We start from the raw sequence: 115343 nt of genomic DNA, 5'->3' as shown, positions 1-115343 counted from the left end.
TTACTGCCCAGTAAGTTGGACTCGGTCTCCCCTACTTTAGCCTTCCGCACTTCGGCGTAAAACATCGCCTACCTCACAGAAGGCCAAATGACGGACCGGTGACGCGCTCATCCGCGCCCGGCGTGCCGCCGCTCACCGCACAGCACAACGGGCCCGCCACCGGTTGCGGTGGCGGGCCCGTCGGCCGATCCGTCGTGACTGCGTGGCGACGCGTCAGACGCCGATGAGTTCCTGGTTGGCCGAGCGCTCGTTCGCCTCGATCTCCCGGACAAGCGGCAGCACACGCTCACCGAAGTACTCGATCTCCTCCTGGAAGTGCAGGAAACCGCCCAGGATCAGGTCGACGCCGCGCTTGCGGTAGGCCGCGATCCGCTCGGCGATCTGCTCCGGCGTACCGATCAGGCCGGTCCGGAAACCGTCGTTGTACTGGACCAGGTCGTCGAAGGTCGAATCGGCCCACATGCCCTTCTTGTCGCCGGTCGAGTTGCCCGCCTGCTGCACGGCGTCGCGGAAACCCTCGACCGCCGGGCGATTGGCCTTCTCGACGATCTCCCGCAGGGTGTCCTTGGCCTCTTTCTCCGTGTCGCGGGCGATGATGAACCCGTTGAGGCCGAACTTCACCTCACGATCCACCTCACGCGCCGAGGCGCGCACGTCGACGATCTGCTCGGTGACGCCGTCGAAGTCCTTGCCGTTGGAGAAGTACCAGTCGGCGTAGCGGCCGCCGTTGCGTCGCGCGGCCACCGAGTTGCCGCCCTGGAACAGCTCCGGATTCGGGCGCTCGGGGGTGTTGAGGGGCTTCGGCTTCAGCGTGAAGTCGTGGATGCGATAGAAGTCGCCCCGGAAATCGACGTCGTCCTCGGTCCAGATCTTCCGCAACACCTGCAGGAACTCGGCGCTGCGCCGGTACCGCTCGTCGTGTTCGAGCCACGGCTCGCCCAGGTGGGTGAACTCGTCCTTGAACCAGCCGCTCACCACGTTCACCGCGAACCGGCCGTTGGAGAGGTGATCGGCGGTGGCGCCCAGCTTGGCGAGGACGGCAGGCTGCCACAGGCCCGGGTGGACCGCCGCGATGACCTTCAGACGCTGCGTCGCGAGGAGCAGCGCGAGGCTGAAACTCGTTGACTCATGCTGGAATTCGGCTCCGTAGCTGGCCTCGTAGCGCACCTGCGAGAGCGCGTACTCGAATCCGTTGTTCTCGGCGGTCTGCGCGAGCTTCACGTTGTAGTCGTAATCCCAACTCGTCCGCTGCTCGATGGTGCTGGTCACCAGCCCGCCGCTCACATTGGGAACCCAGTAGGCGAACTTGATCTCGTCGGATACTGCTTCGGTGGTCATCAGGCCCCGTCCTCGCGGCATCCCGCCGGTCGTCGCGCGACGACCGATGCGATGTCCGTTCTGTCTTGTCGATGTAGTGCTGCGAAGGTCAATGACGTTGTGCGTCAATGATCATGGAGATCGGCCCGCGATCACGGCATGCGCAGGCGAAACTCCGCCATCCATGTCAGCACCCGGGACGGAATCCGGGCAACGATAGGTTCATCGTGATCGTAAGGAGTGCGCGCGGGGCCATGGCCTAGGCTCGTGGGGATGACCGACTCACACGAGATGGCCCCGACCAGCGAATTGATGCTGACCGGCGAACGAACCGTCCCCGGAATCCCGGAGGAGAACTACTGGTTCCGCCGCCACGAGGTGGCCTACGACCACATCCTGCGCTCCTGCGCCGGTCTCGACGTGCTCGAAGCCGGTTCGGGCGAGGGATACGGCGCGGCCATGCTGGCCACCGTCGCGGCCACGGTGACCTGTGTCGACTACGACGAGAGCGCCGTCGAACACACGCGCCGCCGCTATCCCGGCCTGATCGTGCACCGGGGCAACCTCATCGAACTGCCCCTCGCCGACGACTCGGTCGACGTCGTGGTGAACTTCCAGGTCATCGAACATCTGTGGGATCAGCCGCAATTCGTGAGTGAATGCCTGCGCGTGCTGCGGCCGGGCGGCGTGCTGTACATGTCCACCCCGAATCGCATCACCTTCTCCCCGGGCCGGGACACCCCGCTCAACCCGTTCCACACGCGCGAGCTGAATGCCGATGAGCTGACCGAGTTGCTGACCGACGGGGGCTTCGTCGTCGAATCGATGCTCGGTGTCCATCACGGCGAACGTCTGCGCGCCCTCGACGAGGCGTGGGGCGGCTCCATCATCGATGCCCAGATCGATCGCGCCCTGGCCGGTGAGGCGTGGCCCGCCGAGTTGGCGGCCGATGTGGCCGGCATCGGTACCGGCGACTTCGACATCCTCGACGCCGCGGAGGGCGCGGGCATCGACGCCAGCCTCGACCTGTTCGCCGTCGCGCGACATCCCTGAGACCGGCGGCACCACTCGTGAGCACCTCCACGTCGGCGACATCGGTCCCGGGCCAGTTCACCCTGGTCCTGCACTCTCATCTGCCGTGGCTGGCCAACCACGGCCGCTGGCCGGTGGGCGAGGAATGGCTCTATCAATCCTGGGCGGCGTCCTACCAGCCGGTCTTCGCGATGCTGCGGCGACTGGCCGCCGACGGGCTGACCGACCAGCTGTCGCTGGGCATCACACCGGTCCTGGCCGCACAACTCGACGATCCGCATTGCGGCGCATCGATGTACGAATGGCTGGCCGACTGGCAATTGCGCGCCGTCGAGGCGGCGATCGACCGCGACCCCGACCGGCGCACACTCGGCACGCGTGAATATCGCGCATCGGCGAACGCGCTGGCGGACTTCGAAACCCATTGGCGGCACGGGGCGTCCCCGCAGATTCGTTCCCTTGCCGAGTCCGGCGTCGCCGAGTTCCTCGGCGGACCACTCGCCCATCCCTTTGCGCCACTGATGAATTCGCGACTGCGCCGTTTCTCGCTGTCGGAGGGACTGGCGGATGCATTCGCGCGCTGGGGCTTTGCCCCCTCCGGCATCTGGGCGCCGGAATGCGCCTTCGACCCGGGCATGGAAACCGAGTACGCGGCGGCCGGGGTCGGTCACTTCATGGTCGACGGTCCCACGCTGCGCGGCGACACCGCGCTCGGCCGCACCGTCGGCGACACCGACGTGGTGGCCTTCGGCCGTGACCTCGAGGTCAGCTATCGGGTGTGGTCACCGAAGTCCGGCTACCCCGGACATGCCGCCTACCGGGACTTCCACACCTACGACCACGCCAGCGGGCTGAAACCGGCACGGGTGACCGGACGGACTGTGTCGTCGGAGGACAAGAAGCCCTATGACCCGGCCCTCGCCGATCCGGTGATCGACCGGCATGTCGACGATTTCGTCGACACCGTGCGCCGGCGTCTCGTCTCGGAGTCCACCCGCCAGGGCAGGCCTGCGCTCGTCGTCGCCGCCTTCGACACCGAACTGTTCGGTCACTGGTGGCACGAGGGGCCGATCTGGCTCGAGCGAGTACTCCGGCGACTGCCCGAGGCGGGCGTCACGGTCGGCACCCTGGCCACGGCCCGAAGCAATGGTTTCGTCGGCGCACCGATGGACCTGCCGGCATCCTCGTGGGGTTCGGGCAAGGACTGGCGGGTGTGGAACGGCCCTGCGGTCCAGCACCTTGTGCAGCTCAACCGCGAGGTCACCGAGACCGCTCTGGACACCGTCGACAAACTTCTCGAAAGCGGCCGTGGCCGCCATCGCGTGGCCGATCAGATCCTGCGCGAGACGCTCCTCACGCTCTCCTCGGACTGGCCGTTCATGGTGTCGAAGGACACGGCGGCGCAGTACGCTGTGGACCGCGCGCACAAACATGCGCACGCGACGCGCGAGATCTGCGACGCCGCCATGCGCGGCCGAACCGAGCAGGCGTCGACGCTGGCAGCCAACTGGCGTCGTGCCGACAATCTGTTCGCGGGTCTGGACGCCCGCAGGCTGCGCCACGAGCCGCACGCCACCGAACACGTCATCCGGCCGGAGAGCCGGGAGAGCACGAGCCCGAACGCTACGGGGGTAGACCGGTGAGGATTCTGATCGTCTCGTGGGAGTACCCGCCGGTCGTGGTCGGCGGGCTGGGACGGCACGTCCACCACCTGGCCACCGAGCTCGCCGTGCTCGGTCACGACATCGTCGTCCTCACCCGTCGCCCGACCGGCACCGACGCACTGACCCACCCGACCACCGACACGCGGGTCGACGGGGTGCGGATCGTCGCCGTCGCCGAGGACCCGCCGGAATTCGACTTCGGCCGCGACATGATGGCGTGGACCCTGGCGATGGGCCATTCCTTCGTTCGGGCCGGTCTGAAAATCCTTGCCGGAGATCGCAGTTCGTCGGCGACCGCTCCGTGGGAACCCGATGTGGTGCACGCGCACGACTGGCTGGTGGCCCATCCCGCCATCGCATTGGCCGAATTCTTCGACGTACCACTGGTATCCACGATCCACGCCACCGAGGCGGGCAGGCACAGCGGCTGGGTGAGCGGCCCGACGAACCGTCAGGTGCATTCGGTGGAATGGTGGCTGGCCACCGAATCCGATTCGCTCATCGCATGTTCGGCGTCGATGCGCGACGAGGTGACCCGCCTCTTCGGTCCCGAGATCCCGGACGTCTCGGTGATCCACAACGGCATCGACATCGACACCTGGCCGTTCGCTCCGCGTTCCGCACCGGCCGGTCCCGCCGAACTGCTCTACGCCGGGCGCCTCGAATACGAGAAGGGCGTCCAGGATCTGCTGGCCGCGCTCCCCCGCATCCGGCGCACCCATCCGGGCACCACCCTGACCATCGCGGGTACCGGCACCCAGCAGGAGTGGTTGATCGAACAGGCCCGGGCACATCGGGTGAGCAAGGCCGTCCGGTTCGTCGGCCACGTCGACCACGACGGTCTCGTGGAGGCGATGCACCGGTGCACCGCCATCGTGCTGCCCAGTCGCTACGAGCCGTTCGGGATCGTCGCGCTGGAGGCCGCCGCGACCGGCGCACCACTCGTCGTGTCGACCGCGGGCGGACTGGCCGAGATCGTCACCGACCCGCTGACCGGACTGAGCTTCGCGCCTGCTGACGTCGCCGGGCTGGCGGCCGCGGTACGTGCCACCCTCGCCGATCCGGAGGCCGCGGCCGGTCGCGCCCGCGCGGCCCGTGCCCGGCTCACCGAGGACTTCTCGTGGCGCGAGGTCGCCGAACGCACGGCCGGTGTCTACCTGGCGGCGAAGCGCCGGGTGCGTCATGCGATCGGCCGACCGGATATCCCGCAACGTCCCCTTCCGGAGCGGGATCCCGGACAATCGATCTGATCCATCCGTTTCCGGCAGCCCGGGGCCGTCCCGGGCTATGAAGGGGTATCCGGCATGCGCAGTCCCATCTTCGATCAGATCAACCACGAGAAGCAGACCAACCAGCGCTGGACGATGCAGTCCAGCAAGATGCTCCGGGTCGCGTTCGGGCCCGAACTGCTCGCCGCCAAGGGCGCCATGGTCGCCTATCAGGGACAGTTCGACTTCGCCCATCAGGGTTCGGGCAGCGTCAGCAACTTCCTGAAGAAGGCGCTCACCAACGAGGGCGGCAACCTGATGAAGGTGCGCGGTCAGGGCGAGGTGTTCTTCGCCCGCCAGAACAGCGACGTCTTCACCATCGAACTCGAGGGTGAATCGCTGACCATCAACACGTCGAGCCTGCTGGCCTTCGACACCTCGCTGCAGTGGAAGATCACCTCGATCGGCAACGCCGGCATGCTCGCGGGCGGTCTGTTCAACCTGACCCTCGCGGGCCAGGGCACCGTCGGCATCACCAGCGACGGTCCGCCCTTGATCCTGGACTGCTCCCAGCAGCCGACCTTCGTCGATCCGCAGGCCGCGGTGTGCTGGTCCGCCAACCTCGCACCGACCATCAAGAACGATTTCAAGATGGGTGCACTCATCGGCCGCGGCTCCGGCGAGAGCTTCCAACTCGCCTTCCACGGGCCGGGTTTCGTCGTTGTGCAGCCGAGCGAGGGTGTCCCGGTCATCACCGGCGCCTGATCGGACATTCCGCCCACGGCGTCGGTCATTCGTATGGTTCTTGGGCGACCACACCGCTCCGGGCATGACTTCCCGGACGCGGTGTGTCACCGTCGGACCATGAAGCAGACTCCGTTGGTCCGACGTTTCGTCCTCGCGCTCGGTGTCGCCGCCGCGCTGACCGTGCCGGTCGCCACCCAGGCCCAGGCGGCAACGCACCCGAAGGAGGGCTCCGACTGCATCGGCGCCGAGACCGGGCGCAAGGCCACCTCCCCGCGCGGCGTGCCGCTGGTGTGCAGTGACTTCACCTGGCAGCGTGACCGCGGTCAGAAGCCCCGGCATCACCTGGACGACAACCGCACCCGCTAGGGCTTGCGCTCGGCCGCGGCGGCCTTCTTCCGCTCGATGTCGGCCAGTGCGCGTTCGAGTTCCGCACGCTCGGCAGCGTTGCGCGCCCATGCGTCCTTACGGTTCTTCACCACGCGCGCCGGAGCACCGACGGCGATCGAATAGTCGGGGACCACTCCCCGCACCACCGCGTGGGAGCCGAGAACACAACCGCGGCCGACGATCGTGTTCCGCAGCACCGTGACCTTCGCCGCCACCCAGGTGTCCGGGCCGATCCGCACCGGCCCCTTGACGATTCCCTGATCCTTGATGGGCAGCGTGATGTCGTCCATCTTGTGGTCGAAGTCGCAGATGTAGCACCAGTCCGCGACGAGTGTCGATCCACCGATCTCCAGATCGAGGTAGGCGTTCACGACGTTGTTGCAGCCGAAGACCGTCTTGTCGCCGATCCGCAGGCTGCCCTCGTGACAGCGGATCGAGTTGCCGTCGCCGATGTGCACCCATCGCCCGATCTCCATGCGCGCCATCTGCGGTGTCGCATGGATCTCGACGTTGCGGCCGAGGAAGACCATCCCCCGCAGGATCACGTGCGGGTTGGCCAGCCGGAACCTCGCGAGACGAAGATAGCGGACCAGATACCAGGGCGTGTAGGCACGATTACGCAGCACCCAGCGCAGCGAATCGAGCGTCAGGAACCTGGCCTGAGCCGGGTCTCTCCGACGGCCCGCCCGCCATCGAGAGCGGTACGAGGCATTCCACATCGTGGTCATGGGGACAAACCCTAATCGACGTGAATTCGCGGCAGGATAGGCTCGGTAGCCGGCACGTCAGACCGACGGCGCGTGAGCACGATCGACAGGAGACCGATGGCAGGCACAGCCCCCCGGACCGGCAGGCGCCGATCCGGCATCAACCGGGCCGGTCTGGCAACGATCCTGGCGACGGTCACCGCTGTGCTCCTGGCCGCGTGCTCGGACGGACACGTCGATGTCCGCTCGGTGGCCAGCCCGGGATGGTCGAGCTACGGCGGCAACTCCGCGAACTCGAACTTCGCCTACCCGAGCGTTCCCGACGATCTCGAACTGAGTTGGACGCGGCCCACCGGCGGCCCGGTGACCGCTCCGATCACCATCTCCAATCAGTCCAACGTCGGCGTATCGGCGAAAACGGCATCCGGCTGCAACCTGCTCGTCCTCGCACCGCACAACGGACGCATGAACTTCTGTAAGCGGATGCGCGAGGGCATCGAGGTCAACTCGCTCCTGGTGGATCAGTTCGATCAGCCGTATGTCGGCGAGCAGACCATGTTCCTGGCATTCAACGCGGGCGGTGCGATCCGCTGGCGGATGCCGGTGATCGGGGTTCCGCTGTCGGCGAAGTTCGCCGCTCCCGGCGAGGCCCTGATCGCGACCACACAGGGGCAACTACTCCTGCTGAACACACAGACCAACGAGTTCACCGCCCCGGAGGCACGACTGCGTCCCGACGCCAGCCCGGACAATCCGCTCGCCGGTTTCGGCGAATGCGTGACGAACGGCCCACGATGCGCGATCCCCGCGCCCCCGGCCGTCGACAGCGACCACGAACGGTTCTTCCTCAACTTCTGGCCGCAGGGCGCGATCGCCTCGCAGGTGCGCGCCATGTCGTATGCGAAGGTCGACGGCAAACGTGAACTCCGCGAGATCTGGCACGCCGACGTCCCGGGCGGCGTGATCGGCCCGACGGTCGCCTCCGCCGACGGCGCAACGGTCTACGCGTTCAGCCGACTGGGCCGGATAGTCGCCCTCGACGCGGCGACCGGGAAGACCAAGTGGTCGTATGACAACGGCGGCTACGGCTTTGCGAGCATGACCGTGTCCCCGGACGGGCTCATCATCCCCACCGGCGTATTGGGCGCACCCCTCACGCTGCTGCGCGACAAGGGCGACCGTGCCGAAAAGGTCTGGCAGCGTGACGATCTCGCGACCGTCGGACTGTCCACCCTGACCGCCCACGACACCGCATGGACGGTCGTTCGCGACAAGGGCAAGGACGGCCTGTCGCTCACGGAGGTGTCGACCTCCGACGGCCGGCCGAAACGTTCGCTGCCACTACCGGATTCGGTCGGTTTCGTCACCGGCATCGCCGTCTCCCCGTCCGGGCAGATCGCCACCGCGACGAATATCGGCGAGGTCTACTTCTTCGACAGCAAGTCCGCGATCTCCTGACAGACGGGCACCGCCCCGCTACGTCGGGGTGTCTGATTGCACCGCATCGGGATTGAGGAAGAACAGCCCGGCGATGCGGCCGTCGGGGTCGTAGCCGATCCGGCACACCGTCGATCCCGCCTCCTGCTCGATCGGCACGTCGACCATCGTGTGCAGTCCGTGGAGTCGCACGAAAGGTGTTCCAACGCTTTCGGGTTCGCCACCGATCGCCACCATCGACGCCCACGCGTCCGCAAGACCGACCTCGTCGATCGACCTCGCCATCGTGGGATCGAACCGACCTGTGATGGCCGACCACTCCCCGGCCATCAAACGCTCCACGAGATCCAGGGCCATCATGTCGGCATTCGGCACCACATTCTTCAGCATGGGTTCTCCTGTCCTCGGATCGATGGGCTTTCCGAATCTCTGGAACGCGGCCTGCCGGGTCACCCCCACCACATCCCCGATCTCCTGCCAGGTGCATCCGGCAGCCTTGGCCTGACGTGCTGTGGCACTGAGCAATTCCTCTGCCCGCCCGCCGAGTTGCCAAGCGTCGTGCACGCGAGCGAGCGCCCCCGCTCGCGCCGTCTCCGGCGACGCGGTTCCGACTCCGCGCGCGAACTGTTCGACCTCCCGGGCCAGTCGTTCGATGTCGTCCATGCGTAAACCGTAGGTTTACAACCCGGCCCCTGTCAAGGTTTCCTTTACATCCTCGTTCGGTTCCATCTGTCGTTCGTATGACTGAATTGCGCTGTATCCGAAAGGAGGAACGCTCGGCGTACCCGGTTCGTGTGATTGAGTGCAGACGATGGCCGCGTCGCAGATGGACGTGGCCCCGACCTCGGGAAGTTGGACATGAAGCGGGAACTCAAGGGAATCGTCGTCGCCGCCACCGCAGGTGTGCTGGTGCTGGCCGGATGCGGCAACAGCGACTCCGACGACGCCACCAAGCCACAGTCCGGAAGCACCGGCTCCCAGGACTGCGCGATGAGCACTTCCGTCGCCGACCTCACGATGTTCCCCCTGATCAGCATCCTCGATACCGGCTACGCCATCGACAGCGACCGCACTCAGTCGACCTCCAAGGAGTTGATGCGCACGCTCCTCAAGGACGACGAACTCCGCGCCACGACCATCGGCTTGTACGACGAGCAGGGTCCACTCGATCAGGCCATCAAGGACAAGAAGTCCGACGAGGTCCTGGCCTCGCGGGACCGGATCGTCGCCCTGGCCAAGAAGGTCGTCGAACGGTGCGGCGACAAGGCCGCGAAAACGTCGGAGTCGATCTCGAAGGTCACCTCCGACAAGTTCCCCACGACCATTCAATTCGGGGCCCCCACGGTCGCGCCGCCGGAGCCGACCGAGACCGCATTGCCCCCGGTCTCCGACGCGAAGTTCACGCCCGCCCGTACGACGCTGAAACTCGGACAGACCGCGACGATCCCGACGCGCGATGACGCGTCCGCTGTTGAGGTGACCGTGACCGACATCGAGTCCGCGGACATCGGCGATATCCGCAAGGCCATGTCATCGGAGTCGGCGGACGAGGTGACCTCGGCCTACTACGTGCGATACAAGGTCAAGGTGGTTGCAGGTCAGCCGTCGATGGACACCATCAGCTCGCCGAAGTTGCTGACCGGCGACACCGGGGCGAAGACCGGCACTTTCAACTTCGGCACCGACTCCTGTCCCGAGAAGCACTCGACCGACGAGAAGACCGGGGTCGTCACCGCCTGCACGATCGTGGGCATCAAGGGCGCAGGCGAGGCCAAGGGAGTCATGGTGCGAATTGAGGACTCCAAGAATCCCTTGTATACCAAGGGACTTTCCTTCGTGGAATGGAAGAAGTAGACCGTCTGCGATCGATTCGGATACGGCGGCTACCGCTGCGCGAAGGTGTGACGGTAGGCCGTCGGCGAGACCCCGAGCCCCCGGCGAAGATGGTGACGAAGATTGTCGGCCGAGCCCAGGCCGGAGCGCTCGGCGACGAGGTCCACGGAGAGCTCACCGGCCTCGAGGAGTTCCCGCGCCTGCTCGAGTCGGCGGTCACGGACCCAAATACCCGGTGACACACCGGTTTCCGCACGGAACCGGCGCGCGAAGGTTCGCTCACTCATGCGCGCCCGCGCGGCGAGCTGCGGCACGGTGAGCGGCTCGGCCAGATTGGCCAGAGCCCACGCACGGGCTCCGGCGGTACTCCGGTCGTCGTCGGTCGGCACATGCCGCTCGATGAACTGCGCCTGACCGCCCTCGCGCCACGGGGGCACCACACAGTGTCGCGCGACCTGATTCGCCACCGCCACACCATGGTCGCGACGAACGATGTGCAGACAGAGGTCGATGCCCGCGGCGAGGCCCGCGGACGTGAGCACGTCCCCGTCGTCGACGAACAACACGGTCTCGTCGAGATCGACCGCGGGGAACAACTGCCGGAAGTCGTCGGCGTACCGCCAGTGGGTCGTCGCCGGACGGCCGTCGAGGTATCCGGCCGCGCCGAGCACGAAGGCACCGGTACAGATCGAGACCATGCGTGTTCCGGGACGAATACCGGCCAGCGCGGCCGACAGTTCCGGCGACAGCCTGCCCTCGTGGCGCGCCTCGGCGACCTTGGTGCCAGGAATGATCACGGTGTCGGCGGTCGTCAGCGCCTCCGGTCCTGCCGCGGGCACCATCTGGTAATCGGTGGTCGACGACACCGGTCCACCCAACCCACAGGTGATGACGTCGTACAGGGTTGCACCGGCATCATCGACCGCCTGCCCGAAGATCAGCGGCGGGATGGTGGCGTCGAATCCCACGAGCGGTTCGAGCAGCAACACCGCGACCCGGTGCCGCGTGGTGGCTGGGATTCCAACACTGGCTGAATCTTCCGACATATTGGCAATCATGCCACTTTCCGCGGCGTACCGACATACCCGATGCTGTACTCCATGACCTCATCCCCTGTGCGCGTCACCGGGCCGACGCGAAGCACCGTGCCGTGGCACTGGATCGTCGCGGCCGTGAGCTTCGTCGCGATCATCGGCGCGGCCGGTTTCCGAGCCGTGCCCAGCGTGTTCATGGATCCCCTGCATATGGAATTCGGGTGGTCGCACGCGACGATCGGCGCGGCGATGTCGATCAACATGGTGCTGTTCGGTGTCACCGCGCCGTTCGCGGCGGCTCTGATGGACCGGTTCGGGATCCGCCCGATCCTGGCGGGCGCGCTCCTGCTCATCGCGGCAGGAACCGGCCTGGGTGTGTTCATGACGGCGAGCTGGCAACTGCTGCTGCTCTGGGGCGTTCTCGTCGGACTGGGTACGGGATCGATCTCGATGGGCTTCGTCGCGACCGTGTCGACCCGCTGGTTCGTCCGGCAGCGCGGGCTCGTCACCGGCCTACTCACCGCCGCCGGCGCCACCGGCCAGCTCATCTTCCTGCCGGTGGTCGCACATCTGTCCGACGCCTTCGGATGGCGCTGGGCCTCGACGGTCGTCGCCGCGTCCGCGCTCGCGGTCCTGCCACTCGTGCTCGTGCTGATGCGCGACCACCCGCGTGATGTCGGTACCACCGCGTACGGCGCGAGCCCCGACGCCCCCGAGGAACATCTGCCCAACGGCAGCTTCGGCGCCGCCGCCCAGGGACTCGTACGTGGGCTCCGAGTACCGGCATTCTGGTTGCTCGCAGGCAGTTTCGCGATCTGCGGGATGACGACGAACGGCCTCATCGGCACGCACTTCATCCCCGCGGCCCATGATCACGGCATGCCGACGACCCTCGCCGCGTCGCTGCTCGCGACGATCGGGATCTTCGACGTCGCGGGCACGATCTTCTCCGGCTGGCTGACCGACCGCATCGATCCCCGCATACTCCTCGTCGTCTACTACGTCGGACGCGGAGCATCGCTGGTGTTGCTGCCGATGTTGCTGTCGCCCCACGCCGAACCGTCGACATGGGTGTTCATCATCTTCTACGGGCTCGACTGGGTGGCGACCGTGCCACCGACGATCGCCATCTGCCGGCAGTACTTCGGCGCCGACACCCCGGTGGTATTCGGCTGGGTCTTCGCCTCACATCAGCTGGGCGCCGCGGTGGCCGCTTTCGGAGCCGGTTACGTCCGGGACACCCAGGGCAGCTACGACATCGCCTTCTATGTGGCGGCAGGGCTGTGCATCCTCGCCGCACTCCTCTGCGCCGCCATCCGGAGACCCATGGCTCCGTCAGTGGCGCAGACCGGCCTCACAGAGAATGCCGACGCCCTTGCGGCCGATGCGGGTGAGGATGAGCGCCAGCGACTGTGAACCCTTGAGCTTCAATCGTTTCCGAAGGCGATCCGGGTCGACGTCGAGGCCGCGGACCAGGATCTCGAGCGTGCCGCAGTCCCGGGCCGCCAATGCCTTGCGAAGTTCCCGCTCCGAGGTACCGACGATCTCGAGGACCCGGAAGCCGCGCTCCCCGGCCGGCACGGCGTCGCCGGTCAGGTAGGCGATCTGCGGATCGAGCTGCCACAGTCCGTGCCGGTGCGCGTACTGGCGCACCAGTCCCGCGCGCACGACCGCGCCGTCGGGATCGACGATCCACGAACCGATCCCGGCGACCGGCACGTCGTCGGACTCCGCATCGGTGATCTCCTCGGTGCGGATCGAGCCGTCCGCGACGGTCCGCAGCACGGTGGCGCGGCGCGCCGGTCCGTCCTCACGTTCGGTCCACAGGCATGCTTCGCGCACACCGCCGTCGAGCGACGTGATCTGCACCTGACCGGAGAATCCATACCGATCCCGGAGTACCCGGTAGTCAAGTCCCGGAGCACATTTCACCACCAGCGGACGCCCCGCGTACGTGGTCAGCAGGTCCAGCAGCGGCGGTGTCAGCTGGTCGAGGCGGAACACCCGGCCGGAGCCGTCCCGTCGTGCCGGGTCGGCCAGCATCACGTCTGCGCTCGACGTGGGGGTCAGCGCATCCGCACGGAGGAGCGTCACAGATCGCCCGGAGACGTCGGCATTATGGGCGGCCATCGCGAGCCGGATCTCGTCGAGGTCACTGCCGATGACGCCGTCCAAGTCGGGGCGGGCCGCCAGCTCGACGAGCTCGGCACCGATCGAACACGTGATGTCATGGACCACCGCATCCGGGTACCGTGCCGCGACCTCGGCGGCACGATGTGCCGCAACCACACTCGCGGTGGCCTGCTGCAGCGCGTCATCGGTGAGCAAGAGGTCGTCGGCGTGGCGCAGCTTGGCGCGCGCCTTGCGGCGTGACCGTACGGTGTCGGCCAACGCGGCGTCGAACGGCCGATACCGGGCCTTCAACTCGGAGACGTCGGCAACCATCGACGCGGGCGTCAGCGGCAACGTCGACGCGGTCTCCAGCGCCTTCTCACCATGGCGGGACCGCAGAAAGTCCACGTCCTCACGCGTGAATGCGTACCCCACGACGGCTACCCCGTCACGATCCGGATCGTGATCCCCCGAAGGCCCGCGTCAGTCGACCGCGGGCTTGGTTCCGGTGACGATCGCGTTGTAGAAGAACTTGGGCGGCACCACTTTCCGGAGCACCTTCTCGTCCAGCCAGGTGAGTCGCTTCCAGCCGTTGAACGCGAACATCGCCCAGCCCCAGCCGAGCTTCTCCGGCGGCACCGCGGCCTCGAAGGTACGGACCGGCCAGCCGAGCATGGCGGCCGCGAATTCCTCGGTCGCCGTATCCACCTGCACCGCACCGGCATTGCGCGCCATACGCTCCAACTCGGCCGGATCGAAGGTGTGGATGTCGACAACGGCCTCCAGCGCGGCGGCACGCGAGGACTCGTCGAGTTCCTCCTGCGGACGGCGCCATGCCCGGAGCGGCCCGAGTTTGGTGATGGTGGTGGTCGCGGCCCATGTCGCGCGGCTCATCCAGCGCGCGTAGAAGTCACCGATCGTGGTCGGCTCACCGGCGAACACGAAACGACCGCCCGGCTTGAGGACCCGCAAGACCTCGCGCAGCGCCTGTTCGACGTCCGGGATGTGGTGCAGCACAGCGTGTCCGACGACCAGATCGAAGGTGTTGTCCTCGTACGGGATCTTCTCCGCATCGGCGACGCGGCCATCGACGTCGAGTCCGAGGTTCTCCGCATTGCGCAGCGCGACCTTCACCATGCCCGGCGAGAGGTCGGTGACCGACCCCTTCTCGGCCACACCCGACTGCATCAGATTGAGAAGGAAGAAGCCGGTACCACACCCCAATTCCATCGCGCGACCGTACGGCAGGTCCGAGGCGTCGGCGCCGCTGGCGTCGAAACGTCCACGCGCATAATCGATGCAGCGTTCGTCGTAGGAGATGGACCACTTCTCGTCGTAGGTCTCCGCCTCCCAGTCGTGATACAGCACCTGGGCCAGCTTGCTGTCCTTGAGCGCCGCCTGCACCTGTTCCTCGGTGGCGTGCGGGTTCGGTGTGGGATCGGCGTCCCGGCTCACGTTGGTGGTCATCTCTGCGGTACTCCTTGCGATGATGGGTCGTCGGCTGCCCGGGTCGTCACTTGCCGGTGAACTCGGCCTTGCCGGGGCCGTTCTCCACGAAGGACTTCATGCCGATGGCCCGGTCCTCGGTGGCGAACAGCGCGGCGAACAGTTGCTCCTCGATATTCAGGCCGGTCGCGAGATCCACGCCCAGCCCCTGATCGATGGCCTTCTTGGCGGCCGCGAGCGCGATCGATGCGGCATTGCGGAACTGACCCGCCCACGCCAGCGCGGCGTTGTAGACCTCGTCGGGTGCGACGACCTCGTCGACGAGTCCGATCTCCAGCGCCTCGGCGGCGTCCACGAAACGTCCGGTGAAGACCATGTCCTTGGCCTTCGCCGGACCCACGAGGCGGGCCAGACGCTGAGTGCCACCGCCACCGGGGATGACGCCGAGCAGCACCTCGGGCACACCCAGCTTCGCGTTGTCACCGGCGATACGACGATCCGCACTCAGTGCGACTTCGAGACCGCCTCCGAGCGCGTAGCCGGTAATCGCCGCGACGGTCGGCTTGGGAATCTCGGAGATCGCGCCGAGATCATCCTGCAGGCGACCCGCGATCTTGCTCATCTCGGCGTAGGTCATGTCGTTCATCTCTTTGATGTCGGCACCCGCGGCCAGCACCTTGGGTCCGCCGTAGATGACGACCGCCTTGATGTCGTCGCGCAGGGTCGCCTCCTCGGCGGCCGCCGCCAACTCGGTCTGCACCTGACGGTTCAACGCGTTCATGGGCGGCCGGTTGAGCAGGATGGTGCCCACGCCCGGATGATCTGCGGATGTCTCCAGTGTGACGAACTCAGCCATGCACGAAGGCTACCGTCCGCGAACCGCCGGGTTTTCGCTGGCCTCCGCCCCGGACAGAAGTTCGGGCGCCGCGCACCCGGGAAGGTTCGCGACGCCCGAACGGGATCGACCGAGGTTCAGACCGGCGGCAGGCCGATGCCTCCCATCGACGAACCCCCGTTGAACATCGAAATGATGATGTTCAGAAGGCCACCACTGATCATGTCGCCACCGAAGGAACTTCCCACGCGCTTCTCCTCACAACATCCGCACCTCTGCGGTTGCCTCGACGTTCGACGCGAGTTGCTCTCACCCGACCCGCCGCGACGCTTCAAGCCTGACACAATTTATGTGACGTGGGACACATTTTGCGTGATTCTGCACAGGACTCTTAGTGACTCGACGCCATCCCACCGAACACCGACGACCCCTAGAGTTGACGCATGGCCTCCTCCGATGCGGGCGCGCCGGTCCAACTGCAGGTCGACGACCGGACCGTGCGTCTGTCGAGCCCCTACCGCGTCTACTTCTCCGAGCGCGGTGAGACGAAGCTGGATCTGGCCGAGTACTACATGTCCGTCGGTGACGGCATCGTCCGGGCGCTACGCGATCGTCCCTGCATGCTGCACCGGTTCCCCAAGGGCGTCGACGGCAAGAAGGTCCACCAGAAGCGTCTCCCCGCGGGTGCCCCCGACTGGGTGAAGACGACCGAGATCTGGTTCCCGCGCTTCGGACGCACCGCCGACGAACTGTGCGTCACCGAACTCGCCTCGGTGATCTGGGCCGTCCAGATGTCCACCGTCGAGTTCCACCCCTGGAACTCCCGGTGCACCGATCCGGAGTCACCCGACGAGTTGCGGATCGACCTCGACCCCATGCCCGACTGCCCCTTCTCGCGCATTCAGCGGGTGGCCCATGTGGTCCACGAGGTACTCGACGAACTCGGCATGCGCGGCTTCCCCAAGACGTCCGGCGGGCGCGGCATGCACATCTACGTACGGATCGTCCCGGATTGGGATTTCACCCAGGTCCGGCAGGCTGCGCTCGCTTTCGCCACAGAGGTGGAACGCCGTGCGCCACAGGATGTCACGACCGCCTGGTGGCGCAAGGACCGCGACCCGGCGGCCGTGTTCGTCGACTTCAATCAGAACGCGCGCGACCACACCATGGCCGCCGCCTATTCGGTGCGCGGCAATCCGCGGGGCACGGTATCGGCACCGGTTCTCTGGTCCGAGATCGACGACGTCACGCCGGACGACTTCACCATCGCCACGATGCCCGCCCGCTTCGCCGAACTCGGCGATCTCAACGCCGAGATCGATGATGTCGCCTACCGGCTGGACACGCTGCTCGAGTGGGCCGAACGAGATGCGCTCACCGTCGACACCGACGCTGCGGAGAACGCCGATGCAGAGACCGAGATCGTCGACCTCGACTCCTGATGTGCCCGGTCAGCCCGTGACGTCAGGCAGTCGTTTGGTGTCGAAGCCGGCGAAGTAGCGGTCGGCGCCGTCGAAACCCAGTCCCGTGATGCCTGCGCCCGCACTGACCGTCGGCTGGATCGGGGTGATCGTGTGCTCGGCCGCCAGCAGTGCCTCGACCGTCGGGTACTTCACGATCTCGGTCAGCTGGGACCAGGTGGGCGGCAGCAGGAAGTGTGTGCCGGACGCCCAATTGTCCAGGGCCTCCTGCGCGCTGGACCACTGCGCGACCTCGGCCTCGCTGGTCTGGTCATCGGCCTCCTGCCCGTCGGGCACGGCCGCGAGGAAGAACCGGGTGTCGTAGCGCCGCTTCTCGTTGACCGGGGTGATCCAGTGCGCCAGGGGCCGCAGCAGATCGGCGCGCAATGTCAGGTCTTCGGCGTTCAGGAAGCCGGCCAGTGACAACGATTTGTCGACGAGCTGATCGCGTTGCGCGGCGTAATCGGCGGGGTCGGCCGCGGTGCCGTCGGTCCGGGTAGCCAGCAGTACGCCGCATTCCTCGAAGGTCTCCCGGACGGCGGCGCAGACCAGCGCCTGCGCGGTGTGGACGTCGGTGGTGAAGCGGTCGGCCCACCAGGCGGCGTCGGGGCCCGTCCAGGCCGGGTCGGCCTCGGCGTCGCGCGGGTCGACACCGCCACCGGGGAACACCGTCATACCGCCGGCGAAGGCCATCTGCTTGACGCGACGCTGCAGGAACACCTCGATGCCGTCCGCCGAATCCCGCACCAGTACCACCGTGGCCGCATCCTTGAGGGGCGCGGCCCCCGTGGTCTCCGTCGTCTCGGACGCCATCATTTCCTCCTCACGAGCACCGGAAACGGCTTGTCACACACGATCCCCACGACGTGAGCAGGCCGGTGAACCGACCATATCCGGCGGCTCGGGGTGGGTGATATCCGCGTCTCACTCGGCGGCGCGGCGATGCGAGCCGGGCCGACGGGTGCGGCGGGCGAAGTAGCGGTCGTCGATGCGGTCCAACGAGATCTGCTGGCGGAACGCCTTCGACAGGTTCGCCGAGGTGAGCACCTCCGTGAGCAAGCCCTGCGCCACCACCTCCCCCTCCGACAGGAGCAACGCATGCGTGAACCCGTCCGGGATTTCCTCGACGTGATGGGTGATCAGAACCATCGCGGGTGCTTCGGGGTCCGAGGCGAGACGCGACAGCCGGTCGACGAGTTCCTCCCGGCCACCGAGGTCGAGCCCGGCCGCCGGCTCGTCGAGGAGCAGCAGTTCCGGGTCGGTCATCAGCGCCCGCGAGATGAGCACCCGTTTGCGCTCGCCCTCGGACAACGTGCCGAAGGCCCGGTCGGCGAGGTGTTCGGCGCCCATCGACTCCAGCGATTCGACCGCCTGCACACGGTCGACGTCGTCGTAGGCCTCCCGCCACCGGCCGATCACCGAATAGCCGGCCGAGATCACCACGTCACTGACGGCCTCGCCGCCGGGCACCCGATCGGCGATCGCGGCGCTCGTGACACCGATCCGCGTCGACAACTCCCGTACCTCGACCTTGCCGAGTTCTTCGTTCAGCACGAAGGCGGTGCCGGTGGTCGGGAACATCTGCGCGGACGCCAATTGCATGAGCGTGGTCTTGCCGGCGCCGTTCGGTCCGATGACCACCCAGCGCTCGTCCAGTTCGACCTGCCAGGTCACCGGGCCGACCAGGGTGTTGCCGCCACGCACCACCGTCACGTCGCGGAAGTCGATGAGCAGATCCGGATCACTCTCGTTGGTCACCCCCCTATCGTGCACTACCCGGTGGCCACCTCGCGGCTCCGCATCGACACGTATTCGGGCGCAGTCGATTACGTCCGGGAATAGGGATCGCCCCCGGCGCCTTGGAATCAGACATGAGCGTTCCCCTGTCCATATTGGATCTCGCACAGGTCGGCCCCGGGCAGGCCGTCTCCGAAAGTCTGAAGACGAGTGTCGACATTGCCCGCGCCGCGGAGGACGGCGGCTACCGCCGCGTCTGGTACGCCGAGCATCACAACATGCCGAACATCGCCTCGTCCGCGCCTGCCGTGCTGATCTCACATGTGGCCGCACGGACCGAATCGATTCGGCTCGGCGCGGGCGGCATCATGTTGCCCAATCACTCGCCGCTGACGATCGCCGAACAGTTCGGCACACTCGCGGAGTTGTATCCGGGGCGCATCGATCTCGGCCTCGGCCGCGCACCGGGCGGCGATCAGGCCACCTTCGCGGCCCTTCGCCGCACCCCCGCGGCCGCCGACCGGTTTCCCTCCGACGTCGTCGAACTGCAGGGCTACCTCCGCGACGTCTCCCGTGTCGAAGGTGTGCAGGCCACGCCGGGCAAGGGGACGAATGTTCCGCTCTACATCCTCGGATCGTCGTTGTTCGGCGCGCAACTGGCGGCCGCACTCGGTCTGCCCTACGCCTTCGCGTCGCATTTCGCGCCCCAGGCTCTGGAACAGGCGGTTGCGGTGTACCGCAAGGACTTCCGGCCGTCCGACGAACTGAGCGAACCGTATGTGATCGCCGGCGTCTCGGCGATCGTCGACGACGACCCGGAGATCGCGGAGCAGCAGGCGCAGATCGCGCGGCGGCAGCGCGTGAATCTGTTGTTCGGACGGGATCGGCACTTCACCGACGAGGAGGCCGACATGATCCTGGAGATGCCCCAGGGCCAGCAGGTCCACCAGATGATGAAGTACGCCGGGATCGGCACACCCGACGAGGTCCGCGGTTTCCTGGACCGGTTCGCCGAACATGCCGATGCCGACGAGATCATGATCGCGTCGACCGCTCCCGACCGCGAGATCCGGCTGAACACCGTGCGCAAGCTCGCGCCGAATCTCCAGCCTGCCTCCGCCGGTTGACGCCCCGGAGGCGTGCACCGGGCCGCCACCCGGTGCACGCCCGATCACCGGACGCGCCTCATCGCCAGCATCCGCGCAGCGTCTGGAAGTCTCCCGCGAAGGCCGGACCGGTGCCCGTGCAGGTCGGCCCCTTCTTGCCGTCGATGACCACTGTCGCGCCGGGTCCGGCGATCCCGATCGCGAGTCCCGGCCGGACGCCGGTGGCCGTCACCGACGCGTTGGGTCCCAGGGCGATGGCGGCGGGCCCGGAGAGGGCGCCTGCCTTCGATGTCGCCTGTCCGCCGTTGTCGGCGATCGCCAGGCTGAGCCCGGACGGCGCCGCCTCCGCCGAACAATCCGCGGCCTGCGCCATCTGGCCCGGCAACGCACCGCAGACGCTCGGAGCGGCCTGGGCTGTGCCCGCACCGTCGAGGCCGATCAGTCCGACAGCGGCGGCACCGGCGACCAGCAGACCTGCGGCGAATCGTGAGCTGTTCTTCATCGTGACTCCTGTGTTGTCGTGTTCAGTGGTTGTCGTGCTCAGCGGTGGACACCGTGGACCTGTCGGTGAGCACGGGGGATTCGGAGCCGCCGGGGCCGCGGATGGGTGTGTATCCGGAGGTCGTCGATGCGCGCACGGTGCGCGCTCATCCGGGCTCGGAAACACGGCGATGGAGTAGAGTTCGGTCATGCGACCTCACCCGCGGAGACAACTCCCCCGAATAGTGAAGCCGCGCAACGTGTTCCCACCTGCACACACTCGATGCCGGGGCGCCGGTGACGTGGTGCGGTTGTGACGACGTCGACCGGCCCCGCGCTTCCGCGCCTTCTCGAACGCATCGCCGTCGGCGACTCGACGGCATTCGGCGAGTTCTATGACGAGACGAGTTCTCGTGTGTACGGCATGGTGCTGCGCGTGCTCCGGGATCCCGGGTACAGCGAAGAAGTCACCCAGGAGGTGTACCTGGAGGTCTGGCGCTCAGCCGGATCGTTCGACCCGTCGGCCGGCTCGCCGATCGCCTGGCTGCTGACCGTCGCCCATCGCCGCGCTGTCGACCGCGTCCGTCGCGAGAACGCCTCGAAGAACCGGGACGCGCGATTCGCCGTCGAGGATGTCGACCGCGAATTCGATCATGTCAGCGAGACCGTCACGACCGGCGAGACCGTCACCCAGGTCCGGGATTGCCTCGGCTCACTGACCGACACCCAGCGCCAATCCATCGATCTCGCTTACTACCATGGCCTGACGTATCGAGAAGTCGCAGAACGGTTGTCGGTGGGTCTGCCGGCAGTGAAGTCCCGTATCCGCGACGGCCTCCGGAGGCTGGGCAAGTGTTTGGGGATTGCCGATGTCTGACGATGATCTGATCGAATCAGCGGTTCTCGTCGGCCTCGACTCCGTCGACGATGACGAACGCGCCGAGATCGAAGCGCGATTGCGGAACGAATCCCCTGAGGTGCGCGCCGCGTATGCGGCCACCGTGCGGGACACCCGGGAGGCGATGGCACGGGTCAGCGGAGCCTCCGCGGTGTCGCCGCCACCCGCCCTGCGCTCGGCGATCCTGTCGGCGGCAGCCGACGATCGAGCTGCGGCCGGGCATCTGTCGGTCGTTCCGGAATCCGGTGGCGGGACGAGCGGCGTGGCCGATGCGCCGACCGGGCATCGATCATCGGACCGCTACCGGCGAATCGCGTATCTCGCGGCCGCGGCCGTGGTCGCGATCGTGACCGGCGCGATCGGGTGGCTCATCGGCGCCCGGGCCGACGGTCCCGCGCCGGAATCGGACCGGACCGCGGCGCAGGTATTCGCGGCGAAGGACGTGGCGTCCCGGTCGGGCCCGGTCGCCACCGGACGCGCGTCCCTGACGTACTCCGACAGCGCCGACGCGGCCGTCCTGGTCATGAACGACGTGCCGCCGCCCAAGCCGGGCACCGTCTATCAGATGTGGCTGGAGGGGCCGGACAACACGATGAACCCGGCGGGCACCATGACGGACTCGGATGTCGCGCCGTCGACGACCGCCGTCATCACCGGTGTGCGGGGGGCCAAGGCTCTGGTCTTCACCGTGGAACCCGAGGGCGGTTCCCCGCAGCCGACGAGTGTCGTCGCCGAATTGCCCCTGCACTGACTTTTTTCGGCAATTCAGACGAAGTACCCATCCGCGGCACGGTGTGCCCCGAATACCCATCGAGGCCGGCCCCGACGCCGGTCCGTACCGAGAGATGGGATCGATCATGGCACTCACCCGCACCACCCGCGTCGCTGCGGCGACATCGGCGCTCGCCCTGTCCCTGTGCGTCTTCACCGCATGCTCCTCCGACGACTCCGATTCGGAGGCCTCGACCAGTTCCGCCATGGCACCGGCGACGTCGATGGCCGCCGATTCGTCGGCAGCCCCGGCCGCCGCCGGAGGTCTGGTGGGTCCCGGATGTGCCGATTACGCGAAGGCCAATCCGACCGGCCCCGCGTCGGTCGACGCCATCGCCGGGGTTCCGGTCGCCACCGCGGCATCGAACATCCCGGTGCTGAAGACACTCACCCAGGCCGTGTCCGGCAAGCTCAATCCGTCGGTGAACCTCGTCGACACGCTGAATGGCGGACAGTTCACGGTGTTCGCGCCCACCGATGACGCATTCGCCAAGCTGCCCGCCGAGACCGTCGAGAAGCTGAAGACCGACGACGCACTCCTGACGAAGATCCTCACCTATCACGTCGTGCCCGGCCAGGCGGCACCCGACGCGATCGACGGGGAGCACGAGACCGTGCAGAAGGAGAAGGTCCGGGTCACCGGCTCCGGCGACCAGCTGAAGGTCAACGACGCGGGAGTCGTCTGCGGTGGACTGAAGACCGCGAACGCCACCGTCTACCTCATCGATTCGGTACTGATGCCGCCCGCATGATGCTCCGATGAGCGCAGCCCCGCACCGATCCCCCGGCGATCGGTGCGGGGCTCAGTCGTTGCCGAGGGTCGCGATGACCGTCATGGACCCCGGTGCGATCTCGGTGAAGCCGGCGTCACGTACCGCCACCGCTCGCCCCTCGGCGTCGGTATGGATGAGCTTCTCCCACTGGGCTTTTCCCGCCGCGCGAACCGTGAGTGGACACCCCGCTTCGCGCCAGCTCCGCGCGACGTCAGCGGACATCAGACGCACGACGAGCATCGCCGCGTGACCGACCTGTGCGGCCAACTTGCCGACGGTCATCTCCAGTGAGGGGTTGACCCACAACACCACCGGGACGTCGGGTTCGGTTGTGCTCAGCTCACTTTCGAGATCGGTGCCCCCGATCTGCAAGCGGGAGATCCGTTTGTCGACGTCGCCGACCCGACCCGGAACGATCGCCCGCGCCTCCGCGGTGCCCTCACCGACGGACAGCCCCCACACCTCTTGTACCGCAGCCCACTGCGCGCCGCGGGCGCGCCGGGCGATCTTCCGGATCCGCGCATCACACCATGCATCCATCGGCTCGGCCCATGGGCCGGACTCCTCCCCGCGACCGCCCGCACGGTCGTCGAGACACAGAAGCGCGACGGCCCGCGCGGCCGCCGTCAGCAGTTCCGTACGGTCCGGTGGTGCGTTCTTCTCGATCCGCAGCACCATCTGCATCGCCAGCACGTCGGCCGGATCCGCGGGATCCTCGCCGCCACCGACATAGTCGACGAGCCGCCGATAGGCGTCGACGAAGGCATCCGGCGATCCGGAGGGGTTCGCGGGAGTGGTCACCGACTCATCCGAGAGGCACGCGACGCAGCACGCCGTCGGCCGCATCGGCCGCCTCGATCTCGTCGCGGGTGACGCCGAGGATGAACAACACCGCATCGAGGAACGGGTGACTCAGTGCCGCATCGGCGACTTCGCGCAGAGCGGGTTTGGCGTTGAAGGCGATCCCGAGCCCGGCGACACTGAGCATGTCGATGTCGTTGGCCCCGTCGCCCACCGCGATCGTCTGCTCCATGGGCACACCGACCTGATCGGCGAAGGCCCGCAACGCTTTCGCCTTGCCCGCGCGATCGACGATCTCGCCGATCACCCGACCGGTGAGCTTGCCGTTCTCGATCTCCAGCGTGTTGGCCCGCACGAAGTCCAATTCGAGTTCATGTGCCAGTCCGTCGATGACCTGCCGGAAACCACCGGAGACCACACCGCAGTGATAACCGAGGCGATGCAAAGTACGGATCGTGGTGCGCGCCCCGGGAGTCAACTGCAGGGAGGCGGCGACCTCGTCGATGACGCCCGCATCGAGTCCGGCCAAGGCCGCGACCCGCTGATGGAGCGATTCGGTGAAGTCCAGTTCGCCGCGCATGGCGGCCTCGGTCACCGCGGCGACCTCGGCTTCGCGACCGGCCTTCGCGGCCAGCATCTCGATGACCTCACCCTGGATGAGGGTGGAGTCGACGTCGAAGACGATGAGTCGCTTGGCGCGGCGCGCCAGACCGCCTCGCTCGACCGCGATGTCGACGCCATAGCGCGCCGCGACCTCGGCCACCCCTTTGCGGAGCGCCGCGTCGGCGGCGATGTCGTCCCGGTCGGCGCTGACCATGAGTTCCAGTCCGGTCAGCGGATAGTCGGCGATCCCACGGATCGAGTCGATGTTGCCGCCCTGCTCGGCCAGCTTCGCGGCGAGCGCGCGGAAGGCCCGGGGTGTCACCGGACTGCCGAGCACCACGACCGCGTGGCTGGAGGGTCGTCGGCCGGCCTGATCGGCACCGACCTCGACGATCACGTCGATGCCCACCGACGCCATCGCCTGTTCGACGACCTCCTGCAGACCTTCGGCGTCACCGACCACCGAGACGAGCACTCCGAGGGTCAGACGGCCCCGGATCACGACCTGCTCCACGTCCAGCAGGCTCACCTGCTGTCCGGCCAGGGCGCCCATCAGTACCGAGGTGACCCCGGGTTTGTCCGGGCCGGTGACCGTGATCAGGACGATCGTGTCAGCGGATTCCTTCGTCACGTGAACGGCGGTCGACGCGGCGGTCAGCCGCGATCCGCGTCACCGGAGGCCTCGTGGTCACCCACGGTCAGCGGCTCCCGGCGTGCGTCTTCGATCCCGCGGCTGCCACTGCCGTGACCCGGGCCCACATGAGCTTCCTCGCGCATGCGATCGATCATGTGCGGGTAGTGCAGCTCGAATGCCGGACGCTCCGAACGGATGCGGGGCAGCTCGGTGAAGTTGTGGCGCGGCGGCGGGCAGCTGGTGGCCCACTCGAGCGAGTTGCCGAAGCCCCACGGATCGTCGACGGTCACGACCTCGCCGTAGCGGTAGCTGCGGAAGATGTTCCACAGGAACGGCAGCGTCGACAGGCCGAGGATGAACGCACCGGCCGTGGAGACCATGTTGAGTGTCGTGAAGCCGTCCGACGGCAGGTAGTCGGCGTAGCGGCGCGGCATGCCCTCGTTGCCCAGCCAGTGCTGCACCAGGAACGTGACATGGAAGCCGATGAACGTCAGCCAGAAGTGGATCTTGCCGAGACGCTCGTCGAGCATGCGGCCGGTCATCTTCGGGAACCAGAAGTAGATGCCCGCGTAGGTGGCGAACACGATGGTGCCGAAGAGCACGTAGTGGAAGTGCGCGACCACGAAGTAGCTGTCGGACAGGTGGAAGTCCAGCGGCGGGCTGGCGAGCAGAACACCGGTCAGACCACCGAAGAGGAAGGTGACGATGAAGCCGACCGAGAACAGCATCGGCGTCTCGAACGTCATGTTGCCCTTCCACATCGTGCCTATCCAGTTGAAGAACTTCACACCGGTCGGCACCGCGATGAGGAATGTCATGAACGAGAAGAACGGGAGCAGGACCGCACCGGTGACGTACATGTGGTGCGCCCACACGGCGACGGAGAGGGCTGCGATGGAGACCGTCGCGTAGATCAGGCCCGAGTATCCGAAGATCGGCTTACGCGAGAACACCGGGAAGACCTCGGACACGATGCCGAAGAACGGGAGCGCGATGATGTAGACCTCGGGGTGCCCGAAGAACCAGAACAGGTGCTGCCAGAGGATCACGCCACCGTTGGCGGGGTCGTACAGGTGAGCACCGAACTGACGGTCGACCTCCAGGCCGAGCAGCGCAGCGGTCAGCAGCGGGAAGACGAGCAGGATCAGCACGCTGGTGACGAGGATGTTCCAGGTGAAGATCGGCATGCGGAACATGGTCATACCCGGTGCGCGGAGGCAGACGACGGTGGTGACCATGTTGACGGCACCGAGGATGGTGCCCAGACCCGAGACGCCCAGACCCATGATCCACAGGTCGGCGCCGACGCCCGGCGAATGGATCGCGTCGGTCAGCGGGGTGTAGGCGGTCCAGCCGAAGTCGGCCGCACCACCGGGGGTGAGGAAGCCGGACAGTGCGACGGTCGAGCCGAACACGAACAGCCAGAAGCCGAAGGCGTTCAGTCGCGGGAACGCGACGTCGGGCGAACCGATCTGCAGCGGCAGGACGAAGTTGGCGAAGCCGATGACGATCGGCGTCGCGTACATCAGCAGCATCACCGTGCCGTGCATGGTGAACAGCTGGTTGAACTGCTCCGTGGACAGGAACTGCATGCCCGGGTGGGCGAGCTCGCCACGCATCAGCAGGGCCATCAGGCCGCCGATGAGGAAGAACACGAAGCAGGCGGTGATGTACATCATGCCGATCAGCTTGTGATCGGTCGTGGTCAGCACCTTGTAGATGAACGAACCCTTGGGCTGGTAGCGCTCCGGGAACGGACGCACTGGAGCCACATGCGTGGTGGGTTGGTCAACCGCGGTCACAGATCCTCCTCGTTGCGCAGCCATCGGGGCCGGTCATCACCGGTTTCCCGTGGTTGCCCGCATAAACAAACTCAAGCGCTGTCTCCTGATCCTAAACCCTCACGGCCGCCGCGACCGACTGGGTCCTACGATCTGTCGTAATCGATTCCCGGCACCCCTCAAAGGCACAGCTCAGACCGAATACACCGGGCGGCGCGCCGTCGGGCCGCGCCGTCGAGCCGCAGCCCGACGGTCCGTTCGGCCGGCCGGAACCAGGACCGGGGCGCGCCCGGTGCCCTGCTAGCGTGAGCGGCGTGCAGCGCAGCGTAAAACTCCCGGTCACGATGCCCGACGCGGGAACTCCCCGGCGATTCCGCCTGATCGGATCGGCGCTCGCGGCCGGCGTGGTCGCGGCCGCGCTCGCGGGATGCGGCGGAGATGCCCCGCTGACGACTCCGGACGGCAAGCCCATCTCGACGTCGGTCACCCGCATCGCCGAGGTCAACCTGGTGTCGCCGGAGCGCGACATGTCCCGGACCTGCCTGGCACCCACCGAGCCGGATGCGGGTCGCAGCGACGTGTCCCGCATCGTCGTCACCGATCCGTCGCTGCTCGACGCGATCTGCGCCCTCGGCCTCGGGCCGAAGGTGGTCGCGGTCGCCGCCGCGCCGGGATCGGTGCCCGCCTACCTGGGCCCGCAGCTGACCTCCGTTCCGACGATCGGCACCGCCCCGGACGCCGCCGCGGTCACCTCGGCCAAGCCGGACCTCGTACTGACGACCGAGCGGACCGCCGCAGCGGCGAAGCCGTTCGGTTCCGTCCGACAGGTCACCATCCCGACGGGCGCGCCCGCACCCGCGTCGGATGACCAGCCCGCGAAACTCGCCTGGGAAACGCGCTTCCAGAGCGTCGCCGACGCGCTCGGCCGGTCCGCGAGCGGCACCCGGTTGCTCGACGAATTCCGCACCGAGGCCACGAAGACCGGCAAGCGGATGGACGCCGGGCACAGCCAGGTGTCCCTGGTGCGCTTCACCGGCGGCAACACGATGGTCGCCGGAACCGAATCCTTCGGCGGTCAGATCCTGTCCCTCGTCGGTGTCCAGCGCCCGGCACCACAGCGCGTCCCCGGCTCCTTCACCCTCACTGACAAGAATTTCTCCGATGCCGACGGCGATCTGATCTACGTCAGCTTCCAGGGTGATCGCGGACTCGAACACGGCAAAGAGGTTCTGCTGAGCGGTCAGTGGCTCGACATGGGCGCCCCCACCTGGAAACGGGTTCTCGCCGTGGACGACGCCGTCTGGTACGGGTCGTCCGGGCTGGCGGCCGCGTGGCTGGTGCTCAACGACGTGAAGCGCTCGCTCGACGGGAACTCGGCCGGCTACTGAGCCGGACAGCGGTCCGCTCCGGCTGTCGGTGCCGCTCACTATTCTCGACGACATGGTCCCCGATACCGCCACCCGGGTTCCGATTCACCTGCTGTGGCGGCCGGGGATCGGCATGTCGCTGTGGCGGTCCGACGGCGACGACGCCACCGGATTGCCCGAGACGCTGTCACATGTCGTGTCCGGTAAGCGTTTCCGGCCCGGGCTCGCCGTCTTCGACGATGCCGGACGCCGCGAGTTCGTCGATTCCTGCACTCTCGGCATCACCACCGCGGTCGCGCTGCTGGACCTGACGCGCCCCCATCCGGTGCACGGTGACGTGCGCTGGTACCGATACCTGCTCGACGGCGCACGGCATGTCGTCGCCTCCGGTGCCGTCACCCCCGCCGTGACGGAGGTCGACGGTGAGCCACTCATGCGGTGGGCTCCCATCCCGACCCCGGCGTGGCGCAGCTGGAGCGCGGTGGTCACCGCCGATACGCCCGCCGCGCTCGCCGACAACGGCGGACCGTCCGCGATCTCGGACTTCCTCACCGAGATCATCGATCACGAATGCCGCGCCCGCATCGCCGCCGCCGGACCGCTGGACGTGAGCAATCCCGCCGCGGCCGGATTCGTGAACACCCTCGGCATCGCACCCCCGGCGGGCGACGGGACGTACCGGAGTCGCCTGCGCGCCGCCTCCGCCGCCTGGACGCAATGGAGTTCCACTGCCACGCAATCGGATTCACAGGTCCTGTTCCGCCTGTACGAACCGGACGATCCCGAGGACGACACCCGGCTGCGCGACCCCGATGCCCCGGAACCGTCACCGTTCTGGCGACTCCGGGTGTGCCGCCGGATGCCCGACGGCCGCATCACCGGGGTGCAGCCGCATCGGCTCGATCCCCATGAACTCGATCGCGTGACGTCCGCCCTGGCGACCGCCGTCCGGACCTTCGACGAGCTGGGCCGCGCCGAACCCGACCGCTCCACGCTCGACTTCCTGCTCACCACCGAATCCGTCGAACGACTGTTCTCCCACGGGGCGGCCGCACTGACCGACGCGGGATGTCCGGTTCTGCTCCCCCGCACCATCGCCGAGGTGCGGCCGGTACTCGGCATCCGGGCGACGCCGGTGGCGACCAGCACCGAACGCGCCGCCCAGGTCGGCGTGGCCGAAGTCGGTGAGTTCGAGTGGCGCCTGGCGCTCGGTGACGATCCCGCCGCACTCACGCTCTCCGATGCCGACCTGGCGGATCTGGCACGGCGGCACGGTGACCTGGTCCGCGTGCGTGGCGTGTGGGTTCGCGCGGAGGGCGCGGCCCTGTCCCGGGCCGCGGCATTCGTGCTGTCACAGCGCGCGCAGGCCGACTCCGACCATCCGTCGGATCTGGGTGAGCTCTTCAACCTGGTCGTCGACGAGGTCCCGGTTCCGGTCACCTCGATCAGCGGATTGTCGTGGCTCGACGACATCGCCGCGGGCGGCACCCTGCGTCCGGCACCACTGGCGGTGCCCGACACCCTGCAGGCCGAGTTGCGGCCCTATCAGCGGCGCGGGCTGGACTGGCTGGGATACCTTGCCGCACACCGGATCGGCGGCGTGCTCGCCGACGACATGGGGCTCGGCAAGACGATGCAGGTGATCGCCCTCCTCTGCCATGAACGCGCGGCGGACGAACCGCCGCCCGGCCCTACGCTGATCGTGTGCCCGATGTCGGTCGTCGGCAACTGGGAGCGTGAGATCGCCCGGTTCGCACCGGGTTTGCGTGTCGCCGTCCACCACGGCACCGACCGCGCGACCGGGACCACGTTCGGCTCGGTACACGAGGGCAACGACGTGGTGCTCACCACCTTTGCCACCGCGACCCGCGACCGCGACGTGCTCGGCGCCCATCGCTGGCATCGACTGGTGGTCGACGAGGCGCAACACATCAAGAACGTGGCGACCAAGGCCGCCAAGGCCATTCGCGGACTCCCGACCGATCATCGGATCGCACTCACCGGCACACCGGTGGAGAATCGCCTCGAAGATCTGCGCGCCGTCGTCGATCTGGTGAATCCGGGGATGCTGGGCTCGCCGTCGACGTTCCGTGCCCGGTTCGCCGAACCCATTGAACGCGAACGCGATCCCGACGCACTCCGCCGGCTGACCGGTCTCACGCGGCCGTTCATCCTGCGCAGGGAGAAGACTGATCCGGCGATCATCGGTGACCTGCCGGACAAGACCGACATCACGGTCCGCACCAATCTGACGGTCGAGCAGGCGGCACTGTACAAGGCGATCCTGGACGAACTGATGGAGGCACTCAAGGACAAACAGCAGCGCACCCTGCGCCGGCGGACCATCCTGGCCGCACTCACCCGACTCAAACAGATCTGCAACCATCCGGCGCATTACCTGGCCGACGGATCGTCGCTGCTGCGGCGCGGCAGGCACCGGTCCGGCAAGGTCGAATTGCTGATCGACACCCTGACGACCGCCGCCGCCGAGGGCGACCGCACACTGGTCTTCACCCAGTTCGCCGCATTCGGCGAGTTGCTCTCCGAGTGGCTGGGCGAAGCCTTGGACGCGCCGATTCCCCTGCTGCACGGCGGAATTCCGCGCCGCGAGCGCGACGAGCTGGTCACCGGGTTCCAGGCCGACAACGGTCCGGTCGCCATGATCGCGACCCTGAAGGCAGGTGGTACCGGGCTGAATCTGACTGCTGCGAATCGGGTGGTGCACATCGATCGGTGGTGGAATCCGGCCGTCGAGGACCAGGCCACCGACCGTGCCTACCGGATCGGGCAGCGCAAACATGTGCAGGTCCACAAATTCGTGTGCATCGGGACGCTGGAGGAGAAGATCGACGAGATGATCGCGGCGAAACGCGAACTGTCGAAGCTGACCGTGAGTCCCGGCGAGACGTGGCTGACCGAGTTGGGCGATGCCGAGTTGTTCGATCTGTTCCGCCTGCGTGCCGAGGCGGTGAGCGAATGAGTCGCCGCGGCTCGGGACGGACCGTCGCCACGCGGGGCTACGGGGTGACCCGCTGGGGACGGGCGTTCGTCGACGTCGTGGAGAGCCGCGACACCGGGTTGACCGACACCCGGCGGATCACTCAGGCGCGCCGCTACTTTCGTGATCAGCACGCCGAACGACTGCGCATCGAGGAGGCCTCGGTCACCGCATCGGTGCGCGGCAGTCAGCTCGACCCGTTCCAGGTGATCCTCACGTTCACGCCGGCCGATCCGGCGACCGTCGTCTCCTTGCTGCACGGTCGCGGCGCCATCGGCGACCTGATGGCCCTTGCCCGCGGCGAGCAACCGACCGTGCTCGGCGAGCTGATCCTGCCTGCGGAATCGACCGACGTGTCCGCCGACTGCTCATGCCCGGACGAATCACCGCGCTGCATTCACGTCCTGTGCGTCGCCTACGAGGTGGCCGCGGAGATCGACCGGACGGCAACGACGGCCCTCACCCTCGCGGGCACCGACGTGTCCCGCCTACTGGGCGCGGGCGACGACCGTTCCGGCGACACCGGTACGTCGGAGCGGCCACCGACAGTCGACTTCTACGGCACGAATGCCGTGCTGCCGCCGCTCCCCGGTCCACCGCGGATGAATCCGCTCATCGACCTCGACATCTCCGCGCTCCGAACCGCCCTGCGCGCCATGGGAATTCCCCCGGGCGACATCGGCGAAACGCTGGACCTCCTCGACGACCTGTACGTCCGACTGCGTGACTAGGTGATTCGGCTGCTACGAGATCGGCTGGTATCACGTCACGTGGATCAAGTCGAGGACCCGAGCAGCGCCACTGCCATCGGGCGGCGGTCGGCGATGCCACACTGTGAGCAACATGTCCGATGCGCTGCCGCGAATCAGGCTCGCATCGTCGTCGATACCGGGCCGGATATCCGGGCCGGTATCGGTCAGCCGCATCGTCCAGGCCGTGTCTCCGAGATCGGTGACAGCGATTCCCAGTGCGGCGCCGTGGAGTTCATGGGGCACCCCCAGTCCGAGTTCGAGGAAACGTGGCACAAAGAGGCCGAGCCATTCGTCGATCCCATCGGCGGCGAGCTCTCGTTCGATTGGCCGCTCGCGACCCGGCCGCGTCGCGGTGTCGAAATCGTAACGATGCATAGCGATTTCATGGGCCTGGCGTCGATACCAGAAGGCAACAGTGCGCTCCCCGACGAAGGTATCGGCAGGGGTATCGGGATTGTGCAGCCGCAATTCCGAGAGCAGACCATCGAGCGCGACCTGGTAACGCTGCGAAGGGCTCAGGCCATCCGGCTGCGACCGCTCCGGTGAAAGCCTGGATTTCTCCGATTGCGACACGTTGCCCGCAATCTTCCGCGTCGCCCACCGGTGAACACGGGTGAGGTGATCGAAGAGATCGGCGACTGTCCAGCCAGGACATGTTGGAACCGGGCGGTCGAGAAACTGCTCCTCGACCGAAGCAACCGCCGCACCCTCGACTTCAATGGCGCGCAACCAATCATGCGCCTCCACCGCAGACTCCTCCCGAGATCGGTTGCGCGGCTAGAAGTCCCAGTCTTCGTCCTCGGTGTTGACGGCCTTGCCGATGACGTAGGAGCTGCCGGAGCCGGAGAAGAAGTCGTGGTTCTCGTCGGCATTCGGCGACAGCGCGGACAGGATCGCCGGGTTCACGTCGGTCTCGTCGCGCGGGAACATCGCCTCGTAGCCGAGGTTCATCAGCGCCTTGTTCGCGTTGTAGCGCAGGAACTTCTTGACGTCCTCGGAGAGACCGACCTCGTCGTAGAGAGCCTCGGTGTAGTCGGACTCGTTGTCGTACAGCTCGAACAGCAGCTCGAAGGTGTAGTCCTTGAGTTCCTGGCGACGCTCCGGGGTCTGCACCTCGAGGCCGCGCTGGTACTTGTAGCCGATGTAGTAGCCGTGCACCGCCTCGTCACGGATGATCAGGCGGATCAGGTCGGCGGTGTTCGTCAGCTTGGCACGGCTGGACCAGTACATCGGCAGGTAGAAGCCGGAGTAGAACAGGAACGACTCCAGCAGCGTGGAAGCGACCTTGCGCTTCAGCGGGTCGTCGCCACGGTAGTAGTCCATGACGATCTGCGCCTTGCGCTGAAGTTGCTCGTTCTCCTCCGACCAGCGGAAGGCCTCGTCGATCTCCTTGGTGGAACACAGGGTCGAGAAGATCGAACTGTAGGACTTGGCGTGCACCGACTCCATGAACGCGATGTTGGTGAGCACCGCCTCCTCGTGCGGGGTCGTCGCATCCGGGATCAGCGACACCGCACCGACGGTCCCCTGGATGGTGTCGAGGAGCGTCAGGCCGGTGAAGACCCGCATCGTCAGCTGCTTCTCGTATTCGGTGAGCGTGCCCCACGACGGGATGTCGTTGGACACCGGCACCTTCTCCGGCAGCCAGAAGTTGCCGGTGAGGCGATCCCACACCTCGGCGTCCTTCTCGTCGGGCACGCGGTTCCAGTTGATCGCGGAGACGCGGCTCACGAGCTTGATCGGCGCGCCGTCGGCGGGGCTGTGGCTTTCGGTGGAGGTCATCGGATCATTCCCTTGAGAAGAGTCGAAAAATCTTGAGCGGCAGCGGGACTCACAGCATGCACGAGACGCAACCCTCCACTTCGGTGCCCTCGAGGGCCATCTGGCGCAGACGGATGTAGTACAACGTCTTGATGCCCTTGCGCCACGCGTAGATCTGCGCCTTGTTCACGTCGCGGGTGGTGGCGGTGTCCTTGAAGAACAGCGTCAGGCTCAGTCCCTGATCGACGTGCTGGGTCGCGGCCGCGTAGGTGTCGATGATCTTCTCGTACCCGATCTCGTACGCGTCCTGGTAGTAATCCAGGTTGTCGTTCGTCATGTACGGCGCCGGGTAGTAGACGCGACCGATCTTGCCTTCCTTGCGGATCTCGATCTTCGCGGCGACCGGGTGGATCGAACTCGTCGAGTGGTTGATGTAGCTGATCGAACCGGTCGGCGGGACCGCCTGCAGGTTCTGGTTGTAGATGCCGTCACGCTGCACGGCGGCTTTCAGCTCACGCCAGTCGTCCTGGGTCGGGATGTGAATACCGGCCTCGCCGAACAGATCCCGGACCTTCTGCGTCTCGGGCTCCCACACCTTCTCGGTGTACTTGTCGAAGAACTCACCGCTGGCGTACTTCGAATCCTCGAAGCCCGCGAACGCGGTTCCGCGCTCCTTGGCGATCCGGTTCGACGCCCGGATCGCGTGGTACAGCACGGTGTAGAAGTAGATGTTCGTGAAGTCGATGCCCTCGTCACTGCCGTAGTAGATCCGCTCACGGGCCAGGTAGCCGTGCAGGTTCATCTGGCCGAGGCCGATGGCATGGCCCTCGTTGTTGGCACGCCGGATCGACGGCACCGAGTCGATGGACGTCTGATCGGCGACGGCGGTCAGGCCGCGGATCGCGGTCTCGATGGTCTGCCCGATGTCCGGGGAATCCATCGTCTTCGCGATGTTCAGCGATCCGAGGTTGCACGAGATGTCCTTGCCCACCTCGGCGTAGGACAGATCGTCGTTGAACGTCGACGGCGTGGAGACCTGCAGGATCTCCGAGCACAGGTTGGAGTGCGTGATCTTGCCCGCGACCGGGTTGGCCCGGTTCACCGTGTCCTCGAACATGATGTACGGGTAACCCGACTCGAACTGCAGCTCGGCGAGGGTCTGGAAGAACTCGCGCGCCTTGATCTTGGTCTTGCGAATCCGCTTGTCCTCCACCATCTCGTGATACTTGTCGGTCACGTTGATGTCGGCGAAGGGCACCCCGTAGACGCGTTCCACGTCGTACGGGCTGAACAGGTACATGTCGTCGTTGGCCTTGGCCAGCTCGAAGGTGATGTCCGGGATCACCACACCGAGGCTCAGCGTCTTGATGCGGATCTTCTCGTCGGCATTCTCCCGCTTGGTGTCCAGGAAGCGGTAGATGTCCGGGTGATGCGCGTGCAGGTACACCGCACCGGCACCCTGCCGCGCGCCGAGCTGGTTGGCGTAGGAGAACGAATCCTCCAGCAGCTTCATGATCGGGATGACACCCGAGCTCTGGTTCTCGATCTTCTTGATCGGGGCGCCGTGCTCACGGATGTTGCTCAGCAGCAACGCGACTCCGCCGCCGCGCTTGGACAGCTGCAGGGCCGAGTTGATCGACCGGCCGATCGACTCCATGTTGTCCTCGATGCGCAGCAGGAAGCAGGACACCGGCTCACCGCGCTGCTTCTTGCCCGAGTTGAGGAAGGTCGGGGTGGCCGGCTGGAAACGGCCCTCGATGATCTCGTCCACCAGGTGCCGGGCCAGCGCGGTGTCACCGTCGGCGAGCGTGAGCGCCACCATGCACACACGATCCTCGAAGCGCTCGAGGAAACGCTTGCCGTCGAAGGTCTTCAGCGTGTAGCTGGTGTAGTACTTGAACGCGCCGAGGAAGGTCGGGAACCGGAACTTCTTCGAATAGGCATGGCCGAAAAGGAGTTTCACGAACTCGCGATCGTACTTCGCGAGGACCTCGGGCTCGTAGTAGTTCTCGTCGACGAGGTAGTCGAGCTTCTCGTCGAGGTCGTGGAAGAAGACCGTGTTCTGGTTGACATGCTGCAGGAAGTACTGATTCGCGGCCTCGCGATCCTTCTCGAACTGGATCTTGCCGTCCGCGTCGTACAGGTTGAGCATCGCGTTGAGCGCGTGATAGTCGAGCTCACCCGGCTCATGACCGGACGGACCGGGGTGCAGCCCGGACTGGCTGGCCGACGGGGACTCGGATACGGCAGCGGCGGTTGGCGACACTGTGAGCACTCCTGGAGCTAGAAGTTCGATATGGATGACGGTAGAAGACGGGTCCGACAGGATCGGAACGGCGGAACGAGCGGGCTCAGACGCGGGACGCGGTCAGGACGGCGCTCGACGGATCGGTGAACGCATCGCTGCGCGCGAATCCGGCGAGCCCATCACGAACGGACTCGACGTCGTGCTCGGTGCCCATCAGTTCGAAGCGATACAGATACGGCACCGAACACTTCCGGGAGATGATGTCGCCCGCGTAGCAGAACTCCTCACCGAAGTTCGTGTTGCCCGCTGCGATCACCGCCCGGATCAACGCCCGGTTGTGTGTGTTGTTCAGGAACTTGATGACCTGCTTCGGCACGTAACCGCCGGATTCCCCGGAGGCCTTGCCGCCCCCGTAGGTGGGACAGACCAGGACGTACGGTTCGTCGACGGTGAATCCGGCATCGGTCCGGTCGATGAGAGGGATGCGCACCGAGCGCAGGCCCAGCTTCTCGACGAAACGCCGGGTGTTCTCCGACACCGACGAGAAGTAGACGATGAGCGGACCGGCCGACCCGGCGTCGCGGTCCGCCCGGATCTCGGAGTCCACCGGCCCGCCGCTGTCAACACGCGGCCGATGCAATCCGGAGGCCATCGATCTCACCACCTGTCGCGATTAGCTGTACCGATTCAGTGCCTACTTGTTTCAGTGCCTACTTGTTCCAAGGCATTCGTGCCGCAGGTATTCCTGCGACGCGCCCCGGGCCGATCCGGCTTCCCCTTCGGATCGAGGCCCTCGGGCGAGCGCGATCAGGCCGCGGTGACGGCGAGAGACTTGATGCGGTCCGGACGGAAACCCGACCAGTGATCGTCACCGACGACCACGACGGGCGCCTGCAGGTAGCCGAGCGCCATGACGTAGTCACGGGCCTCGTCGTCCTGACTGATGTCGACGACGTCGTAGCTCAGGCCTTGCTTGTCGAGAGCCTTGTAGGTCGCGTTGCACTGCACACACGCGGGCTTGGTGTACACGGTGATGGCCATGGGGTGCTCCATTCGGGTTCTTCGGGACTACGCATTCTCTCGGCGACGAGAGGGGCCGACGGCTGGGGACGTCTGCGGGGTTTCTCTGCGGGGTTTCACGGGTGGTTCTGCGGGTCGGTCGCCGGCCCCGGAAGGCGCCGTGACCGGCCTTTTCCAACGTAAAGATTGTGATTCTGGTCACCGTCTTCGAGGCGTTCCCCGGTCGGCTGGGTGGCTGGCCGCGGTCGTCCTTGTTGGGTACCCAAACACTACACCTTGTGTCCGACAATTCTCGCCACCACTAGAACTTGTGAATAACATTCTTGAAACTCGCAGGTCGGACGAGTGCGCAATCGTAAAGTCGGGCGTGTCCGGCGTGTCGTCCACAGGGTTGTCCCCCACCTGTCCACAACATGTCCCACGGCAGTCCACAGACGGTCCGCCGCACGCCGCCGGCCGAGCCACACCCACGGCACGAAAAACGCCGCGGCGGGACCCTCGTCCCTCCGCGGCGTCCCATGCGCCCGGCGGCGTCAGGCCGGCACGGTCACCTCGTCGGCGAGCCGGCGCACGGCCGCCACGACCTGTTCGACGACCGCCGGATCGTCGGCGCCGGCGTCGCCCAGATCGGTCGTGCGGAGACCGACCTCGATGTCCTCGACGACCCGTCCGCCCGCGATGCCCACCGACTTGCGGGTGTCGGTGCGCGACCAGGTCCCGGCGTACCGGCCCAGCGATGCTCCGATCACGCCGACCGGCTTGCCGTTCACGGCGCCGCTGCCGTACGGCCGCGACAACCAGTCGATGGCGTTCTTCAGCACGGCCGGGATGGTGCCGTTGTATTCCGGGGTCACCAGGAGCACCGCGTCGGCGCGCTCCACCGGCTCACGGAGAGCCGCGACCTCGGGGGCGAGCGTCGCGCCCGGTTCCGTCGCCGGATCCTCGTCCTCGTTGTAGAAGGGCACCGCGCCCAGGTTCTCCACGATCCGCACGGTGACGCCCTCGGGCGCGTTCTCCGCAGCCACCCGCGCGAGTGCGCGATTGACGGATTCCTTCCGGAGACTGCCCACCAGTACTGCGATCTCCACATCTCGTTCGGCCATCGCCCACTCCTCTTTCTCGATCGGGACGGCGCTTCGCACCGCTATTTGCCTGAGTGCAGCAACCGGACTACGGTCCGAATAATTCCGTCCCTCGTCAAGAGTTAGGCTCATCACGTGTCGAACCCGGACAGCAACCACATCGGGCTGGAGCTGACCACCGGCACGCCTCCCGAACGCGCCGACGCCGCCCGCAACCGTCAGTTGCTGCTCGCCGCCGCCACGGAACTGATCGACACGCAGGGCGCCGCAGCCGTCAGCATGGAGGCGGTCGCCAAGGCGGCCGGAGTCGGCAAGGGCACCGTCTTCCGCCGCTTCGGCAGCCGCACCGGACTGATGATGGCTCTGCTCGACCACACCGAATCCGGCCTCCAGCAGCAGTACCTGTCCGGCCCGGCACCCATGGGTCCCGGTGCGCCGCCGCTCGACCGGCTGATCGCCTACGGTCGTGCCCGTATCAAGATGACCGTCGATCACCTGGAACTGCTCATCGAGGCCGTCGGCTCCGAGTTCATGGCACATCCCGCGGGTGCGGCCTCGTATCGGCACGTGCAATTCCTCTTGCGAGACATGGGTTTCGGGTCCGACCCGAAGGTGCTCGCCATCGCGGTCCACGCTCCGCTGAACGCCGGCCCCATCCAGTACCTTCTCGACGTCGAGGGCCTCGACACCGAGACCATTGCCGATCGCTGGGAGGACATGGTCCGCACGCTCGCCCGCGGACGCGGGTGACGGAGGCCGCTAACCGCCGTTCGGGGCGTTGCCCGGCGTGGCGACGGGGACACCGCGTTCGTCCGGCGCCATGCCGTCATGCGCCACCAGCGCCGCGGGCCGCGACAGCACGGGCCCCGCACCGAGCAGCGAGATGACCGACCACGGCGCACGAACCGGCTTGTCCCCCAGTCCGAGCACGGAGCCGGTGGCGGCGTCGGGGATGCCGAACCGGATGCCCGAATCGCTGATGTAGTAACGGGATTCGGCACGGGCGCTGTCCGGTTCCGCACCGGTCACCTGGATGTACTCCCCTGAGCCGGGAGGCAGGAACACCTGATCGAGACCCGGCCCGGAGCCGTCGGAGGTGGTCAACCGCACGGGCTTGGCGTCGTCGGCCAGCGGCAGGGTGCGGCCGACCAGCAGACCGGTGTCGGCGCGCGGGTCGTTCTCACCGCGTGACCAGGATTGGCAGATCGTCGACGCGGATGCGGTGTCGACGAGACGTGGTGCGCGCCGCGGGAATTCGCGGACAGGCAGTGCAACGCTGCTCGACGCGGCGGTGACCAGGCCGGGCGCGACCGACTGCACCGGCGCCGAACCGTCACGATCGGCCATGCGCAGGATCTCGGCCGTCGCCTCGGACACCTGCTGGACGCCGTCGCGCAGAACCACGTAGAAGTTCGTGCGATCGTCGATGCCGACGGTCTTGACCACGGATCCGACGACCACCCCGTCGGCCCGCAGGGCACCGGACCGGCCGGCGCCCTCGATACGGGGCACCGTGAGACGGTCGACCTCGGGGAACGTGTTGAGCAATCCGGTGCTCATGGCCCTCGGCGTCACGCCGTCCAGACCGAGTGCCCGCATCACCGGTTTGCTGTCGGTGTCGACCTCGGCGCGCACCGCCGTGCGCGCGCCGTCGCGCTCGACCTGATAGATCAGGAATGTCTTGTCGCCGTTGGCTACCAACAGGCCGGCGTCGTCGGACGCGGCGTCGGTCCGGTCACCTCCGGTCTGCAGGGGACCGCCGACGACGGTGAGCGCGATGGCCTCGCCGGAGACATCCGGGGACACCGTCGCCGAATCGCAGACCGTCCAGGCCGACCGGCCGCCGTGCGCCGGTTTGTTCAGCGAGACCGGCGCACCCGGGATGCCCAGGAGCGGCCCGCGCGGGTAGCCGGTCAGCTTGCCGTCGCTCACCGATTTCGGGCTCTCGTTGCTGCCGGTGATCAACCGCGCCGAGGCCAGGTTGAGCACCGGATGCAGGGTGCCGTCCACGAGTACATAGCTGCCGCCGCTGTCCTTGCTCGTGACGATCTTCGCGTCACCGACCGAGCCCTGCGGCTTGACGAGTCCCCACACGCCGCAGCCGCCCAGCAGGAGCAACCCGAGCAGCGTACCCACGAGGAGCGCCTGGAACTGCGATCGCATGGGATCGTGCAGCATGCGCACGTCCCGCCGGACCAGTGCGTGCTCGAGTCGACGCAGAAGGAAGCGGTACCCGTTGACCTGGGCCTTGGTGGTGAGCTGCCGGGCCACCTGTCCTCCCCTTCCGCGGTGTCCGTGCGAGGCGGTCCGCCAGATCGGCGCAACACCGGCCGATGGTCCCCCCCATCGGTATGGATCGCCTGGTCATCGACCGATAGACGCGTAGTAGCGTAACCGAATACATTGCCAGACGGATCGGCGGGTGTGGCGGCCGCCGGACGGGGTGACAAGGGGGAGGACATGGCGATCCGAACTGCGCCGATCCGTACCGACGGCCGGCCGTCGGCGCGTGGCGGGCAGAGCGGCATGGGGCCGGTGCCCACGACCGCGACGCCGTCCGCGGGAACGACGACCGACCGACTGCGGCGGGGTCTTCGCCTGCAGACGGTCGTCGTCATCGAGGTCATCCTGGCCCTCGGCATCGTCGTCTGGGCGCTCAGCGGCTCGACGATCGGCTGGATAGCGCTCGTGGTGGCAGCCGTGATCTCCCTGGCACTCCTACCGTTGCCCGGGAAACCGTCCCTCGTGGCATGGGCAGGCGAACGTCTCGGCTTCGGCTGGGCACGGTCGCGGCGCCGCTCGATCGACGTCGCACCCGCTCCCTTCGACATCCCGGTCGGCAACCAGACCAACGCCCACGCCTCCATGCGCACGGCCACGTCGACCGGACACGACACCATCGGCGCCCGCTGGGTCGGCGACACGTTGATCACGGTGCTGCGGGTCGCTCCGGCCGCGCCGTCGGCCACCTATCTGATGCCCGGCTCGTCGTCGGTCTCGGACCCGCACGGTCAGATCGTCCCGCTCGCAGCACTGGCCGAGTGCATCAACCCCTTCGACATCGCCCTCGACTCCATCGAGGTGATCAGCCACGGCATCCGCACCTGGGGCGCGGGTACCGTGGCGGCCTCCTACCACCGGACGCTGGGACCGCTGTCGGCGACGGCGCACCGCTCGGTTCTGGTGGTGCTCCGCCTCAATCCCCTCGACTGCGCGGACGCGGTGGCCCGGCGCGGCGGTGGGGCGGAGGGCGCTCTGCGAACCGCGACGATCACCACGCGGCGCGTGGCGAATCGGCTGTCCGAACACGGTTTACGTGTGTCGATCCTGAACGGCGCGGAGATCACCGCGGTCACCGCCCAGTTGGCCGAGGGCGCTCCCCTCGACGAGTTGGACGAGGCGTGGCAGTCGGTGGACATGCAGGCGTTGCGGTTCCGCAGTGCGGCGGTCGCACCGGAGGCCATCGGTCCGCTGCTCTCGTCGGTCTGGGTCAATCCGGCGCTGTCGACGACGGTCACCGTCCGGATGCGCCACGACGCCGAGGGTGAACTCGAGGTCGGCGCCATCGCGCGTTTCGCCGAGGTGCCGACTGCGGGACGGGCGATCGACGCGTGGCCGGACGCCCTCATCCCGCTGGACGGACATCATTTCGATGCACTCGGCGCGAGTCTGCCGATCGCGGTGTCGCCCAGGCTGACCCGATCACTGCCGGTGATTCGCGGCGCCGAGGCGCAGACCCTGCTGCACCGACTGGCATTGCCCGCGGGCGGCTGTGGGCAGCTCGTCGGCGCCGACCACACCGGTCGGGCCGTGGCGGTACCGCTGATCGGCCCGGACGTCGGTGAGATCGCCATCGCGGCAGGGCCGCAACTGGTTTCGCAGGTCATCCTGCGCGCGGTGGCGATTGGTGCGTCGGTGACCATTCACAGTGTGCGCCCCGTGCAGTGGAGTCATCTGGTCGCCGCCGTCGCCGACCCACGACAACTCGCGATGAGCGGAGATCGCGTCCCGCAGGCATCGGGGCACCGCGTCGCGGTCTTCGACGGGATGCGCGGCCCCGTACCCGATGCCGGCACCACGCACATCACCGTCCTCGCCCCGGGCGACCCGCGAGTCGCCGAACTGGTGCCGGATGCCTCGGTCATCCTCCGACAGAATTCCCGTACGCCCCAGAACTTCTCGGTCACCACACCGACCGATCGGGTTGCGGTCACCATGGTCGCCACCCCGGACGAATGGAACTTCATCGGCCGCTGAGCGATGAACCGCTGCCCGGCTCGCTCAGTCGTCGCCGAGCGGCACCCGTGCGCGGTAGAAGATCGCCCGCGAGGACGCGGCGTGGACCACCACGTCCGGGTCCGTGTCATCGATCCAGATCGCCTGTCCTGCAGCCACAGTCACCACGTCGCCGCCCACCGGACGCACCTCGAGGGTGCCCTGGAGTACCGCGAGGACCTGCGGGCCGGGCATGTCGAAGGAGATCGACGGCGGTTGCCGCAAACCCGTTCCGTCGAGTTCCACCCGCGACAACCGGAATTCCGGTGCGGGCGTCAGGTAGATGTGTTCGGCGCCGACCGTCCGTGCGGGCGGGGTCAGATCGGCGACACTGACCGGCGAGAAGTCCAAGACCCGAAGCAGTTCGGGGACGTCGATGTGTTTCGGCGTGAGTCCGCCGCGGAGCACGTTGTCGGAGTTCGCCATGATCTCCACACCGGTGCCCTGGAGGTAGGCGTGCAGGTTGCCCGCCGGCAGGTAGAGCCCCTCTCCCGGCGCGAGCCGGATGCGGTTCAGCAGCAGGGAGGCCAGCACACCGGGATCGCGCGGATACACCTCGCCGAGTTCCAGTACCGTACGCATCTCCGCACCGAACCGGGTGTCGCCGCCACCCAGCACGGCGACGGCCCCGGCCAGCACCGCGGGCACCAGCGTTGCGATCATCGAGTCGGGCAGCGTCAGCCAGGTGGTGAACAATGCGCGCAGACCTTCGGAATCCGGTTGTCCGGCAAGCATTCCGAGATAGGGGTCGAGCTCACTCACCTGTAGTTCGCGGAGCAACTCGACTGTCTCGGCGGGCTCACGGAATCCGGCGAGCGCTTCGAAGTCGGTGATGGCGACGATCAGTTCGGGCTTGTGCCACGGATCCCGGTAGTTACGGTTCGGCGCGTCCATGCCCAGCCCGAGCCGGTTCTCGCGTTCGAAGCCCTGTCTCGCCTGCTCGGCGCTCGGATGTGCCTGCAGGGACAGAGCTTCCTCGGCGGCGAGCACTTTCAACAGGAAGGGCAACCGTCCGTCGAAGAGTTCCGCGGTGGCCTCGCCCAGTGTGTCCGTGCGGTCCCGGTCGATGGCGGTCAGCAGGTCGACGTCGGGCGTGCCGTCGGCGCGCATGCAGACGGCCGGTCCCGCCGGGTGGGCACCGAACCACAGTTCGGCCTCCGGATGCGGCGACGGAACCGGTTTGCCGCGCATCGACGCGATCGCCGTGCGAGAACCCCAGGCATACGGGCGTACCACGCCCTCGAGCAGACGCATCGTCAGGCCGCCCTGATCAGCCGCAGGTACACCGCGGCCATCTCGATCCGCAGGGACAGCAACAGCAGCGAGCGCAGGTCCGCGGGCGCATCGGAGACCAACTCCCCGCCCCCCATCGAACGATCCACCGGTACAACCGTTTCCGCACCCTCGGAGGTCGACAGGTCGTCACCGACGAGGACGTCGAGGTCGACGAAGCCCTCCAGGCGCCGGCGGACGGCCCACTCGCGGCCTGCCGTGGTGATCGTCAGAACCCGCGGCGGATTCACCGGAGCGGGACCGTCGAACTCGGGGTCGTAGAACAGCGAGTCCGTCGGCGACGCCCCGCTGCGCTCCGACCAGAGGCGCATCAGGCGCGGTACATCGGCGAACTCGGCGGCGGCACCGACCACCCCCGCCACCCCGATCATCACGCGGGATGCGTGGTCGGCGATCACGGCCGCGGCCGCCGTGTCCCCCACCCAGACGGCCGACCGGTCGTCCAGCCGGGCCGCGAGCGACTTCGCACGATTGTGAAAGCTTTCGTTCGCCGGATGATCGGTGGACGCCTCCTCGTCGAGGGCGTCCGCGAGTCCGGCGAGCGCGGGCGCCTGCCCGGTGAACCGCACCTGGGTGAGCGCGACGAAGACGGCCAGCAGTGCCGCGGCGATCCCGATGAACCGGAATCGGGGATCCACCGGGACCCGCGGGGACAGATCGATGCCGCTGCCGGCCAGAGCCTCCCGCAGCGGCCCCTCGACCGGCGCGAGGACGACGACTTCGGCCCGGCGACGCAGTGAACGCGCGGCCGCATCGGCGAGAGCGATGTCGCCGGCATCGTCGCCGGCCACCACCACGACGTCGAGCGGCCCGATCCAGCCGGGCAGCGCGGGGCCGACGACGATCGGCACGTCGATCCGGGAGCCGATGGCAGCGACGATCAGGTGAGCGGCGCGCAACGCCGGGCCGACGGTCCCGCACACGATCACGACACTGCGCGGGCGCAGCTGCGACAGGGGTTCGAGGACGCCCTCCCGCTCCGCCTCGGCGATCGCACGGACCTGGGCTCCGGCGAGGGCGACGGACGGCAACAGGCCGTCGACGTCGGCCATCATCAACTCCTCGACGTTGTCAAGGTCGGGAGCACCGGTTCTCATGCCATCCAGACTAGTGCCTGACGCCCGGACGATTCCGTCCCCGGTCGATCCCGCCGGGACCTCAGTCGATCGGATCGGGCAGCACCCGCAGATGGCCGCGCCGGCCCGGACGCGGGGTGGCCGAACGCTGACCCGGGGTGCGCGCAGTCCCCTGCTGTCCCGCGGAACCGGCGCGTGGCGTGAATCGTGGGGCATCGTCCGCGGATCGGCGCGGTTCACCCGACTGACCTGCGACGCGGCCGCCGCGCTGTCGTCCCGCCGGGGTGTCCTCGAGGCCGTCGAAGGCATCGGCCCAGCGATCACCGGACGGAACGTGTGCGCCGCCGCTCGCTTCCCGGACGGCCTCGGCGAGAGCGGTCAGCTCGTAGTCCTCGGCGACCGGTGCCGAGAATCCGCGTTCGCTGCGCAGCATCTCCCAGCCGCGCGGCACCGTGATACGACGTGCGTGATCGTCGCAGAGGTCCCAGGAATGGGGCTCGTCGGTGCTCGCCAGCGGCCCGATGACCGCCGTGGATTCGGCATAAACGAAGGTCAGGGTAGCCACCGCGGGACGGGCGCAGCCGGGTCGGCAGCACTGTCGGGGAAGCTTCACGTCATCGAGATTATCCCTCCGCGCGCCGGGAACGGCCGACGACACGCGCTCGGGCCCCACAAACAGGCGTGACCGCGCGCCAGGGCGGACCGTCGACGGCCCCGGCCGGTCGGGACATACACTCTCGTCATGCGTTTCGATCCACCCGTGCGGGGACGTGGCCGGGGTGACCAGTCCCGTCGCCGCAGTGAGACGGCACACACGCCGGGTGCGCGGGTGCGCCGCGGCCGCGTCCGGGATCGTCGAGGGCGGGGACTGAGGGCGCCGCTGCTGCCCCAATTCGTGCCCGCATTCACCAGTCGATCGGACGACTTCGACGCGGTGGTCCTCGACGCGTTCAGCGAGATCGACACACGCTGGCACGAGCAACTGACCGGACTCGACATCGCGGTTGACGACATCCCGCGCATGCTCCCCCGGGACCCCGACTCCATCCAGTGGCCCGACGAGGTGACCGCCGACGGGGCCGTCCCCTTGGCGCGGCTGATCCCGGCGGGCATCGATGTGCACGGACGACCGTCGCGGGCGCAGATCATCCTGTTCCGGCGGCCATTGGAGATTCGGGCCAAACGCGGCGCCGACCTTCTCGAGCTCGTGCACGAGGTGCTGGTACAGCAGGTGGCGACACATCTCGGCGTCGACGAGGACACGATCGACGAGGGACCGGACTAAACCGGTACGACCGCACCAAAACGCTGTCGCGGCGACTCCCGGATTCGGGAACCGCCGCGACAGCGTTCGGTGTGTGGGCCTACGGCCGATTCACTTGCGACTCAGACGATGCCGCGCTTGAGGCGACGACGCTCCCGCTCGGAGAGTCCGCCCCAGATACCGAAACGCTCATCGTTGTGGAGCGCGTACTCGAGGCATTCCGCCTTCACCTCGCACCCCTGGCAGATCCGCTTGGCCTCACGGGTCGAACCGCCCTTCTCCGGGAAGAAGGCCTCGGGATCGGTCTGCGCGCAGAGCGCACGATCCTGCCACTGCTCCTCGATGGTCTCGAAGAGGCCGTCGAAGTCGTTGGGCACCAACGACAGATGTCGCTGCTGCCCCCACGGGGAATTGTCCGCGGGCACCGATTGCACGCGCCCCTGCTCGGCAGAATCGCCCAGCAGGACCGAATCACCCGGCAGCCCAAAGCGATTCACACCGAAGAGCGGTCCGCCGTCAGCACCCGACAGTCCGGGACGGGCCGGTTCCGGCTGCTGCGGCATAAAAGAGTCGGGACTCGAATAGCTGTCTGTCTCAAGGGGATTGCCGATCGGTTCGTCGAAAGCCATCGTCGGCGCCTCCTAGCTTGGAAAGAATACTGTCAGTTCCGGTCATCCGGTGGACGTGACCGAAGCCATGCCACCAACGTTGCACGATCGATCTCATGGCGTGCCGGGCGTTCCACCCTCCGGGTTATTCGAACAAGTGATCGAAACGCTTGCGCTCCATCGGTTCTCGATCTCAAACTCGGAATGACACTGATGTGATTACACACGGTCGGCAGGAGCAGGTCAAGTTAAAGAGAAAGATTCCTTAATACCATCGACGACCGACTACACCCGGTCCCGACACGTCGGCGCGTCGCCAAAACGACGAATCTCACAGTCACGCCCCTCCCCCCGGCCGCCGCCCACAATCGATCGGCGACCGTGGCCCATCGTAGCGAATCGTCGCGCACCGACGCAGCGCCGCAGGCAGGAGGACTGCCGCGCGGGTCCGGTTCTCCGGGGCACTACAGTGAGCGGTGTGAAAGTGACGGTTCTCGTCGGTGGCGTCGGTGGCGCCCGATTCCTGTCCGGTGTCCGAGAGTTGCTCGGCCACACGCCCTTTCCCGCGTCCACGGATGACTCCGAACCGGCTGCGGCGATTACTCCGAATGAACGACATGAGATCACCGCGATCGTCAATGTCGGCGACGACGCGTGGATGCACGGCGTCCGGATCTGCCCCGACCTCGACACCTGCATGTACACGCTGGGCGGCGGCATCGACACCGAGCGCGGGTGGGGACGGGTCGGCGAGACCTGGCACGCCAAGGAGGAACTGGCCGCCTACGGCGCCGACCCCGACTGGTTCGGGCTGGGCGATCGCGATCTCGCCACCCACCTGATCCGCACCCAGATGCTCGACGCGGGATATCGGCTCTCCGACGTCACCGCGGCACTGTGCCGGCGGTGGCAGCCCGGCGTCCGGCTGCTACCGGCGACCGACGACCGGCATGAGACACATGTGGTGGTCGCGAAACCCGATGGCGCCGAGGACGAGCGGATCGCCATTCACTTCCAGGAGTGGTGGGTGCGTCATCGCGCGAAGATCCCGACCTTCGGCTTCGCGCAGGTCGGCTCCGACGACACGAAGGCCGCACCCGGCGTCCTCGAGGCCATCGCCGAGGCCGACATCGTGGTGCTGGCGCCGAGCAACCCGGTGGTCAGCATCGGTGCGGTGATCAGCGTCCCGGGCATCCGTGCGGCCCTGCGCACCACCGACGCACCGGTCGTCGGCATCTCCCCGGTCATCGACAACCGGCCGTTGCGGGGCATGGCCGACGAATGCCTGGACGTCATCGGCGTGGAGACGTCGGCGGAGGCCATCGCCGCACATTTCGGTGCCCGCAGCGGGAACGGCATCCTCGACGGGTGGCTCATCGCCGAGGGCGATCACGCGGAGGTCGAGGGCATCGCGATCGGCGAGGCACCATTGCTCATGTCCGATCCGTCCACGACCGCGCAGATGATGCGCGACGCCTGTGCGCTCGTCGGTGTTACCGTGCCGGAGTCCGCCTCGTGACCCGGCCCGATCATCGTGCCCCGGACGGCCTGGAGATCCGCCCGGTCACCGGACTCGGCGAATTCGGCCCCGACAGCGACATCGCCGCCGAGCTGCTCGCGGCGGCGCCGTGGCTCACCGACGGTGACGTGGTGGTGGTGACGAGCAAGATCTTCTCCAAGACCGAGGGCCGCATGGTGGCCGCGCCCACTGATCCCGACGAGCGGGACGCGTTGCGCCGCAAGCTCATCGACGATGAGTCCGTCCGGGTGCTCGCGCGGAAGAACCGGACCCTGATCACCGAGAACCGCAACGGTCTGGTGCAGGCCGCGGCCGGTGTGGACGGATCGAATGTGGCCACCGACGAACTCGCGCTCCTCCCCCTCGACCCGGATGCCAGTGCGGCGGGACTCCGGACACGTATCGCCGAACTCTCCGGACGCGACGTCGCCGTGGTGGTCACCGACACCATGGGCCGAGCGTGGCGCAACGGACAGGTCGACGTCGCGATCGGATCGTCGGGCATCGCGGTCTCCCACGCCTATGACGGCAGTACCGACGGCTACGGCAATCCCCTCGTCGTCACCGACATCGCGGTGGCCGACGAGGTCGCCGCCGCCGCGGATCTGGTGAAGGGCAAGCTTTCCGGTGTGCCGATCGCCGTGGTGCGCGGACTCAGCCCGGTCGACGACGGATCGTCGGCGGCCGACCTGGTGCGTGCGGCCGAGGAGGACCTGTTCCGGCTCGGCACCGCCGAATCCATCGACCAGGGACGACGCGAGGCACTGCTCACACGCCGGTCGGTCCGTGCGTTCGAGCCCGGCGGCGTCGATGCCGGAGTGATGGCGGAGGCCTTCGCCGATGCGCTCACCGCGCCCGCACCGCATCACACCCACCCCGTGCGATTCGTGTGGGTGCGGTCGGCCGAACGCAGGCAGCGACTCCTCGACGCCATGACCGAGGCCTGGCGCCGTGACCTGACCGCCGACGACAAGACCGAGGAGTCGATCGCCAGACGACTGCGCCGGGGCCGAATCCTGTACGACGCACCGGAACTGGTGATCCCGTTCCTGGTGCCCGAGGGCGCTCACGACTATCCCGACGACCGGCGCAACGCGGCCGAACACACCATGTTCACGGTGGCCGCGGGCGGCGCAGTGAACTCCTTCCTGGTGGCGCTGTCGGTTCGCGAGATCGGTAGCTGCTGGATCGGGTCGACGATCTTCGCACCCGAGGTGGTGCGCGAGGTCCTCGAACTCGATGACCGATGGGAACCGCTGGGCGCCATCGCGGTCGGACATCCGGCCGAGCCCGCAGGGCTCCGCCCACCCGCCGACACCGAGGGATTGGTCGTGGAACGATGACCGGTGCGAGCCTGCACGCCTCGGCCCGCACGTCCCTGGGCGGATGGACCCCGCCCGATGCGGATCAGGATTCCCTGCGGCACACCTATCTGGCCTTCCTCGACGCGGCTCCCGATGCCTGCCTGCGACGCAGCGAGCCCGGTCACCTGACCGCATCGGTGATCGTCTTCGACGCCGGCCTGCGCCATGTCCTGCTGACACTGCATCCCCGTGTGGGCAAATGGATTCAGCTCGGCGGACACTGCGAGGAATCGGACGCGACCCTGCTCGATGCCGCGGACCGCGAAGCCCGTGAGGAGTCGGGCAACACCACCCTGCGGCTGACGGCCGAGCCGGTCCATCTCCACACGCATCCGATCACCTGCTCGCTGGGCGTGCCCACCCGACATCTCGACGTGCGGTACGCCGCGGTGGCCGCGGACCCGGGCGACGGCGGCCTGCCACCGATCGTGCGCAGCGATGAATCCACCGATCTCGCCTGGTGGCCCGTCGATGCCCTGCCGGGCAACACCGACCTCGACCACATCCCCACTCTGATCGAACTGGGGAGCAGCGCGCTCACCGAATGCGGACTCGCTCACCCGGCCGGGTGAGCATTCACGAAGTGAGTGAGCGTCAGACGCGGATGCCCTTGCCGACGGTGACGACGCCGCCCGCGCTGATGGAGAATCGTTCGCGGTCGGCCTCGACATCCACGCCGAGGTGATGCCCCGGCTCGACGACGACGTTCTTGTCGAGGATCGCTCGGCGCACGACCGCGCCCTTGCCGATCCGGGCGCCGGGCATCACCACGCTGCCCTCGACGATGGCGCCGTCCTCGACGACCACATTCGACGACAGCACCGAATCCCGCACCGTCGCAGCCGATATGATGCATCCCGCGCCGACGACCGAATCCTGCGCGAGACCGCCCTGCACGAATTTCGCGGGCGGCAGATTCATCGTCTCACCGCGGATGGGCCAGCGGCGGTTGTAGAGGTTGAAGATCGGATGGACCGACACCAGGTCCATATGCGCGTCATAGAAGGCGTCGAGTGTTCCGACATCGCGCCAGTAGCCCTTGTCGCGTTCGGTGGCACCGGGCACGTCGTTGTCCTTGAAGTCGTAGACGTAGGCCGTGCCCTTGTCGACGAAGGCCGGGATGATGTCGCCGCCCATGTCGTGATCGGAGTCGGAATCCTCGGCATCGGCGCGGATCGCGTCGACCAGCGCCGCGGTGGTGAAGACATAGTTGCCCATCGAGGCGAACGTGACGTCCGGATCGTCGGGGGTGCCGGGCGGATCGCTCGGCTTCTCGAGGAAACGGGTGATCTTGCCGTCGGAGTCGGCGTCGATGCAGCCGAAGGCGGTCGCCTCCGCGCGTGGCACCCGGATGCCCGCGACGGTCACGTCGGCACCCGACGCGATATGCGCCTCGACCATCTGCGACGGGTCCATGCGGTAGACGTGATCGGCGCCGAAGACCACGATGTATTCCGGTTCCTCGTCGGTGATGAGGTTCATCGACTGGAAGATGGCATCGGCACTGCCCGTGTACCACCGCGGACCGAGGCGTTGCTGCGCAGGCACCGGGGTGATGTACTCGCCGTGAAAGCCCGACGACCACCAGGTCTGCGAGATGTGGCGGTCGAGCGAATGCGATTTGTACTGTGTCAGCACGCAGATTCGCTCGTAGCCGGCGTTCACGAGGTTCGAGAGCACGAAGTCGATGAGGCGGTACGACCCGCCGAACGGCACCGCCGGCTTGGCGCGGTCCATCGTCAAGGGATACAGGCGTTTGCCCTCCCCGCCCGCGAGGACGATCCCGAGCACATGCGGCTGTGATCTCACAATCACCAACTTAACCGGCTTCCCACGACGTGGCCACGTGAATGCCCTCAGCGATGGCGAACACCCGCCGTTGGCGTTAGGTTCGTGCCCATGAGGGTGGCGATGATGACCCGGGAATACCCGCCCGAGGTGTATGGCGGCGCCGGGGTGCACGTCACCGAACTCGTGCGTCATCTTCGCGCGCTGATCGACGTGGACGTCCATTGCATGGGCACCGAACGTGACACCGCCGTTGTGCATCAACCCGATCCGGCGCTCGCCGAGGCGAACCCGGCGATCCGTACGTTGTCGGCCGACCTCCGGATGGCGGTGGCCGCCGAGAAAGCGGACCTGGCGCACTCGCACACCTGGTACACCGGGCTCGCCGGCCATGTCGCCGCGCAGATGTGGGGCGTGCCCCATGTGCTGACCGCGCATTCACTGGAACCGATGCGGCCCTGGAAGGCCGAGCAGCTCGGTGGCGGTTATCGGGTGTCGAGCTGGGTGGAACGCAACGCGGTGGAGCATGCCGACGCGGTGATCGCGGTCAGTTCCGGAATGCGGAACGACGTCTGCGACACCTACCCGCGCGTCGATCCCGATCGAGTTCACGTGGTACGCAACGGTATCGACACGTCGATCTGGTCACCGGTCGACGACCCGTTCGGCCCGGGCTCGGCGCTCGACGCACTCGGTGTGAACCCCGACCGGCCGATCGTCGCGTTCGTCGGCCGCATCACCCGCCAGAAAGGTGTGGCCCACCTGGTGGCGGCCGCTCACCGGTTCGATCCGGACATCCAGCTCGTACTCTGTGCCGGCGCACCCGACACCCCGGAGATCGGCGCGGAGATCGAGGCCGCGGTGGCCGCCCTCTCCGCACAGCGATCCGGGGTGCACTGGATACGGGAGATGCTGCCGCAACTCCGAATCCGGGAGATCCTGACCGCGGCAACGGTTTTCATATGTCCGTCGGTGTACGAACCACTGGGCATCGTGAACCTGGAGGCAATGGCCTGCGGGACGGCCGTGGTGGCGTCGGAGGTCGGCGGCATCCCGGAGGTGGTGCGCGACAACGTGACCGGCCGTCTGGTCCCCTACGATCCGGCCGATCCGCAGGCCTTCGAGGCCGGACTGGCCGAGGCGGTGAACACCGTCGTCGGGGACCCGACGGAGGCCGCGGCCATGGGGACGGCGGGCCGGGAACGCGCGCAGACCTCGTTCTCGTGGGCGACCATCGCGGAGCAGACCGTCGACGTCTACCGTGCCGCGCTGGGCTAGACCGACCGCTGGGTTAGGCCGACCGCTGGGTTAGGCCGACGGCGCGAAGGTGCTGATCGTGACGGAGGACGTCACGTCGATCGGCGTGGGCAGGCTCTGTGCCCGTTCGGCGATGTCGGCGGCATCGTGATGGAACGCCGACGGCCCCATCGAGACGAGATCGGCGATCGCCTCGGCGGAGAGCTTCGTCCGACGGCTCACCGATTGTTCGCCCACGAGATCGAATTCCGGGCTCAGCGTCTCCCGGAGCCGGTCCTCCTTGTCGGAACCGACCGCCAGCATGTCCATGGGGCCGACGATCTCACCGAGGTGATCGGGGTTCGGGGTCACCACGACGAGGATTCCCTCAGGATGCAGGACACGCGCGAACTCCGTGGCGTTGCGCGGCGAGAAGATCGACAGCACCGCGCCCACCGAACCCGTGGCGATGGGCAGGGGACGCCAGACGTCGGCGGCCAGGGCAACCGCACGCGGATGTGCCCGTGCCACCGCTCGCGCGCAGTACTTCGACAGGTCGAGGCCGACTCCCCGCACATCATCACGCCGATCGAGGACACGGCCCAGATAATGACCGGTGCCCGCCCCGGCATCGAGGACTATGCGGGGAACATCGGCGGTCGCGACATGCTCGACGACCCGATCCGCCACGATGTCGGCGACCGCGTCGAACACCCCGGAATCGTGAACCCGCGCACGTGCCGCGACCATCGGAGCGGTGTCCGAACGATGAGCTACCGACCGACCGTCGGAAAGTGTCACGTACCCCTGCCGGGCTATGTCGAAACGGTGTGCCGCAGCGCAGGTGAGCGACCGATCATCGGCGGTGACATGCAATGCCGCATCGGCCGCGTCGACCCCGCAGACCGGGCAGCTGAGCACGGATTCGACGGCGCGTAGCCGTCCGGGCGCTGGCGTCAGCCGGCGACTCCGCGCAGTTCTTCGCCGAGCGCGGCGGCCTCATCGGCAGTCAACTCGACGACGAGCCTGCCTCCGCCTTCGATCGGAATCCGGACAACGATCCCACGTCCCTCCTTGGCCGCTTCGAGGGGGCCGTCCCCAGTACGTGGCTTCATTGCCGCCATTCTCGAACTCCCTTCCGCGCATTTGCCGCGTGATGTGCACATACACGCACCCGGGCATCGGTCGGAAATGCACAGGCGCCATGGCAATGATACGTGGTCATGGCGCCGACGCCGCCCTCAGCCACGGATTCTGACATCAACTGACGCCATCCGAACGACCCCGCGGGTCAGCGGACGACCGGACCGGCGCCCGGCGCATCCCCGCGTGCCGCCTCGTCCTCGATGCCGGCCCGCGCCTCGAGCCGGGCGAGCGTGCCGCGCAGCTCATCGAGCTCCCGGGCCGCTTTCTCCATGGCCCAGTCCACCTCGCTCGGCGAATAGCCGCGGAAGGTCTGGGCGAACACGACGCCACGCAGGTCGTCGCCGGTGACGCCGGCCCGCGGCAGATGCGTGAGCGTCGTCCCCGGCTCCGGCGCGGGCAGGTCCTCCCCGCGCCCGAACGCGAACCAGACCACCGCGAAGACCGCCGCCACCACGACGGCCATGATCAGCAAATACAGCAGGATCGTCTGCATGAACCCATAGTGGCAGACGCGACCGGGCGGCCGTCCGCGGCGTCAGGACGCCATTTCGGTGTCGCCGGCGGCCTCCCGGATGGTGTTCATCGGTGGCCGGTCGACGAGATACACCTCGGTGGTGTGCGGGGTGAAGGAGCCGTCGGCCTCGGCGGTGAACTGGGTCAGGCCCGCACCCGAGTCGTCGATGCCGCAGCGCCGCATCAGGGTGCCGACGATCTGCCTGCTCATCACACCCAGTTCGATCAGCGGACGGTTGCGATGGGTGCGCACACCGAGGTTGACCTGACCGATGCCGTCGAGACCATACCGGTCGAAGGTGTCGATGAGCAGTCCGATCTCGACGCCGTAGCCGGGTGCGAAGGGGACCGACGACAGCAGCTCGCGCGTACCCGCGTATTCGCCGCCCAGCGGCTGCAGCACACCGGTCAGATCCGGGCGCTGCGACGCCAGCAACGGACGCGCCACCAGCTCGGTCACGCGGCCGCCGCCGTTGCTGTCCTGCGTCCCACCGGTCCGCAGCGGACGGCGGTAATACCCCTTCACCAGCTGAATCCGCGGGTCGATGAGGAGCGGGCCCAGCATCTTCGGGACGAACATCGGGTCCGGGTCGATGAGATCGGAATCGACGAAGGCGATGATGTCGCCGGTGGTCGCGGCGATGGAACGCCAGAGGACCTCACCCTTTCCGGGGACCGGCGCCAGGTCCGGCACGGCGTCCTCACGGCTCACCACCCGCGCCCCCGCCGCGCGCGCCCGTTCCGCTGTCGCATCGGTGGATCCGGAGTCCAGGACGATGAGTTCGTCGACGAGGGTTCCGTACAGCGGCATGATCGACGCGATCACGTCGGCGACCGTGTCCTCCTCGTTGAGGGCGGGCAGAACGACCGAGACGGTGCGTCCGTCCTTCATCTCGACGAGTTCGTCGATGCTCCATTCGGGCCGCTCCCAGGTGTTGGTGACGGCCCAGCGCGCCCGGACGTGGTCGGCGGTCTCCGCGGATTCCGCGGACCATACGGCATGCGGACGGGTGCGGCCGGTGGCGACCGTGGCGCGCCGGGCACCCCGTCGTGTCTGTTCGGTCATGCGAGTCCCCTGACTGTTCGTACGGGCGGACGAGTCCCGGCTATTGCCGCGACCATGTCGACTACGCGACGGGTGGCGGCCACCTCGTGCACCCGGAAGATCCGGGCTCCCGCAGCGGCGGACAATGCCGTCGCGGCGAGGGTGCCCTCCAGCCGTTCGTCGAGTTCGACACCCAGAGTCTCCCCTATGAAGTCCTTGTTGCTCAGTGCCATCAGCACCGGCCAGCCGGTATTAACGAGATCGTTCACGCGGCGTAACAAGGCGAGCCCGTGGTGGGTGTTTTTCCCGAAATCGTGGGTGGGATCGATGACGATCGAGTCCGCCGCGACCCCCGCGTCGCGGGCTCTGCCGGCCGCCGCGGTCACGTCCGCGATCACGTCGGCGACGACGTCCCGATAGGCCACCCGATGTGGACGGGTACGGACCGTCGCGCCCCCGGTGTGCGAGCAGACGATGCCGGCGCGCCGCTGCGCGGCCACCGCCACCAGTTCCGGGTCGTAGCCCGCCCAGGTGTCGTTGATCAGGTCCGCGCCTGCCCCCACGGCCCGGTCCGCGACCTCGGCTCGCCAGGTGTCGACGCTGATCAGCACATCCGGGTGGCGTTCGCGGATCCATTCGATCATCGGGATCACCCGGTCGATCTCGGTGGCCGCATCGACGTCGTCACCGGGCCCGGCCTTGACGCCGCCGATGTCGATGATGTCGGCCCCCTCTGCGACCACCTGCGTCACGCGTGCCTGGGCCGCCTCGTCGGCGAAGCTGGCCCCGCGATCGTAGAAGGAATCCGGCGTCCGGTTGACGATCGCCATGACCAGCGCGCGGTCGGTGGCTACGGATTTCCCGCAGAGCGTGTCCTCTGCGCAGGGTGTCGGCAACACGCCCACCAGCTTAGAGGTCAGCTCTTCGGTGCCCGCCCGTTCGCGACCTCGTCGACGTAGTCGGCGACGGACCGGCCGTCGCCCGCGCGCACGAAGCCCTCCCCGCGGCTGACCAGAATGTAGATCGGGTCCTCGCCGGTCTCCTCATATCCCTGCTCGCGCAGTTCCACCTTGCGGTTCTTGAAGGTCGAGGTGTGCTCGAGTTCCGGGACGATCCGTACGAACATCGGCACCGCGTATGCGGGCAGGCGTTCGAAGAGATGCTCGGCGAGCGCCTTGCCGTCGAGTTCCCCGTTCGAGGACTTCACCGCCCCCATGCCCGCACGCCCGTCGGTCTTGGGGATCGCGACACCGTAGGCCACCGACTGGTCCACCCCGTCGAAGGAGTCGAGCGCCGCCTCCACCTCGGTGGTGGCCACGTTCTCGCCCTTCCAGCGGAAGGTGTCGCCCAGTCGGTCGACGAAGGCGATATGCGAAAAGCCTTGGTCCCGAACGAGATCCCCGGAGTTGAAGTAGGCGTCACCGGATTTGAACGCGTCCCGGATGACCTTCTTCTCGGTGGCCTCGGAGTCGGTGTAGCCGTCGAGCGGGACCCGTTCGCTGATCTCCGCGATCAGGAGGCCGGTGCCGCCCTTCGGCACGGCGGTCAGTCGTCCGTCGGCGTTGCGCTTGGGGCCGCCGTCCTCGTCGTACTCGACGATCTTGTAGGGCAGCGGGCAGAAACCGGCGGTGCGATCCACGCTGAACGCGTTGACGAAGGCGAGATTCAGTTCGCTGGCTCCGTAGAACTCGACGATCCGCTCGATGCCGAATCGCTCCGCGAACTCGTCCCAGATCTCCGGGCGCATGCCGTTGCCGATGATGACCCGCACCGCATGCTGCCGGTCGGTCGGCTTCTCGGGCTGTGCGAGCAGGTAGCGGCAGAGTTCGCCGATGTAGCAGAAGGCGGTGGCGCGGTTCAGGATCACGTCGTCCCAGAACTTGGACGCCGAGAACGATTCACCGATCGCGAAGCAGGCGCCCGCGGCCAGCACCGAGGCGAGAGCCACCGACAGCGCGTTGTTGTGATACAGCGGCAGCGGCACATACATGGTGTCGGTGTGCCGGAGCCGCACCGCGAGCCCACCGATGCCGGACAGGCTGGCCAGCCAGCGATTGTGGCTCATGACGCTGGCCTTCGGCAGGCCGGTGGTGCCCGAGGTGAAGATGTAGAACGCCGCGGTCGACGCGGGCAGTGTGGCGGTCACCGCCGGATCGTCCTCGGCACGCCCCGCGGCGGCCTCGTCGAGCGCGGTGAAGTCGTAGACGTGCTCCGGAAGAACCTCGGTGGGGATGGACTCGAACGCCTCGGCGCAGGACGGATCGTGGACGAGCACCTTGGCGTCGAGCAGCTTCATGCTGTGCTCCAGCACATCTCCGCGCTGGTTGTAGTTCACCATGCCGGCCACCGCACCGAGCTTGACCGTCGCGAGCATCATCATCAGATCGGTCGGGCAGTTCTTCGAGAGGATGGCGACGACGTCGCCCGTCTGCACGCCATCGGCCTGCAGCACCGCCGCGTACCGGTTGACCCGGCGGTTGACCTCGCCGTAGGTCATCGAGCGACCCTTGAAACGGATGAACGGCCGGTCCGGATGCGCTGCCGCCCGCTTCTGGAAGATCGATCCGATGGTGCGCTTGGCCTGTGGTGGTCTGCGGATCAGGCCCGGCGCGTGCCGCAGCATGCCCGCCGCATCCGGTGCCATCTTCACCACGCCGCGGAGCAGGTCGGTGAAGCCGACGGCGTCATGGGTATCGGTGCTCGACATCGCTACTACTCCGCTTCGGTGAGGTTGTGCACAGCCGCGCCGGATGGCCGGCTCGGTGACACCTTACCGGCCGGTAGGAAAATCTCTACCGCCTAGTAGCAAAGTCGACCGCTGCCGGCACCGAGTCGGTGACGACCAGCCGTTCGAGCGCCGGACGCGCGACGAAACCCTGCACGTGCAGATCGCCGAGCCAGCCCATCAGCGGCGTATAGAAGCCCATCGGATCCAGCAGCACCACCGGTTTGTCGTGCATGCCGAGGTAACCGGCCGTCCACGTCTCGAACAGCTCCTCCAACGTGCCGATGCCGCCCGGAAGCGTGATGAAACCGTTCGCCCGCTCATCCATCAACTGCTTGCGCTCCCGCATCGTCTCGGTCACGACCAGTTCGTCGGCGCCCAGATCGGCGACCTCGCGCTCCATCAGTGCGCGCGGAATGATGCCGACGGTCCGGCCTCCCGCCGCGCGCGCCGCCGTCGCGACCGCACCCATCATCGACACATTGCCCCCGCCGGACACCAGGGTGTGACCACCCTGTCCCAGCGCGGTGCCCAGTTCGGTGGCCAGTGCCAGGAATTCCGGTGCGACCGGTCCGGACGCGCAGTAGACGCAGACCGCACTCACCGGGTGCGACCGCCGGCGATGATCTCCACCGCCTCCGACGGTTCGTCGACGACATGCATCAGGTCCAAATCGTCCGGGGAGATCATGCCGCGCTCCAGCAGCACGTCGCGCATCCAGTCGAGCAGACCGGACCAGTAGTCACGGCCGATGAGCACGATCGGGAACCGCACCACCTTTTTCGTCTGGACCAGGGTCAGCGCCTCGAAGAGTTCGTCGAGGGTGCCGAAACCACCCGGCAGACAGACGAAGGCCTGCGCGTACTTCACGAACATCGTCTTGCGGACGAAGAAGTACCGGAAGTGCATACCGAGGTCGACCCACTCGTTGAGATGCTGTTCGAAGGGCAACTCGATGTTGAGCCCGATCGACTGCGCGCCGGTGCCGTACGCCCCCTTGTTGGCGGCCTCCATCGCGCCCGGACCGCCGCCGGTGATCACCGCGTATCCGGCCTCACCGAGCGCGCGGCCCAGTTCGACCGCGAGTTCGTATTCCGCACTGCCGGGTTCGATCCGCGCCGACCCGAAGACCGTCACCGCCTCGGCCACCTCGCTCATCGCGTCGAAGCCCGCGACGAACTCGGACTGGATGCGCAGCACCCGCCAGGAGTCCTTCATCGTGCGTTCGGCACGACGCTCCGCGTCGCGCGGATCGACCCATTCGAGGAATCGGCGATCGGTGGTGTTCGGGGTCTCGCCCGCCTCGCGCCGGACGCGCACGGGTCCGACGTAGCAGGTCTCCATCTCGCTCTCCGCGGCAACAGCGCCGTCGCCGGAAACGGCGACCGCACCGGACTCGGAGTGGGAGGTGACCGCGGCGACCTGCTCGTCCTGCGCGGGTTCGTCGGAGACCTCGTCGACGGGCGGCTCGAGCGCGCCCTCGTCGGGCACCGAGGCGGCCGCTTCGGACAGTGCCGGTTCGGGTGCGATCGGGTCCGGCCGGGACGACTGCGGTTCCGCGGGATCGTCGCCCGGCGCCTGCGACGCGGAGGACGCGACCAGACCCGCACCGCCGTCCGCACCGGGTTCGGGCGACCGGTGACGGCCACCCGTCGAGGGCGCCGTATCGGCACGCCCGGGCACCACGGATCCACCCCCGTAGGATTCGGGCACAGCGGATTCGGGCACGGGAAAATCGCTCGTCACGGGGTCAGCGTCAGCGGATGCCATGCCCCTACGCTAGCGGCAAACAGGGTGTCGCCGGGCTACGGCGGGGGCTCCTGCCCCGTCCGCCCGGGTCAGGCCGACAGGAAACTGCGAAGTACGTCGGTAACTTCGGATATCTGTGCGACCGGCACACGTTCGTCGCGGCGGTGCGCCAGATTCGGGTCCCCCGGACCGAGGTTGACCGCCGGGATTCCGAGCGCCGAGAACCGCGACACATCGGTCCACCCGTATTTCGCGCGGAAGCGTCCACCGGCCGCGGCCACCAGCTCGGCGGCCACCGGATTCGACAGGCCCGGCAGTGCGCCCGCGGCCGCATCGGTCACCTCGGCATCGATCGCGCCGCCGGACAGCGCATCGGCGAAGACCTCCCGGACATGATCGGTGGCCTGCTCGATGCTGCGATCCGGCGCGAACCGGAAGTTCACGTCGACCGATGCCGCGTCCGGGACGACGTTGCCGGCGACCCCGCCGTCGATCCGCACCGCCGACAAACCCTCACGGTATTCGCAACCGTCGATGTCGACGGTGCGCGGTCGGTAGGCGGCGAGCGCGTCGAGGACACCTGACAGTCGGTGAATCGCGTTGTCCCCCATCCACGATCGCGCCGAATGGGATCGGGTGCCGTGCGCGGTCATACGCATCCGCATGGTGCCCTGACATCCGGCCTCGATCTGTCCGGCCGTCGGTTCGCCGAGGATCGCGACATCACCCATGAGCCACGCCGGCAGTTCGCGCTCGATCACGCCGAGCCCGTTGTACTTCGCGGCGATCTCCTCGCAGTCGTAGAAGATCAGGGTCAGGTCGTAGGTGGGATCGGCCATCGTCGCGGCCAGGTGCAGGAACACCGCATCGCCGGACTTCATGTCGACGGTGCCGCAGCCGTGCAGCACGTCGCCCTCCGGGCCGTCGGTCTCGCGACGGCTCGGCAGATTGTCCGCGACGGGCACGGTGTCGAGGTGCCCGGCGAGCACCACGCGCCGGCCCTTGCCCCGGTTCGTCCGGGCCAGCACCCGGTCACCGTGCCGAAGCACCTCGAACCCGGTGGTCTGGGCACGCAGCGCCGACTCGACGGCGTCGGCGATCGCCGATTCGTTCCGCGACTCGCTCTCGATGTCCACCAGGGCGGCGGTCAGGTCGATGGGGTCGGCATGCAGATCCAGAGGTGGGACGGTCACAGCACTCACGGTAGTCCGGCCGCGACCGACCCGATCACGATGAGTGCCACCACGAAGGCGATCACGTACTCGATCATCACGAACTCCTCTCCGCGATGGCCCTTTTCGGTAATCACCACCATCCGCCTGGCCCGTCGTCCATCCACGCGTACGCGACTACCCGACTGCAAGCGGCCGGGCTACCCGGCTCGCGCGGTGCGCGCGGATGAATCCACACTCGTCACCGCTGAGCGACGTCGATTGCATGGTGCGATCCGCGCGGCCCACCGGTGATCGGTGTGGACCTCGAGGCGCGCGGCCGAATCGGCCGTCGGCACGGTCCTTTCGGACCGGTAAGGTGTGCACCCGTGACGACGAATGGTGCACTCGCGACCGGTATTGCCACCCTGACCAACGGCGGTTCCCCCGATTCCGGGACCGTGCTCGATGTGTGGTTCCCCGCACCCGAGCTCGACAGCCCGACCTCGACCGGGACGACACGACTCGAGGGTGACGACGTGCCCGCCGATCTCCGCGATCTGGTCGGCGACGACGCGGCGCGCGGCGTGAAGACCGTCGCGGTCCACACCTCGATCGCCGATCTGTCCGACGCACCGGTGGACGCCTACGACGCGTACCTGCGGCTGCACCTGCTGTCGCACCGCCTGGTCGTCCCGCACCAGGTGAACCTCGAAGGGGTGTTCGGCCTGCTCACCAACGTGGTGTGGACCAACTTCGGCCCCTGTGCCATCGACGGTTTCGAACAGACCCGTGCCCGTCTGCGCGCCACGCGCGGCCACGTCACCGTGTACAGCGTCGACAAGTTCCCGCGCATGGTCGACTACGTGCTGCCCGGTGGCGTCCGCGTCGGCGACGCCGACCGCGTCCGCCTCGGCGCGCACCTCGCGGCCGGGACGACCGTCATGCACGAGGGCTTCGTGAACTTCAACGCGGGCACGCTCGGCTCGTCGATGATCGAGGGCCGCGTCTCGGCGGGCGTGCTCATCGGCGACGGCTCGGACGTGGGTGGCGGCGCCTCCACCATGGGCACGCTCTCGGGTGGCGGCAAGGAGATCATCTCCCTCGGCAAGCGGTGCCTGCTCGGCGCCAACTCGGGCTGCGGCATTCCCCTGGGCGACGATTGCGTCATCGAGGCGGGTCTCTATGTGACCGCCGGTACCAAGGTGACCGGACCGGACGGCACCACTGTGAAGGCCCGCGACCTGGCGGGCCAGTCGAATCTGCTGTTCCGTCGTAACAGCCTCAACGGCGCGGTGGAGGTGGTGCCGTGGAAGGGCGACGGCATCGCCCTCAACGAGGCGCTGCACAAGCACAACTGACCGTCGGGTCCTCGCCGGCGGTTCAGTCGGCGAGGCGGCCCGCCGCTTCGGCGATGCGGGCGTCGGTGGCCGTCAGGGCCATCCGCACGTGCCGGGTGCCCGCGGGACCGTAGAAATCTCCGGGGGCCGCCAGGATGCCACGCTCGGCGAGCCAGTCCAGCGTGGTCCGGCTGTCCTCGTCGCGGGTCGCCCACAGGTAGAGGCCTGCCTCCGAGTGATCCACGCGGAACCCCGCGCCGCGCACCGCGGTGAGGAGCTTCTCCCGACGCGCCCGGTACCGCTCGCGTTGTTCGGCGACATGCTCGTCATCGGCCAGCGCCGCGGTCATCGCCCCCTGGATCGGGAACGGCACCATCAGACCGGAATGCTTACGGACGGCGAGCAACTCGCCGATGAGGTCGGTGTCGCCCGCCAGGAATCCGGCGCGGTAGGACGCCAGGTTGGAGATCTTCGACAGCGAATGCACGGCGAGCAGGCCGGTGTGGTCGCCGTCGCTGACGCGCGGGTCGAGGATCGAGTACGCCTCGTCCTCCCACTCGAGTCCGAGGTAGCACTCGTCGGACACCACGATGGTGCCGCGGTCACGGGCCCACTCAATGACCTTGCGCAGATGGTCGATGCCGAGCACCTTGCCGGTCGGGTTGGACGGCGAGTTGATGAAGATCAGCGCGGGCGCGGTGGGACCGAGTTGCACGGTCGAATCGGCACGCACCGGCGTCGCCCCCGCCAGAAGGGCGCTGACCTCGTAGGTCGGGTACGCGACCTCCGGTACCACCACCGTCTGACCGGGACCGATCCCCAGGGTCGAGACCAGCCCCGCGATCGCCTCCTTGGTTCCGATGACCGGAAGCACCGCATCGGGCCCGAGGCCGGTGATCCCGAAGCGCCGGGACAGGGCGTCGACGATCTCGCTTCTCAGCTCGGGTGTCCCGATGGTCGTCGGGTAGCCCGGAAACTCCGACGACGCGGCGAGCGCCGAACGGATCGGCGCGGGTACCGGATCGACCGGTGTGCCGACGGACAGATCGACGATGCCCCCGGGATGGGCGGCGGCGCGGGCCTTCGCATCCGCGATGGTGTCCCACGGGAAGTCGGGCAGCGAAGCACTCACCCGTCGCCGCGAGCCAGCGCCTCCTGCCCCGGTACCGGCCACGCGGTTCTCAGTCCTCGTCGGTGTTCATCGGAGGCAGCGCCTTCACGAATGCGGCGTCCGCGTCGGTACGGCCGACCTTGCTGGCACCGCCGGGCGAACCGAGGTCGTCGAAGAAGTCGGCGTTGGCGCTGACGTACGGCTCCCACTCGTCGGGCACATCGTCCTCGTAGAAGATCGCCTCGACCGGGCACACCGGCTCGCACGCACCGCAGTCCACACATTCGTCGGGCTGGATGTAGAGCATCCGGGCACCCTCGTAGATGCAGTCCACCGGGCATTCCTCGACGCAAGCCTTGTCCAGGACATCGACGCAAGGCTCTGCGATGATGTAGGTCACCACACTCTCCTTCGCTGCAACACAACTCATGGTCGGCGCGACCCCGCGCCGTCGCCGCAAGCGGCGCGTGGGCTGCACACGCCACCATCTCGGACCCGCGACTGCACGCAGCGCGCGGCCTCATCAGCCCGGGCGATCCACCACAAGTCCATCGTCCAGACTATCGGGCGATACCGGTCGGACTCGACCCCGTCCCCGGTTCGAATCGCAGAACGTAATGCGCGTCACAACCCGTTCGCGGGTCATTTCGGTCAGCGCGCGATAAACCCTCGACCCCGACGCCGACCGTGACGACACTGGTCGTCGTGTTCACTCACGCACCGACCTCCCCGATCGATCCCCGAATGTGTCCGGGCTCCTCGCCCCGCACCCCATTCGACTCGACCCGACACGGAGGTCACCGTGACCGCAACCCTGCACCGACCCACCGACACTGACACCCGACACAGCCGCACGGGCCATCTGCCGACCCGACTGCGTCCCGCCGACCTGCTGCGCATCACCGACCAGGGCGTCGCCGACGTCCTCGACGGCGTATACGACCATCTGCTCCCCGAGCAGTGGGACCCGACCGAACGATGGTCGACTCGACTGGAATCGAACGACGACCTCGACCTGTGGCTCATCAGCTGGACACCGGACCGGTCCACCGAACTCCATGACCACGCCGGCTCGCTGGGCGCACTCACCGTGCTGTCCGGGAGCCTGCGCGAGTACCGCTGGACGGGCGACGACCTCGCGCTGCGCATCCTCGACGCCGGTGACCAGGCCGCGTTTCCCCTCGGCTGGGTCCACGACGTCCAGCGCCACACGGCCTACCCGGGACTGACCAGCGGTGACGAATCCGGCACCGGGACAGCCGAATCCGCCACACCAACGCTCAGCGTGCACGCCTACTCGCCACCGCTGACGGCGATGTCCTTCTACGCCGTGACCGACCGGGGTACCCTGCGACGCACGCGCACCGAGATCACCGCGGAACCCGAATGAGCGGAGCACCACGATGACGATCGACGACATGCTGCTCGTCGCACGGGAGAATCTCGTCCGGCTCGACGCCGCCGAGGTCGACCGCGAACTCGCCGACGGCGCGGTCCTGGTGGACATCCGCCCGGCCGCACAACGGGCCGCCGAAGGTGAGGTGCCGCGCGCCCTCGTCATCGAACGCAATGTGCTGGAATGGCGCTGCGATCCCGCCAGTGACGCCCGCATCGCCGAGGCCGTCGATCACGACGTGCGCTGGATCGTCCTGTGTTCCGAGGGATATACGTCGAGTCTGGCGGCCGCGTCACTGCAGCAACTCGGCCTGCACCGCGCGACCGATGTGGTCGGCGGCTATCACGCACTCCCGGACCATCTTCGGTCCACCGGTCACTGAGACCGCGTCAGGCGGCGGCAGGCCACGGCTTGCCGCTCGGCGTCACGTCCGCGGCCAGGCCGGTCATGGGATCCGCCAGCGCGCCAACATGATCGGTGAGTGACGGATCGATCCAGCCCTCCCCCAGCACGTAGGGCGGCTGCGCCGTGATGCGTTCGGTGAGGCTGTGTCCGGCCGCGGCCGTCAACTCGGCCAGGGTCACCAGGTTCGGCCAGGGCCGTTCGGGGTTCACGTGATCCGGCGTCAACGGGGACACCCCGCCCCAATCGTCGATGCCGGATGCGATGAGCGCCGCGCACTCGTCCGCGGAGACCAGATTCGGTGGCGCCTGCACGCGCATCGACGACCCGAGCACCACGCGGGCCGTCGCCACGGCGGCCAGGAATTCGGTCATCTCCGCATCCGGTGTTCCGCGCATGGCCGTATCCGGCTTGGCGCGGAAGTTCTGGATGATGACCTCCTGGATGTGGCCGCCCTCGCGGTGGATGTTGGCGAGCGTGATCAGGGATTCGGCCCGCTCGGTGAGCGATTCGCCGATGCCGACGAGGATGCCGGTCGTGAACGGGATGCGTGCGTCGCCCGCGTCCCGCAGGACCTGCAGCCGGACCAGCGGATCCTTGTCAGGACTCCCGTAGTGTGGCTGCCCCTTCTCGGTGAACAGGCGACGCGAGGTGGTCTCCAGCATCATGCCCATCGACGGGGCGACCGGCCGCAGCACACGCAGCTCATCCGCGCTCATCACGCCGGGATTCAGGTGCGGCAACAGGCCGGTCTCCTCGAGCACCGCGACGGCCGCCGCCCGGACATAATCGAGCGTCGACGAATATCCGCGCGCCGCAAGCCATTCCCCGGCCTGCGACCAGCGATCCTCGGGCCGGTCGCCGAGCGTGAACAGCGCCTCCTTGCACCCCATCGCGGCGCCCTGACGCGCCAGCGCCACGACCTGATCGAGTTCGAGGTACATGCCCTCGCCGTCACGGGCGAGCTTGCCCGGCACGGTCACGAAGGTGCAGTAGTGACACCGGTCCCGGCACAACCGGGTCAGGGGAACGAAGACCTTGCGGGAGTAGGTGATCTGACCTTCCCGGCCGACCGCGCGCAAGCCCTCGTCACGAAGCCCGGCGGCCACCCGCTGCAGTGCGACGAGGTCGTCGCCTGCGGCACCGAGCAGGGCCGTCACGGCCGGCAGGTCGAGGGACATACCGGCACGTACCCGGTCGAGCGCAGTACGGATCTCATCGTGATCGGACATCTCATCATGATCTGACATGGTCGTCCTCCTCTCCGATCAGCACGTCTCTGTCTGTGATGTATGGCCCCGGATCGAAGGTCCCGTTCTGCTCGCGGAAGGAGACCGCCGTGCCCGGCCACAACAGGGTGAGCCTGCGGCTCTCCGGATCGACGTACCAGCTGTCGCAGCCGGTGAGCCACACGGTGTCGGCGCTGCGTTCGTCGATCTCCCGCGTGTAGGCCGCCTCGGCCTCCGCGGTCACCTCCAGGCTCCGGATCCCGTGCTCCGCACGGTGATCCAGCGCCCCGACCACGTACTCCAACTGGGTCTCGATCATGTAGATCGCGGAGTTGTGGCCGAGTGCGGCATTGGGTCCGTCGAGGACGAACATGTTCGGGAACCCGTGCACCGTGGTGGACGCATGGGACACCATGCCGTGTGCCCAGTGGTCGGACAGCAGCAGTCCGTCCCGGCCGCGGACGCGACGGGCCACCGGCGGTCGGGTCGCCTCGAAACCCGTTGCCATCACCAGGATGTCGAGGTCGTAGACGCGACCGCTCACGGCGCGGGCCTTCGACTCGATCACCGAGTCCAGAGCACTCGCCTCATAGATGACGTGGTCGTGCTCGAGGGTCGGATAGAAGTCGTCGCTGAGCAGGATGCGCTTGCAGCCGATCTCGTAGTCGGGTGTGAGCGCAGTCCGCAACTCCGGCGTCGACACCTGGGCCTCAAGATGTCCCAGCGCCCGGTCGCGGATCTCGTCGATCTCCGGATGCAGACGGAGACGCTGCCGGAAAGCGTGATCGCCCTCGACGAGCAGCGTGTCCCGAAGAGCTTGTGCCCGAACCGGATCGGACAGCTCACGCCGTTCTTCGGCGGTGAGGTCGCGGTCGTCCCGGGGCACGATGTAGGGCGCGGTGCGGGCGAAGATCACGAGTTCGGAGGCACGCTCCGCCAGCGGCGGCACGATCTGGACGGCGGAGGCACCGGTGCCGACCACACCGATCCGGGCCCCGTCGAGATCCAGGTCGTCACGCCAGGCGGCGGTGTGCACCACCGGCCCCGGGAAGTCGTCGATCCCGTCGATGGCGGGCAGATGCGGTTCGGACAGCCGCCCGACGGCCAATACCAGTGTGCGAGCCCGGATCTCGCCGTCGTCTGTGGCGAGGATCCAGCAGGCGTCGGGGGCCGACCACGACGCGTCGTGCATGGCGCAACCGAGCCGGATGTGCGGTGCGAGGCCCTCGTCGTCGACGGTTTGCTGCAGATAGCTCTGGATGTCGGCGCCACGCGGGAATCGTGTCGCCCAATCGGCGGGAGGGCGGAAGGAGAACGAATACAGGTGTGCGGGGATGTCGCAGGCGATGCCCGGGTACACGTTGTCGCGCCAGGTGCCGCCCACCGCATCCGCCCGCTCGATCACGACGAAGGACTCCCGCGCACGCCGGGCCAGCCGGGTGGCCATGCCGATGCCCGCGAAGCCCGCACCGACGATCGCGACATCGACCGCCCCGGCAACCGAATCCCCGCGCGTGTCCGTACCGCTCACCGCGGCACCGCGGAAGTCGGTAGGGCGAGCAGACGGTCGGTGGGCGGATCGCCGTATCCGGTGGTCCGCTGACGTGGGACGCGCCCCAGACGGGCCGCGATACCGGCCAGGTCGTCGGGACTGAGCACCCGTCCTTTCTCGGGACCGGCGCCCGGCATCAGTTCGCCGTCCAGCAGCAGGCCACCGATGTCGTCGGCACCGCCGGTCAGCAGTTGTTCCACGGTGGCCGGGTCCTGCTTGGTCCATGCGACCTGCAGATGATCGAAGGTGCCCCGGGTCATCAACCGGGCGACCGCATGCAACGCGCGGGTCTCGCGGACCGTCGCACTGCGCGTCGCCCGCTCGCTCAGGTGCGGCGGCACCGCGCCGGGAAGCAGCGGCATCAAGATGAGCTCGCTGAATCCGCGTGTCCGTGACTGAATCCCGATGAGGGTGCGCAGATGTGCGACCTGGTGTCGAGGAGTCTCCACATGCCCGTACAACATCGTCGCGGTGGAGAACAATCCCACCTGGTGGGCCGCTTCGATGACCTCGATCCACTCCTCCACCGGGGCCGCGGGCGCGCCGGCCAGCACCGTCCGTACCTCGTCGTCGAGTATCTGCGCGGCCGTTCCCGGCACGGAGCCGAGTCCGGCGGAGCGCGCGCGGTGCAGGAAGTCCTCGATACCGATGCCCATCCGGCCGGCGGCGTCCCGGATCTCGGGCGCGCGGAACGCGTGCAGGTGCAGACCGGGTGCGGCGTCGTGGATGCGTTCGATCAGGCGAAGATAGAAGTCGGACTGGGCGCGTGCGGGCGCCGGGCCCTGCAGACAGATCTCCGTGGCGCCGAGTGCCCACGCCTCGTCGACGAGATCCTCGAGCGTCGGTCCGGCGACCGCGGGCAATGCCGCGACGACCCCGGTGTCGAGGTTGCGATTGACCACGAAGGTCAGCGCATCGGCATCGACCGCCGCGCGACGGGCCGCGTCGGCCGCCGCACACAGTTCGTCGAGCTCCGCGCCGTCGGCACCGAGCAGCGCCACCCATTCCGCATCGGTCAGCGCCGACGGATCGTCGGTGACGTGATGCAGTGCCGCCCGGACGTCGGCGACTGCGGCGCGATCGTCCCGGGCCCACTCGCGCAGGACCATTCCCCCACTCTAACCGTCGGTCAGGACGTCTCCGGTGCGGGCAGCCGCCCCGTCCAGATGAGCGCCATCGGCAGGCCGAGGCCGATCAGCAGGAGCAGCAGGGTGGGCACGAGCATGGGGCCGTCGGGCATCAGCGCGACGTCTCCCCCGGGCCCCGGCATGGCCGCGACGACCAGTACGAGCAGCCACGCCAGCAACGGCAGAAAGCGTAGGCCGCTCGCCGTCATCCGGGATGCCAGCCACAGGAACAGGCAGTTGAACAGTCCGCCGAGGACTGCGGCGACCGGAATCGCGACGCCGCCGACGCGCAGGTAGGCGAAGGCCACCGAGAGCACACCGACGACCAGCCCGTCGACCACGAGGAGACCGAGCAGGACACGGTCGACGGCCCGCATCAGGCGGTCCCGGCCGTCTCGGAGGTCACCGGCCCGAACAGGTCGTCGCCCCGCGCCTCGCCCTCGACGGCCGGCGGTGCGGTGCGGATGAAGTGTTCGGTGGAGCCGATGGGCTGCAGGATGTTGTTGGACAGCGCGTAGTCCCGTCCCGACGGCGCTACCGTCACCTGGGTGGCATGTGCGGCCAATGCGTCGACCTTGCGGTCGTAGACCGGCGAGATGTCGATCTCCGTGGTGATCCGGTCGTCAGGATAGCTGGGCAGCTCACCGCTCTCGGGCATCCGCCAGCCCGCGGGCAGCGGACCGGCCGCCGCCAGTCCTGCGGCGAGCGCGGATTCCTCCGTGACCGACTCGTAGACGACGAAGGGACGGCCAAGAGCACGTTCGGCCACCGGCAGCGCCTCCAGAGTCGCGTCGTGCACGCGCACGTGATCGGGATGGCCATATGTCCCGGCCCGGTCATAGGTCACGACGACCTGCGGCGCGAAGTCGACGAGCACGCCGACGATCTCCGACACCACGTCGGCCAGGTCGGCGTTGGCGAGTGCACGCGGATGCTCCGCCGCCGGGGAGCCGGCCATCCCGGAATCGCGCCAGTGCCCCGCACCCCCGAGGAACTGCGGGCGCAGCGGAACCGCCCCGTCGGGACTCAGCGCGGACAGTGCCCGCGTCAGTTCCAGAATCCGGTAACCGCCCAATTGATCGGCGCCGCCGTCGGCAACCAGTTGCGACCATTCGTCGCCGATGACCTCACCCTCCTCGCCGAGGGTGAAAGTGAGCACGCGGACGTCGACCCCCTCGTCGAGATAGCGGGCGATGGTGCCGCCCGTCATGATCGTCTCGTCATCGGGGTGGGCATGGACCAGGAGCAGGCGACGATCCGTCACGGCAGTTCCCAGTTCACCGCGTCGCCGAAGATCGACACCTGGATCGGTCCGGTGAGTGCGACGTTGCGGACCTTCCCGGTTTGTCCGGCGACCGCGGAGTCCTGATAGATCGGCAGATAGACCGACTGTGCCGCCAGCAGCGGTTCGGCTTGTGTGAGAAGCGGAATCGGGTCCGGCGCGGCGAGGGCCGTGCGGGCGATCTCGATGAGTTCGGGGTCGCAGACGCCGGAGGTGTTGGAGGCGAAACTGTCGTCGGAATCCATGCCGTCCTGACCGGGCGCCACGCTCGTCGGCGTGGGCGGCGTGGACAACGACGGGGCGGTGCTCGCCTTGGGCTGGTCGCAGTCCACCTGCGACGCCAGCGCCGCGGCCGGCGGGACACCGAGTCCGGTCCAGCCGACGACCATGTCGACACGCGCGTTGGTGAGTGCCACGCCGTACAGTTCGCTGTTCGGCATGGCGACAACCGCCGCGCGCACGCCCTGACCGCGCAGCTGATCGACGATCGTCGACGCCGCCGATGTCGACCGCGGATCACCACTGATGGCGCCGACCCGCACGACCAGATCCTGCCCGTCACGCTGGTAGGGCGCGATTCCGTCGGGCAGGTCGCCGACCTTGGCGATTTTGTCGTCCTCGGGCGTCTCGGGCGCCGACGACGAGGGCGCCGACGAGGCCGGCCCGGACGTCGGCGAGGTGGATGACGTCGGCGACGACCCTCCGGTGTCGTCCCCCGGTGCCGGGGCCGCCGGTGCACGGACGAATCCGGCGCCGCGCAGCAGGTCCGAGATCGCCGCCGGTGACGGCCGCGGCCGGTCGACCCGTGTGTATCCGGGATCGGTCGGCGCGAAGACCGTGTTGGAGAACGGGGTCACGATGTCGTCGCCCGCACCGGCGAGGGTGACCAGTCCGGGATCGATCATGCCGAGTACGGCGCGCCGCACCGCGGGCGACCGCATCGTGGACGTGCGGGCGTTGACGCTCACGGTGAGCGCGCGCGAGGTCGGATTGCGGCGGGTCTCCATGTTGGGCACGGCACCGAGCTCCGCGGTCGTCGCCGGACCCGCGTTGAGGTTCACGATGGACGAGTCGCCCGAGCGGACGGACTGCACCATCTGCGAGGCCGTACCCGCCCGGCGCAGCACGACCTGGTCGAGCCGCGCGGGCTTCATCCAATAGCGGTCGTTGCGGATCAGGCGGACCTCGTCGCGTGTCTTGTCGATCGACGCGATGGAGAACGGTCCCGCCGACACCGGTTTGCCGCTGTCCATCCCGGTCTGGAACCCGGCGGGTGCGCCACGCAGTACGTGACTGGGCAGTAGTCCGGTGAAGAGTTCACGCCATGCCGGATACGGTCGCGCGAAGGTCACCTGGACCTCCTTGCCACCGGCACGTGACTGCACGGAGTCGATGAGGCGATAACCGGCCGGGGCCACGACGTTGGGCTGGCGCGACATCTGCTGCCACAGGTAGGCGAAGTCGTCGCCGGTGACCGGCAGGCCGTCGGACCACTGTGCGTCGTTGTGGATCTGGTAGGTGACGGTGAAGGGTTGGGTCGACGTGACCGACGCCGACGTGATGAGCGCCGCCTGCCGTTGCCATTCCACTCCGGTCGGTGTCGCCACCGGCTGGAACGCACTCGGCAACGTCATCGCCGCGATCGCGGTCGTGACAATCCCCTGATCGGCCGCGACATGCGGGTTGAACCCGCCACCGACGGAATCGGTGGCCAGATAGATCGTCTTCTCCGTCGGATACTCCGCGGGCGTCGCGGGCGGTGCCGTCTCACGCACGGGCGGCGGCGGATCGGACATGCAGCCCGACGCGATCAGCATGACCGCCCCCAGGGCCCCGGCGGCGGCCAGGCGGCCTCGACCGCGTGGCCTGCGTCGTCCGGCAGTTCCCGAATGCCTACGACTCACCGGCATCAGCCCCCATCCTCTGCGGGTCGGTTCTGCGTCAGCAGGGTGCGAACCACCCCCGGTCACGGCGTCCTCCGACCGTCAGCCGGCAGCCTGGTCGCGGGTCTTCGCGCGCGAGCGCTCCCGCGCACGAGTGGACGCGTCCAGGTGCACCTTACGCACCCGCACCACCTCGGGGGTCACCTCGACGCACTCGTCGGCGGCACAGAATTCCATGGCGCCCTCGAGCTCGAGGTGCATCGGCTTGGCGAGCGTCTCCATCACGTCTGCCGACGACTGACGCATATTGGTCAGCTTCTTCTCTCGGGTGACGTTGATGTCGAGGTCTTCGGCGCGCGGGTTGATGCCCACCACATGACCCTCGTACGAGTCGTCGCCCGGGTTGACGAAGAAGGTGCCGCGGTCGGCGAGCTGGATCATCGCGAACGGGGTCACCGTGCCGCTGCGGTCACTGACCAGCGAACCGGTGTGCCGGGCACGGATCTCGCCGGCCCAGGCGTCGTAGCCGTGGAAGACCGCATTGGCGATGCCGGTGCCGCGGGTCTCGGTGAGGAACTCGGTCCGGAAACCGATGAGGCCGCGCGAAGGAACGATGAATTCCATACGCACCCAACCGGTTCCGTGGTTGTTCATCTGCTCCATGCGTCCCTTGCGGGCGGCCAGCAGCTGGGTGACCGCACCCAGGTACTCCTCGGGCACGTCGATGGTGAGGTGTTCGAAGGGCTCCTGCACCTTGCCGTCCACCTTGCGCGTGACCACCTGCGGCTTGCCGACGGTCAGTTCGAAGCCCTCGCGGCGCATCTGCTCCACCAGGATGGCCAGCGCCAGCTCACCACGGCCCTGCACCTCCCAGGCATCCGGACGGCCGATGTCGACGACCCGCAGCGAGACGTTGCCGATGAGTTCGGAGTCCAGCCGGGACTTCACCATGCGGGCGGTCAGCTTGTGTCCGGAGACGCGGCCCGCGAGCGGCGAACTGTTGGTGCCGATGGTCACCGAGATGGCCGGTTCGTCGACGGTGATGCGGGGCAACGGCTTCGGATCGTCGAGGTCGGCGAGGGTGTCGCCGATCATGATCTCCGACATGCCGGCCACCGCCACGATGTCGCCCGCGACCGCGGACTCGGCGGGCTGGCGGTCGACGCCGACGGTCGCGAGCAGCTCGGTGATCTTCGCCTTCTCGATGACCGGTTCACCGTCGACCTCACGGCACCACGACACGGTCTGTCCCTTGCGGAGAGTTCCGTTGTGGATGCGCACCAGCGCGAGACGCCCGAGGAAGGCCGACGCGTCGAGGTTGGTGACATGTGCCTGCAGTGGCGCGTCCGGGTCGCCCTTGGGCGCGGGGACGTGCTCGAGCAGCACGTCGAAGAACGGATCCAGGTTCTCGCCGGACGGCACCTCGCCGTTGGCTGGCTGCTCGGTGCTGGCGATGCCGGCGCGGCCCGATGCGTAGAGCACCGGCAACTCGAGTGCCAGTTCGGCGGCGGCCGCGGCCTCGTCGTCGAGGTCGGATGCCAGGTCGAGCAGCAGATCCTGGCTCTCGTCGACGACCTCCTGAATCCGCGCGTCGGGGCGGTCGGTCTTGTTGACGACCAGGATCACCGGCAGCGACGCCGCGAGCGCCTTGCGCATCACGAAGCGGGTCTGCGGCAGCGGCCCCTCGGAGGCGTCGACGAGCAGCACGACGCCGTCGACCATGGACAGGCCGCGTTCGACCTCTCCGCCGAAGTCGGCGTGACCGGGGGTGTCGATGACGTTGATGACGACCTCGGTGCCGTCCGGCTGCCGCCGGTGGACCGCGGTGTTCTTCGCGAGAATGGTGATGCCCTTCTCGCGTTCGAGGTCACCGGAGTCCATCACGCGGTCGACGAGTTCGGCGCGCTCACCGAAGACGCCGGACTGGCGCAGCATCGCGTCGACCAGCGTCGTCTTGCCGTGGTCGACGTGCGCGACGATCGCGACGTTACGGAAATTGGGGGCAGCGCTCACAGACGTCTCTTTCGCTATCGGTATGTCGGTGGGTAGTTCCAGGTTCGATCCATCGGGGCCTGCGATGGCGGCGGCGCAAGGCAAAGGCCGGGTGAAGCAGTGCGCACCAACGAGAACTCAACGCGGTACAGGATATCGGTAACTTCGGTGAGACGGCGATCACAGACCGTGATCACGGTACGGATCCGGACTCGCGACCCAGCAGAGAGCCCGCCGACCTCCGACATCGACGGGCCCGGGAACTGCGGATCAGGGAATTACGGGCAGGTCACCTTGACCTCGAAGGACTTCTTCGCCGGCGCCGCGGGATTGGCCATGTCCACCGCGGTGGCGGAGCCGGTGATGGTGTAGGACTTGCCGTCCTTGGTGACCTTCGCCTCGCCACCGGGCATGCCCTTGCTGTAACCGATGTTCTGTCCACCGATCGACCCGAGCGCAATGGTCTCGACCTCCGGTGAATCACCGGTGGTCAATGTCGCACCGACACCCTTGCCCGCGGTCTTGTCGCCGATGGCGATGACGAACTTCCCCGCCTGTTCGGTGCACACCACGGCCTTCGTGTCGACCTCCTGCTTCTGGCCGTCGACGGTGACGCTGGCCGAACCTCCGGTGGCGGAGGCCGTGCTCTTGTCGTCGTCCCCACAAGCACTGATCACGCCGACCACACCGATCATGCCGAGCGTTGCGGCCATGACCTGGATCTTCTTCATTCGTGCTCCTCAATCGAACCAGCGACCCGCCGGTCGACGAGTCGACCCAAACTAGTCCCGGACGCACGTAAATACGGTCGATTGACGGAATTTCGTCCGAGTGGATGAGCCCGCCGGGTTCGTTCTGGCGGCGGCCGGTCATGCGTAGTCGTCGACGTAGTCGCGGCCCGCGAGTGTGGCCACCGCGCTCATCAGGACGTCCGTGGCCTGTCTCGGATCGCCCGCTACGACGTCGGGCGGCACCGGACGGCCGATGACGACGGCAACGTTCCGGCGGCGCAACGGGGATCGACTGCCCGTCCGTTCGGTACCTCGAATGCCGACCGGAACCACAACGGCACCCACTGTGCGGGCGACGCGCATCGCACCGGTACGACCACGATGTACCGCTCCGTCCGGTACCCGCGTGCCCTCCGGATGGATGCCCCACGCGCCCCCGGATGACAGTAATTCTGTTGCGGCACACAACGCTTCGGCCGAACAGTCACCGCCCGACCGATCGAGTCGCACCTGTCCCGTCGCCGTGAAGAACCACCGCTGCATCGCGCCGCGCAGCCCGGGCCGGTCGAAGTACTCCGCCTTTGCGACGAACACCACCGGCCTGCGGACGGCAAGGCAGATCAGCAGGGAATCGACGAATGAGCTGTGGTTCGCGGCAATCACCACCGGACCGGCAGGCGGGATGTGCTCACGCCCCACGACCCGCGGTCGCAGCCACAACCACAGCGCGGGGCCGATCAGCAGGTACTTGCAGACCCGGTACCACGTCATCGCCGTATACCTCCCGTAGACAATGTCTACTCGACACCGTGCCCCATGCGGTAGACACTGTCAACATGACTTCCGGGGCAGAGGCGACATCGAGTGCCGAGTCCCTTCGCACACAACTCGTGCGCTCAGGAGTCGAACTCCTCGACACCGAAGGTCTCGACGGCGTCGGGCTCCGCGCCATCGCACGCCGCGCCGGGGTGTCGCACGGAGCGCCGCGCCGCCATTTCCCCACGCATCGATCTTTGCTCGCGGCCGTCGCACGCTCCGGCATCGACGATCTGCTCACCGTGGTCCGCCCGATCCTGAGCGACGACGACCGTGCACCTCGAGATCGACTGATCGCGGCCGCAAACGCCTACGTGTCGATGGCCCGGGATCGGCGCGCGATGTTCGACCTGATCACCCGGCACGACCTTCTCGACGGCGCGGGCGGGAATCTCCGCGAACTCACCCTCCCGCTGCTCAAGGATCTGTCACGGCTGATCGAGAACTCGCCGCGCTCCGACGATGACACGCAGCGTTTGCGCACGATCGGACTCTGGACCGCGATTCACGGCATCGCCGTACTCGGCGCCAACCGCTCACTGGAGGTGGGATCCGGCACCCGCGCACCCCACGACGTCGTCCGGGCGCTGATCGAACAGGCCGTTGATCATCACCTCGACGACGCGTCGTCCTCCGGCTGACCGGGCGCCAGTGCGGCAAGCAGTTCCGGCACCCATGCCGTGTCGGCGGGAACCAGGGCACCGATCTCCGACATCGCGCGCAGGCTCTCCGCGTCGACCCAGCGGATGTCATCGTGTTCGGCGGCCTCCGGCTCGCCCTGTTCGATGACGGCCCAGTGCGCGACCAGCGTGACATCGCTCCGCAACGGGATCGTCGCGGCCAATGGGACACCGACCCCGACGTCGACACCCAGCTCCTCCAGGAGTTCCCGGCGCAGTGCCGCGGCCTGCGTCTCCCCCGCCTCGACCTTGCCGCCCGGCAGTTCCCACAGCCCCGCCACCTCCGGCGGATAGGTGCGGCGAGCCAGCAGCAGGCGCGGTACGCCGCCCTCCGGCGCGTCGATGATCGCACCCGCCACCACGATCCGGCCGCTCATCCGCCGATCACCGCCACCCGCTGCGGTATCGGTGCGAGTGTCACCTCGTCACCGACGGTCAGGGCACCGGCGCTGACCGCCGTGACGTCACCGTCGGCGGTGCGCACACGTACGCGCCTGCCCGCCGGCAGGTCGACCGTGGACTGCACAATGCCCGCCGCGTCGGCGCCCGTCGGTGGCAACGCCTGCGCGAGAAGCGATTCCGGACGCAGCCCGATCCGCACGGGGCCGTCGCTCCGGGTCAGGGCGACCGGACCGAAGGGCGTCTCCGCGACCCCGGCCGTCACCGTCGCATCGACGATGGTGGTGACGCCCAGGAAACCCGCCACCCAGTCGTCGGCCGGTGCGGCCCACAGGTGGGCGGGAGCATCCGTCTGCACGATGGCGCCCTCGCGCATCACGGCGATCGTGTCGGCCATCATCGCGGCCTCGGTGTGATCATGTGTCACAACGATGGTCGGTGTCTGCGCCGCCCGCACGATATCCGCGATATCGATCGCCAGCCGGTCCCGAAGCCGCCGGTCGAGGGCGGCCAGCGGCTCGTCGAGCAACAACAGACGGGGGCGTGGGGCCAGTGCCCGCGCGAGCGCGACCCGCTGGGCCTGCCCACCGGAGAGTGCACCGACGCGACGGTCGCCCAACTCGGGCAACCGGATCAGCTCCAGCATCGTTCGCACGCGGGCGTCGATGTCGGCCCGCGACCACCGGCGTATGCGCAACCCGTAGGCGATGTTCGACGCGACGGTGCGGCCGGGAAACAGTTGCCCGTCCTGGAAGACCACCCCGAAGTCGAGCCGGTGCGGCGGTACGCCGGAGAGGTCGACGCCGTCGAACCGGATCCGCCCTCCTCGCAACGATTCCAGTCCGGCGATGGCCCGCAGCAGGGTCGACTTCCCGCATCCGGAGGGGCCGAGCAGCGCGGTCACGACCGAGCCGCCCGTGCCCGCCTGCCACGTCAGACCGTCGAGCACCGCCGTGGACCCGTAACCGACCGTCACATCCTCGATTTCCAGCATGTTCAGATTCCTGCCCCTACACTTCCGGACCCGGATCGCCCACGGAGGACCTCCACCACCAGGATCGCCAGTATCGTCACCCCGACCATCACCGTCGATGCGGCCATCGCGGTCGCGAGATTGTCCGCGCCCGGACGGTTCAGCGCCGACCCGATCAGCACGGGCATCGTGGTGGTGTCGGCGCGGGCCAGGAAACCCGTCGCACCGAACTCACCGAACGCCATGATGAACGCGAAACCGGCAGCGGCGCAGAGCGACCGGGCGATTATCGGCAGATCCACCGTACAGAACACCCGGACGGGACCGGCTCCCAGCGAGGTCGCGGCCTGCCGTAACCGGTCCGGCACCGAGGCCAGTGCGGGCACCGCGATCCGCACGACCACCGGGATCGCCACGAGCGCCTGCACGCAGGGGATGACCAACGGCGACGCGGCGATCGCCGGGCCGGCCGCGGCGAGGGCGATCAGATAACCGAATCCGAGGGTCACCGCGCTGACCCCGAGTGGCACGGTCGCGACCAGATTCCCGATGACGGCGACCGGGCCCCGCGCTCCCCGTAAGGCGAGCGCCGCCGACACTCCCACGACGACCGCGATGATCATCGCCAGGGTCGCCGTGACGATCGAATAGCGCAGTGTGGCAAGCGGTGTCACACCGTTCACCGATTCGCTGAGTGCACGATATCCGGCCAGCGACCAGCCGCCCGCGGTCGGCCGGATCGACCGGACGGCGAGCACCACCACCGGACCCGCGAGAAGTACGACCGTCCACACCACGGCGGCGGCGACCGGCAGCCAGTGCCTCCCACGCGGACGGCGCCGCGCCCCATCGGCGCCCTCCCGTGCCGATCCCCCTGCGCCGGGATCGGCGAACAACCGGGTCAGCAGCAACGCCGCGACGACCACGACGATCTGCATCACCGACAGCGCCACCGCCTCCGGCAACCGGAAGTAACTGATGGCCTGGGTGTAGATCTCGGTCTCCAAGGTGCGGATCTCCCCGTTGCCGAGCACGATGACCACACCGAAACTGGTGGAGCAGAACAGGAACACCAGTGCGGCCGCCGCACCGACGGCCGGCAGCAGACGCGGCAGCACGACGCCGACGAACGCACGCAGCGGCGACGCCCCCAGTGTCCGGGCCGCCTCGGCGAGACGCGGATCGATCGATCGCCAGGCGGCACCGACGATCCGTACCACCACAGCCACGTTCAGGAACGCATGCGCGAGCAGGATCGGCCACAGGCCGCCACTCAGGTCCAGGAAGGCGAGCGGGCCGTCGAGCACGGCCCGGAAGACCACTCCGACAACGACACTCGGCAGCACGAACGGAATCGTCACCACCACCATGAGCAACGCGGAACCCGGGATGTCCACGCGGCCGACCAGCCAGACGATCGGGATGGACACCACCACGGCGAGGACGGCCGACAGCGCCGCCTGCCCCAGGGTGAAGCCGAGCAGCCCCCATGCATCGGTCCGTCGCCACAATTCACTGAATCCGGTGCCGTCGCCGACCTCCACCGCACGCCGGGTGAGCGCGACCAGCGGCCACCCGAAGAAGATCACGATGAACGCCGCGGACAGTACCCCCAGGACGCCCGACGCCAGCTGACGAATGGTCACCGCCCCACGGCGTCGCGCCATTGCTGCTGCCAGGACTCACGATTCTGTGCGATGTACTCGGGCGGCAGATTCACCGTCCACCGGGGCACGGGCGCGCGCTGCTGCCAGCCGTCCGGCAGTGGCGTGTTCTTCTGCACCGGATAGACGTACATCGAGTCGGGCAGCGCCTTCTGCACCGTCGGACTCAGCATGAAGTCGACCAGCTTCCGGGCGCCCTCGGTGTTCTTGGCGCCCTTGAGAATTCCCACGTACTCGACCTGACGGAAACAGCTGTCGAGCAGCGCAGAGGTGCCGGGTGTCGCGGCCGGGGACGAGGCGTAGGACAGCACGATCGGCTTGTCCCCCTTGCCCGCACCCGCGCTGAACAACTGGTTGTAGGCGATCTCCCAACCGGACACGATCGTCACCCCGTTGGCGCGCAACGTCTTCCAGTACTCGGGCCAATTCTCTCCCAGGACGCCGACGGTGGTGAGCAGGAAGGCCATGCCCGGCGACGACGTTCCCGGGTCGAGCAGCACCGCCTGCGCGGCGTACTTCGGATCGCGCAGATCCCGCAGGCTGGTGGGCGGCTCCTGCTGACGATCGGCGTACCAGGTGTCGTCGATGTTGAGGCAGACGTCGCCGCGGGAGACCGCGGTGAGCTGATCCCGGCCGTTGGGCACCGCGAAGTCGGCAGAGCCGTCCGCCGCGGCGGGCGAGGCGTACGGCAGCAGCGCCCCCGCCTCGATCGGCCGGGAGGCGAACGTGTTGTCGACACCGAACACCGCATCCGCCTTGGGCGACCCCGGGGTCAACGAGATCGTCGATGCCAGCTGCCCCGCGTCGCCGGATTTGATGACCTTGAGGGTCAGCCCGGTCTCGCGCCGGAACGCGTCGAACACCGAATCCGGAAGCGTGAACGAATCGTGGGTCAGCATCGTCACCTCGGCACCCGACTCGGTGTCGTCGCCGCAGGCGGTGAATCCGGCGGCCACCACGGCCGCGACCAGCAGGAGCACTGCCGTCCGCGCCGGCCGGCGGCGTCCACCCACGCCGACGGGTGGGCGGGTTGGATGTCGAGTCACGTCACGTTGCACCACGGGCTCGATCTAACCAGGTGGCGATGCTCGCGACGACCCGTCACCTGCTAGTAACATCAGTAACAATTGCATCACCATCCTCAGCAGTCACACAGGATCGCAGTAGGGTGCCTTGACAGCGGACCGTATTGACGACCGCATAGAATGACGCGCAGTGCCCGCCGGGCGACGCGCGACGACCGCGCGACGTGCGACCATCCGGACGCACTCCACGACCGCAACCGACGACCGTTAGGACCGGAACCAGTGCGTCTGTCAGCACTTCAGACCGTGCGTGCGCGCCGCATGCACCGCCCCTCCACCCGCCGCCTCGCGGTGACCGCCGTGAGCATCGCCGCCGCGACGTCGCTGGCATTGCCCGCGGTTGCCGAGGCCGCACCGTCGGCGGCGTCCCCGGAGGCCGCCGCACCCAAGGCCGATCGCCAGGTACTCGACTCACTCGGCGCATTCGCCCCCGCGATCATCGGCGCGGTCACCACCAAGGGACCCGACGGCAAGATCAATCCGCAACTCGTCGCGCAGGCACGCACCCTCGCGTCCGCCCCGGGCCTGCCGCCGCAGGCGAAGGAGATCTGGGGCTCGGTCCTCGACTTCATCAGCGCCCCCGGCCCGAAGGCCGTCGCAGCCGCCGAACGCCAGGAGGTCGCCGAGCGGAAGAAGGGCGATCCGGAGATCCCGAAGGGCCCGAACGCTCCGAAGATCCAGGAATTCCTGTATCCCACTCTGGGATTCGGATGCATGGAGGGCAATGGCAGCCCGAACGGCGGCATCTCGCTGGGGCGCGCACTGCTCACCGCGGGACCGCAGCAGGCGCCCGCCCCCGGCCCCAAGCGCGGCGAGGCAGGCTTCGTCTACACCAGCCTCGGCACCGGTCCGGCCCTGGACAACAAGGCCCGGCCGCTGTCGGTGACCTGGCTGAACCTGGACAACGGCCGCAGCGGCCAGATCCCGCTCAAGCGCAACGCGAAGATCAACGCCACCGACGGCCCGGGCACCTTCACCGGCATCGCCAAGACCGGACGCGGCCGTGTCATCTCGACCATCTACGGCGACGTGACCACCAAGAACAAGAAGGGACGTCCGCAGTCCTGCGGCATCATCCCGACGATCGGCATCGCGATCATCTGATCGCCCCGGGAATCTCCACAGAAAAATCCCCGCTCAGCATCGCCGACCGGATATATCCGGTCGAGCAGGCTGACCGGGGATTTTTCTGTGGCGGACGGCCGACGCCCGGCCCGGTCGCCGGTCGGTCGCGGTGATGTCACAGGTCGGACTCACGACTTGAAGTCATCCGTGGCGACGTGCTTCCTTTAACACAAGCAACATCAGCCACATCTGTAACACGCCACAGGTGGGGCTCTTCCCGAAGGGGCACGATCATGGCCATTGCACGTACGTCATCCCGCACCGCCCGCCGCATGCGCATGGGTCTGGTCGCCGTTGCCGCAACCGCGGTGACAACCCTCGCCGCCCCCGCGGTGACCGCGCCCGCGGAACCGTTGCTGGTCCCGGACAACAGCCTCGCGCTCGGTGCCATCCCCTTCGACAGCGAGCTGGCCGCCGCCGTCCGCATGCTGAAGCAGGCGGGAGTGGACCGGATGGCGCTCGAGGCCGCGCAGGCGGTGATGAGTGGTGTCGGGCAACTCTCGGCCGAGCAGGTCGCCGATCGCGCCGCCACCGTGCATCCGGTGGAGTCACCGGTGACGCCGTCGGCCGATCCGCTCGCCATCCTCCGCGCTCTCGGCATCCAGCCCTTGAGCCCGTCGGTCGCCCCGTTCTGCGCCGCCCCCACCGCCGACAATCCTCTCGGTCTCGTCACCGCGGGCGCCGGCGCGGTCGCGGGACCGTGGCCGCTCGCGCAGGAGCCGAAGCTCCCGTTCCCGCTGCCGACCATCACGCTGCCGAAGCTCAATCTGGTCGACAACGGGCAGACCGCCTACGCCTTCGTCCCCGCCGCACCGACGACCAACGGCAAGATGCAGGTCGCATGGTTCAACACCGCCACGATGAAGGGTGGCTTCGCCGACCTGAAGCCGGTCGCGAACTCGCCCGCGCTCGCCGCACTGCCCCTGCTGTCGGGAGTCCGGCTCGCTCCGGTGGACACCGGCAAGGGCCAGATCCTGTCGGCGGTCTACGGCACGGCGAACGCCAACGGTCGCTCCTGCTTCTTCCTCCCCGCCGTCGGCGTGGTGACCGCTTGATCCCGAAACAACGTGCAGTCCGCGGAGTTTCACGCACACAGCTGGAAGACGCACTGACCGGCGACAACGCCTACGCCGTCACCACCGCTCTCGCGACGATCACCGGAGCCGTCCACCACCCGCGCGGTGCGGCGCTGACCAAGCCGCTGCCCATCGCGATACTGGCGTGGCGGGCGTTCCGTACGGCTCACCGGCGCCAGCCGCTCGACAATCTGTTGCTCGCCGGCGCCATCGCCTTCTCGGCTGCCGGAGACCGCGCCATGCTGGTGGAGGAATTCACCCCGCAGGACGCCGATTCGGACCGGTCGTCACTCACCCGCAAGGATCGTCGGCTGCGCGTGGGCGCCGCCCTGTTCGCCGGTGCGCAACTCTGCCTGACGGGCGCGATGCTGCGCCACGGCGCCCGGCCACAGGCGGGTCCGCTGCTGCTGCGCACCGCGATCCTCGCCGAATCCGCTGCCGTACTGGCGATCCATCGGCCACGCCTGCTCCCCGTGCTGGGCGCCTACGGCAATACGCTGGCGACGATGTCGGCCACCGCTTCCGAGATGCGTCGTCCGCAACCGCGGATGCGCGTCGGCGGCTGGCTGTTCCTGCTGTCGGATCTGACCATCATGAATCGTCGCCATTTGATTGGCGACGACCGGCTGGCCGCCGTGGCCGAGGCTTGGGTGCTCGCCACTTACTTCGCCGCGCAGCGACTTCTCATCGGCAGTCTCGTCGAGATGAGAAGCGCTGCGCGGTAGCGCTATCCGGACAGCGCTCAGCCCCTCTTGGTCTTGGCGGCCCGGACGGCCTCGAGGTGGGACAGCGAGTCCTGGGCGACTCCGTCCATGTCCTCGAGTTCCATACCCTTGGTCTCCCGCACCTTGGCGCGGACGAAGAAGAACGATGCGGCCGCGCAGAAGGCGAAGAAGCCGTACACCCAGCCCAGCCCAAGGCTTTCCGAGGCCTGCGGGAAAAGCATGGAGATGGTGAAGTTGGCCAGCCAGTTGAAGGCGGTGCACACACCCAGCGCGACACCGCGGATGCGGTTGGGGAACATCTCCCCCAGCATCACCCACATGACCGGTCCCCACGTGGCGGCGAAGGCCACCACGAACAGATTCGCACCGATCAGCGCGACGACGCCCCAATTGCCGGGCAGCGTCAGGCAATCCTTGGTGGTATTGCCCGCGGTGCACGCGACGTCGCCCACCATGCCCGACTGTTTGTAGGCCGCCTGCGTGAACGCCACACAGGCCATCACCAGGCCGATGAACATACCGACCGAGCCGGCCAGGAGCAGCTTGCGCCGCCCGATGCGATCGACGAAAAGAATTGCGACCACGGTCATCACGACGTTGATGGCCGAGGTGATCACCGACGTCGTGAACGCCTGGTCGGTACTGAAGCCCACCGACTTCCACAGCGTCGTCGAGTAATAGAAGATCGCGTTGATGCCGACGAACTGCTGGAAGATGGCCAGCCAGATACCCACCCACAGCAGCGGATGCAGTCCGAAGGACGGCCCGCGGATGTCGCGCAGCGACGACGCGGATTCACGCTTGACGGTCAGCTTGATCTCGCGGACACGCTCGAGCGGATTCTCCTCGCCCGTGACATCACGCAGGATCTTCGCGGCCTCCTCATCGCGGTCGCGGCCGACGAGGTAGCGTGGCGACTCCGGAATCGTCAGCGCCAGAACGCCGTACACGATGGCGGGCACCACGCCGACGAGAAACATCCAGCGCCAGGCCTCCAGGCCCCACCACAGATCGTTCTCCGGTCCGTTGGCGCTGCTCTGCAGCAGATTGTCGGACAGCAGGGCCGCGAAGATGCCGAGCGTGATGGCCAGCTGCTGCATCGACCCGAGTGCACCCCGGTAGCGGGCCGGAGCGATCTCGGCGATGTAGGCGGGCGCGATCACCGAGGCGATACCGATTCCGATGCCGCCCAGTACACGCCACACCAGGAGATCCCACACCGTCTGCGTGTAGGCGGTACCGATCGCGGAGATGATGAACAGCGCCGAGCCGAGCAGCATCACCCGCTTGCGGCCCCAGATGTCGGCGAGCTGGCCGGCGAACCAGGCGCCGACGGCACAGCCGAGAAGTGCGATGGCGACGGCGAATCCGGTGAACAGATCGCCCAGGCCGTAATTGTTCTGGATCGCGTCGACGGCACCGTTGACCACGGAACTGTCGAAACCGAACAGGAATCCGCCGACGGCGGCGGCGACGGTGACACCGATGACCTTGGCGGTGTGCTGATCACCCGCCGTCGGCCGGTGATCCGGTGGCCGGTTGTCGCCCGGCGATCCCGCATTGTCTTCCGACACAGTGCATCTCCTGTCCTCAGGCTGTGCACCGTCGACGAGGGATGTCGCGGCGGCGCCCGCCTACCGATTCGTGCGCACGAGATGACCCCCAGCTAATTCTGGGCACGAACACCCGCCGAAGTCCACCACCTAGACCCGGGCGCGGCCCGAGCAGGTGGAGTACTGGGCGTTGACCATCGGGACGAAGGCCATCACACCGATCTTCTGCCGGATGGTGAAGGCCACCGGCCCACGCCCGGTGTGCAGATTCGCCTCCCAGGTGATCGTCCGCGCCCGACTGGGCACCGTGACGGCACCGGTTCGCCCGGTCCGCAGATTTCGCCAGGTCACCCGGGCTTCGGTGGTGTATTCGAGTAGCCCCTGCTTGGCCCGGTTCTCGGCCACCAGCGTCAACGCGGGCCCGGGCAGGCCGTCGGACGGGAACGGCACGTCGTTGTACACGTCCACGAAGACCGGCACCCGGGGTCCGGGCAACGGATTCGGTGTGTCGCACCGCAGCGTGGTGACCAGATTCGGCTCGATGTAGTCGGGAAGCGCGGTGGCCGTACCGGCTCCGACACCTCCTACGGTGAGCCCCGCGGCGATGGTCGACGCGGCGACGACGGCCGCCCGGACACGAATTCCCCAACCTGATCTCCCCATGGGATTCGATCATAGGGGCACTACGATGGCGACATGGCGAATCTGCAGATTGCCCAGGACCCGGCCGCCGACGAATTGTTGTCCTCGGATCCCTTCGCGCTGCTCACCGGCATGCTGCTGGACCAGCAGTTCCCGATGGAGCGTGCCTTCGCCGGGCCGGCAAAGGTCAAGAAAAGATTCGGCACCCTCGATCCGGAGCAGATCGCGACGGCCGACCCCGATCAGTTCGCCGACCTGTGCGCGACGCCGCCCGCGGTGCACCGATACGGACGCTCGATGGCCGGCCGTATCCAGGCCCTGGCGCAGGTCATCGTCGACGAGTATGACGGTGACACGGAACGAATCTGGAAGGGCGCACGCACCGGGGCCGAGTTGTTCGACCGCATCCACGCGTTGCCCGGATTCGGTGAGCAGAAGGCGAAGATCTTCACCGCCCTCCTGGCGAAACAACTCGGTGTGAAGCCCGCGGGGTGGACGAAGGTGGTCGGCGATTACGGCAAGGCCGGTTTCCGTTCGGTCGCCGACGTGACCGACCCGGATTCGCTGCAGAAGGTCCGTGATTTCAAGAAGGCCGCCAAGGCTGCGGCGAAGGGCTGACGCCGACGTGAGACGTACCCTAGGCTCGGTCTCATGACGGGACCTGAGTCACGAAAGGTCGGGGGGCCGATGAAGTCGTCGAAGACCTCACGCGCGCAGACTGCGGCGGTGCTGCCGTTCCGGCTCGGATTCGCGGTGACCGGGGTGGTGCTGACGGCGGCGGAGTCGGCGGTGACGATCGCCCGCCTCACCGCGAACAGCGTGCAGCACGAGGTGAACTCCGCACTCGGGGTCGACAACGACGAGATCGGCAGTGTCCGGACACCGCTCGCGCTGCTCAATCAGCTCGCCGATCTGCTCGGCCCGGATCGTCCGTTCGGGCGCATCCTGGCCGCGGGCGGACCGCTCGAACGGCTCCTCAACCCCGACGGGGTCGTCGACCGTCTCACGGCACCCAACGGCATCCTGGAAAAGCTCACCGCGCGAGGCGGAATGCTCGATCAGATGACCGAGGACGGCGGCATCCTGGTGCGTCTGACCGCCAAGGACGGTCCACTGGATCGCCTGACGCGTCCCGGCGGTGTGGTCGATCAGTTCACCGAGAACGAGGGCATCCTCGAACGCCTCACCTCCGAGGGCGGCATCGTCGACAAACTGACGGCCCCCGACGGTGTGCTGGAGAAGGTGACCGTCAACGGCGGCGCCCTCGACCGGCTCGCGGAGGAAGGCGGGATCCTCGATCAGCTCGTCGGTGAGAACGGCGCGGTGGAGCGCGCCATCACGCCGGGCGGCACCCTGGACCGGATCACCGAGCTGACCGATGTGATCAGCCAGTTGGCCCCGGCCTTGGTGACGATGCAGGACACCGTCCACGAGCTGGGTGAGACCGTCGAACTCCTGAACTCGACGGTTGCTCCCCTGGGCGGGCTCGCCGACCGTCTGCCCAAGCGACTGACGCGGACTCCGCGCAACGGCGGTAATGGGGGCAACGGGGGCGGCAACAGTGCGCCGACGCTGCCCGCACCGGGCGACACCTATCCGCGCTCCTGATCGGCGGTCGCGACGCGAGTGATCGCGTCGCGCAGCATGTCCACGTACCGAGGCAGGTCCGGCATGATCGACGGACTGGTCGTCACCGAGACCGTGATCGTGTCGCCGATGCCGTGAATCCCGTGGGTCACGCCCTGCGCGGGGGACAGCGCGGGGAATCCCGCGGTGCACCGGACCGCTCCCCCGGCAAGCGAGAGGTCGTCCGCGCCACGGTTCACCGATGACACGACGGTCACCCCGGTCACCCGCTCCGGTCGCACGGTGGTGTCGAATTGGCTGATGCCCCACCGGGTCAGCACGGGAGGGGCCGCATCCGACGCGCGTTTGCCCGCACGCGGGGCGGGCCCGGCATCTCGCGTGCGCGCCTCGCGGATCTCGTCACCGACGACCCCTATTCGCTCCGGAAGATCTGCGATCTCCGGATGTGTCGGAATGCCCGCGTTGTGGAAGTTGTTGCGCGACATGCTCCCACCTCGCGCCCGCCGGGCCTTTGCTGGTCGAGTAGCGCCGGACGAGGTCCGCCGTGCATCGAGGCCACCCGGCTCCCCAATGGTGAGTTCTACCGCCGATGCCGCGGACGGGTCATCGAGATACTCGCCGAGCGCGACCGCGATCGCGGTGACGATGCGTGCGGTCAGTGTGGCCCCCGGCCCGCCGAGTTCGTCGCGGCGCAGCACCAGTGTCGCCAGTGTCCGATCCGTACCCGGAGCCCGGTTGAGTCGCGTGGTCGGCGCGTTCGTCCCGGGCGGCCGCGGATGACTGCGCGCCGCACGGAAGGCCTTCGCCCCCAGGATGATCGCCGCACCCAGCTGCCACGGGAACCGCGCCAGCCCGACGGTGGCCAGGATCGGGTCGACGATCCTCCCGGGCAGTCGGAAGCGATTGGAAGTCGCCACCTCGGGCGTCTGCGCGGCAACCGTGAACAGTTGCCGGGCGATATCGGAGGTTCGGCGACCATCACCGAGCGCGTGACAGACCTGCAGCACACAGATCGTCGCCGAACCCGTTGTGGCGTAAGGCGGGTCGACGATGGGGCCGAAAAGGTGCAGCCGCCAGGCGGCCTCCGTGGGCACCAGCTGATCCGCCATCAACTCGGACAGACGACGCAGGACGCCGTTCCACGTGGTGATCGGCTCACCCGAGTCGTCCGTGTGATGCGCCAAGACCTGGCCCGGTTGCACCGCCGCGGACTCCCAGTAGGGACGGTCGAGGTTCCCCGGGACCTCACGCACCCGCAGCGTCAGATCGGGTACCAGGGCAGCGGCACGACGCAATCCGGGAACGAGATCCCCGACCCGGTTCGCCTGTCCGTCAACACCTTCCCGGCTATCGAAGCAATACACCAGGAATTGGTCGTTCGGGATCTTCGCCGACAGCCAGTACGACTCGGCATCGGCGGGCGCCATCCGGTGCATGTCTGCACCGTACACAGCCCCGCCGCGGCGCCGATCTCAGCGCTTGCCCGCACTCCAGGCGTACGGCAGCTCGGAGCCGTTGAGACGGTAATCGCCGATGGACTGCAGCTTGTAGATGAGCGGGTTGTGCGTCGAGATGACGCGGGCGTTGCGCCAATGCCGGTCCAGGCGCAGGGATTCCGAGGTGATGGAGGCGCCACCGGTTTCGAAGATCTGCGTCGTGGCGTCCAGGACGGCCGGGATGATCGCGGCCTGGGCGTGCGCCACGTCGAGTTCCGCGCGATCCAGGAGGTCGGCATCGTCACCGCCGGCGGCGAGCACCTCGTCGAGGATCGACGCAACATCGAGGACGAGCACCTTCGAGAGATGCGCCGCACTCGACAGACGGCCGATCACCTGCTGCACCAACGGATCGTGGCGCGGCAGATCGGCCGGTGCGTGTGTGTAGGTACGGTTGCGGTCGCGCACCCAGGCCACCGTGTCGTCGAGGGCCCGCTGTGCGATACCCGCGAGCACCGCCAACTGCACGAGCTGCAGGTAGGAGGTCGCGTAAGTGCGGCCCGCCGAACCGTATCCCGCGCCGAGCACCCGGTCCTCGGCGACCGCCACATCAGTGAATTCGGTTGTGCCACTGGCCGTCAGGCGCTGACCGAAACCATCCCAGTCGTCGTGCTGGCGCACGCCCTGCGCGTCGGCGTCCACGAGCACGGACACGCGCTCGCCGTCCCGGTCGGCGGCCACCAGGATGTAATCGGAGTACAGACTTCCGGTGCTGTAGTACTTGGTGCCGTCCAGGCGGAGTCCGCTGCCGTTCTCGCTGAGCCGGGTCCGATAGCGGTCGATGGCGCCGACTCCGGGCTCGGTGATCGCATTGCCGACGAGTGTGCCGTCGGCGACCGCGCGCAGCCACTCGTCGCGTGCCGGTGAGTCCTCGGCGAGCAACTGGTCCTCGACGAACGACCAGTGCACGCGCAGGGCCTGCGGCAGATTCGATTCCGCCGCGGCGAGGTCGATCAGCAGTCGGAACAACTGGCGTACCGTCGCGCCGTATCCGCCGTGCTCCACCGGAACCCGCAGCGCGCCGAAGCGTTGCTCCTTGAGCCAGGACACCTCGTCGTGAGCCAGCGAACGATCGATTTCCCGCTGTACCGCCCCCTCGGCGATCCGCGCGAACACCGGCGCGAAGATCTCATCGAGTTCGGCATCGGTAGGGCCGGCGCGTCCGACGACTCCGGGCTGGACGGTGATGCTCACAACTGGTCCTCTCGTAGGGAAAAGCATGCATACGGTGCACCCGGCATGCTCGGCCCGCACAGTCTTCCTGCCGAAACCGTGCGCGTGAACACTTCCGGTCGAGCTGAGGAAAAGGCATTCGGGCAGGGGTGGTCGATGCGTCGATGGTCACCAATGGCATAAATGACGAAGAACATGTCATTGCCTGATGGCAGGTTGCCCTGCAGCGTCCCGACGGAGGTCACTCTGATGCCGAGATCCACCCCGCTGTCCGATCTGGACCCGAACACCCCGGTCATCGTGGGTGTGGGACAGGCCGCCGAGCGCATCGACGATCCCGACTATCAGGCACTGTGCGAGGCCGACCTGGCCGCACTCGCCGTGGAACGCGCGCTCGGCGACACCGGCGTGACCCCGTCCGACGTCGCGTCGACGATCGAGACGGTCGTCGGCGTCCGCACCTTCGAGCAGTCGAGTCCGCTCTCCTCCTCGCCCCTGGGCCGCCCGGACAACATGCCGCGCGCGGTGGGCAAACGCACCGGGATCGACGCCCGCCGCGCCGTACTCGGCATCACCGGCGGCCAGAGTCCGCAGAGCATGCTGTCGGAGTTCGCTCGCGAGATCGCCGCGGGTACCACCCCGGCGGTGCTGCTCTTCGGCGCCGAGATCATGTCGACGACCCGGTACCTGAGTTCCGACAAGTACACCGGCGAGAAGCCCAACTTCACCGAGGACATCGGTGGACAGCTCGAGGATCGCGGATTCGCTATCAACGGCCTGACCTCGGCGCAGGAGGCGCGCCATCACCTCATCGCGCCGATGCCGCAGTACGGCATCCTCGAGAACGCGCGCCGGCACCGGCTCGGCCAGGATCGCGAGACCTACACGACCGGCATGGCCGAGCTGTTCGCGCCGATGTCCGAGGTCGCCGCGACGAACCCCTACTCGGCCGCCCCCACCGCGCGATCGGTCTCGGAACTGGCCACCGTCACCGACAGCAACCGCGTTGTCGCCGATCCGTACAACCGCATGATGGTCGCGCGCGATCAGGTGAATCAGGCCGCCGCCGTCGTCCTGGTGTCGCTCGCCACGGCCAGGTCGCTGGGCATTCCGGAAGATCGCTGGGTGTTCCTGCACGGTCAGGCCGATGTGCGTGAGCAGACGCTGATGCGCCGCCCGGACCTGAGCACCGCGCCGTCCGCCGAGGCCGCCGTTCGCCACGCGCTGGAGGTGGCGCGGATCGGACTCGACGACATCAGCAGCATGGACATCTACAGCTGCTTCCCGATCGCCGTCACCAACGTCATCGACCCACTGGGCATCGCCCCCGACGATCCGCGCGGCCTCACCCTGACCGGCGGGCTCCCGTTCTTCGGCGGGCCGGGCAACAACTATTCGATGCACGGCATCGCCGAGGTCGTCGACCGTGTGCGCCGCGATCCGGGCTCCTACGGGCTGGTCATCGCGAACGGCGGCCTGCTCAGCAAGACCTCGGTGGGCATCTATTCGACGACCCCGGCACCACTGGCCGCCGACGACTCCGCGGACGTCCAGGCCGAACTCGACGCTCGACCGACGGTTCCGTTGCAGCGCAACGCCGACGGGCCCGCAGTCATCGAGTCCTTCACCGTCATGCCGGGACGCGGGAATCCGACCGCCATCGTCATCGGCCGCCTCGACGACGGCAAGCGGTTCATCGCGAATGTCGAACCGGGTGACGACGCGATGTTCGAGGTGCTGGCCGGACCCGACCCGATCGGCACCCGCATCCATGTTCGCTCGGATGCGAACGGCAACCGGGTCTTCACCGATCTCGACGCCATGCGCCGGCGTCATCCGGTGGTCGCGCCGGGCTTCCGGGATTCCTACGAGCACATCACGATTCATCGCGACGGTCACCTGCTCGAGGTCACCATCAACCGTCCCGATGCCCGCAACGCGCTGAACCCCGATGCGAACGCCGAGCTCGACTCGGTCTTCGACGCGTACTTCGCCGACCCGGAACTCTGGGTCGCCATCCTCACCGGCGCCGGCGACAAGGCCTTCTCCGCCGGAAACGATTTGGCGCACACCGCAAGTGGAGCCGGTCTGGTCGTCCCGACGAACGGCTTCGCCGGGCTCACCTCGCGGCCGTCACTGCCGAAGCCGGTGATCGCGGCGGTCAACGGCTATGCCCTGGGCGGCGGTCTGGAGATCGCCCTGGCGTGTCACCTGATCGTCGCCGACGAACGGGCTAGTTTCGGACTGCCGGAGGTGAAGGTCGGTCTCGCCGCTCTCGCGGGCGGTCTGGTGCGGCTGCCGCGGGCCATCGGCCGGGCTCTGGCTCGGGACATGATCCTGACCGGTCGGCGATTGGACGCGGCCGAGGCGCTGGACGCCGGGCTCATCAGCCGGGTGGCTCCGGCCGGCGAGGTGATGACTCTGGCGCGGCAGGTGGCCGGCGAGATCCTGGCGGCCTCCCCCACCGCGGTGCGGGTGTCGGTGGAGCAGATGGCCGCGACCGAGGGGGCCACCGATGTGGTGGCCGCGGTGGACGACACCATGTCGGCCCTGGACACCCTGCTGGTCAGCCAGGACACCATCGAGGGCATCACCGCGTTCGTCTCCAAGCGGGAGCCCCGGTGGCGCGGTCGATGAGCCGCCGGAGTTGGTAAGGATCGGGCGTCGCAGTCACCATGGTCTCGATGCTTTTACGTTGGCAACTGCGGCTCGGCCGACATTATCCCTCCCCCTCGGCCGACACCAATGAAAGTCTGAGAAACTTATGACCCAACCAAGGAGAGGCGGAGCGGTGTACACGGAGCCGACCGGCGCGGATGTTGCGCAAGCATTCACTCGGCCCGTATTCAGATCGCTCTCCCGACAGGGGACACGGGCAGTAAGTGCTAGCGGTACCCACGTGGCTCTTACGGCATTGAGCCGACTAGCTGGCCAGCGGGCAGTGACTCTTGGCCAAGCGTACGATCTTGGATTCAGTTTCCTTAAGAATTCGTATCGATGCGAGTACTACTACAAAGCGCAGATCGTATCCAAAATCGTGTTCGGTCGCCACTCTCCCAAGACATCGAATGCGTTTACCGAGTTCCCGATTGGCTCAGCCATTGCCGATGTCGTGATAGTCAACGGCACAACAAGCGTATATGAGATCAAAACAGATCTCGACAACTTTGACCGCCTCGCTGGTCAGGTCGAGCAATACGGAACCATCGCAGAGTTTACGAATGTCGTTGTGTCCCATCGGCGCCTTGACCACGCAGTTGCTGCGCTACCCTCTTGGGTGGGCGTCCTGGAACTTCGCTCGAACGGAGCGCTATCGACAGTCCGGAAATCATCCTCACGCCGAGATCAACTGGTCCCTGAACGCATGTTCCAGACACTTCGCACCGAAGAGGCGCGCAACGCGGTGCATTCTGCAACGGGACTAAAAATCGACTCCCCTCCGGCACGAGCCTGGAGGTCACTAGAAGAGACCTTCAGCAAGCTGACACCCACTCAGGCGCATACTGAAATTGTTCGCGCGCTACGCGCCAGAGGACGTAGCGTGCTGAGGCTCGTCACCAGCCCATACCTACCAGAGGCTCTTCGCGCCCTAGCCTACAGCGAGCCACTCTCTCAGACGGGTGCCGATAGGCTCATCGAAGCCATGAAGGCACCGATCGCCGATTTCGCTCCCCCCATCTGAGTAGAATGAGCATATACTCGCAGCGGATGGAACCAGACTGCGATCGGAGCATGATGTATTACCCGTATCTGTTTGGACGACAAGAAGAACTCAACGCAACGAAGCAAGCCGCTAGTTATTTCGGAAGCCCAGACCAACAGATCGTTCCCGTTATCGAACCTGCCGTCAAGGTCGACGGCGACGTGCAAAGGTACGCCAAGGAGTTTGCGAGATTCACCGAGGCGATGGGGACAAAACGGACGTCTTCCTATGTAGTCTTCAATCCAGACCAAGGAAAGTTCCAAGCAGCTAATTTAGTCACAGACTGGCTTTCGCTTGTCGGGGCCAGTCTGGCCGAATCACAAATATACCCGACATTCAAACTATCACAAAGGTCAGGCGTCGCAGAATTAGCCACGTTTATTACCGATCACTCAGGCCGCAAACTTGGGGTTATCGTCTCCGACGATCGTGGTATTCACGCCGAGGACATTAAGGCTGCTATTGGCGCGAATCCGGTCAAGGTATTCTTGCTTCCTGGCGTGGATTCCAGTCAGTTTCTCTCTTCGCTACCTCCGTCGGATGTGATTCGGGTTTCGGATAACTTCAAGGCACAGGTTCGAAATGCGGACTACGCCGGAGTTGAGTTTTTCACAGACCATCATTTGAGCTGGCCAACCCAGGGTGGATTCTCCGACTTCACAGTCTTGCCGGCGTCGCTCAGTCTGAGCGGAGGCCGTGCTGGCGCGGTTGCAATCCACCTAACTTACAAAGACTCATCTGGCCGTCTGTGGGTCCATCACTTTGTGTCGGATGAAACCGACCGAAGCAAGGGAACGAGCTCATCCAAGCTGTTAGAGGCTCTTGCTCACATGGGGGCGGAGATCAATACTAACCCCAGAAAGTTTGAATATTCACCCGCACTTACCGACTTTATGTCCCAACTTTCGACTGGCAACGCCACGAGCCTCGGAAAGAGTAAGCGACTCCAAGTCGAACACCACCTTTTCAATGTCGCCCGGCATCTTGGAATCGTTTGACATTTCCTCATCGCAAGCAGCCCAGAATCTGCCCGACAAGCAAGCAGCGGACCACTCTCACACATTTACAACTAGTTGAAGGTGAGGTTTTCGCCGGCCTTACCGGTAGTTCCTTGGCCGAGACAAAGTGATGGATCGGCCGTTTCCGCGGTAAAGAAGACGGAGATTTTGTAGTCAGGTCTCCGACGGAGAGGAAGGAGCCGCACGGATCGCATGGCGGCGGACGGCATGACTTCAGCGTTCCTTCGGTGGAGTAGTTTCCAGTGACGCACGCCAATGCACCGGTCGAGGCATGCGACGCTTATCAACGGCGGCACTGATCACGTTGGCCCTACTGTGCTGGTCCGACGGCTGAACCTGTGAGCGATTGCGTGTCGCACTCTGTACCATGTTACCCACCGAGACCATGGAGACGCCGCGGGACGAGATCCTCGACTCGCGACCCAAGCCAACTTCGTCGAGCGGAAGTCGAAAGTTCGGCCGTGGCCCATCTCCAGCCGTCCCGGCCGAATATTGGCGGTGCGGACCTCCAGACGGCCTACGCCGTTAGTTCGAAGATCCTGCTCGTCGCCGGTCTGTCGGTGGCACTACAAGATCGAGTGATCACCACGCATCGCGCTCCATCCTCTTCTTCGGGCGCAAGCACTCACCGGTTCTGAGTAATTGCCCCCATCCGTCGCACGCCGCGGCTTGGGAGTCTGGCAGACATGAACGCAGCGAACGAGATTCCCCAGACCCCCACCACGGCCGCCTTCTTCATCCAGGCCGCGATCGCCTTCGGCGTGAGCCTCGTGGGTTCGATCATCGGCATCCTCTATCTCCCCCTGGACGAGTGGCAACGCGGGTTCCTCGCGGTGACGGCTCTGTTCCTGACGTCGAGCACCTTCACTTTGGCCAAGGTGGTGCGCGACCGGCAGGAACAGTCGAGCGTCCGCGCTCGCCTGGACGAGGCCCGCGTCGACAAACTGATCGCCGAACACGATCCGTACCAGAAGCTCAACGGGCGACCGCTCCCGCCGCCCGTCCCGCCTCAGCCGGCTCAGACCTGATCCGCCATCCGTCCAACCGCCCCGCGGCATCCCCTGTCGCGGGGCGGTCCTCATGCGGTACATTTCTCAAAACATATATTTTATATGAGCTACCGACGCTGGAGAGATCACCGTATGGACATGACCTGGTCCGACGCCGACATCGCATTCCGTGACGAGGTCCGCGCCTTCCTGGACGAGAAGCTGACACCGGAGCTCCGCCGGGCGGGACGTCTGCGCACGAGCGTCTACGCCGAGCACGAGGCGTCGATGGCGTGGCAGGCGATCCTCCACGAGCGCGGCTGGGCCGCACCGGCGTGGCCGGTCGAATACGGCGGCTGCGACTGGACGCAGTCCCAGCACTACATCTTCAGCCGCGAATCGATCCTCGCCGGCGCACCGGCCCTGTCTCCCATGGGTATTCGCATGGTGTCGCACGCGATCATGGCGTTCGGCACCCAGGAGCAGAAGGACTTCTATCTCCCCGGCATCCTCGACGGCAGCGTCTTCTTCTGCCAGGGGTATTCCGAACCGGAGTCGGGTTCGGACCTTGCGTCCCTGTCGATGGCCGCGGTCAGTGAAGGCGACGACCTGATCGTCACCGGCAGCAAGATCTGGACCACCCATGCGACCGAAGCGAATTGGATCTTCTGTCTGGTCCGCACCTCGCGTCAGGAACGCAAGCAGCAGGGCATCACCTTCCTGCTCATCGACATGAATTCGCCCGGCATCGAGATCCAGCCGCTCGTCATGGCATCTGGCGAAAAGGTGCAGGCCCAGGTGTTCTTCGACCAGGTGCGCGTGCCCAAGGCCAACGTCCTGGGAAAGATCGATGAGGGCTGGACGGTCGCGAAGTATCTGCTGGTCTTCGAGCGTGGCGGCGGCGCGGCGGCCCCCGCCCTGCAGGTGGCGGCCGAGAACGTCGCACGGCACGCGGCCGAGGTCACGGGTCCGTCCGGCGGGCCGCTCATCGAGGAGGCGTCCTTCGCCGCGCGCCTCGCCGATGTCCGCGTCCGCGCGAAGGTCCTCGAGGTGCTCGAATACCGGGCACTCGCCGCGATGAGTTCGGGTAAGGATCCGGGGCCGGTCGCGTCGATGCTCAAGATCCTGGCGACCGAATTGTCCCAGCACATCGACGAACTCGATCTGGAGGCCGCAGGCGTGCACGGTCGCGTCTATCAGCCGCATGCCACCGAACCCGGCGGCCCGATCGAGCAGTACGTGCCACCGGCCGACGGATATCTCAGCGGTGCCGAGTGGCAGGCCGTCGCACCGCTCTTCTATATGAACGATCGTGCCGGCTCGATCTATGCGGGCAGCAACGAGATCCAACGCAACATCCTGGCCAAGGCAGCCCTGGGACTCGGCTGACGCCGACCGGACGACGAGACGAGACATCACCATGGACTTCACACTCACCCCGGAACAACAGCTGCTGAGCGACGGACTCACGAAATTCCTCGGCTCTCGTTACGATCTCGCGACGAGCCGTGAGGCCGCGAAGGTCGGCGACGGATGGCAGCCGGAGATCTGGAAGGCGTTCGCCGAGGATCTCGGCGTCATCGGGGCCTGCCTGCCCGAATCCGTCGGCGGCGCCGACGGTGACGCGGAAGAGCTCATGGTCGTGACCGAGGCACTCGGACACGCCCTGGTGGTCGAGCCCTTCGTGGATTCGGTCGTCCTCGGCGCCCGCCTCCTGGCGCGGATCGACGACAAGCCCGCGCAGGCCGCCGCCGAGCAGATCGCCGAAGGTGCGGCACTGTCCGCTCTCGCCGCCACCGAGGACGGCTCCGGCCTTCTGCACCACGTGTCGACGCGAGCCGAGAAGTCGTCGGACGGTTGGGTTCTCACCGGCTCCAAGCCGGTGGTGACCACCGCACCTCTGGCACGGTATCTGCTGGTCACTGCCCGCACCGACGGTGAGGATCGTGACCGTGACGGAGTGTCGCTCTTCCTGCTCGACCTCACCGACGGCCTGCCGGACGGCCTGACGATGCGGACGGTCCGCACCATCGACGATCGCCGCGCCGCCGACATCACCCTCGACGGTGTGCGGGTACCGGCCGATGCACTCATCGGCCCGAAGGGCGGCGCATTACCTCTCCTTGAGCACGCCTGGGACGAGGCCACCGCGGCCGTGATCTCCGAGGCCGTCGGCCTGATGCGAAAGGTCTTGGCCGACACCGTCGAATACTCGAAGCAGCGCCAGCAGTTCGGTCAGCCGATCGGCGGCTTCCAGGTACTGCAGCACCGTATGGTCGACATGTTCATCGAACTGGAACAGGCCGTGGCCGCACAGTATCTGGCCATTCTGGCCCTCGATGGACCGGCTGCCGAGCGGGGGGCGGCGGTGTCCGCGGCGAAGGCCACGATCTCCCGCGCGGCCCGTTTCATCGGCCAGAATTCGGTGCAGTTGCACGGCGGTATGGGGATGACCGAGGAGCTGGCCATCGGCCATTACTTCCGGCGTCTCACCGCCATCGAGTACGAATTCGGTTCGGCGGACGCCCATCTCGCACGATTTGCCCGTTTGACCCCGGTCACCGACTGAGCGCCGGACGGTTCACGAGTCGGTCCACACCGGTTCCCGTTTCGCGAGAAACGCCGTGATGCCCTCCTGTGCGTCACAGGTGACCGCATTGGTGGCCATCGTCTCGCCCATCAGCTCGTAGGCCTCGGGTTCGGACCGGTCGATCTGCCGGTAGAAGGCCGCTTTGCCGATGGCCAGTGTCGATGCACTCGATCCGGCGATCCGGGTCGCCAGATCGGTGACCGCCGTGGGCAATTCGTCATCGGGCACGACGTCGTTGACGAGGCCCCAGTCGGCCGCGGTCGCCGCATCGACGGGATCCCCGGTGAGCAGCATCTTCATTGCCCGCTTCCGGCCGATGGCGCGGGTGAGCGCGACCATCGGGGTGGAGCAGAAGAGACCGATCCGCACCCCGGGCGTGCTGAACCGGGCAGACGTTCCCGCGACCGCGAGGTCGCAGGTGGCGACAAGCTGACACCCCGCCGCGAACGCCATTCCCTGCACCTGGGCGATGACCGGCTGTCGTACCTCGTGGACGGCGGCCATCATCTCGGTGCAGGTGTCGAAGACCGCCCTCTCCTCGTCGAGGGTCCGGTCGACGAGTTCGGTGAGGTCGTGGCCCGCGGAGAACGCCGGGCCCAGTGCCCGGATCACGATGACGCGCACACGACCGTCGTCGCCGAAGGCCCGCAATGCGGCGGTGACCGCCCGCATGGTTGTTGTGGACAGAGGGTTTCGCCGGCGCGCCTCGTTCAGGGTGATGATGCCCAGCGGCTCGGCGACGGTCACCTCGATGCCGTTCTCGTGGCTGTCGCTCATGGTTCTCCTCACGTTTTCCCGACCGCCTCACCGTATCCACGCGGGCGGGAATGGGAGGCACTTGTGGACGGTTGCACCGGTACGTGACCCTTCCTGCCCTCCTGCAACCAGTGACTTTGCGCGACGTCGAGATTCCCAACCGTATGTGGCTGGCGCCGATGTGTCAGTACAGCTGCTTCGCGGGCGACGGCGTCCCCACCGACTGGCACCTCGTTCATCTGGGCGCCCGCGCGACCGGCGGTTTCGGCTTGATCCTCACCGAGGCCTCCGCGGTCGTCCCCGAAGGCCGGATCAGTCCGCATGACGCGGGTATCTGGAACGACGAGCAGGCCGAGGCGTGGCGCCGCATCACCGATTTCGTCCATGAACAGGGCTCTCGGATCGGCATCCAGCTGGCCCACGCCGGTCGCAAGGCGTCGACCGCCGGTGAGCTCCTGCCACGTACCGACTCGCTGCCGATCGACGAGGGCGGCTGGGACACCGTCGGACCGTCCGCCATCGCGTTCGACGGCCTCGACGTCCCCGCGGAGATGACCACCGAACAGATCGCCGAGGCCGTCAATGCGTTCGCCGATGCGGCGCGCCGGGCCGATGCCGCCGGTTTCGACGTGGTGGAAATCCATGGGGCGCACGGCTATCTGATCCATGAGTTCTACTCACCGCTCTCCAATCACCGCACCGACGAGTACGGCGGAGACTTCGACGGGCGAGTCCGATTCCTGCTGGAGGTCGTCGATGCCGTGCGCGCGGTGTGGCCCGACGACAAGCCGGTGTTCGTGCGGATCTCGGCGACCGACTGGCAGCCGGACGGCTGGACCGTGGAGGACAGCGGAAGGCTGGCCGTGCTGCTGCGCGAGCACGGAGTCGACCTGATCGACGTCTCGTCGGGCGGTAACGTCCTCGCCGACATCCCGGTCGGTCCCGGTTACCAGGTCGACCTGGCCCGCGAGGTACATCGTGCATCCGGAATCCCGACCGCCGCAGTGGGTCTCATCACCGATCCGGATCAGGCGGAGAAGATCGTCGGCGACGATGACATCACGGCCGTCATCGTGGGACGTGCCGCACTCCGGGAGCCGGCATGGCCACAACGCGCGGCGCATGAACTGGGGACACCCCGCTCCGAGGCGCCCTACCCCGCGCAATACCTCAGGGGCGCCTGGCGCTGATCCGGCGGCGATAAACCGCTTGGCCGAACGGCACTTAACCTGAGGCACACACCGAATCACGCAGCGGTGAGCAGCGCTCGTAGGCGAGTTTCGGTCGCGCTGATCGTTTCCTGCGTGAAGCCGACCGGTGGTGGTGCGAGTGATATGTGCACCACCCCGGTCGGTGTCCGGACTTCCATCCGGTGCCGACCGGCGGTGTCGACGACGTCATAACGCCAGCCGTCAGCCTCTTTGGCGCGGTTATGAGTGGCGCAGACGCCGTCGGCGTTGTGCGCACTCGTCGCGCCACCGTTGTGATGTGGGTGCGCATGGTCGATCTCGGCGATCGGCGCATCGCAGTACGGGGTGCGACATCGTTTGTCCCGGCGAATGATGAACTCGGAGAGCACTTTCGGGAAACTGCGGGAACGGGCGTCCATCGACACCAGGGCACCATCGGAGGGATTTGCGTAGAGGCGGCGGATCGTCGTTACGGTGCGATCATCGGAGCGGATGCCGTCGGCCACCAGCGATCTGGCGATGTCGGCGGGGATGGGACCGTAGCCGGGGACCTCGGCGACATCGTCGGCACCACCGAGGAGCACACGGTCCGACATCACCACGGTCACCGCAACGGGAACACCTGCGGCAGTCGCCTGCCCGGTAACACGCTCGACCAGGGTGTCGGCCATGATCTGGGCGTGCGTACGGTCGTCGGCACCGACACACGAGTCGGCATGCTTCTTCAACGACGCGTAGACCGCGATGCCCTGCGTCATCGGCAACAGCGCGGACAGTTGCGCCATGAGATCCGGCGCCGGCCGCACACTCACTCTACGGTCCTTGTCAGCCTTGGCCTTTCGCGCCACCACCGCAGCTGGTTCGAGCTCGTAGGCGACCCCCTTCACTTGTGCATCCAGTTCCTGATCACCTACGCCGACCAACGACGCCGGATCGGCGCACAAGCGCCGGTCGATCTCCTCCCGGGATTCCCGGGTCAGGAATGCGGTCTCGCGGACGAGGATCGTCGCCCGCCACTCGGTCAGCACCCCAGATGTCAAAGCGGCCAGCGTACAAGGCATTTCCCCGACGAGAGCCCGAGCGAAACCGAGATACTGTCCGCCTTTACGGGGCGATGCCTTACGCGCCAGCCCCACCTCGGAGGTCAATCCCCTCCCCCGACTCACACTCGGTACGCGCCGCAACTCCTCGTCGGCTGCGCGCAACTCGTCGAGCCGGGCGGTCTCGCGCGCCTGAGCCGCGGCACACGCTGACTTGATCTCCTCCAACACCGTCAGACGATCGACAGCATCGACTTCCGTACTCGCACTCCGCAACTCGGCCAGAGAGGCTATCACGCCCCGAAGATCCGCAATCGAATCAATCATGTTCATCCCCCAATGAACGATACGAACATATGTTCGATACTACCCGCACATCTGGCTCGCCCGCAACCGAGACCGCCGGCCGATACGACGCCGCAGCGTCGGTCACTCTTGAATATTGGCTCCCACCAAGGCAATACATGCCGCGACAACCGGTTCCACGATCGACTTCAACGACTTGCCCTGCTCCATGGAGGTGGCCGCGAGTTCACAGATACCGCCCCAGATCAGCACACCGACATCGTGACTCATGGGAGCGATACCCGCGTCGCGCATCCGCGCGGAATCGGTGAGCGGAACCAGTACCGCGATCAAGGATTCCATGGCCTCGACCTGAATCCCGCGCGCCGATTCACCGAGTGCCGGCAGCTCACGAATCCAGCTCCAGGCGATCTCGGGGTGCGCGTCGGTCACCTCGACGTACGCCTCGACCGCCTGCCGGATCTGGAGCCGCCATTCCGACTCCGGGTCCACGCGCGCGGTGATGGCCGCGATCAGCGCGTCGTTGGTGGTGCGCAGCAACTCGACGAAACACGCTTGCTTGTCGGCGAATTCCTGATAGAACGAGCGCCTCGACGTGCGCGCGACCCGCACGACGTCGGCAACCGTGGTGCCACCGTAGCCCTGCGCCATCAGGCATTCGGCCATGGCGTCGAGGAGCCGCTGCCGCACCGATCCCGCAGTCGAGGTCGTCATCTCGTCCGGGTCGGCGGGCACGATATCGGTCATGGCCACCACGATACGACCCCACGAACGTGCGGAGGCACCCTTGCCCAACCTCGGTACGAGCGCGTACCGTCGGATCACATCGGTACGAACACGTACCGGGGCCGGGGGGCCGCCACACATTCGGGAAAGGGGCGGGAATGGGTTCCGCACAGCCTGCGACACAAGCGCACGAGGACACGGACACCGACGACGCCGGTACGGTTCTGCCACCCGGCACCCGCCTGCCGACGATCGTCCAGGGCATCGCTTTCATGACCAGTCGCCGCCGCACCATGCAGACGATGTCGCGTCGCTACGGGAAGGCCTTCACCGTCCGGCTGCCCGTATTCGGTCCGACGGTCGTGATCGCGGACCCGGCCCTCGCCAAAACCCTGTTCACCACGTCGGCGACCGAGATCCGGAACATCCAGCCCAACCTCGGCCGCGTGCTCGGCAAGCAGTCCTTCTTCGCCATCGAAGGCACTCAGCATCGGCGGCATCGCAAGCTGATGACACCGCCGCTGCACGGTAAACGCATCAAGGCGTACGAGGCGGTGGTTGCCGAGGAGTTCGCGGCCGAAGCGGCCCGCTGGCCGATGGGCGTCCCGTTCACCACCACCGAACCGATGATGCGCCTGACCCTGAACGTCATCCTGCGCACCGTCTTCGGAGTGGAGGGCGCCGAACTCGACACCCTGCGACGGATCATGCCGCGCATGGTCGAACGCGGTTCCCGCATGGCCACGATGCCCGACCTGCCGATCCCCCTGTGGCCCGCGCTGCGCCGGATCGATCCGCGCCAGCAGTTCCTCGAGGATCGCGCCGAACACGACGCCGTGATCGCCTCCCTGATCGCGGCCGCCCGGAACGATCCGAACCTCGAGGAGCGCGACGACATCCTCGCCCTGCTGGTATCCAGCCGCTACGACGACGGCTCGGCGATGACGGATGAGGAGATCACCGACGAACTCCTCACTCTGCTCGCCGCCGGCCACGAGACCACGGCCAATACCCTGGCCTGGGCATTCGAACGGCTGCAACGACATCCGGAGATCCTCGACGAACTCGTCACCGAGGCCGATGCGGGCGGCAGCGAGTACCGCACGGCCACGATCCACGAGCTCCAGCGCAGCCGTCCCGTCATCGACCTGGCCGGCCGCCACGTCATCGCCGACCACCTGGAGCTCGGACCGTACCGAATCCCCAAGGGCCACAACGTCATGGTCTCGATCTCGCTGCTCCACGACGACGACGGCCAGTTCGCCGATCCGGAACGCTTCGACCCGACGCGATTCCTCGGTGCACCGCCGTCGGCGGCCTGGCTGCCGTTCGGCGGCGGGACCCGGCGTTGCATCGGCGCGGCGTTCGCCCACATGGAGATGGACGTGGTGCTCGCGAATCTGTTGCGTGAGTTCACCATCGAGACCACCGACGCACCCGGCGAGCGCTGGCACTCGAGAGGCGTGGCCTACGCACCGAGGAACGGTGGTCGCGTCGTCCTGCGACGCCGCGAGAGCTGAACAGGGTCTCGATACGCACACTCGCTACGCTCGCGCGCTACTCGACCAGCAGGCGGAGCACCGCCGCCCGCCCGCCGCGTATCGAGGCCTCCACTCCCCCTTCTGCCGGAGCGGCGCCGCGGACGGCGCGAACGAACCCACATCGGTATAGTGACGCGAGCCACACTCGCTGACGATGAAGGGTTGCGCCCATGACGGTCACCGATGATCGCGCGAACGATCCGGACATCGAGTACATCCGCACCGATCCGGATCTGCCCCCGGTCGCGATCGTCGACCGCTCACCGATGCCCCTCGGCAAGAAACTGATCTTCGCCGTCATCGGCCTGATCGGCGCCATCTCGTGGGCCATCATCGCGTTCGTCCGCGGGGAGACCGTCAACGCGGTCTGGTTCGTCCTCGCCGCGGTGTGCACCTATGTGGTCGCCTACCGCTTCTATGCGCGGCTCATCGAGATGAAGGTGATCAAGCCGCGCGACGATCACGCCACCCCCGCCGAGGTCCTCGACAACGCGCGCGACTACATGCCGACCGATCGGCGCGTCCTGTTCGGTCACCATTTCGCGGCCATCGCGGGCGCGGGCCCATTGGTCGGCCCCGTTCTCGCGGCGCAGATGGGTTATCTGCCGGGCACCATCTGGATCATCATCGGCGCGGTTCTCGCCGGCTGCGTGCAGGACTATCTGGTGCTGGCCATCTCGACGCGTCGCCGCGGGCGCAGCCTCGGCCAGATGGCACGCGACGAACTGGGTGCGGTGGGTGGCACCGCCGCCATCGTGGGCATCTTCGCCATCATGCTCATCCTCATCGCGGTACTCGCGCTGGTCGTCGTCAACGCCCTGGCGGAAAGCCCATGGGGCGTGTTCTCCATCGCGATGACCATTCCCATCGCCCTCTTCATGGGTGTGTACCTGCGATACCTGCGCCCGGGGCGTGTGTCGGAGGTGTCGCTGATCGGCGTCGCGCTCCTCCTCCTCGCCATCGTCGCGGGACGGTATGTGGGCGAATCCGATTGGGGGCAGGACTGGTTCAGCCTGTCGCCGGTGTTCCTCAGCTGGGCGATCATCATCTACGGCGTCGCCGCCGCGGTCCTTCCGGTGTGGCTGCTCCTCGCACCGCGCGACTACCTCTCCACCTTCATGAAGGTCGGCACCATCGTCCTGCTGGCCCTCGGCATCCTCCTGGTGCGCCCCGTCATGCAGGCGCCCGCGGTCAGCGACTTCGCCTGGAACGGCAAGGGTCCGGCCTTCGCAGGCGCACTGTTCCCCTTCCTCTTCATCACCATCGCGTGCGGTGCCCTCTCCGGCTTCCACGCACTGATCTCCTCCGGCACCACCCCGAAGCTCCTGGCCAAGGAAGGACAGGCGCGCATCATCGGATACGGCGGCATGCTCACGGAATCCTTCGTCGCGATCATGGCGCTCATCACCGCGTGCATCCTCGATCAGCACCTCTACTTCGGCATGAACGCCCCGAAGGCCGTCACCGGCGGAACGCCGGAGGGCGCCGCCGACTACGTCAACGGACTCGGACTGTCCGGACCGCCCGCCACTGCCGAGGGCTTCCAGCAGGCCGCGGAAGGTGTCGGCGAGTCGTCGATCGTCAGCAAGACCGGTGGTGCACCGACCCTCGCGATGGGTATGGCCGACACCCTGCAGCAGGCCATCGGCGGTGAGTCGCTACGCTCCTTCTGGTATCACTTCGCGATCATGTTCGAGGCGCTGTTCATCCTCACCACCGTCGACGCGGGCACCCGTGTCGCCCGCTTCATGCTGTCGGACGGTCTCGGAAACCTGCCCGGCGCCAAGCGTTTCCGTGATCCGTCGTGGCGTCCCGGCGCCTGGCTGTGCACCCTGATCGTCTGCGCGGGATGGGGCTCGATCCTCCTGATGGGCGTCACCGACCCGCTCGGCGGCATCAATACTCTCTTCCCGCTGTTCGGCATCGCCAACCAGTTGCTCGCCGCCATCGCGCTGACGGTGGTGACGGTCATCCTCATCAAGCGCGGGCAGTGGCGCTGGGCGTGGGTGCCCGGCATTCCCCTCGCATGGGATCTGATCGTGACGATGACGGCCTCGTGGCAGAAGATCTTCTCGAGCAATCCGGCCATCGGCTATTGGGCCCAGCACCGGAACTTCGTCGATGCGAAAGATCAGGGCTTGCAGACCTTCAAGACCGCGAAGACCCCGGACGAGATCGACGCGGTCATCCGCAACACCTTCATCCAGGGCACGCTGTCCATCGTGTTCGCGGTTCTCGTCCTGATCGTGGTGATCGCGGGCATCTATGTCTCGGTCAAGGCGCTGCGGTCCGGCGGCCTGACGACCAGCGAGGAGGACACCGTGCCATCACGGATCTTCGGCCCGCGGAGCCTGTTCGCCACGAAGGCCGAGAAGGATGTGCAGCGCGAATGGGACGCCCTGAGTTCCGCGGGTCGCTCACGCGGCGACACCCCGGTGGGCACGTCGTGATCTCCGGTGTGGAGCGGGGATGGCGCGCGGTGCGCTGGTATGTCGGTTCGATGATGGGCGACAACGACTACGCGCGCTATCTCGCGCACACCGCGGCACGGCATCCGGAGACGCCGCCACTCTCCGAAAAGGACTATTGGCGTGAGCGATACGCGGCCCAGGACGCCAATCCCGGGGCCCGCTGCTGCTGAATACCGGTGACGGCTGTCACATTCACCGCTGCCGCACCGGTGTTCTCGATCACACATGTGGCGTTCACGATGGTTCCGTGCCTATGGTACGAATCGCCGCCATGCGCAGGCAATTCGCGGATTTTCTCCGCCGTTATCCAAGCGTGACACGAATGGCGCTGGTCATCGCGTCGGCGTGACCTTCTCGTTATCGGCTTGTACCGTCGCCAGGGTTCAACCGATCAGCCGCCCAGCCCGCCACGGGGTGGCAGAGGAGGAGACAAACCATGAACATCAAGAAGCTTGCCGTCCGTGCCGGAATCGTCGGCGTCATGTCGCTCGCACCGTTCGCCGCCATGGGTGGCACCGCATCGGCCAACAACTGGGACGCCGTCGCACAGTGTGAGAGCGGTGGCAACTGGGCCACCAACACCGGTAACGGCTACTACGGCGGCCTGCAGTTCTCGCAGAGCACCTGGGAGGCCAACGGCGGTAGCGGCAACGCTGCCAACGCCTCGCGCGAAGAGCAGATCCGCGTCGCCGAGAACGTGCTCGCCACGCAGGGCCCCGGCGCATGGCCGACCTGCGGCGCCAATCTCTGATCTGGCTCCAGCTGTAACAAATGTTGCCCGTTGACGCGGTTATCGCGTCAACGGGCAACCTTTGTCTGTCAGAGGGCTCGAAGCGCCGGGAACACCTGAGTCCGCAACAGCGGCGCCAGGTCGTCCGGCAATGATTTCTCGTCGATGGACTGCCACCGGTACTCATCGATCTCTGCCGACGGCCCGCCGAACGGGACCAGCGGATGTTCGAAGACGTCGGCGGCGACCTGATGCCCGGCCTCGTTGGCGGCCGCAGCCCGCAGATGCCCGAGCGAACGCAGTCGGGCGATGTCGAGTTCGGCGCCGATCTCCTCGGCCGCCTCGCGGATCGCCGCGTGCTCGGGGGTCTCGCCCGGTTCGGGCTTGCCGCCGGGCAGCATGAATCGAGAGGTGCCGCGTTTACGGACGGTCAGCACACGTCCGTCGGGGTCACGCAGGACCACCGCACTCACCCGGATGACCGACGGAGCGTCCGTGCTCACTCCCCGGTGTCGCGATCGCCGTCCGCGGGATCGTCCTCGTCGAGAGCGCTCACGCCGATCCCGTAGGGCAGGAAGCGGACCTTGCGGCGCGGGTCGGTGTTGGACTTGTTCGCACGCAACGCGTCCAGCTCGGTCGCATACACCTGCTCGACGCGGGCACCACCGTCGTCACTGACGACGAAGACCGCCCAGACGCCCGCACCGGTCTCGCCGGTCGTCTCGGGTTCGGGTCGCGGCGCGGTGCGTGCGCGTCCGCCCGCACGTGCGGCGTCGGCGAACAGCGACGACCAGCCCGTCGCGGCTCCCTGGTTGCCCATGAATTTGCCGACCATGTCACGTAGACCGTCGGTGGCCTCACGGGCGAACCGGTCGAAGTCGTCCGGATCCATGCCGAAAGGTCCGTTGTTGTCCGCCATGGAAAGTCCTCCTGTGCAGGCGATGCGACTCGATGCCGCCTGTCACCAGTGTCCACAGATTCCGACATCATCGCCACCACCGGTGTCGACGACGGTCAGACGAGACCCGCGTCGTGCATCGTGATGGCGACCTGCACGCGGTTGGTCGCCCCCAGTTTCGTGAAGATATGCGAGATGTGGGCCTTCACGGTGGCCACACTCATATAGAGGAGCCCGGCGATCTCCGCGTTGGATGCTCCCCGCGCCAGGCATATCGCCACCTCACGTTCACGGTCGGTCAGCTCGGCGACCCGGGCCTGCGCCGTGTCGTCCGGTGTCGGTTGCCCGACGACCTGCTTGATCAAGGCCGCGGTCACCGACGGACTCAGCGCGTGCTGGCCGCGCAGCACCTTCTTGATGGACGTGACGATGTCGGCCGGCGGGGTGTCCTTGAGGAGGAATCCGTCGGCGCCGACGGACAGCGCACGGACCACATAGTCGTCGGCATCGAAGGTCGTCAGCACGATGACCGCGGGCGGATTCGGCATGGCCTTGACCGCACTCGTCGCGGCGATGCCGTCGAGCACCGGCATCCGCAGATCCATCAGCACCAGATCGACCGGGTCCTCCCGGTACAGGTCCAGGGCCTCCTGTCCGTTCGCCGCCTCGGCCACCACATCGAACTCGGCATCGCCACCGAGCATCAGTCCGAGTCCCGACCGGACCAGCGGATCGTCGTCGACGATCATGATGCGCGCGGTCACGTCTGCCACGGTAACCACACATGGAGGACGAAGCGCCGGTCGTCGGTGCGTGTCACCGACTGACGACCACCACTCAGTGCCACCCGCTCGGCGAGACCCACGAGCCCGAGCCCGGACTGCGGCGGTTCGACGTCGTTGCCGCGCAACGGCAACGGATTGTCGACGAGCAGGTCCACACCCGATTGCGGACTGCCCGAGACCCGCACCGCGACGAGCGTGGAGGGCGCGTGTTTTCGTGCGTTCGTCAGCCCCTCCTGCAGGCACCGGTACAGCGTGCGACCGACCGCCGGGTTGAGGTCGGCGAGGTCCGCGTCACCGACGCATTCGATGGCCATGCCGTGCCGCCGGTTCTCGTCGATGAGTTCGCCGAGGTCGCCGACACCGACCTGTGGTGCCTCGGGATCCGCGTCCCCGGGACCGTCACGCAGCACCCCGAGCACCTCGCGCAGTTCGGTGAGCGCGAGACGCGAGGTCTCCTCGATGGTCCGCGCGGTGTCGCGCACCTGCTCCGGCGGCAGATCGGTACGGTAGGCCAGCGCACCCGCGTGCATACCGACCGTCGAGATCCGGTGTGCGAGAACATCATGCATCTCGCGCGCGATCCTCGACCGCTCCGCGGACTGGGCCTCGCGCACCTCGGCGTCGCGGCCGGCCTCCGCCGCGATCGCCCGAGAACGCCACGCGGCCAGCAGTTCCCGGCGGGAACCGATGTACATTCCCCAGGCCACCAGCACCGCGGTCGCCGCGGTGTACAGCCCGTACCGCAGCACCAGCGGATCCGTGGCGGTGGGCGGCGCCCCCAGCCAACTGTCCCGAATGATCCCGCAGCACACCGAAAGAACGACCTGCGGAACGATCTCCCGCCACCGCCGCCTGGTCGACAGCGAGACGAGCGCGAGGGCGCTGGGACCCGAGGCACTCAATGACACGGTCGTCGCCAGATTTGTGAGGGTTGCGACGGTGTTCGGATAGCGGCGTCGCCACCAGACCAGCACGAAACTCGCCACGCCGAGGGACAGGTCGGCGACGAAATGGCCGACCGACCACGACTCCGGACCGACGGTCGGGACGACCGACAACGCCGAGATGATCACCATCAACGCGACACGCCAGCAATGGCTCCACCACGTCAGCCGCGGCTGGTAGTCGTCGGGTCGCACAGTCCCACGGTAGTCACCCACGGGCGCGCCCACCTCATCCCTGTGGCGACGGAGGTCTACGACTTTCGGCCAGTCAGCGATCGACGTGGGCCCGATGTGGGAGTACTGCCGTCGCAGCGACGATGGATCGCATGATCACCGTCGAAAACCTCACCAAACGCTACGGCGATTACGTCGCAGTCGATGACGTGTCGTTCGTGTGCCGGCCGGGTCAGGTGACCGGGTTCCTCGGACCGAACGGTGCGGGCAAATCGACCACGATGCGCATCATCACCGGCCTGACCCCCGCGACCTCCGGGTCCGCGACACTGTCCGGCCTGCCCTACCGCGAGATCCCCAACCCGTCGACACAGGTCGGCGTACTGCTCGACGCGTCGGCACAGCACGCCGGCCGCACGGGCGCCGAGATCCTGCGCTTGTCCGCGATGACGATGGGCGTCCCGGGCAGCCGCGTCGAGGAGATGCTGGACATGGTCAGCCTGTCCGCCGACGAGGCCGGACGCCGGGTGCGGAACTACTCACTCGGCATGCGGCAGCGTCTGGGCATCGCCAACGCACTCCTCGGCGATCCCCACATCCTGATGCTCGACGAGCCGGCGAACGGACTCGATCCCGCAGGCATCCACTGGATGCGGCGACTGCTCCGCGATTACGCGGATCGTGGTGGGACCGTTCTCCTCTCGTCGCATCTGCTGCACGAGATCGAGATCATCGCCGACGACATCCTGGTGATCGGTCACGGCCGGATCGTCGCGCAGGGCACCAAGGAGGAACTGCTCGCCGGTCAGGGCACCGCGGTCCGGTCCCTCGACGACCGCGCCCTCGCGCACGGCTTGACCGCAGCGGGAATCCCCCACACGCCCGCACCGAACGGCGGATTCACCACCGACGCGACCCCCGAGGACATCGGCCGATTGGCCGCCCGACTGCAGATCCCGCTGATCGAACTGCGCACCGGTGACGGCACCCGACTCGAGGAGATGTTCCTCGAACTCACCGCGGGCACCCAGCGCGAGACCGTCCCGACCACCGATACCGCTGTCCCCCAGGGAGTTCCGTCATGACCGCCACCACATCCGTCGCACCCATCCGGATCGACCGGAACGCCGCGCCGATCCCGATGTCCCGGCTCATCGCCGTGGAGGTCCGCAAACTCGTCGACACCCGCGCCGGCTTCTGGCTCACCTCGTCCATCGGGGTGATCGCGGTGATCGTCGGGCTGTCGATGCTGATCGCCAACAAAGACAATCCGGAGAAACTGAACTTCGGCGAGTTCTTCGGCATGATGAACATCCCGACCGGCATCATCCTGCCGGTGCTGGCGATCATGCTGGTGACCGGCGAGTGGAGTCAGCGCACCGCGCTGACCACCTTCACCATGGAACCCCGGCGCGAACGCATCGTCGCGGCCAAACTCGCGGCCGCACTGGTCGCCGCGATCTCGGCCGTCGTACTCGCCCTCGTCCTCGGCGCGGTCTGCACCGTCATCGCCGACGTCCTGTACGCGGATCCGGCGGGCGCCTGGTCGTTCACCGGCGCGGGACTGCTGAACTCCTTTGTCCTGCAGATCTTCGGCCTGCTCCTCGGGTTCGGCTTCGCGGCGTTGATCCTCAACACACCGGGCGCGATCGTCGCCTACTTCGCATTACCGACCGCGCTGTCGGTGATCACCGAGTTGGTGCCCTGGTTCAAGGACAACCTGGGCGGCTGGATCGATACGTCGCTCACGCAGTCCCCCCTGCAATCGGACGAGTGGCTCACCGGCGGCGAATGGGGCCGGCTGCTCGTCTCTGCGGTGATCTGGATCGCCATCCCATTGACGCTGGGTGTGATCCGGGTCCTGCGCACGGAAATCAAATAGTCACCGTCCGTGCGTGATCGGCCGGCGGACCCGTCCCTCTCTCCGGGTCCGCCGGCCCGTCGTCATGTCTGGGATCGTCATGTCAGGGAGCGGGTCCAGGCAGTCAGTCGATCGGCATCCCAGGTGGTGACGATGCGGTCCGGATCAATGCCGTGGGCCACGGCCCGTGCAGCACCGAGCGCCTTGAAGTCGAGTTGGCCCGGCGCGTGCGCATCGGAGTCGATGGCGAACACGCAACCCAGGTCGCGGGCCATGGCGATCAGCTCGTCGGGCGGATCGACACGTTCGGGCCTCGAGTTGATCTCCACCGCCGTACCCGATTCCGCACATGCCCGGAACACCTGCTCCGCATCGAATGCCGATGCGGGGCGGGCACCCCGGCCCGTCACCACGCGACGCCCGGTGCAGTGACCGAGGACGTGCACACGCGGATTGCGCACTGCGGCAAGCATTCGCGCGGTCATCGGGGCCTTGTCCATCCGCAACTTCGAATGCACGGATGCGGTCACGACGTCCAGACGGTCGAGAAGTTCGTCGGTCTGATCGAGGGCACCGTCATCGAGGATGTCGACCTCGATGCCGGAGAGCACCCGGATGTCGGTTCTGCGCTCGTCGAGGACGTCGATGAGCTCGATCTGGCGGCGTAGCCGATCCGCATCCAGGCCGTTGGCCACCGTGAGTCTCGGCGAATGGTCGGTCACCGCGACCCAGTCGTGTCCGAATTCTGCTGCCGCATCGATCATCTCGGCCAACGGGGCACCACCGTCGCTCCAATCGGTGTGCATGTGCAGGTCACCGCGGAGTGCGGCGTACAGGTCGCTCCCCTGCCGAGTCAGCGGCGCCTCGGCATGCGATTGCAGATCCGCGAGGTAAGCCGGGACGTCACCCGCGACGGCCTCGGCGATCACCGCAGCGGTCGTCGCACCGATACCGTCGATGGACGTCAGCGTGCCCGTCGACGCAGCCGCGGCGAGTGCGTCGGCACCGTGGGCCGCCGCCGCCTGCGCCGCACGCCGGAACGCCTGTACCCGATAGGTGTTCTGCCGATCCCGCTCCAGCAGCCAGGCGATCCGGGTCAGTGCGACGACCGGATCGACGGGTGCGGACAGCGGCGGCAGGAGATGCATCCCACCCAGGATATGCGCGGTGAATCGTCAGCGAATCCATGGTCAGATTCTTGCTGTCCTCTCATGTGCGCGCGGCACCGTGGTGATGTGAACGAACCGCGTGATCCCAGCACCCAGCCGATTCCGCCCCAGCAGGCCGCTCCCCACCCACCCGCACCTCAGCCGGGTCCCCCGCAGTGGCCGCACACACCTCAGATGACACGACCGACCGAGCCGGCACGGCGCCGCACGGTCACCACACCGATCGTCGTGACCGCGGTGCTCGCGGGTGTTGTCGGTGGCGCCCTCGGGATGGGCGGCAGTGCACTGCGCAATCATGAGGACGCCTCGGTGCCCGCCCTCACCACGGCGCCCCCACCGGCCCGCGACGCCGCCGATGTGACACCCGGCTCCGTGACCTATGCGGCGCAGGTCGCGTCGAAGTCGACCGCCGACATCCGTGTGGCCACGGCGCAGGGCACCGCCGGGGGCAGCGGGATCGTGCTCTCACCGGACGGCTACGTGCTGACCAACAATCACGTCGTCGGCGGCGGGCCGGGCAATCGCATCCAGGTGACCACCAGCGACGGTAAGCAGCACTCCGCATCGATCACCGGTACGTCGCCCTCCTACGATCTGGCGGTCATCAAACTCGACGGCGCAACCGGTCTGACCCCGGCGACCCTCGGTGATTCCGGAGCACTTCAGGTCGGCCAGCAGGTGGTCGCGGTGGGCAGTCCCGAGAATCTGTCCAACACGGTCACCTCGGGCATCGTCAGCGCCCTCTCCCGGACCGTCACCGCGGGCGACGCGACCGGCCAGTCGGTCTCCGTCTACAACGGTCTGCAAACCGACACCCCGATCAATCCCGGTAATTCCGGTGGGCCGCTGGTGAATCTGTCCGGACAGGTTGTCGCGGTGAACTCCGCGGTGGACACCGGGCAGGCCGCAGCAGGCGGACCGCAGGCATTCGGCCTGGGATTCGCCATCCCGGTCAACACCGCCAAACGGGTGGCCGATCAGTTGCTCAAGGACGGCCATGCGACGAAACCCGTTCTCGGCGTGTCCGGTTCGTTGCAGGGTCCGGGCCAGGTGAGCGGCGCGCGTCTCGCCTCGGTACAACCCGGCGGATCGGCGCAGCGCGCGGGACTGAAGGCGGGCGACGTGGTGACCAAGGTCGGCGATGCGACGGTCGGCGACTACGCCGATCTGATGGCACAGATCCTCACGCACACACCGGGATCGACGGTTCCGGTCACGGTGAGCAGCGGCGGATCGACACGTACCGTCGAGGCGACGCTCGGCAGCGCGGTCGACGAGGAGCAGACCACGGTTCCGGAATCCGGCGGTCCGTCGTCGGGCCCCGGCTCAGGACTGCCGTTCGGCCTGGTGCCCTGAGACATTCCGCCACACCTGCCGGACACCGGCGGGGCCTGCGCCACGATCGAGCGCGAGAATCAATGCGGCACACCCCAGCCCGGACAGGACCAGTGCGGAGCCGAAGACCGCCGGATAGCCGAGGGTGTCTCCGATGACGCCGCCGACGAAACCGGAGAAGCCCTGCACCACGACCACCGCGCACGCCAGCAGCGTGTAGTCGCTGCCTGCGTGCTCCGGTTCGGACGCATCCATCATCAGGGTGAACAGCGCGACGGTCGCCGCTCCCCCGAGGATGTTCTCGGCGAGGCTTGCCGCGACGATCAGCGCGAATCCGCCGCTGCCCAGTGCGCTGGTGAAGAACAGGCCGAGGCTGACGGTCTGTGTGACGCCGCCGAAGATCAGTGCCGTTCGTCGTCCGAACCGGAAGGCGAGCCATCCGCCGAGGACCGCCCCGCCGAGGGCACCGGCCGACGACAGCACACCTTTGACGAGTGCGATCTCCCCCAGCGTGAGTCCCGCATCGGTCATATACGGACCGACCAGCGACGACCCCATGGAGTCACCGAATTTGAACGCACCGATCAGCAGGATGAAGGTGAGCATCCCGGGACGTGCCGCGCGTCGTAGCCATCCGGTCGGCAGTCGTCCGGACGACGTCGCACGCGCCCCGGACGCAGATGCGACATCGTGCGGATGCATCTGTGCCACACGCATATTCCAGATCGGAATGGTGGTGATGACGATCAATACCGCCATCGCCAGGAACAGGCTGCGCCACCCGGACAGAGCGAACAGCCAGAGCAGGGCTCCGCCGCCGACGATCATGCCGATCCGGTAGGCACCCACCTGGATGCCGTTGGCCAGACCGCGCTGCCGCGGACCGAGGAGGTTGACGGCCAGTCCGTCGGTGGCGATGTCCTGCGTCGCGGAGAGCACGTTGATGACCGCGACACCGACGAACAGCCACGTGAGCGTCGACGACAGATCGAGGCAGGCCAGCACGATCGCGACGGCCGCGGCGGCCAGTTGGAGCGTGAGCAACCATTGACGCCGGGTGCCGTAGCGGTCGACATACGGTGCCCACAGGAACTTGAGCGCCCAGGGTGCGAACAGGAATCCGGTGAGACTGATCTTCGTCAGTGAGTAGCCGGAGTCACGAAGCACCACCGGGAGCGCCTGTGTGAAGAATCCGTACGGTAATCCCTGCGCGAAGTACAGCGCCGACAGGACGAGCAGTGTGCCCAGGGCAAGTGGGCCCGACCGCGTCGACGATGCCATGCGCATATGGTCG

Annotated in this window: 108 protein-coding genes; 46 read left to right on the top strand and 62 right to left on the bottom strand. The window is 67.4% G+C overall.

Annotated elements, in window-relative coordinates:
- Positions 1-213: 213 nt before the first annotated feature.
- A complete protein-coding gene (gene sfnG, locus AC4JJG_RS06125; protein ID WP_495400041.1) occupies positions 214-1338 on the bottom strand; it encodes a dimethylsulfone monooxygenase SfnG in 1125 nt (374 codons plus the stop codon).
- Between the two features lie 252 nt (positions 1339-1590).
- Here sfnG and AC4JJG_RS06120 point away from each other — a divergent pair, with 252 nt between their 5' ends.
- From AC4JJG_RS06120 to AC4JJG_RS06100, 5 genes are all read left to right on the top strand, one after another.
- Positions 1591-2370: a class I SAM-dependent methyltransferase gene (locus tag AC4JJG_RS06120; RefSeq protein ID WP_495400040.1), complete on the top strand. Its 780-nt coding sequence runs from the start codon at positions 1591-1593 to the stop codon at positions 2368-2370.
- Positions 2371-2387: 17 nt separating this feature from the next.
- Positions 2388-3992 carry a 1,4-alpha-glucan branching protein domain-containing protein gene (locus tag AC4JJG_RS06115; protein WP_495400039.1) on the top strand — a complete coding sequence of 535 codons (1605 nt, stop codon included), beginning with the start codon at positions 2388-2390 and terminating at the stop codon, positions 3990-3992.
- Complete coding sequence (locus tag AC4JJG_RS06110; RefSeq protein WP_495400038.1) at positions 3989-5263, top strand: glycosyltransferase family 4 protein; 1275 nt, start codon at positions 3989-3991, stop codon at positions 5261-5263. The genes AC4JJG_RS06115 and AC4JJG_RS06110 overlap by 4 nt, the downstream gene beginning before the upstream one ends.
- Before the next feature lie 54 nt (positions 5264-5317).
- A complete protein-coding gene (locus AC4JJG_RS06105; RefSeq protein WP_495400037.1) occupies positions 5318-5986 on the top strand; it encodes an AIM24 family protein in 669 nt (222 codons plus the stop codon).
- 99 nt (positions 5987-6085) lie between these two features.
- Entirely contained in the window at positions 6086-6334 is a 249-nt protein-coding gene (locus AC4JJG_RS06100) for a hypothetical protein (RefSeq protein ID WP_495400036.1), read from the top strand.
- On the opposite strand, the gene AC4JJG_RS06095 is transcribed toward AC4JJG_RS06100, so the two are convergent.
- Complete coding sequence (locus AC4JJG_RS06095; RefSeq protein WP_495400035.1) at positions 6331-7083, bottom strand: acyltransferase; 753 nt, start codon at positions 7081-7083, stop codon at positions 6331-6333. The genes AC4JJG_RS06100 and AC4JJG_RS06095 overlap by 4 nt on opposite strands.
- A gap of 96 nt (positions 7084-7179) precedes the next feature.
- Here AC4JJG_RS06095 and AC4JJG_RS06090 point away from each other — a divergent pair, with 96 nt between their 5' ends.
- Positions 7180-8520 (top strand): outer membrane protein assembly factor BamB family protein, encoded by a 1341-nt coding sequence (locus tag AC4JJG_RS06090; protein ID WP_495400034.1) that lies wholly within the window; start codon positions 7180-7182, stop codon positions 8518-8520.
- A gap of 18 nt (positions 8521-8538) precedes the next feature.
- Here the strand turns inward: AC4JJG_RS06090 and AC4JJG_RS06085 are convergent, their stop codons facing one another.
- Positions 8539-9162 (bottom strand): DUF3887 domain-containing protein, encoded by a 624-nt coding sequence (locus tag AC4JJG_RS06085; RefSeq protein WP_495400033.1) that lies wholly within the window; start codon positions 9160-9162, stop codon positions 8539-8541.
- 195 nt (positions 9163-9357) lie between these two features.
- Between AC4JJG_RS06085 and AC4JJG_RS06080 the strand changes: the two genes are divergently transcribed.
- On the top strand, positions 9358-10353 hold the full coding sequence (locus tag AC4JJG_RS06080) for a hypothetical protein (protein ID WP_495400032.1): 996 nt from the start codon (positions 9358-9360) through the stop codon (positions 10351-10353).
- A gap of 29 nt (positions 10354-10382) precedes the next feature.
- Here AC4JJG_RS06080 and AC4JJG_RS06075 read toward each other — a convergent pair whose 3' ends face one another.
- Complete coding sequence (locus tag AC4JJG_RS06075) at positions 10383-11378, bottom strand: GlxA family transcriptional regulator (protein WP_495400031.1); 996 nt, start codon at positions 11376-11378, stop codon at positions 10383-10385.
- Between the two features lie 54 nt (positions 11379-11432).
- On the opposite strand from AC4JJG_RS06075, the gene AC4JJG_RS06070 reads away from it, so the two are divergent.
- Positions 11433-12782, top strand: coding sequence for an MFS transporter (locus AC4JJG_RS06070; protein WP_495400030.1), 1350 nt, complete (start codon positions 11433-11435; stop codon positions 12780-12782).
- Here AC4JJG_RS06070 and AC4JJG_RS06065 read toward each other — a convergent pair.
- Genes AC4JJG_RS06065 through AC4JJG_RS06055 form a run of 3 tightly spaced genes read right to left on the bottom strand, consistent with a single transcriptional unit; the run spans position 12702 to position 15780 of the window.
- Positions 12702-13913, bottom strand: a complete 1212-nt coding sequence (locus AC4JJG_RS06065; protein WP_495400029.1) for a THUMP-like domain-containing protein — start codon at positions 13911-13913, stop codon at positions 12702-12704. The genes AC4JJG_RS06070 and AC4JJG_RS06065 overlap by 81 nt on opposite strands.
- A 48-nt stretch (positions 13914-13961) precedes the next feature.
- On the bottom strand, positions 13962-14945 hold the full coding sequence (locus AC4JJG_RS06060; protein WP_495400028.1) for a methyltransferase domain-containing protein: 984 nt from the start codon (positions 14943-14945) through the stop codon (positions 13962-13964).
- Positions 14946-14991: 46 nt separating this feature from the next.
- On the bottom strand, positions 14992-15780 hold the full coding sequence (locus AC4JJG_RS06055; protein WP_495400027.1) for an enoyl-CoA hydratase/isomerase family protein: 789 nt from the start codon (positions 15778-15780) through the stop codon (positions 14992-14994).
- 422 nt (positions 15781-16202) lie between these two features.
- Here AC4JJG_RS06055 and ligD point away from each other — a divergent pair, with 422 nt between their 5' ends.
- Entirely contained in the window at positions 16203-17201 is a 999-nt protein-coding gene (gene ligD, locus AC4JJG_RS06050) for a non-homologous end-joining DNA ligase (protein ID WP_495400026.1), read from the top strand.
- A 9-nt stretch (positions 17202-17210) separates the two neighbouring features.
- Here the strand turns inward: ligD and AC4JJG_RS06045 are convergent, their stop codons facing one another.
- Positions 17211-18035: an NUDIX hydrolase gene (locus tag AC4JJG_RS06045; protein WP_495400025.1), complete on the bottom strand. Its 825-nt coding sequence runs from the start codon at positions 18033-18035 to the stop codon at positions 17211-17213.
- Between the two features lie 108 nt (positions 18036-18143).
- Positions 18144-18977, bottom strand: a complete 834-nt coding sequence (locus AC4JJG_RS06040) for an ABC transporter ATP-binding protein (RefSeq protein ID WP_495400024.1) — start codon at positions 18975-18977, stop codon at positions 18144-18146.
- Between the two features lie 113 nt (positions 18978-19090).
- Here AC4JJG_RS06040 and AC4JJG_RS06035 point away from each other — a divergent pair, with 113 nt between their 5' ends.
- Positions 19091-20083 (top strand): LLM class flavin-dependent oxidoreductase, encoded by a 993-nt coding sequence (locus AC4JJG_RS06035; RefSeq protein WP_495400023.1) that lies wholly within the window; start codon positions 19091-19093, stop codon positions 20081-20083.
- 58 nt (positions 20084-20141) lie between these two features.
- Here the strand turns inward: AC4JJG_RS06035 and AC4JJG_RS06030 are convergent, their stop codons facing one another.
- Positions 20142-20564 (bottom strand): hypothetical protein, encoded by a 423-nt coding sequence (locus tag AC4JJG_RS06030; protein ID WP_495400022.1) that lies wholly within the window; start codon positions 20562-20564, stop codon positions 20142-20144.
- Between the two features lie 291 nt (positions 20565-20855).
- Here AC4JJG_RS06030 and sigK point away from each other — a divergent pair, with 291 nt between their 5' ends.
- The 3 genes from sigK to AC4JJG_RS06015 all read left to right on the top strand — a co-directional run bounded on the left by sigK (position 20856) and on the right by AC4JJG_RS06015 (position 22963).
- The gene (gene sigK, locus AC4JJG_RS06025; protein ID WP_495400021.1) at positions 20856-21419 is read left to right on the top strand and encodes an ECF RNA polymerase sigma factor SigK; all 564 of its coding nucleotides are present in this window, start codon (positions 20856-20858) and stop codon (positions 21417-21419) included.
- A complete protein-coding gene (locus tag AC4JJG_RS06020) occupies positions 21412-22191 on the top strand; it encodes an anti-sigma factor (protein ID WP_495400020.1) in 780 nt (259 codons plus the stop codon). Before sigK ends, AC4JJG_RS06020 begins: the two co-directional genes overlap by 8 nt.
- A 106-nt stretch (positions 22192-22297) precedes the next feature.
- The gene (locus tag AC4JJG_RS06015; RefSeq protein WP_495400019.1) at positions 22298-22963 is read left to right on the top strand and encodes a fasciclin domain-containing protein; all 666 of its coding nucleotides are present in this window, start codon (positions 22298-22300) and stop codon (positions 22961-22963) included.
- Between the two features lie 51 nt (positions 22964-23014).
- Here AC4JJG_RS06015 and AC4JJG_RS06010 read toward each other — a convergent pair whose 3' ends face one another.
- From AC4JJG_RS06010 to ctaD, 3 genes are read right to left on the bottom strand one after another with little or no spacing between them, the layout of a single operon-like run.
- Entirely contained in the window at positions 23015-23785 is a 771-nt protein-coding gene (locus AC4JJG_RS06010; RefSeq protein WP_495400018.1) for a peptidyl-tRNA hydrolase, read from the bottom strand.
- Positions 23786-23789: 4 nt separating this feature from the next.
- The gene (gene serB / locus AC4JJG_RS06005) at positions 23790-25019 is read right to left on the bottom strand and encodes a phosphoserine phosphatase SerB (protein ID WP_495400017.1); all 1230 of its coding nucleotides are present in this window, start codon (positions 25017-25019) and stop codon (positions 23790-23792) included.
- 23 nt (positions 25020-25042) lie between these two features.
- Positions 25043-26824 carry an aa3-type cytochrome oxidase subunit I gene (ctaD, locus tag AC4JJG_RS06000; protein ID WP_495400016.1) on the bottom strand — a complete coding sequence of 594 codons (1782 nt, stop codon included), beginning with the start codon at positions 26822-26824 and terminating at the stop codon, positions 25043-25045.
- A gap of 323 nt (positions 26825-27147) precedes the next feature.
- Between ctaD and AC4JJG_RS05995 the strand changes: the two genes are divergently transcribed.
- From AC4JJG_RS05995 to AC4JJG_RS05985, 3 genes are read left to right on the top strand one after another with little or no spacing between them, the layout of a single operon-like run.
- Positions 27148-28191, top strand: a complete 1044-nt coding sequence (locus AC4JJG_RS05995; protein ID WP_495400496.1) for an ABC transporter substrate-binding protein — start codon at positions 27148-27150, stop codon at positions 28189-28191.
- A gap of 52 nt (positions 28192-28243) precedes the next feature.
- On the top strand, positions 28244-31150 hold the full coding sequence (locus AC4JJG_RS05990) for a DEAD/DEAH box helicase (RefSeq protein ID WP_495400015.1): 2907 nt from the start codon (positions 28244-28246) through the stop codon (positions 31148-31150).
- Positions 31147-31899 carry a hypothetical protein gene (locus AC4JJG_RS05985; RefSeq protein WP_495400014.1) on the top strand — a complete coding sequence of 251 codons (753 nt, stop codon included), beginning with the start codon at positions 31147-31149 and terminating at the stop codon, positions 31897-31899. The genes AC4JJG_RS05990 and AC4JJG_RS05985 overlap by 4 nt, the downstream gene beginning before the upstream one ends.
- Positions 31900-31929: 30 nt before the next feature.
- On the opposite strand, the gene AC4JJG_RS05980 is transcribed toward AC4JJG_RS05985, so the two are convergent.
- The 6 genes from AC4JJG_RS05980 to AC4JJG_RS05955 form a co-directional block, all read right to left on the bottom strand.
- Positions 31930-32667, bottom strand: coding sequence for a maleylpyruvate isomerase family mycothiol-dependent enzyme (locus tag AC4JJG_RS05980; RefSeq protein ID WP_495400013.1), 738 nt, complete (start codon positions 32665-32667; stop codon positions 31930-31932).
- Between the two features lie 30 nt (positions 32668-32697).
- Positions 32698-33702: a class 1b ribonucleoside-diphosphate reductase subunit beta gene (gene nrdF, locus AC4JJG_RS05975; RefSeq protein ID WP_495400012.1), complete on the bottom strand. Its 1005-nt coding sequence runs from the start codon at positions 33700-33702 to the stop codon at positions 32698-32700.
- Between the two features lie 49 nt (positions 33703-33751).
- The gene (nrdE, locus tag AC4JJG_RS05970) at positions 33752-35947 is read right to left on the bottom strand and encodes a class 1b ribonucleoside-diphosphate reductase subunit alpha (protein WP_495400011.1); all 2196 of its coding nucleotides are present in this window, start codon (positions 35945-35947) and stop codon (positions 33752-33754) included.
- Between the two features lie 85 nt (positions 35948-36032).
- Positions 36033-36581 carry a class Ib ribonucleoside-diphosphate reductase assembly flavoprotein NrdI gene (gene nrdI / locus AC4JJG_RS05965; RefSeq protein ID WP_495400010.1) on the bottom strand — a complete coding sequence of 183 codons (549 nt, stop codon included), beginning with the start codon at positions 36579-36581 and terminating at the stop codon, positions 36033-36035.
- Positions 36582-36736: 155 nt separating this feature from the next.
- Entirely contained in the window at positions 36737-36970 is a 234-nt protein-coding gene (gene nrdH / locus AC4JJG_RS05960; RefSeq protein ID WP_495400009.1) for a glutaredoxin-like protein NrdH, read from the bottom strand.
- Between the two features lie 512 nt (positions 36971-37482).
- Entirely contained in the window at positions 37483-38052 is a 570-nt protein-coding gene (locus AC4JJG_RS05955) for an NAD(P)H-dependent oxidoreductase (protein WP_495400008.1), read from the bottom strand.
- 114 nt (positions 38053-38166) lie between these two features.
- On the opposite strand from AC4JJG_RS05955, the gene AC4JJG_RS05950 reads away from it, so the two are divergent.
- Positions 38167-38781, top strand: coding sequence for a TetR/AcrR family transcriptional regulator (locus AC4JJG_RS05950; RefSeq protein WP_495400007.1), 615 nt, complete (start codon positions 38167-38169; stop codon positions 38779-38781).
- Positions 38782-38790: 9 nt separating this feature from the next.
- Here AC4JJG_RS05950 and eccB read toward each other — a convergent pair whose 3' ends face one another.
- On the bottom strand, positions 38791-40302 hold the full coding sequence (gene eccB, locus AC4JJG_RS05945; RefSeq protein WP_495400006.1) for a type VII secretion protein EccB: 1512 nt from the start codon (positions 40300-40302) through the stop codon (positions 38791-38793).
- A 189-nt stretch (positions 40303-40491) separates the two neighbouring features.
- Between eccB and eccE the strand changes: the two genes are divergently transcribed.
- Positions 40492-42288, top strand: a complete 1797-nt coding sequence (gene eccE, locus AC4JJG_RS05940) for a type VII secretion protein EccE (RefSeq protein ID WP_495400005.1) — start codon at positions 40492-40494, stop codon at positions 42286-42288.
- Positions 42289-42312: 24 nt separating this feature from the next.
- Here the strand turns inward: eccE and manA are convergent, their stop codons facing one another.
- From manA to AC4JJG_RS05925, 3 genes are all read right to left on the bottom strand, one after another.
- Complete coding sequence (gene manA / locus AC4JJG_RS05935; protein ID WP_495400004.1) at positions 42313-43560, bottom strand: mannose-6-phosphate isomerase, class I; 1248 nt, start codon at positions 43558-43560, stop codon at positions 42313-42315.
- A 2-nt stretch (positions 43561-43562) separates the two neighbouring features.
- Positions 43563-44696, bottom strand: coding sequence for a hypothetical protein (locus AC4JJG_RS05930; protein WP_495400003.1), 1134 nt, complete (start codon positions 44694-44696; stop codon positions 43563-43565).
- Positions 44697-44757: 61 nt separating this feature from the next.
- Positions 44758-45288 (bottom strand): DUF3499 domain-containing protein, encoded by a 531-nt coding sequence (locus AC4JJG_RS05925; RefSeq protein WP_495400002.1) that lies wholly within the window; start codon positions 45286-45288, stop codon positions 44758-44760.
- A gap of 129 nt (positions 45289-45417) precedes the next feature.
- Here AC4JJG_RS05925 and AC4JJG_RS05920 point away from each other — a divergent pair, with 129 nt between their 5' ends.
- The gene (locus AC4JJG_RS05920) at positions 45418-45960 is read left to right on the top strand and encodes a metallopeptidase family protein (protein ID WP_495400001.1); all 543 of its coding nucleotides are present in this window, start codon (positions 45418-45420) and stop codon (positions 45958-45960) included.
- 101 nt (positions 45961-46061) lie between these two features.
- Here AC4JJG_RS05920 and AC4JJG_RS05915 read toward each other — a convergent pair whose 3' ends face one another.
- A complete protein-coding gene (locus tag AC4JJG_RS05915; protein WP_495400495.1) occupies positions 46062-46325 on the bottom strand; it encodes a WhiB family transcriptional regulator in 264 nt (87 codons plus the stop codon).
- A 700-nt stretch (positions 46326-47025) separates the two neighbouring features.
- Between AC4JJG_RS05915 and cofD the strand changes: the two genes are divergently transcribed.
- From cofD to AC4JJG_RS05900, 3 genes are read left to right on the top strand one after another with little or no spacing between them, the layout of a single operon-like run.
- Positions 47026-48066 (top strand): 2-phospho-L-lactate transferase, encoded by a 1041-nt coding sequence (gene cofD, locus AC4JJG_RS05910; protein ID WP_495400000.1) that lies wholly within the window; start codon positions 47026-47028, stop codon positions 48064-48066.
- Positions 48063-49409, top strand: coding sequence for a coenzyme F420-0:L-glutamate ligase (locus AC4JJG_RS05905; RefSeq protein WP_495399999.1), 1347 nt, complete (start codon positions 48063-48065; stop codon positions 49407-49409). Before cofD ends, AC4JJG_RS05905 begins: the two co-directional genes overlap by 4 nt.
- Positions 49406-50002: an NUDIX hydrolase gene (locus AC4JJG_RS05900; RefSeq protein ID WP_495399998.1), complete on the top strand. Its 597-nt coding sequence runs from the start codon at positions 49406-49408 to the stop codon at positions 50000-50002. The genes AC4JJG_RS05905 and AC4JJG_RS05900 overlap by 4 nt, the downstream gene beginning before the upstream one ends.
- Before the next feature lie 22 nt (positions 50003-50024).
- Here the strand turns inward: AC4JJG_RS05900 and glgC are convergent, their stop codons facing one another.
- Positions 50025-51239, bottom strand: a complete 1215-nt coding sequence (gene glgC, locus AC4JJG_RS05895) for a glucose-1-phosphate adenylyltransferase (protein ID WP_495399997.1) — start codon at positions 51237-51239, stop codon at positions 50025-50027.
- A 90-nt stretch (positions 51240-51329) separates the two neighbouring features.
- Between glgC and glgA the strand changes: the two genes are divergently transcribed.
- Complete coding sequence (gene glgA / locus AC4JJG_RS05890) at positions 51330-52496, top strand: glycogen synthase (RefSeq protein WP_495399996.1); 1167 nt, start codon at positions 51330-51332, stop codon at positions 52494-52496.
- A gap of 30 nt (positions 52497-52526) precedes the next feature.
- On the opposite strand, the gene AC4JJG_RS05885 is transcribed toward glgA, so the two are convergent.
- The 9 genes from AC4JJG_RS05885 to dapE form a co-directional block, all read right to left on the bottom strand.
- Positions 52527-53375, bottom strand: coding sequence for a putative RNA methyltransferase (locus tag AC4JJG_RS05885; RefSeq protein WP_495399995.1), 849 nt, complete (start codon positions 53373-53375; stop codon positions 52527-52529).
- A 35-nt stretch (positions 53376-53410) separates the two neighbouring features.
- Positions 53411-53578, bottom strand: coding sequence for a DUF3117 domain-containing protein (locus AC4JJG_RS05880; RefSeq protein ID WP_005171222.1), 168 nt, complete (start codon positions 53576-53578; stop codon positions 53411-53413).
- A gap of 167 nt (positions 53579-53745) precedes the next feature.
- Positions 53746-54093 carry a DivIVA domain-containing protein gene (locus AC4JJG_RS05875; RefSeq protein WP_495399994.1) on the bottom strand — a complete coding sequence of 116 codons (348 nt, stop codon included), beginning with the start codon at positions 54091-54093 and terminating at the stop codon, positions 53746-53748.
- A 42-nt stretch (positions 54094-54135) separates the two neighbouring features.
- Complete coding sequence (locus AC4JJG_RS05870; RefSeq protein ID WP_495399993.1) at positions 54136-55179, bottom strand: glucosyl-3-phosphoglycerate synthase; 1044 nt, start codon at positions 55177-55179, stop codon at positions 54136-54138.
- The gene (folP, locus tag AC4JJG_RS05865; RefSeq protein ID WP_495400494.1) at positions 55176-55988 is read right to left on the bottom strand and encodes a dihydropteroate synthase; all 813 of its coding nucleotides are present in this window, start codon (positions 55986-55988) and stop codon (positions 55176-55178) included. The genes AC4JJG_RS05870 and folP overlap by 4 nt, the downstream gene beginning before the upstream one ends.
- Positions 55989-56074: 86 nt before the next feature.
- Complete coding sequence (locus tag AC4JJG_RS05860; protein ID WP_495399992.1) at positions 56075-57865, bottom strand: long-chain-acyl-CoA synthetase; 1791 nt, start codon at positions 57863-57865, stop codon at positions 56075-56077.
- Between the two features lie 85 nt (positions 57866-57950).
- A complete protein-coding gene (locus AC4JJG_RS05855) occupies positions 57951-58487 on the bottom strand; it encodes an LOG family protein (RefSeq protein WP_495399991.1) in 537 nt (178 codons plus the stop codon).
- Positions 58484-59227 carry an LOG family protein gene (locus tag AC4JJG_RS05850; protein ID WP_495400493.1) on the bottom strand — a complete coding sequence of 248 codons (744 nt, stop codon included), beginning with the start codon at positions 59225-59227 and terminating at the stop codon, positions 58484-58486. The genes AC4JJG_RS05855 and AC4JJG_RS05850 overlap by 4 nt, the downstream gene beginning before the upstream one ends.
- Positions 59228-59721: 494 nt before the next feature.
- Entirely contained in the window at positions 59722-60825 is a 1104-nt protein-coding gene (gene dapE / locus AC4JJG_RS05845; RefSeq protein ID WP_495399990.1) for a succinyl-diaminopimelate desuccinylase, read from the bottom strand.
- Positions 60826-61172: 347 nt separating this feature from the next.
- Between dapE and dapD the strand changes: the two genes are divergently transcribed.
- On the top strand, positions 61173-62144 hold the full coding sequence (gene dapD, locus AC4JJG_RS05840) for a 2,3,4,5-tetrahydropyridine-2,6-dicarboxylate N-succinyltransferase (protein ID WP_495399989.1): 972 nt from the start codon (positions 61173-61175) through the stop codon (positions 62142-62144).
- 22 nt (positions 62145-62166) lie between these two features.
- Here the strand turns inward: dapD and dapC are convergent, their stop codons facing one another.
- Positions 62167-63255 (bottom strand): succinyldiaminopimelate transaminase, encoded by a 1089-nt coding sequence (dapC, locus tag AC4JJG_RS05835; protein ID WP_495399988.1) that lies wholly within the window; start codon positions 63253-63255, stop codon positions 62167-62169.
- Between the two features lie 49 nt (positions 63256-63304).
- Positions 63305-63637, bottom strand: coding sequence for a ferredoxin (gene fdxA / locus AC4JJG_RS05830; protein ID WP_495400492.1), 333 nt, complete (start codon positions 63635-63637; stop codon positions 63305-63307).
- Positions 63638-64036: 399 nt separating this feature from the next.
- Between fdxA and AC4JJG_RS05825 the strand changes: the two genes are divergently transcribed.
- Together AC4JJG_RS05825 and AC4JJG_RS05820 are read left to right on the top strand one after the other, a co-directional pair.
- Positions 64037-64624 (top strand): cupin domain-containing protein, encoded by a 588-nt coding sequence (locus AC4JJG_RS05825; protein WP_495399987.1) that lies wholly within the window; start codon positions 64037-64039, stop codon positions 64622-64624.
- 13 nt (positions 64625-64637) lie between these two features.
- Positions 64638-65012 (top strand): rhodanese-like domain-containing protein, encoded by a 375-nt coding sequence (locus AC4JJG_RS05820; protein ID WP_495399986.1) that lies wholly within the window; start codon positions 64638-64640, stop codon positions 65010-65012.
- Positions 65013-65019: 7 nt separating this feature from the next.
- Here AC4JJG_RS05820 and cofG read toward each other — a convergent pair whose 3' ends face one another.
- From cofG to AC4JJG_RS05775, 9 genes are all read right to left on the bottom strand, one after another.
- A complete protein-coding gene (cofG, locus tag AC4JJG_RS05815; RefSeq protein ID WP_495400491.1) occupies positions 65020-66264 on the bottom strand; it encodes a 7,8-didemethyl-8-hydroxy-5-deazariboflavin synthase CofG in 1245 nt (414 codons plus the stop codon).
- Between the two features lie 4 nt (positions 66265-66268).
- On the bottom strand, positions 66269-67792 hold the full coding sequence (locus tag AC4JJG_RS05810; protein WP_495399985.1) for a flavin-containing monooxygenase: 1524 nt from the start codon (positions 67790-67792) through the stop codon (positions 66269-66271).
- Positions 67789-68922, bottom strand: a complete 1134-nt coding sequence (locus AC4JJG_RS05805) for an FO synthase (protein ID WP_495399984.1) — start codon at positions 68920-68922, stop codon at positions 67789-67791. The genes AC4JJG_RS05810 and AC4JJG_RS05805 overlap by 4 nt, the downstream gene beginning before the upstream one ends.
- Before the next feature lie 20 nt (positions 68923-68942).
- A complete protein-coding gene (locus tag AC4JJG_RS05800; RefSeq protein ID WP_495399983.1) occupies positions 68943-69317 on the bottom strand; it encodes a facilitated glucose transporter in 375 nt (124 codons plus the stop codon).
- Entirely contained in the window at positions 69317-70204 is an 888-nt protein-coding gene (mshB, locus tag AC4JJG_RS05795) for an N-acetyl-1-D-myo-inositol-2-amino-2-deoxy-alpha-D-glucopyranoside deacetylase (RefSeq protein WP_495399982.1), read from the bottom strand. Before mshB ends, AC4JJG_RS05800 begins: the two co-directional genes overlap by 1 nt.
- On the bottom strand, positions 70201-72132 hold the full coding sequence (locus tag AC4JJG_RS05790; RefSeq protein WP_495399981.1) for an ABC transporter family substrate-binding protein: 1932 nt from the start codon (positions 72130-72132) through the stop codon (positions 70201-70203). The genes mshB and AC4JJG_RS05790 overlap by 4 nt, the downstream gene beginning before the upstream one ends.
- Positions 72133-72207: 75 nt before the next feature.
- Positions 72208-74118, bottom strand: coding sequence for a translational GTPase TypA (gene typA, locus AC4JJG_RS05785; RefSeq protein WP_495399980.1), 1911 nt, complete (start codon positions 74116-74118; stop codon positions 72208-72210).
- 257 nt (positions 74119-74375) lie between these two features.
- Positions 74376-74828 (bottom strand): lipoprotein LpqH, encoded by a 453-nt coding sequence (locus AC4JJG_RS05780; protein ID WP_495399979.1) that lies wholly within the window; start codon positions 74826-74828, stop codon positions 74376-74378.
- Between the two features lie 138 nt (positions 74829-74966).
- Positions 74967-75599, bottom strand: a complete 633-nt coding sequence (locus AC4JJG_RS05775) for a lysophospholipid acyltransferase family protein (protein ID WP_495399978.1) — start codon at positions 75597-75599, stop codon at positions 74967-74969.
- 65 nt (positions 75600-75664) lie between these two features.
- Between AC4JJG_RS05775 and AC4JJG_RS05770 the strand changes: the two genes are divergently transcribed.
- Positions 75665-76285: a TetR/AcrR family transcriptional regulator gene (locus AC4JJG_RS05770; RefSeq protein WP_495399977.1), complete on the top strand. Its 621-nt coding sequence runs from the start codon at positions 75665-75667 to the stop codon at positions 76283-76285.
- Here AC4JJG_RS05770 and AC4JJG_RS05765 read toward each other — a convergent pair.
- The 4 genes from AC4JJG_RS05765 to AC4JJG_RS05750 are packed head-to-tail and all read right to left on the bottom strand — an operon-like array spanning position 76255 to position 80406.
- Positions 76255-76701, bottom strand: coding sequence for a (deoxy)nucleoside triphosphate pyrophosphohydrolase (locus AC4JJG_RS05765; protein ID WP_495399976.1), 447 nt, complete (start codon positions 76699-76701; stop codon positions 76255-76257). The two genes, AC4JJG_RS05770 and AC4JJG_RS05765, sit on opposite strands and share 31 nt — an antisense overlap.
- Entirely contained in the window at positions 76698-77717 is a 1020-nt protein-coding gene (locus AC4JJG_RS05760; protein WP_495399975.1) for an ABC transporter ATP-binding protein, read from the bottom strand. Before AC4JJG_RS05760 ends, AC4JJG_RS05765 begins: the two co-directional genes overlap by 4 nt.
- Positions 77718-77719: 2 nt before the next feature.
- On the bottom strand, positions 77720-79363 hold the full coding sequence (locus tag AC4JJG_RS05755; RefSeq protein ID WP_495399974.1) for an ABC transporter permease: 1644 nt from the start codon (positions 79361-79363) through the stop codon (positions 77720-77722).
- The gene (locus AC4JJG_RS05750; protein ID WP_495399973.1) at positions 79339-80406 is read right to left on the bottom strand and encodes a thiamine ABC transporter substrate-binding protein; all 1068 of its coding nucleotides are present in this window, start codon (positions 80404-80406) and stop codon (positions 79339-79341) included. The genes AC4JJG_RS05755 and AC4JJG_RS05750 overlap by 25 nt, the downstream gene beginning before the upstream one ends.
- 261 nt (positions 80407-80667) lie before the next feature.
- Between AC4JJG_RS05750 and AC4JJG_RS05745 the strand changes: the two genes are divergently transcribed.
- From AC4JJG_RS05745 to AC4JJG_RS05735, 3 genes are all read left to right on the top strand, one after another.
- Positions 80668-81549 carry an Rv1157c family protein gene (locus AC4JJG_RS05745; protein WP_495399972.1) on the top strand — a complete coding sequence of 294 codons (882 nt, stop codon included), beginning with the start codon at positions 80668-80670 and terminating at the stop codon, positions 81547-81549.
- Positions 81550-81803: 254 nt separating this feature from the next.
- On the top strand, positions 81804-82625 hold the full coding sequence (locus tag AC4JJG_RS05740) for a hypothetical protein (RefSeq protein ID WP_495399971.1): 822 nt from the start codon (positions 81804-81806) through the stop codon (positions 82623-82625).
- A 53-nt stretch (positions 82626-82678) separates the two neighbouring features.
- Positions 82679-83371: a lysoplasmalogenase family protein gene (locus AC4JJG_RS05735; RefSeq protein ID WP_495400490.1), complete on the top strand. Its 693-nt coding sequence runs from the start codon at positions 82679-82681 to the stop codon at positions 83369-83371.
- Positions 83372-83388: 17 nt separating this feature from the next.
- Here AC4JJG_RS05735 and AC4JJG_RS05730 read toward each other — a convergent pair whose 3' ends face one another.
- Positions 83389-84858 (bottom strand): sugar porter family MFS transporter, encoded by a 1470-nt coding sequence (locus tag AC4JJG_RS05730; protein WP_495400489.1) that lies wholly within the window; start codon positions 84856-84858, stop codon positions 83389-83391.
- Between the two features lie 216 nt (positions 84859-85074).
- Entirely contained in the window at positions 85075-85587 is a 513-nt protein-coding gene (locus AC4JJG_RS05725; protein WP_495399970.1) for a hypothetical protein, read from the bottom strand.
- Between the two features lie 33 nt (positions 85588-85620).
- On the opposite strand from AC4JJG_RS05725, the gene AC4JJG_RS05720 reads away from it, so the two are divergent.
- Positions 85621-86184 carry an HhH-GPD-type base excision DNA repair protein gene (locus AC4JJG_RS05720; protein ID WP_495399969.1) on the top strand — a complete coding sequence of 188 codons (564 nt, stop codon included), beginning with the start codon at positions 85621-85623 and terminating at the stop codon, positions 86182-86184.
- A 69-nt stretch (positions 86185-86253) separates the two neighbouring features.
- Complete coding sequence (locus AC4JJG_RS05715; protein WP_495400488.1) at positions 86254-87174, top strand: hypothetical protein; 921 nt, start codon at positions 86254-86256, stop codon at positions 87172-87174.
- On the opposite strand, the gene AC4JJG_RS05710 is transcribed toward AC4JJG_RS05715, so the two are convergent.
- Together AC4JJG_RS05710 and AC4JJG_RS05705 are read right to left on the bottom strand one after the other, a co-directional pair.
- The gene (locus tag AC4JJG_RS05710; protein WP_495399968.1) at positions 87159-88589 is read right to left on the bottom strand and encodes a WS/DGAT domain-containing protein; all 1431 of its coding nucleotides are present in this window, start codon (positions 88587-88589) and stop codon (positions 87159-87161) included. The two genes, AC4JJG_RS05715 and AC4JJG_RS05710, sit on opposite strands and share 16 nt — an antisense overlap.
- Before the next feature lie 36 nt (positions 88590-88625).
- Entirely contained in the window at positions 88626-89843 is a 1218-nt protein-coding gene (locus AC4JJG_RS05705; RefSeq protein ID WP_495399967.1) for an acyl-CoA dehydrogenase family protein, read from the bottom strand.
- 228 nt (positions 89844-90071) lie between these two features.
- Here AC4JJG_RS05705 and AC4JJG_RS05700 point away from each other — a divergent pair, with 228 nt between their 5' ends.
- The 6 genes from AC4JJG_RS05700 (at position 90072) to AC4JJG_RS05675 (ending at position 98102) form a co-directional block, all read left to right on the top strand.
- Positions 90072-92459: an acetyl-CoA acetyltransferase gene (locus AC4JJG_RS05700; protein ID WP_495399966.1), complete on the top strand. Its 2388-nt coding sequence runs from the start codon at positions 90072-90074 to the stop codon at positions 92457-92459.
- A 262-nt stretch (positions 92460-92721) separates the two neighbouring features.
- Positions 92722-93504 (top strand): sce7726 family protein, encoded by a 783-nt coding sequence (locus AC4JJG_RS05695; RefSeq protein ID WP_495399965.1) that lies wholly within the window; start codon positions 92722-92724, stop codon positions 93502-93504.
- A 26-nt stretch (positions 93505-93530) separates the two neighbouring features.
- Positions 93531-94523 (top strand): sce7725 family protein, encoded by a 993-nt coding sequence (locus AC4JJG_RS05690; RefSeq protein ID WP_495399964.1) that lies wholly within the window; start codon positions 93531-93533, stop codon positions 94521-94523.
- Between the two features lie 707 nt (positions 94524-95230).
- Positions 95231-95572, top strand: a complete 342-nt coding sequence (locus AC4JJG_RS05685) for a YiaA/YiaB family inner membrane protein (RefSeq protein WP_495399963.1) — start codon at positions 95231-95233, stop codon at positions 95570-95572.
- Positions 95573-95686: 114 nt separating this feature from the next.
- Positions 95687-96922, top strand: coding sequence for an acyl-CoA dehydrogenase family protein (locus tag AC4JJG_RS05680; RefSeq protein ID WP_495399962.1), 1236 nt, complete (start codon positions 95687-95689; stop codon positions 96920-96922).
- Positions 96923-96953: 31 nt separating this feature from the next.
- Positions 96954-98102 (top strand): acyl-CoA dehydrogenase family protein, encoded by a 1149-nt coding sequence (locus AC4JJG_RS05675; RefSeq protein ID WP_495399961.1) that lies wholly within the window; start codon positions 96954-96956, stop codon positions 98100-98102.
- 12 nt (positions 98103-98114) lie between these two features.
- Here AC4JJG_RS05675 and AC4JJG_RS05670 read toward each other — a convergent pair whose 3' ends face one another.
- A complete protein-coding gene (locus AC4JJG_RS05670) occupies positions 98115-98900 on the bottom strand; it encodes an enoyl-CoA hydratase (protein WP_495399960.1) in 786 nt (261 codons plus the stop codon).
- A gap of 83 nt (positions 98901-98983) precedes the next feature.
- Here AC4JJG_RS05670 and AC4JJG_RS05665 point away from each other — a divergent pair, with 83 nt between their 5' ends.
- On the top strand, positions 98984-100069 hold the full coding sequence (locus AC4JJG_RS05665; RefSeq protein ID WP_495399959.1) for an NADH:flavin oxidoreductase/NADH oxidase: 1086 nt from the start codon (positions 98984-98986) through the stop codon (positions 100067-100069).
- A gap of 56 nt (positions 100070-100125) precedes the next feature.
- Here AC4JJG_RS05665 and AC4JJG_RS05660 read toward each other — a convergent pair whose 3' ends face one another.
- Both AC4JJG_RS05660 and AC4JJG_RS05655 read right to left on the bottom strand, forming a co-directional pair.
- Complete coding sequence (locus tag AC4JJG_RS05660) at positions 100126-101436, bottom strand: 13E12 repeat family protein (RefSeq protein ID WP_495399958.1); 1311 nt, start codon at positions 101434-101436, stop codon at positions 100126-100128.
- A 102-nt stretch (positions 101437-101538) separates the two neighbouring features.
- The gene (locus AC4JJG_RS05655) at positions 101539-102162 is read right to left on the bottom strand and encodes a TetR/AcrR family transcriptional regulator (protein WP_495399957.1); all 624 of its coding nucleotides are present in this window, start codon (positions 102160-102162) and stop codon (positions 101539-101541) included.
- A gap of 137 nt (positions 102163-102299) precedes the next feature.
- On the opposite strand from AC4JJG_RS05655, the gene AC4JJG_RS05650 reads away from it, so the two are divergent.
- From AC4JJG_RS05650 to AC4JJG_RS05635, 4 genes are all read left to right on the top strand, one after another.
- Entirely contained in the window at positions 102300-103661 is a 1362-nt protein-coding gene (locus AC4JJG_RS05650) for a cytochrome P450 (protein WP_495399956.1), read from the top strand.
- 191 nt (positions 103662-103852) lie between these two features.
- Positions 103853-106132, top strand: a complete 2280-nt coding sequence (locus tag AC4JJG_RS05645) for a carbon starvation CstA family protein (protein WP_495399955.1) — start codon at positions 103853-103855, stop codon at positions 106130-106132.
- A complete protein-coding gene (locus AC4JJG_RS05640; RefSeq protein WP_495399954.1) occupies positions 106129-106323 on the top strand; it encodes a YbdD/YjiX family protein in 195 nt (64 codons plus the stop codon). The genes AC4JJG_RS05645 and AC4JJG_RS05640 overlap by 4 nt, the downstream gene beginning before the upstream one ends.
- A 266-nt stretch (positions 106324-106589) precedes the next feature.
- On the top strand, positions 106590-106904 hold the full coding sequence (locus tag AC4JJG_RS05635) for a transglycosylase family protein (protein WP_495399953.1): 315 nt from the start codon (positions 106590-106592) through the stop codon (positions 106902-106904).
- A gap of 68 nt (positions 106905-106972) precedes the next feature.
- On the opposite strand, the gene AC4JJG_RS05630 is transcribed toward AC4JJG_RS05635, so the two are convergent.
- From AC4JJG_RS05630 to AC4JJG_RS05615, 4 genes are all read right to left on the bottom strand, one after another.
- Positions 106973-107386 (bottom strand): NUDIX hydrolase, encoded by a 414-nt coding sequence (locus AC4JJG_RS05630; protein WP_495399952.1) that lies wholly within the window; start codon positions 107384-107386, stop codon positions 106973-106975.
- Complete coding sequence (locus AC4JJG_RS05625) at positions 107383-107802, bottom strand: Rv0313 family protein (protein ID WP_495399951.1); 420 nt, start codon at positions 107800-107802, stop codon at positions 107383-107385. The genes AC4JJG_RS05630 and AC4JJG_RS05625 overlap by 4 nt, the downstream gene beginning before the upstream one ends.
- 95 nt (positions 107803-107897) lie before the next feature.
- Positions 107898-108545 carry a response regulator gene (locus tag AC4JJG_RS05620; protein WP_495399950.1) on the bottom strand — a complete coding sequence of 216 codons (648 nt, stop codon included), beginning with the start codon at positions 108543-108545 and terminating at the stop codon, positions 107898-107900.
- On the bottom strand, positions 108542-109705 hold the full coding sequence (locus AC4JJG_RS05615) for a sensor histidine kinase (protein WP_495399949.1): 1164 nt from the start codon (positions 109703-109705) through the stop codon (positions 108542-108544). The genes AC4JJG_RS05620 and AC4JJG_RS05615 overlap by 4 nt, the downstream gene beginning before the upstream one ends.
- A gap of 122 nt (positions 109706-109827) precedes the next feature.
- On the opposite strand from AC4JJG_RS05615, the gene AC4JJG_RS05610 reads away from it, so the two are divergent.
- Together AC4JJG_RS05610 and AC4JJG_RS05605 are read left to right on the top strand one after the other, a co-directional pair.
- Positions 109828-110769, top strand: a complete 942-nt coding sequence (locus tag AC4JJG_RS05610; RefSeq protein ID WP_495399948.1) for an ABC transporter ATP-binding protein — start codon at positions 109828-109830, stop codon at positions 110767-110769.
- Entirely contained in the window at positions 110766-111566 is an 801-nt protein-coding gene (locus AC4JJG_RS05605) for an ABC transporter permease (RefSeq protein WP_495399947.1), read from the top strand. Before AC4JJG_RS05610 ends, AC4JJG_RS05605 begins: the two co-directional genes overlap by 4 nt.
- A 77-nt stretch (positions 111567-111643) precedes the next feature.
- Here the strand turns inward: AC4JJG_RS05605 and AC4JJG_RS05600 are convergent, their stop codons facing one another.
- Positions 111644-112693, bottom strand: coding sequence for a PHP domain-containing protein (locus AC4JJG_RS05600; protein ID WP_495399946.1), 1050 nt, complete (start codon positions 112691-112693; stop codon positions 111644-111646).
- A 63-nt stretch (positions 112694-112756) separates the two neighbouring features.
- Between AC4JJG_RS05600 and AC4JJG_RS05595 the strand changes: the two genes are divergently transcribed.
- The gene (locus tag AC4JJG_RS05595) at positions 112757-114070 is read left to right on the top strand and encodes a S1C family serine protease (RefSeq protein WP_495399945.1); all 1314 of its coding nucleotides are present in this window, start codon (positions 112757-112759) and stop codon (positions 114068-114070) included.
- Here AC4JJG_RS05595 and AC4JJG_RS05590 read toward each other — a convergent pair.
- A complete protein-coding gene (locus AC4JJG_RS05590) occupies positions 114041-115330 on the bottom strand; it encodes an MFS transporter (RefSeq protein ID WP_495399944.1) in 1290 nt (429 codons plus the stop codon). The two genes, AC4JJG_RS05595 and AC4JJG_RS05590, sit on opposite strands and share 30 nt — an antisense overlap.
- Positions 115331-115343: the final 13 nt, after the last annotated feature.

The organism is Gordonia sp. B8661-1 (assembly GCF_059427765.1).
This window is presented reverse-complemented; position numbering and strand designations above follow the sequence as displayed.

Bases quoted from the DNA above. Each gene is read 5' to 3' on its own strand.
- cofG (WP_495400491.1), bottom strand. From the start codon at position 66,264: ATGTCCGATCACGATGAGATCCGTACTGCGCTCGACCGGGTACGTGCC.
- AC4JJG_RS05715 (WP_495400488.1), top strand. From the start codon at position 86,254: ATGAAGTCGTCGAAGACCTCACGCGCGCAGACTGCGGCGGTGCTGCCG.
- AC4JJG_RS06020 (WP_495400020.1), top strand. From the start codon at position 21,412: ATGTCTGACGATGATCTGATCGAATCAGCGGTTCTCGTCGGCCTCGAC.
- AC4JJG_RS05595 (WP_495399945.1), top strand. From the start codon at position 112,757: ATGTGCGCGCGGCACCGTGGTGATGTGAACGAACCGCGTGATCCCAGC.
- AC4JJG_RS05775 (WP_495399978.1), bottom strand. From the start codon at position 75,599: ATGACGTGGTACCGGGTCTGCAAGTACCTGCTGATCGGCCCCGCGCTG.
- AC4JJG_RS06055 (WP_495400027.1), bottom strand. From the start codon at position 15,780: ATGGCTGAGTTCGTCACACTGGAGACATCCGCAGATCATCCGGGCGTG.
- AC4JJG_RS06105 (WP_495400037.1), top strand. From the start codon at position 5,318: ATGCGCAGTCCCATCTTCGATCAGATCAACCACGAGAAGCAGACCAAC.
- AC4JJG_RS06120 (WP_495400040.1), top strand. From the start codon at position 1,591: ATGACCGACTCACACGAGATGGCCCCGACCAGCGAATTGATGCTGACC.
- AC4JJG_RS05985 (WP_495400014.1), top strand. From the start codon at position 31,147: ATGAGTCGCCGCGGCTCGGGACGGACCGTCGCCACGCGGGGCTACGGG.
- AC4JJG_RS05590 (WP_495399944.1), bottom strand. From the start codon at position 115,330: ATGGCATCGTCGACGCGGTCGGGCCCACTTGCCCTGGGCACACTGCTC.
- AC4JJG_RS06075 (WP_495400031.1), bottom strand. From the start codon at position 11,378: ATGTCGGAAGATTCAGCCAGTGTTGGAATCCCAGCCACCACGCGGCAC.
- AC4JJG_RS06060 (WP_495400028.1), bottom strand. From the start codon at position 14,945: ATGACCACCAACGTGAGCCGGGACGCCGATCCCACACCGAACCCGCAC.
- AC4JJG_RS06035 (WP_495400023.1), top strand. From the start codon at position 19,091: ATGAGCGTTCCCCTGTCCATATTGGATCTCGCACAGGTCGGCCCCGGG.
- AC4JJG_RS05850 (WP_495400493.1), bottom strand. From the start codon at position 59,227: ATGGAGACCTGCTACGTCGGACCCGTGCGCGTCCGGCGCGAGGCGGGC.
- AC4JJG_RS05770 (WP_495399977.1), top strand. From the start codon at position 75,665: ATGACTTCCGGGGCAGAGGCGACATCGAGTGCCGAGTCCCTTCGCACA.
- AC4JJG_RS05995 (WP_495400496.1), top strand. From the start codon at position 27,148: ATGCCCGACGCGGGAACTCCCCGGCGATTCCGCCTGATCGGATCGGCG.
- AC4JJG_RS05725 (WP_495399970.1), bottom strand. From the start codon at position 85,587: ATGGGGAGATCAGGTTGGGGAATTCGTGTCCGGGCGGCCGTCGTCGCC.
- AC4JJG_RS05680 (WP_495399962.1), top strand. From the start codon at position 95,687: ATGGACATGACCTGGTCCGACGCCGACATCGCATTCCGTGACGAGGTC.
- AC4JJG_RS05875 (WP_495399994.1), bottom strand. From the start codon at position 54,093: ATGCAGACGATCCTGCTGTATTTGCTGATCATGGCCGTCGTGGTGGCG.
- nrdF (WP_495400012.1), bottom strand. From the start codon at position 33,702: ATGACCTCCACCGAAAGCCACAGCCCCGCCGACGGCGCGCCGATCAAG.
- AC4JJG_RS05920 (WP_495400001.1), top strand. From the start codon at position 45,418: ATGCGTTTCGATCCACCCGTGCGGGGACGTGGCCGGGGTGACCAGTCC.
- AC4JJG_RS05720 (WP_495399969.1), top strand. From the start codon at position 85,621: ATGGCGAATCTGCAGATTGCCCAGGACCCGGCCGCCGACGAATTGTTG.
- AC4JJG_RS05670 (WP_495399960.1), bottom strand. From the start codon at position 98,900: ATGAGCGACAGCCACGAGAACGGCATCGAGGTGACCGTCGCCGAGCCG.
- AC4JJG_RS05755 (WP_495399974.1), bottom strand. From the start codon at position 79,363: ATGGCGCGACGCCGTGGGGCGGTGACCATTCGTCAGCTGGCGTCGGGC.
- AC4JJG_RS06100 (WP_495400036.1), top strand. From the start codon at position 6,086: ATGAAGCAGACTCCGTTGGTCCGACGTTTCGTCCTCGCGCTCGGTGTC.
- ligD (WP_495400026.1), top strand. From the start codon at position 16,203: ATGGCCTCCTCCGATGCGGGCGCGCCGGTCCAACTGCAGGTCGACGAC.
- sfnG (WP_495400041.1), bottom strand. From the start codon at position 1,338: ATGACCACCGAAGCAGTATCCGACGAGATCAAGTTCGCCTACTGGGTT.
- AC4JJG_RS05645 (WP_495399955.1), top strand. From the start codon at position 103,853: ATGACGGTCACCGATGATCGCGCGAACGATCCGGACATCGAGTACATC.
- AC4JJG_RS05605 (WP_495399947.1), top strand. From the start codon at position 110,766: ATGACCGCCACCACATCCGTCGCACCCATCCGGATCGACCGGAACGCC.
- AC4JJG_RS05600 (WP_495399946.1), bottom strand. From the start codon at position 112,693: ATGCATCTCCTGCCGCCGCTGTCCGCACCCGTCGATCCGGTCGTCGCA.
- AC4JJG_RS05930 (WP_495400003.1), bottom strand. From the start codon at position 44,696: ATGAGAACCGGTGCTCCCGACCTTGACAACGTCGAGGAGTTGATGATG.
- AC4JJG_RS05610 (WP_495399948.1), top strand. From the start codon at position 109,828: ATGGATCGCATGATCACCGTCGAAAACCTCACCAAACGCTACGGCGAT.
- AC4JJG_RS05780 (WP_495399979.1), bottom strand. From the start codon at position 74,828: ATGAAGAAGATCCAGGTCATGGCCGCAACGCTCGGCATGATCGGTGTG.
- AC4JJG_RS05710 (WP_495399968.1), bottom strand. From the start codon at position 88,589: ATGCACCGGATGGCGCCCGCCGATGCCGAGTCGTACTGGCTGTCGGCG.
- AC4JJG_RS06085 (WP_495400033.1), bottom strand. From the start codon at position 9,162: ATGGACGACATCGAACGACTGGCCCGGGAGGTCGAACAGTTCGCGCGC.
- AC4JJG_RS06015 (WP_495400019.1), top strand. From the start codon at position 22,298: ATGGCACTCACCCGCACCACCCGCGTCGCTGCGGCGACATCGGCGCTC.
- AC4JJG_RS05690 (WP_495399964.1), top strand. From the start codon at position 93,531: ATGGAACCAGACTGCGATCGGAGCATGATGTATTACCCGTATCTGTTT.
- AC4JJG_RS05625 (WP_495399951.1), bottom strand. From the start codon at position 107,802: ATGGCGGACAACAACGGACCTTTCGGCATGGATCCGGACGACTTCGAC.
- AC4JJG_RS05990 (WP_495400015.1), top strand. From the start codon at position 28,244: ATGGTCCCCGATACCGCCACCCGGGTTCCGATTCACCTGCTGTGGCGG.
- AC4JJG_RS06030 (WP_495400022.1), bottom strand. From the start codon at position 20,564: ATGAAGAACAGCTCACGATTCGCCGCAGGTCTGCTGGTCGCCGGTGCC.
- AC4JJG_RS05860 (WP_495399992.1), bottom strand. From the start codon at position 57,865: ATGTCGAGCACCGATACCCATGACGCCGTCGGCTTCACCGACCTGCTC.
- AC4JJG_RS05820 (WP_495399986.1), top strand. From the start codon at position 64,638: ATGACGATCGACGACATGCTGCTCGTCGCACGGGAGAATCTCGTCCGG.
- AC4JJG_RS06080 (WP_495400032.1), top strand. From the start codon at position 9,358: ATGAAGCGGGAACTCAAGGGAATCGTCGTCGCCGCCACCGCAGGTGTG.
- folP (WP_495400494.1), bottom strand. From the start codon at position 55,988: ATGGCGATCGTCAACCGGACGCCGGATTCCTTCTACGATCGCGGGGCC.
- AC4JJG_RS06070 (WP_495400030.1), top strand. From the start codon at position 11,433: ATGACCTCATCCCCTGTGCGCGTCACCGGGCCGACGCGAAGCACCGTG.
- glgA (WP_495399996.1), top strand. From the start codon at position 51,330: ATGAGGGTGGCGATGATGACCCGGGAATACCCGCCCGAGGTGTATGGC.
- AC4JJG_RS05655 (WP_495399957.1), bottom strand. From the start codon at position 102,162: ATGACCGATATCGTGCCCGCCGACCCGGACGAGATGACGACCTCGACT.
- AC4JJG_RS05700 (WP_495399966.1), top strand. From the start codon at position 90,072: ATGCCGAGATCCACCCCGCTGTCCGATCTGGACCCGAACACCCCGGTC.
- AC4JJG_RS05660 (WP_495399958.1), bottom strand. From the start codon at position 101,436: ATGATTGATTCGATTGCGGATCTTCGGGGCGTGATAGCCTCTCTGGCC.
- eccE (WP_495400005.1), top strand. From the start codon at position 40,492: ATGGCGATCCGAACTGCGCCGATCCGTACCGACGGCCGGCCGTCGGCG.
- nrdI (WP_495400010.1), bottom strand. From the start codon at position 36,581: ATGGCCTCCGGATTGCATCGGCCGCGTGTTGACAGCGGCGGGCCGGTG.
- AC4JJG_RS05790 (WP_495399981.1), bottom strand. From the start codon at position 72,132: ATGCCGGTGAGTCGTAGGCATTCGGGAACTGCCGGACGACGCAGGCCA.
- AC4JJG_RS06095 (WP_495400035.1), bottom strand. From the start codon at position 7,083: ATGACCACGATGTGGAATGCCTCGTACCGCTCTCGATGGCGGGCGGGC.
- AC4JJG_RS05800 (WP_495399983.1), bottom strand. From the start codon at position 69,317: ATGCGGGCCGTCGACCGTGTCCTGCTCGGTCTCCTCGTGGTCGACGGG.
- AC4JJG_RS05650 (WP_495399956.1), top strand. From the start codon at position 102,300: ATGGGTTCCGCACAGCCTGCGACACAAGCGCACGAGGACACGGACACC.
- AC4JJG_RS06045 (WP_495400025.1), bottom strand. From the start codon at position 18,035: ATGATGGCGTCCGAGACGACGGAGACCACGGGGGCCGCGCCCCTCAAG.
- AC4JJG_RS05760 (WP_495399975.1), bottom strand. From the start codon at position 77,717: ATGCTGGAAATCGAGGATGTGACGGTCGGTTACGGGTCCACGGCGGTG.
- AC4JJG_RS06090 (WP_495400034.1), top strand. From the start codon at position 7,180: ATGGCAGGCACAGCCCCCCGGACCGGCAGGCGCCGATCCGGCATCAAC.
- AC4JJG_RS05765 (WP_495399976.1), bottom strand. From the start codon at position 76,701: ATGAGCGGCCGGATCGTGGTGGCGGGTGCGATCATCGACGCGCCGGAG.
- AC4JJG_RS05685 (WP_495399963.1), top strand. From the start codon at position 95,231: ATGAACGCAGCGAACGAGATTCCCCAGACCCCCACCACGGCCGCCTTC.
- AC4JJG_RS05880 (WP_005171222.1), bottom strand. From the start codon at position 53,578: ATGGCGGCAATGAAGCCACGTACTGGGGACGGCCCCCTCGAAGCGGCC.
- AC4JJG_RS05900 (WP_495399998.1), top strand. From the start codon at position 49,406: ATGACCGGTGCGAGCCTGCACGCCTCGGCCCGCACGTCCCTGGGCGGA.
- AC4JJG_RS05870 (WP_495399993.1), bottom strand. From the start codon at position 55,179: ATGACCGAACAGACACGACGGGGTGCCCGGCGCGCCACGGTCGCCACC.
- AC4JJG_RS05675 (WP_495399961.1), top strand. From the start codon at position 96,954: ATGGACTTCACACTCACCCCGGAACAACAGCTGCTGAGCGACGGACTC.
- AC4JJG_RS05740 (WP_495399971.1), top strand. From the start codon at position 81,804: ATGGCCATTGCACGTACGTCATCCCGCACCGCCCGCCGCATGCGCATG.
- AC4JJG_RS05955 (WP_495400008.1), bottom strand. From the start codon at position 38,052: ATGGCCGAACGAGATGTGGAGATCGCAGTACTGGTGGGCAGTCTCCGG.
- AC4JJG_RS05635 (WP_495399953.1), top strand. From the start codon at position 106,590: ATGAACATCAAGAAGCTTGCCGTCCGTGCCGGAATCGTCGGCGTCATG.
- nrdH (WP_495400009.1), bottom strand. From the start codon at position 36,970: ATGGCCATCACCGTGTACACCAAGCCCGCGTGTGTGCAGTGCAACGCG.
- AC4JJG_RS05805 (WP_495399984.1), bottom strand. From the start codon at position 68,922: ATGGTCCTGCGCGAGTGGGCCCGGGACGATCGCGCCGCAGTCGCCGAC.
- manA (WP_495400004.1), bottom strand. From the start codon at position 43,560: ATGCGTCTGCTCGAGGGCGTGGTACGCCCGTATGCCTGGGGTTCTCGC.